The sequence below is a fragment of the Microbulbifer thermotolerans genome (genome assembly GCF_900112305.1).
Lineage (GTDB): Bacteria > Pseudomonadota > Gammaproteobacteria > Pseudomonadales > Cellvibrionaceae > Microbulbifer > Microbulbifer thermotolerans.
Genome location: NZ_FOKT01000002.1, coordinates 57672 through 173014, shown reverse-complemented (window position 1 = coordinate 173014; position 115343 = coordinate 57672). Strand labels below are relative to the sequence as shown.

Genomic DNA, 115343 nt, shown 5'->3' with positions numbered 1-115343 from the left:
ATTCCGGATGGCAACCGCTCGGCCAGTGCCAGAATAGCGTCTTTCCCTTTGTCGAGCGCGTCGCCCAGCTCTTCCTGGCACTGATAATAGAGCAGGTGCTGTTCGACCTGCGCCCGGCTCCGGAAGGGCAAGTGCCGCTGTTCCAGGGGATAGGGCTCGTAGCGATAAAGCCCCAGATCCCGCAACACAAATTCGCTCAGATCCTGACTTAGATTGCCGAAAAAAAGGAGGCGAAAGGTCTTGAAGTGCTCCGCCTTCTGCACGGCCAAGACCGGGCCGAACCGAGATAAGGCTTCCTGTAGGTTTAACGGTTGTGGACTTTGCTCCAGTAGTGCTCGCACCAGTGCCTGGCGTTTGAGTGAACGGGGGAGGGGGATGGGGCTGAGCGCGGCCAGTTCCGCTCGGTTGTATAGTGGCAGGTATGCTTCCACGGGCAGTTTCGGGTTGCGCTGTAGCAGACCCGCATCTATCAAGCGCACCACGGCCCGTGGCAAATGCTGAATTTCAGCGTAGTTGAGCTTGTCCTGCCGAAACAGCGCTCCGGCAGAAGAGGGTACCCCTTTACGCAGTAATAGCCGCACAAAGAGTCGTCGGCTGTTGATGTCCAGAGTTTCCAATCTGCGTCGGAAAGCCAGCTCCTTCTCCGAGAGTAAGTGCTGGTATCGTTTCATAACGAAATCGACCAATGTCTGAAAATTGGTCAGATAGTAGTCCGGCTTCAATTCGGCGGGGGAAGGCATTTTGTTGCTTATCTCGTAATGCAGGCACTGCTTGCGACCAGGATTGCATAGCGAGGACTGTATATTTATGCAGTATGATAAGGCAAGCCACTAAGGAATGCCTGGTTTTCTCCCCATGAGCGCAGTAGCCAATCCTGAGGAGACTGAGGCGCTCCTTTCCACGTTGACGATTGTGGTCGTGGGCTGTGAGCAAGTAATATAGTGCCTAAACGACACTATATGATGGGCTTTTATGAGCGAAGAAAAGTACTTACAGAACTACAAAAAAACGCTGTTCGAGAGTCCTTTGCTTACGGTGGACGCGGTTTTATTCACCTACCACCAGGGCGATCTCAAGGTACTGCTCATCGAGCGGTCCAACCATCCGGAGAAGGGGAAGTGGGCCTTGCCAGGTGGGTTCGTTGACGAGAAGAAAGACCGCTCTCTGGAAGACACGGTGATCCGTATCCTCAAACAAAAGACTTCGGTGGAGCCGCCTTATATTGAACAGCTGTATACCTTTGGCGGACCTGACAGGGACAAACGGGGTTGGTCGGTGACAATCAGCTATACCGCCCTGATTGCGCACCAGGCCTGCCGGAGCCATATTGAGACGGTATCGAATGTGGACTGGATGAATGTTGCGCGGGCGGAAAAGATGGAATTGGCATTCGATCACCAGCAAATACTGTATCGCGCCCGCGAACGCCTACGCCAGAAAGCCTTGTACAGCATAGTGCCCGCTTATGCGCTTCCTGAAACCTTCACTCTTCCGGAGTTACAGCGGGTGCACGAAGTGATTATCGGCAAGCCGTTACAGAAGAAGTCCTTCCGGCGCAGGATCGAACAGGCCAACCTCTTAATTGATACTGGCGAGAAACGCTCCGAGGGTGGACGCCCAGCTGCCCTGTACCGGATGCGGGAAAAGTCTGGTGACTACACCTTTGTGCGCAATCTTGAGCAGTAGTGATTTAACACCATTGCGTTGTCAATGAACGGTTATCAACTTATACGCATAGGCGTTCCGGCGGGCAGCGGCGGCTTCCTCGAATATACATAGGTTCCCGGTATACAGCGTTATTGCGGTACTTTTTAACCGGTACGGCATACAGTCGGTGGGGACTACCCCTGTCAATCTCCTGAGGTGGCTGGGTTGTATTGGCGAAGCGTGAAACAACAAAAGCCCGGTTTGGCCGGGCTCTCGTCGCATAACTCCCTTCTGGGTTTATACGGATTGGTTGAAGATACGCTAAGAAACAGCTGCCATGACAAGCTCGTCCTCGTTGTGCGGGACTGCTGCGCGTCTACGGATATCCTCTAGGCTTTGCTCAGTCAGTAGCTTTCCATTGCGGAACACCAGTTGCAGCAGGTTTTGGCGATTTCCAAGGTCCTGTTCACGAATTGTCCGAAGTTCACCGTTGCCCCGGCGAATCAGAGCCAGGCGTCCTTTTTTTGAACGTTTACCGGTATCTGTAACTGGGTCTTTGAACACATCGCGCCATAGCCCGTTGACCCGTACTGCGCTCGCCTTCATGGCAAATTTCATAGTGTCCCGGTGTACTTTTTGCAGTAGCTCCGCCCCCATACCAAATGCGATGTTATCTGCGCTCTGCTTGCGGGCTTTCATCGCGGCCAGAATACCTTCGATGGTGTGCAGTGAGATACCATCCCCCTGGATTACGCGGATATAATCCGGTAGAACCCGATAACCTTTGCTATTGATTCGGGCTCCGAAGATACGCATCAGGCGCTCGATGGTTTGGGTTACCACGTCCACGGGATCACCGCTGTCGGGCCGAATCACCAGGGTGCCGCCGTTATTTTCCACCCGCTCTTTCAGTTCACCGCCCCAGATATTATCGATGGCATTCCACAAGTTGTAGCTATCACTGACTACTGCTACGACGCGTCCGTCTCCGGTGAATTGGGTCAGCATATTGGCGTAGGCTTCGGTTTCATGCTCTCGCCCCCAGCTGGTCATAGTGCTGTGTTCTGCCGCCGGAATAGAGAAGCCGGCCATTGGGGCATTGTAGAAGCGGCGACCGGCAACCAGGGCTGCCACAGTGTCGGTACCCTGGAAGTTCACCAGGTGGGCAAGCCCGCCCAGGGCGGCGGTTTCCCCGCTGCTTGCGCCGCGCGCGCCGAAGTCATGTAGCTTAAAGGGCAGGCCGTCCAAAGTATCCGCGGTTTCCTCCAGGTAGCGCTGAATAATTTTTTTCGCCTCCCGGCTTTGTGTTGCCACTGTGGTCGGATACCAGATAGCGCGCAGCAGCGCAGTCTCAACATAACTGGTAATCCAAAAGCATTTGGGGTCGGTATTTACAACTTGCGCCAGCACATTTTGTACCGGTACCACGGTGCCCTCGGGCACGGCCTGTATTTCAATGGGCAGATAGCCTTGATGGGCTTCCAGGATATACTCCCAACCCGCGCGGTTGAACGGAACCCCATGGGCCAGGCAGAGCTCCTCCGCTTCCTCGATGTCATTCCGGGTAATGGGTTGGCTCAGGTATTGCTTGATAAAAGCCTGCAGACCGAAAAACACCGCTTCCTTGAACTGCCCGCCGCGGCTTTCAATATAGCTGCTTACGTATTGGGTACCCTCCGGGTATTGGAGGTAATGACTGGTTTTGTAGCTGTCTACGTTCAGTATCGGGTTGTAGTCTTGCATCGCGGAAACCCTCCGTCGAAAGAATTATTAGTGCCGGTCTATCCGGTACTCCGTTAGAGAAAGAGGCCACTCAGTTAGTGACGTTTCGTCTCTAACGCGAATGGTGTCTTAGAGACACTATCCTGTCAAGGGGAAATTGGTGAAAATTTTACGCAATGACGAAGTCGGGGTGGCTGGCAGGGGAGGACTGCAGAAGGTACGTAGCAGGGGCTGCGTTACGCAGCCCCCATCAGTGATTGAATGATAGCGTAGTGATCCTCAAACATCTCTCGTGGGTTCAGTGCGCCCAGAGGTACCCATTTGGCGTGGCTGGCGTCATCACCACCTTTTACCTTGGGCAGCTGGCTGTTGGGCTCCAACTCTATATAAAAGGCATGAGTAATGGTTCTGCCTCGGGCAGAGCGATGAGGATCGTCAAACACTTTCTGCCGGCGGATTGAACCCTTTAGCACTGGCGCCGGTACCTTGAGACGGGTTTCTTCGCGCAGTTCCCGTAAACATGCATCTACCAATTTCTCATGGGGATCGACAAACCCGCCAGGCAGGGCCCATAGGCCGCGTCCGGGGTAAGCGCGCCGTTTTACCAGCAGAACGTGCCCGGACTGCACAACCACCGCGTCGACGGTAACATGGGTTGGCGGGTAGGGAGCGGCGGCCCATGATGCTTTGTATTTGGCAACAAATTCCGCCTCTTTGCGTATTGCCTGATAGGCGGGATCCGCCTCCACAAAAGAGTGCAGTGCCTGTGCTACGGGCGGCGGCAGCACTCGTGATTCTTCTAAGTCATGCAATTGGCCAGTGGCGTTGTCGGAGAATATACGTTCCCGGATAGCTGTGGCACTGATCCCGTTAAAGTTTCCGATACCCACTGAATCCCACTGTGGAAACAGGCTCAGGTAGAAACCGGTGTGATCCTTGCGATGACCGATCAATGCGATTTTCGGTGGTTTGTGTGGCACTGAATGATGCGCCGTCACTATGCCATTGACTGAAGTCTGTACATTGCGAACCCATAACTCGTCGTTGTAGGGCACATCCATCAGGGGTAGGCAGATCAAGCGGCGGTTGTCTTCTGCCGGCAGACAAGCTCTGATTTGGGCTTCCCGCTCCTCATGCGTCCACGGGTTGCGGAGGTTGCGGGGTTGAAAAGCCGAGCCGATCAGTACTATCAGGTGCTCCGCTCTGGATAACCCTTCCTCCACTACTTTGAGGTGCCCCGCGTGAAAAGGCTGAAACCGGCCAATAAAGACGGCAAAGTCGTAAGTTTTGAACATGAAAGCAAGCTCCTTGCCAGATGGGCGGTACCGGTCTATCCAGTGCCGCAGTAATTTTCGCGATCATTTTTGTCTTTTAGCCACTAATAGTCAACGATCAGAGTTATCTGTAAGGCGGTTGGAGGTATAAGCGGTCAGGCTCTTTTCAATGCGTTGACGTGAAAACGGGTCGGGGGTATCGATGTAACGCATTGCAGACTGAACATCCCGCCAACCCACATATTCCATGAGAGTCTTGGTATCCCAGCCGTGACTGCTCGCCCAGTTGGCAAACCCCCTGCGCAATGAGTGGCTGCTTATTCCGGTATCAGCGGCGAGGCCGGACTCTGCAAACAAATGGCGGAGAAGGGGGGAGATACTATTGGGGCTAAGGCTTTGCCCGGACAGCTGCCCCCAGCGGTTGATAGCGCGAAAAACGGGGCCTTCTCCGATCCCGGCGAGCCGGATCCAGTCCTCATAGGCGGCAACAGGGCATAGCCGGCTCAGAGCCGGCACCCTGAACTCCCGCCCCGCGCTTTGTCGATCCCCTTTGCTGCGCGGCAGGAAGAGAGTCATCCCTTCTCCGGGGCTGACAGTTACAAACTCCACCTGTAAACGGCAGAGCTCATCGCTGCGGAAACCGCGCCAAAAACCCAGCAGCAATATCGCCTTATTGCGAGTAGCGGCGAGTAGGGTTTTGCGGTCGTTCCTCGTTTCCGCCTTTTCACGCGCACCTTCCAGCCAGTCAGTAATCCTATCCAGCTCCTCCACTTGCAGCGGGCGTGCGCGTTTTTCTTGCGCAGGGTGGAGTTCGCGGATGCCCTTCAAAACCTTTCTCACAACAGGAGCCTTGGTTGGATCGGGAAATCCCTGCTCCCGGTGCCACTGGGCCAGTGCGGCGAGGCGCAGTCGAAGTGTGCTGACAGCCAAAGTATCTGCGTGTTCGGCCAGGTAGCGGGCAACACTGTCAGCGGTGGCTGGCAGGAAGCCACCCCAGGTTACCTCGAAGTGGCGGATTGCAGATTGATAGCTGCGCCTTGTGTTTTCGCGGGTGGCCGCGTGGATGTACTGCTCAATTTTGCTCATCGCTGCACCTCGGGAGGCGGTAGGGCAGGGGCCTGAATCGGATGGGTTTCGTACTGAAAATGCGCATTTTACGGTTCAAAAAATATATAACAATGAATAATTCATTATTATCAAAAGTAAGTTTTTCTAAAAATTGGCAAGAATTACATTATAATTTAGTATGTAAATACATAATACGTATTATGGTACAAAATAATAGAAGGGCTTTGTATGGCGCGGGCAGGTATCAATAAGGTCCAGGTGGCGCGGGCTAGAGCCGCTTTATTGGCGAGAGGGGAAAATCCATCAATTGATGCAATACGTATTGAGCTGGGCAATACCGGCTCAAAATCCACCATTCACCGCTACTTGAAAGAGCTTGAAGCGGAGGAAAATACCCGGCTCGACGATGAGCAGCTGCTCAGCAAGGCTTTGCGGGAGATGGTGGCGAAGATGGCGGCCAAGCTGCGGGAAGAGGCTGAGGAAATCGTCTCGGCGGCGGAAAAACGCCACGCTGAGCGGGAGGCGCAATGGAAAAAGGAGCGCGTTGAACTCGAATCCGCACTCAAGGAGAGCCGTATAAACGTAGATAGGCTGAATCGCAGCCTGACAGCTACTCAGGCGTCGCTGGAGGAATCCGCTGCGTCATTACAAGCTGAACAGGTCAGAAGTCAGCGCTTGTCACAGCAGGTGGAAGGGCTGGAGGCGCACTTGGCAGACAAAGATGCTCACCTGAGTTCTCTGGAAGAGAAGCATCGACACGCCCGAGATGCGCTTGAGCACTTCCGCCAAGCCAGTAAAGAACAGCGGGAGCAGGATATCCGCCGACATGAGCAGCAGCTGCAGCAGCTGCAAGCCGAGCTGCGACAAGCCAATCAAACTGTGATCGTAAAACAGGAGGAGCTCACTCAGCTCAACAAGGACAACGCGCGCCTGCTCAGTGAACTGGGGGCAGCGCGCAAACAGATGGTCAGTCTGGAAGGCGCTGTTGAAAAGTTGGAGCATCAGCTGCCGCCACTGCAAAAACAGCTGAGCGACACCGAAAAGGCCCTCAGTGTAAAAACAAGTGAGCGGGACTTGCTGCGGGAACAGCTGGAGCGCACAGAGGGGCAATATCGAGAATGTGTGCAGCGGCAGCGCGCATTGGAGGTGACTCTGGCTGAAGCGCAGGCTAACCTGGCACATTGTCAGGCCAACTTGGCACATTATAAAGCGCTCGCGGAGCGCAAAAAGGCCGACCCCTCGGGGCCGGCGAAGACTGGGAGGATGGAGAAAAAGTCAGGGCGAAAGCGGGAATAAATGGCGATGCATCGTGAGAGCTCAGTCCCAGGCGGGGAAGGGGTCTGGCAGGCTTCGCCAGAATCTCTCACCGGCGGCGATTTCTTCATCGTTAAGGAGGCATGAGTCCAGCTGCTCTTGCAGCCAGGGTTGTTGCAGATTCTGGCCGATAAAGACCAATTCCTGCCGTCTGTCGCCGTAAGGTTCCCGCCAGTTTTCGAGAATATATTGCACTTGCTCGGGATTTTCCGGCCAGCGGTCACGGGGTACGGCACTCCAGAAATAACCTGCGGCGCCGTGTTGCGCTATGCCTCCCGCCTGGCTCCAGCTGCCGGCGTAGTCAGGGCGGCTGGCGAGCCAAAAGAAACCCTTAGAGCGCAGAAGCTTTCCACTGAGTGCCGGATGGTGGAAAAAATCGTACAGCTTTTGCGGGTGGAAGGGGCGTCGCGCGCGATAGGTGAAGCTCCGAATGCCATATTCCTCAGTCTCCGGGGTATGTTCGCCGCGCAGCTCCTTGAGCCAGCCCGGCGCCAGCTGGGCCTGCTCAAAATCAAACCGCCTGGTATCGAGGATCTTGGCAATAGGGACATTGCCGTTCTCCATTGGGATAATCTCCGCACGGCGGTTCAGGCTGCGCAATACCGCCTTGAGATCAGCCAGCTGTGAAGCGGTCATAAGATCTGTTTTGCTGATGAGTAGCAGGTCGCAGAACTCTACCTGTTCCGCCAATAGGTCGGCCACATTGCGCTCATCATCATCGCCAAGATATTCGCCGGTTTGCTTGAGATAGCGGGCCGCATGGTATTCCTGCAGAAAGTTGACGCCATCCACGACCGTGACCATATTGTCCAGGCGTGCCAGATCGGAAAGACTGTTGCCGTTTTCGTCGGCAAAAGTGAAGGTCTCTGCTACCGGCAGAGGCTCGGATATCCCGGTGGATTCGATCAATAAGTGGTCAAAACGCCCGTCCCGGGCCAGGCGGCTTACCTCTTCCAACAAGTCTTCGCGCAGGGTGCAGCAAATACAGCCGTTGCTCATTTCCACCAGCTTCTCCTCCCCGCGGTGGAGGTGAATCTGACTGTGTACAAGGCCGGCATCAATGTTGATCTCACTCATATCATTGACAATTACCGCTACACGTCTGCCGGCACGATTATTGAGAATACTGTTGAGCAAGGTGGTCTTGCCGGCGCCGAGAAAACCAGACAGCACTGTTACCGGTAAGCGATTATCCATCACTGTTGCCTCCCAAATTCTGGACATTTCATATGTTATAACATAACATTTGATGCAACACGACATGACTGTAAAGAGACTTAATGGCCCGATGACAAAACTCGGGTGGTGAAATGGGCATGTCAAAGCCGTCGGAATCACGGGGGTTGCGGAGTTATAGGGGCGTGCTCACACGTTTTCGAATCCACTGTCTGCGGACCCGGGAATCTAGGGAAACGCTCATGCGAATGAACGGAGGCTTTCTATTATGATAACCTCGAAAAGTCAGCCATAGTGGCATCGCCTTGGGGACTTTTCCTTAGGGCAGACAAACATTGCACAGCAGGTGAATCGCCACCTGGTGCGAAACAAGTTGAAATTAATAAATCCATGAATGCATCCGAGCTTAAACGCAACTTGAGTGCCGCGGAGCAAAGCTGCCGCATTTCCGGGGCCCGTCTGACCGAAAAGCGCAGAAACATCCTCACAGTACTGCTGCGCGCGAAAACGCCACTGTCCGCCTACGAGATTGCAGATCAGTACCGGGTCGATTTCGGTGAGCCGATTCCCGCCATGTCCGTGTACCGGATGTTGGATTTCCTGGTCGATGAGAATCTCGCGCATAAATTAAACTCGGAAAATAAATATCTCGCCTGTGCCCATATTGCCTGTGACCACCGGCATGAAACTCCGCAATTTCTCATTTGCAGCCGCTGCAGCAAAGTGCGGGAAATTGGCATTAAACCTGAAGTGATCGCTGCGCTGCGGGAGACAGTGGAAGCGGCCGGTTACCATTTGCAGACGTCTCAACTGGAACTGGACTGCCTGTGCGATGAATGCGGGCGGAGTGCGGCCTGAATGAAGATAGAAGACCCGATTCGCCAAGTGCCGGCCAATGTGATTACCGGCTTTCTGGGGGTTGGCAAGACGACAGCTATTCGTCACCTCCTGGACAATAAGCCCACCGGCGAGCGTTGGGCGGTGCTGGTGAACGAGTTTGGTGAGATCGGCGTCGATGGCAGCCTATTTGGCTCAGAAAATGACGGAGAGGTCTTTATCCGCGAAGTACCCGGTGGTTGTATGTGCTGTACAGCCGGCTTACCCATGCAGGTGGCTCTCAATCAGCTTTTGAGGCGGGCGAGACCCCAGCGGCTGCTGATAGAACCCACTGGCCTCGGTCACCCCCGCGAAGTCCTCACCGCACTTTCTGAGGCTGCATCCAGTGGGGTGCTGGATTTGCGCGCGACTTTGACACTCGTGGATGCGCGCTGTCTGGCGGATGAACGCTACCTGAGTAACGATACCTTCCGCCAGCAGCTGGAAGTGGCGGATCTGGTGGTGGCCAATAAATCCGATCTCTACGGTCCGCGCGACCTTGAAGCGCTTCGCCGTTTTCTTTCCAGCAGTGCGCACGGCCCTACTAAACCGCTAAAGGTGGTCGAGCAGGGCAGGCTTCTGCCGGAATGGCTGCATTCCCCCAGTGGTTTCACGCTGCCGCAGGCTCAAACGCACACCCATGCCACGCATCCGGAGATAAATGAGCAACCGATACCGGAATGCGGCTATCTACGTCTGGAGCACAGTGGCGAGGGCTTTCATAGTTGTGGCTGGCGATTTGATCCCACCTTGGTATTTGATTTTCACAAACTGTTTTCCCTAATTAGCGGTATCGGCGCGGATAGAGTTAAGGGCGTTTTTATCACCCAAGACGGGGTGTTTGGTTTCAATAAGGCGGATTCCGTACTGAGCGTTTTGGAGCTTGACGATATATCGGAAAGCCGCGTAGAGGTGATCGACGCGCAGCCGGGTGAGTGGACCCGGATGGAAAGCGCTTGGCTGGAAGCATTGAGTGCTGCCTGAGCAATCGGTCCACAGGTCTCTGACTAAACTGCGTGCGCGCTGTCGCTGGTATCGAGGCACTTTGCCGGTGGGATGAATATTTCAAAAACGCACCAGAAAGTGTTTGTAGCTCCGCCAGAATCGCCCTGTATCCGCCGACTTCGAAATGCCCATCCCGCCACTCGAGCAGGAAGTATCTTTGCGGCCAGGGCGCGAATGCGTCTGAGATTTCCTAAAGCCCTTATTCCCGCACAAGGCGGAAGGTATCCCCAGGGATAAACGGTTGCATCGCTGCGACAAATCACTTGCAGAAAAGTTTCGCGCCACTCTTCGGATGATACAATGTCTCCCTATTTTTTTGTAACTTTGATGATTGTGTGATGAATGTAAATTCACTCCGCCGCTGGGGAGCGGCAATCTTTGCCATGGCTGGGGTGAACCTGGCCATGGCCTCGGACCCCTTGAATGTCACCGGTGATAAGTTCCGGCAATTAGACGAACTCTTACCGACCCCCAATGCCTATCGCACCGCCTCTGGAGCACCAGGGCACGCCTACTGGCAGCAGCAGGCGGATTACGATATCCAGGTATCCCTTGACGATGACAAGCAGTTAATCACGGCTTCTGAAACGGTGACTTATACCAATAATTCACCGGATACCCTGCGCTACCTTTGGTTACAGCTAGATCAAAACCGATTTAAGCCGGACTCCATGGGCAATCTGGCAACGCCAGTAGACCTCGAGTCTATTGCGCCTGACACAATTCCTTTTGGCGTTTTTCGACGGCAAGTTGTAGCGGATGAATTCCCCGGCGGCTACCAGATTTCGCGCGTGGCTGACAGCAAGGGACGCGAGCTTGCCCACACCATCGTCGACACTGGTATGCGCATCGATTTGCCGAAACCTCTGAAGTCGGGAGAGCAAGTGCGTTTCCAAATCGACTGGAGTTATAAAGTCATTGAGCAGAAGGCGCTCGGCGGGCGCTCCGGCTATGAGTATTTTAAGCGCGACGACAACTATCTCTACGAAATCGCGCAGTGGTTTCCGCGCATGGCCGCCTATAACGATGTCAGTGGATGGCAGAACAAACCCTTTTTGGGGCGCGGTGAATTTGCACTGGAATTCGGCAACTATCGAGTCGCTATCAATGTTCCTGCCGACCACGTGGTGGCTGCCACCGGTGTTTTGCAGAACCCTGAGGAGGTGCTGACCCGGGAACAACGTGCACGCCTGAAAAAAGCGCGTACCGCGCAGAAACCAGTGATGATTATCACGAAGGAAGAAGCGCTCAAGAACGAAAAGAGCCGCTCGAAAAAGCGTAAAACTTGGATTTTTGAAGCGGAGAATGTCCGCGACTTTTCCTGGGCGTCCTCGCGCAAATTCCTGTGGGATGCACAGGGATATAAAAAAGGCGGGACCGATACCCTGGCCATGTCTTTCTACCCGGAAGAGGGCATGCCACTTTGGGATAAATATTCGACAGAGACCATCATCCATACCATGGATGTGTACAATCGCTATAGCTTCGACTATCCCTATCCCGTATCCATATCCGTTAACGGTCCTGTCGGCGGGATGGAATACCCGATGATTACTTTCAATGGCCCCCGGCCGGAAATCGATGACGAGGACCGAAGCAAGCGCACTTATTCGCGCACTACCAAATATGGACTGATTTCAGTCATTATCCATGAAGTAGGGCACAACTATTTCCCTATGATCGTCAATTCAGACGAGCGGCAGTGGACCTGGATGGATGAAGGGCTGAATACCTTTTTGCAGTTCCTTGCAGAGCAGGAATGGGAAGAAAAATACCCATCCCGCCGTGGTGATGCGCGAAAAATTGTCGATTATATGAAGAGTGATAACCAGGTTCCGATTATGACTAACTCGGAATCTATTCTTCAATTCGGCAATAACGCTTACGGCAAACCGGCCACCGCGCTCAACATATTGCGCGAGTCAATTATGGGGCGTGAGTTGTTCGACTTTGCGTTTCGCGAGTATGCCCAGCGCTGGAAATTCAAACGCCCGATGCCCGCGGACTTTTTCCGCACCATGGAGGATGCCTCCGGCATGGATCTCGATTGGTTCTGGCGCGGGTGGTTCTATACCACCGATCATGTGGATATCAGTCTCGACCAAGTGCGTCATTACACAGTAGGTACGAAAAACCCAGACATCGAAGGTCCCTGGAAACGGGAGCAGCACAACAGTGAGCCTGAGAGCATCACAGCAATTGAAAATCGGGCGCGTAAACTGCCCCGGATTGTTGATGCCAAGCCGGAGCTTGCGGACTTTTACAACAAACACGACGAGTTTGATGTATCCAATGCCGATCGCAACAGCTACCGGGATATGCTCGCTGGACTGGAAGACTGGGAAAGAGACATGCTCAGCGTGGAAAGCAATGTCTATGTCCTGGACTTCTCCAATATCGGCGGCTTGGTTATGCCGTTGTTCCTGCGTCTGGAATATGAAGATGGCACTGTGGAGGACCTCAGGATTCCTGCCGAGATCTGGGCAAAAAACAGTCGTAAAACCTCCAAAATGTTAGTGCGGGATAAAAACAAGATTCTAAAATCAGTCATTCTTGATCCGCACTGGGAAACGGCAGATGTTAATGTGGAGAACAATTACTACCCACGCCGTATTATCAAGTCGCGCCTTGAGCTATTTAAAGAAGAGAAACGGCGCAACCTCATGAAAGACTGGGACACTGAACTAAAAGAGAAGGGCTGACCTTCTTTTCTGTGAGCCTCCAGTTGTACTGACGCCAACTGGGGGCTCCCGTTCCCAATCATCTCCTCATATCCTGATAATCCCGGTGACACCCCATGAAGATTCCTTTTTCGTCTTTCATCTTCCTAGTGATATCGATGGCTTTTTCTCTGCATGCGCAAGCGCACCGATATCACTTTGGTCTTACTGAGCTTTCAGTGAATAAAAGAACACAGATGCTGGAGGTTTCCCATCGTTTTTTTGTTGCCGACATGCAAAGAGCGCTGTCACTCAATGCGGATAAGGATCTCAAGGATGTACCAGCGCAAATCGAAAAATATATCAACGCTCGATTCCAGATACGGGACGAAAAGGGTACAGCCTTAAAACCTGAATGGGTTGGTATGGAGGCAGATGTGCATAACATCTGGATCTATCAGGAAGTCCCTCTAGCGGATATTCAGGGCAACCAACTGACAGTGCGGCAATCCATGTTGATGGATATTGAGCGAGATCAAGTAAATACCCTCAATGTAACCAGTGGTGGAAAAACGACCAGTCATACACTCACGCCCGGTGCCAACCAGGTGCTAGTGGACTTGCAGGTTCACTAAAATTTTCCTCAATATTACGCTGAGATTTAAGGAACCTCTGATTAAGTCACTTTCTGGTGGCAGAGGCGCTTCGGGGCGGGTGTGAAGCTCAGGTGATAGGACGGATATTTCGAAACCGTCGGATACAGGGGTGTATCCATCGGAACTGGAGGGAGGTACTCGTGAGTTTTCGAAATGTCCGTCCTATTGCTTGAGCGCCCCGGAAGCTACCATAGTGTTCACGCGAATTAATCATAGGTTCCTTAAATCATAGGATGGCAAGCATATATGCTTGCCATCCAGGGCATACTCTGTTTACCCCGCAGGAGACGGTCGAGTGCATATTTCCCGTATTACTCGGGAACATAAATCATCTTGCCATTCGAGAGCTTGTAAGTGACGCCAGCTTTGATACCGTCGCCTTCGCCGATAGCTCCATCACTTTCATATCTGGTTAATTCTTCGCCATTTTTGATCGTAATTTTCATGTTCATTTCCCCGGGATTTTCAACTACCACCACGTTCTTATTGGAAAAAGGATTCAGGGGGTTTCGGACCACAATGATCAGCAGGATGACGACAATTACCAGAAACAAATCGATTAGATTGACTACTGACAGAATCGGATCATCATCTTCCTGCTCCAGAAAACGCCTTGCCACTTTATACCCTCCCTCCTGCGCTTGGTTCGCTATCCTGCTCAATCATGCGCAGTTCCTCAAACAGCCAGCGGCGGCGGATATTCAGTATCACAAAGCTGAGGCTGGCGGTGATCAGTGCTAGAGTCACACCGGAAAAGGCGACAACCATATTACTGCCGACAGAGGTGGTGTCGTTTTCCGAAAGGGCCAGCAATGCGGGCCCCATAGGGATTAAAGTCGCCACCAGTCCCAGCATGGGCGTAACCCGGGAAGTGAGCCGCAACAATTCCAGTTTACGCATGATAAACAGCTCCAGATCATCGCTGTGCTTTGCAGCCTTCCTTGCATAGGCACTGAGCTCTGTTCTCCGTACCCCCTTACGCATTAGCCAGGCGTCGGTGAGCAGGGCCCCGAAGGCGTAGAGGGTATATATCAGGGCGAGAACAATACACAGAAGAGACGGGGCTAAAAAAACCGCCGATACCTGAGATAAAACACTTTCCAAGTTACTGCTGAACATTCTCTGGCTCCAGATGATCAATGCCTAGTTTTTGGTAACGGATCAGCGTGCGGACAACGCCGAGGACAAAACTGCCGCAGAGCAAGAAAAAGAAAATCCACAGTGCCCAGCGGGTTTCACCTTGTGAGGCTGACTGCTCCATAACCGGCTCTAAAATCTGCCCCTTGACGTGGTTACCTTCATTGGGGCCGGCAGCCTCCAGGCCGAAGCCCGCTGCCTGCTGGCGGATAAATTCCACTGTTTTTTGCGCGTCGGTTTCCGCTCCCAGTTCATTGACCAACAACTGCCAGCGTTCGATCATTTCCCGCCGGGTCTGCTCACTGGCATCCCAGTATCCCTTGCGCACGGCCTCCATCATGCGCTCTATTAATTGTGCCTGGGCAGTAGCGTTGTGCTCCGCAAACCATTGGTTGAGCCCCAGCTTCCGCTCGTCCATGACATAGGTGTCGTGCATTGCCTGCCATTGATCTTCCCGCACCATGTTGGAATCCATGGCCTGCCAACCAAATAGATTGTTGACGACTTTCAGTATCTGTACTGTTCCCGCGTAACCCTCGACTTTCATGCCTTCAATCCATTGTGGATTCTGATAGCGAATGCGCATTTCATTGCTAAAAAATTGCTCTGCAGCGGTGATAGTCGCGGTTGTCGACCTGGCGTCGGAAACATAGAGTTGCGGGTGTTCTCCGCTGACTTTTTTGACCGCGGCGGAGAGTCCGCCGAGATACTCATAGGGATGATCGGTGGACAGGAGCCCGTGCAAATTGGAGGATCTTGAAAGCAACACAGCATCTACGTACCGTAACTGTGCTTCCAGCAACGCCAAGTCCTGAACCGGCATGCCCCAGTCTTCTTCTGTATAAATATAGGACTGGCTTTGAATAAAGGTATCGGCGAGCACGGCCTCATCTTCCCACTCCGTGGAGTTCATCGCCGCAACAGTTACACCTGTGCCGTAATCGCCTGGCGGATTACTGAAGATCCGGGCACTCGCATAACGGGCCGCTTCTGCATTGGTTAAGCCTTGTTCACGCAGTGATAACATCAACTGCCGGCTGTTGCGGGCAATGGTATTGCTATCGTCAGCCTCTTGCTGAGAAAGTATCCGGATCACCCGGGCTAATTTCTTCATAATGCCGTCAAATTGATCTCGGTAAACACTGGTGACTTGAATCACCGTGTCTATCCTGGGCCGCCCCAACTCCGCCTCTGGAATGATCGTAAGGCCTGTGACCCGACCGCCGCGGTCCCACTCTGGACGCACACCCAGCGCATGCATAATTTGCGCTTCGGTTATGCCCAGAGTCCGGATGGTTTCCGAAGACCAGAGAGAAAAAGCCAGTTTGTCCGGCCACTGCCCATTGTGCTTTTCCTGATAGTCCTTGACTAAGTCGGTAAAGGTTTTCTCGGCCGCGCGATAGGCTTCTGGACTGGGGACCTTGTTCGGGTCCAGTGCAAAAAGGTTGGTGCCGCTGGTGGTCTCCGGGTTTCGTACCGGATCTCCTCCCGGGCCCGGGGGAACCAGCTGTCCCCGCAAACCCGCCAGAAGTGATTCGATCTCACTGTTGTGGATGAGCCGGTCGTGAAAGGCTTGGGCCTTTTCCATCAATATCCTCAGGTTGCGGGAACCCGCGGCAGACGGCGATTTCTCACCGTTCAGAAAGGGTGCGAGGTATTGATAAGTGGGCTGGCCAAACAACGCATCATAGCTGGTCGCGTGAACCTCCGCGGGATTAATATCGAGAGCCTGGTAATAATCCTCTCCCAACTGCTGCATCACTGTGGCGATGCGGTACTTGAGCGGTGCGGACTCACCAAAGCTGTGCAGGCCAATGGGAGTACTGCTTTTTGCCAGCAGGTGCAGATGATCGTGGAGCAGGGGAAGAAAGGTGCTGTGTTCCCGGCGCATGGCTTCCTCGCTCCAGCCGAGATCGCGATGCAAATCATGCTGCATTACTTCGGACAATATCCTGTCAAATGTAGTATCACGTACTGCGCCCTTATCCAGTTGCTGATAGCGGTGTAACAAGTCGTGGATATCCCGAAGTTCATCGTATAGTCCGGACGGAGAAAAAGGGGGCGTCTGGTGGCTTATAACAGTGGCTCGACCGCGCCTTTTGGCTTGCATGGCCTCGCCGATATTGTCTTGAATGTATGGGTAGAATACGGGCACATTGCCCACCGCCAGGTTGGGGTAATCGTAAGCCGACAGGCCCCGGTCCTTGCCCGGCGTCCACTCCTGGGTGCCATGGGTACCCAAGTGAATTAAGGCATCTGCGGCAAAGTGCTCACGGAGATAGAGATAAGTTGCCAGGTAAAAGTGCCCCGGCGCCTGGTGTGTATCGTGAACCCCCTCTCCGGGGCGGTCGGCACGGGGTGGCTGCGGGAGTAGGGCGAGTTTACCCGCCCGCGCCAACGGTATCACAAAGTAATCCGCACCGTTCAGGCGGCGGTAGGCCCAGTGATCTTCCGGCCTGCCCCAAGTATCTTGCAGCTCCTTACGGATTCTCGCCGGCAGCTCTTGTAACCAGTTGCGGTAGTCATCCAAGGGCAGCGTGACCGCAAGGCCATCTGCCAGCAGGGAATCGAGCTGTTCGGGGTGATAGTAGGCGGACAGTAACCGCTGTGCTGTGGTGATCAGCTCTTGCTCCCGAACGGGTGTCACGGCGTAGCCGCTTTCCTTCAGCGCGCGCAGAATATTTTCAATGCTGCGAGGCACATTCAGATTGGAGGCGGAAAGGTTTTTCGCTCCACTGGGGCTATTCCAGAACAACAGCGCGAGATGTAGCTCGTTACGCTCGGCATTGCGCAGGTGCGCCATGGCAAGAAAGCGGCCAATCAGCATCGATACCTGCTCTGGAATCGCTTTCGGTGTGCCCGTTTCCACCGCGCTTAATACCAGGGGGTCTGACATCCCCCAAGTTTCCGGAATCATCATCAGTGCCGCTGCTGACGCCGCGGACAGGCCCTGGGTGGCGTCGCGCCAGTGTTGTATGTCCCCGCTGCGATAATTGAGCCCCATTACTACGGGGATATTCAGAAGTTCCAAGTCCCGGCGGAGGTTTTCCCCCATCATGTGGGTGCTGTTTACCAGCATGACGGGGTTTGCATCGGCGATTAACGACGTGATGGGAGCGGGCGCATTACGGTCAAACCAGAATACAAGCGGTATGCCCCCAACCGACTCGACCGCCTGGATCAGATCGTCGTAAAAGGCGGTTTCGCCGTTGGAAACTGCCGAAGAAGCAATCGCAACTGCCATGACCGGAGCACCTATGTCCCAGCGATCAGCGCCCCAGGAAAAATAATTCTGGAGCCTCTGAAAGTATTCCGGCGCCTGAGGATGATAGAAGCCCGCCACGGGTAGTGTTTCTGGCAGGGGGACATCCGCTGTACTTTTCCCCATACACCAAGCCGCGATATACGCCATCATATGATGGAAATTATTTTGACCACCAGCTCTGTAGTATCCCCACAGAGCTGCCTTTACCTCGCCGGGCAGATGTTCCCCTGTAGGCTTTCCGCCGCCGATCGCAATCCAAGGAGTCGTCTCACTCTTTAGCGCATCGCCAATATAGGCCATTACCTGGGCACGATCGCCGCCGCGGGGAGTATCGATAATGACCAAGTCTGATTGGGAAAGCCAAGAGCGCGCGCTTCCCGGCGAGTGGCCGACGGTGAACCCCGTCAGTTCAATACCGTATTGCTGTGCAATTTCGCGTAGCCGGGAGATTTTACCTGGCAGCACAAAATCATTGGCCACCACACTGACCCGAATGGGCTTATCCATTTGGCTAAGTGCCCCACAGGGCAGGATAATGAATAGCAAAAAAATGAGATTTTTAGACGTAAACGACATGAATTACCTCAGAACTTTGCTCGCATTCCCAAACGAATTTCTCTCCCAGGCTCAGCCAGACTGTAGAGATCGGAGGAGTCCAGCAGTCGCTCATCGAATATGTTTTCAACGCCGGAATACAGCGTTAGCGAAGGTGTTAATTCAATATCCACATCGATATGGTGAAGATCATATTTGGGCGCATAGCGCTCGGAGCCCACATACTGTTTGCCGACAAACTCAGCCCGCCAGCGCAGTTGTGCAGAGTCCAAGGGAGACCAGGTCAAAATCAGGTTGCTGATGTATTGCGGCCGTTCCTCCAGCGGTTCTCCGCTATCCAGATCTTCGGTTTCCAGGTACGTATGATTGATGTCGACGTGCAGCGTATCGGTCAGTTTGCGGCTGAGCTCGAGTTCGAGTCCTCGAATCAGCGACTCGCTGACATTCTGATAGCTGCGCCGCTCAATGCCGCGTAGTCCACAGTCGGCATAGCACACAGTTTGCACAAGGTTCTCGAGCTGATTTTCATAGATCCTAGTGGCAATAAACCAAACGTTCCGCGTGTACTCAAAGCTGAGCTCATAAGTTGTTGAGCGCTCAGGTTCGAGATCCGGGTTACCTTCAACCCAAAACATACCGCCGGCGGCTAATACCCGAAATTCTCCAGACAGCTCCGTTAGGGAAGGGGCTTTAAAGCCCTCGCCGTAACCGCCTTTTAGGGTCCAGCTGTCATTGAGATGGTATACGGCGTACAAACGGGGATTGATCACTTGCCCGTAGTCCTCGTGGCTGTCGATACCGAGGCCAGAAACGATTTTCAGTGGAGCAGATAACCTCCACTCATCTTGCAGGAAGAGGCTCTTATGCGTTGCCGAGGATTCACCAATGGCGGATGACTCAGTGTCGAACAGTTTTTCGTCACGCAGTTGCCCACCAATGGAGAGATAGTGGCCTGAGGCCAGCGGTAGACCGAGGTGACCATCGATGATGTGGTCTTTAAGCGCTTGTGGACGCGTAGCAGATACACCATTTGTACGGAGATTTTTCCTTTTCAACTCAGCTTGGTAAGCATTGATTCTGGCGTGTCCCCATTGCCAGTCGCCGTAATAACTTAGAGCGAACTGTTCTCGCTCGATATCATCAATAGAGGTGTAGCCATTGGAGTAGCTAGCAACATCCCGCTCACGCTCATCGTCATTTCGACTGTAGGTAAACCGCAGTTTCTGGCCGTCGCGCGGAGTCCATAATAGGGAACCTTGTGCGGCTTTAGACTCTCTCCCTTCAATTTCTGAGATAGCCTCATTATCCTCCATTGGCAGATTGTCACGCTGGAAGTACTGTCCCGCCAGGGTAAACGCCAGCGTTTCTGCTATCAGAGGCCCGGAGTGATAGAAAGTGGCTTGATTTGTATTTCCACCGGATTGATCCAGGTTCGTGAGTGAGGCCGTTACTTCGCCGTGGTAGCTGTCGCCGGGCTCGCGGGTGATGATATTGACAACACCGCCCAGTGCATCGGCGCCGTAGAGAGACGACATTGGCCCGCGGACCATTTCAATTCGCTCAATAGCGGACTGGGGCAACCAGCTCAGCTCGTAGTCCGAGTGGGCAATGACACTGTTACTGGAGCTGATTCGGCGGCCATCGACCAAGTACAGCGTATGCTCGACCGGCATGCCGCGAATGCTGATGCCACGACGGGTCTGTCCCACGGAAGTGACGGTTACACCGGTCTGCGCGGTGAGTGCATCGGCTAAATCCTCGGCATCAATCCGGTTCAACTCGTCCGCCGTAACGACAGAAATACTGGCCGGCGCGTCTACAAGTTTGGATTCCTGACGGCTGGCTGTCACAACAATCGTTTCCAGCCCGGACGCTTCCACGGCATGTGCCGTTTCTGCGCATATCCCAAGTACAGAAAGGCTGACAGGTAGCAGCAAAAATATACTCTTGTTCATTATTTATACATTCTTTGGTGTGGATTAAGCGATCTGTGACGTCGCACTATGAGTGGGCGCTATTTGCACAGATTGGCAGTGCATCTTGTGCTGAGGCGCCTCATTCTTCATAAGGTAGATATGATATAACATTATAAAAAGGTGTGCGCCAGCATTGTGTGATTAATGAGCCAAAATAAATCTCAACCTAGGGAACCTCTGATTAATTCATTTCCTGGGGGCAGAGATTCTTCGGGAGCGGATGTGAAGCTCGGGTGATAGGACGGATATTTCGAAACCATCGGATACAAGGAAGTATCTGGCGGAGCTACAGGGAAGTACTCGTGCGTTTTAGAAATATCCGTCCTATTGCCCGAGTGCCCCGGAACCTACCATTGTGTTCACGCGAATTAGTCATAGGTTCCCTAGGGATATTTGGGCGTGCCAGTTACTAGCCCAGCCCAAGCGCTACTGAGCAGCCGAATTGCCGGGAATAGTTGTGATGTCCGAACCATTGATCTGGATTGTTACCGGTAGCTTTTTGATGAGCGCTGTTGCCATGGTTGGCGGTGTCACAGTGTTTTGCAGTCCTGCCACCTTGGAGCGGCTGCTTTTGCCCTTGGTGTCCCTGGCCGCCGCGACTCTGCTCGGCGGAGCATTTTTTCATATGCTGCCGGAGGGATTGGGTAGGGCTACGCCACTCTCTGCAAGTCTGTGGATGGTGGCGGGCTTTACGACTTTTTTGTTATTGGAACAATTGTTGCACTGGCACCACTCGCACAGCACCAGGGAGGCGGACGCGCCTCCGGTGACTTATCTCATCCTTCTCGGCGATGGCATTCACAACTTTATTGGGGGACTCGCTATCGCCAGTGCCTTTTTAATTGACCCTCGAGCGGGCATCTCCGCCTGGATTGCAGCGGTTGCCCATGAGATCCCTCAGGAGCTGGGGGACTTCGGCGTACTGGTCCACGGTGGCTGGTCGCAACGTCGTGCACTGATTTGGAATTTTCTGTCTGCGTTAACCTTTCCGCTGGGAGCGTTGATTGCCTACGGGATTTCTCAAAGCTTTGATGTGACTGGGCTGGTGCTTTTTGGCGCGGGCAATTTTATTTATATCGCAGCATCGGACCTGATACCGGAAATTAAGCAGCAGGCATCATTGCACGCTGTATCCTTGCATTTCGGTTTTTTTATCACCGGACTGGGGTTGATGCTGATTTTGGCGCTATAGCAAGTACAGATTCAAGGGCTCAAGCGGCTTGCGTGCACGTGCATTCCCTCCTTATTGCCTCATTTATAGGGAATAAGCGCCAGCATTCACTCAAGCCGGGGAAAGGTTGATTTAGATCAATGCCTTGTGAGGTCAGTGCCGTATAGGTTTTCGACTAATGTTGCAGAATCGGAGCCTGTATGTTCACCTCGATCACTGCGCAGCCAGACAGCGCCAAAGCCAAAATGACCGACACGGATGCACAACGCCAGTGGCATTGCTTACCAGCAAAGGAAGCCGCAAATCGCCTCGATAGCGGTGAAGAAGGGTTATCGGTGGAGGAGGCCAACCACCGCCTTGCCGCATATGGCCCCAATACATTGCCACAGCCCCGGCTGCCGGGGTTTCTCCATTTGTTTCTGCGGCAATTTGTCAGCCCGTTGATATATGTGCTGCTGGCGGCAATGGTGGTTTCATTGATTGCCGGTAAATTTGCCGACGCCACATTTATCGGATTGATTCTTCTGCTGAATGCGCTAATCGGCGCACTGCAGGAGTATCACGCGCACCGCAGCGCCCAGGCACTACGCAAACTAATGGTGAGTCGCGCGCGGGTTATTCGGGGCGGAGAAATACTGGAGATTGATGCGGAGTCGCTGGTACCTGGTGACCTGCTGCTACTTGCCTCGGGCGATCGGGTACCTGCTGATCTTCGCTTGCTGGAGTCTGTCGGGCTCGAGGTCGATGAATCTGTTTTAACTGGAGAATCGTTGCCGGTTAGCAAGAACAGCGACCTGCTGTGTGACGCCGATACACCGGTGGCAGAGCGAATCAATCAATGTTTTGCAGGCGGCCTTGTTACAAGTGGCCGTGCCCGCGGTCTGGTGACAGCCACGGGACTGCATACGGAAATGGGTAAATTGAGCCTCACCCTGGAATCCGCCGAGACGGTTCAGCCACCACTTTTTCAACGGATTGAGCGCTTTAGTAAAAAACTCACAATCGCACTGCTGACGACAGTGGCCATTCTCGCCGCAATCGAACTGGCCAGAGACACTCCGCCACTGGTGATTTTCATGACGGCAGTTGCTCTCGCTGTGTCCGCTATTCCCGAGGGGCTGCCGATGGCACTGACCGTGGTGCTCTCCATCGCCACCCGCCGCATGGTCAAGCGCAATGTGATCGTCCGCAAACTGGTGGCGGTAGAGAGTCTCGGGTCCTGTACCGTGATTGCCGCAGATAAGACCGGTACTTTGACAGAAAATCGACTCACCGCCAGTGAAGTCGCTTTCTGTGATGGCGAGGGGTTTACCGTGGACGGCGGCATACTACCGTCGCATCCGCAGTCACCCCCTGTCGATCACGCCATAATGGCGCGGGTAGCCCGGGCCGCCGCCCTGTGCAACGAGGCAGAGTTGCACCCGCTGGAAAATGGTCAGTGGCACAGCAGCGGTGATGCTGTTGACCAAGCGCTTCTGGTTATGGCCCACAAGACGGGATTTAGTCGGGCGCAATTGCTGCAGACATATCCGTTAAAGGGGCAGATACATTACGAGCCGGCGCTTGGATTTGCTGCTACATCGCATGCGAATCCGCAAGGGCAGGGGGGGCGGCAGCTGGTTTGCGTGAAGGGTGCATTGGAAAAACTATTACCCATGTGTAGCCGTATGGCCACCGCCGACGGTGATGTCCCCCTGGACAGTGCATCCATTACTGAGCAAATGCATCGTCTCGCGGAAAGGGGCGCTCGGGTGCTGGCACTTGCGGAAGGAGAGTTGGGCGAATCGGAAACGCTATCGCAAGAAAAATTGCAAAACCTCTGTTTGCTGGGATTGGCGGCGATGTTTGACCCTCTGCGCCCAGAGGCCGCCGCCGCCGTAGAGGAATGTAAACAAGCGGGCATCCACTTGTGTATGCTCACCGGCGACCACCCGCATACCGCGCTCAGCATTGCCCGAGAGCTAAAACTGGCAGAGCAGGGCGACAAAGCGGTTACCGGCACCGATTTAGCGCAGGCCGAAGCAAGGGGAGAAGCGGCAGTGGACGCGCTGACCGCCGATACGCGAGTTTACGCGCGAGTATCTCCAGAGCAAAAATTAACCATTGTGCAATCGCTCCAGCGCCAGGGAGAATTTGTGGCGGTCACCGGTGATGGCGTCAATGATGCGCCGGCGCTCAACAGTGCCCATGTTGGTGTGGCCATGGGGGAGCAAGGAACGGAGGTGGCAAAGGAGTCCGCGGATCTGCTGCTCGCAGACGACAATTTCGCCTCGGTGGTGGCCGGAGTGGAAGAGGGGCGTATCGCCTATCGGAATATCCGTAAGGTGATCTTTTTCCTGATATCCACCGGGGCAGCGGAGGTCGTACTGTTTATTCTTACCACCGCATTCGGTCTGCCCTTACCACTGACCGCCGTGCAACTATTGTGGCTCAACCTGGTCACCAACAGTGTGCAAAGTATCGGACTCGCGCTGGAACCCGGCGAGGGTGACGAAATGCAAAGACCGCCCCGTTCCCCCCAAGAATCTCTGTTCGATCCACTGATGTTACGCCGTGTGATTACCGCCGGACTTGTGATGGGTGGGCTTGCTTTCGGCTGTTTCTACTGGTTGTTGGAGCAAGGCTGGGAGGTAGATGCAGCGCGCAACAGCGTGTTGCTGCTGATGGTGCTGTTTGAGAACGTACAGGTATTCAATAGCCGCTCCGAATACCGTTCCATATTCCGCCAGCCACTGTTTTCCAATCCAATACTATTGCTGGGAACATTAGCCGGGCAGGGAATTCATATCCTGTCACTGTACTCACCTTTGATGCAGGACCTGCTCGGGGTGTCTCCGGTGAGCGCCAGAGAATGGGTAACGCTTTTGACAGTGGCACTGCTGCAGCTTTTAGCGATGGAGCTGCTATTGTCCATCACTCGCTGGCGCAAGCGGAAAACGGCTGACAGTCTGAAGACATACATAACCTAAGATGGGAAGCGACTGGCGATTGAGATCTTCACCGCATACCGGTATGAGCTGCTTGGCGCCCAACTGCCGCCGCAATACGCAGCGATGGCCTTTCGCAAATGTGGGTTTCAGCGTTGATCGGGCTATGTTGCACTTAGATCCAGGGTGAAGATGACCTGAGTATGGTCCTGCGGGTCCGTGTGGCAGTCCCACCCCATACTGCGTGCCACATCGCGTAGTTTGATATTCTCTGCCGAGTCAATGGAATAAAGGTGTTTAACACCGCGCGCACGGGCCGACTCTATCAGGCGGTTGAGAAGCAGGGTCCCCAATCCCTGCATCTGCCAATCGTCCGCCACCACTACGGCGCATTCCGCCGCTGTGCGCGATGCTTCCAGAATATAGCGCGCCGCACCGATTTCCAGCGGCCCTTTGTCACTCTCCAGTAGAGCGATAAACGCCTCCCGCTCGTCGTGGTCAATATCCGTCAATTGCTTCAGCAGCTGTTCACTGGGCTCGCCGATACCCCCTAGAAAACGGAAATGGCGGGATTCCGGTGATAAATTGGTGATAAATGCCCGCTCCAACTCTATATCGCTCTTTTCCATGGGACGGATTGTCACCACCTGACCGTTGCGCAGCTTTTCTGTCACGCTTCTGGAAATCGCCGTATGCGCTTGTTCACCGGACATTGTCACCAGTCTCCTTGTCATCGGGGCCGATGGTTGATGTGATTCATCTTCCAATAATAGGACTGTCTGCTTGGTGGCGACCAACCGGATGCAGGCATTTATGCGCAGGAGGAGCACAGAGCGGCGCTGAGACCCGTATCCCGCGCTGGATTCCACAACAATATTTAGTTCGCATAATATATATTATGTTAAATTAATAATTCCTACATCAATACTCCGCCACCCACCTGAGCTTCTCGCCTGGCCCCATGGCTCCAAGGATATCCCACAACCCATCCGAAATGTCTTAGCTCAGATCGCTTGCGCCTTTACTTTATCGAAAACCACCTTCACACGGTGTTTTGTACCGTCATCCACGAGCGGGATCCGCTCGTCGTCCAGTGTTACGCCGTCCAGGGTCAGCTCAGCCATTCTCGAAGGACAACCGCCACAGTTGTGCACATCAATTTCATAGCAGCTGCTCTTGAATCTTAAATGCACCCGGTAGTGACTCCAGGAATCCGGCAGGCAGGGTCTAATTTCAAGGGTGTCTCCACCGACCATTTGCAGGCCGAGCAACGCTTCAATGGCCCCGCGGTACAACCATCCTGATGCCCCGGAATACCAGGTCCAACCGCCTCGACCCACATGCGGCGGAACGCCATAAACATCACCCGCCAACACATAGGGTTCGGTGCGATAACGGTGTACGCCCGCGGCGTCGGAGGTATGTGTGATGGGATTGATCAAATTGAACAGATGCCAGGCGCGTTCACTCTGACCGAGCCCGGCGGCAGCCCAGACCGCCCAGGTGGCGGCGTGGGTATACTGGCCGCCATTCTCGCGTATGCCCGGTGGGTAGCCTTTAATGTAGCCCGGGTCCTTTTTGGTGCGGTCGAATGCCGGTGTCAGCAGCAATATCTGCCGCGCCTTCTCGCGCACTAAATGCTTGTAGGCGGATTCCATTGCCTGGCGAGAACGGTCGGTCGGATGTTCCTGCGACAGCACCGACCACGTTTGCGCAATAAGATCGATCTTACATTCGTCGCTGTCCTTGGAACCTACGGGGGTACCATCATCGTAATAAGCACGGCGGTACCAGGCTCCGTCCCAACCGCTCTCCTCCACCTGCTGGCGGAGATTTTCGCCAAGCTGACGGTAGTGGTTTGCCAGGGCGCTGTCACCTATGTAGTCACACAAAGGTGCCATATCCCGGCATACGCGCAGAAGGAACCACCCCATCCATACGCTTTCTCCGCGGCCAGTGGTGCTGATACGGTTAAAGCCATCATTCCAGTCACCGTTGCCAATGACCGGCAGTCCGTGTGGGCCCACTGCGCCGGCACGCTCAATGGCGCGGCAGCAGTGCTCGTACAGAGAGCCGGACTCCTCACTGCTTTCATATTCCGCATAGCGCTCATGCTCGTCCTTGGCCAAAGGTGCTCCCTGCAGATAGGGAATCTGCTCGTGCAAAATCCCGTAGTCCCCGGTACTGCGAATATATTGAGCAGTGACAAAAGGTAACCACAGGAGGTCATCGGAGCAGCGGGTGCGTACGCCACGCAGGGGTTGTTCATGCCACCAGTGCAGTACGTCTCCGTCCTGGAACTGCCGTGAGGCGGCGCGCAGTATGTGCGCCCTCGCCCAATCCGGGCGGGTCCATAATAGAGCCTGCACATCCTGCAATTGATCGCGGAAACCGAAGGCGCCACTGGATTGGTAAAAGCCGCTTCGGCCCCAAAGCCGGCAGGCCAGTGTCTGATAGGGCAGCCAGCGATTCAGCATCAGCTCGGTTGCGCGATCGGGCAGCTCCACTTGTATTGTGCCAAGGTAGTTTTCCCAAAAGTCCTCGACTTCCGCGCGCGCCTTTTCTGCCATCTCCGGCTGGCGGAATTTCGCCGCAAGCGCCAGGGCCTTGCTGCGATCTGTCCCCTCCCCCATTACGAAATAGATGTGCTGGGATTCCCCCGCTTTCAGGTCGATGTGGACCTGATACGCGGCGCAGGGGTCGATACCGCATTGTACCCGGCCGGAAAGGCCAATGCGGAAAAGTGCTTCCGGTGCCTGGAGCCCACCGGATCTACCCAGGAATTCGTGGCGATCGGTGGTCAGCCCATGTGCCGGCAGGTTTGACGTGAGGAAGGCCACCCCCGGTTTCGCATCCGGGACAAAAGCGTTGCGTGCCAGCAAAACGTCCTCTTCTGACACATACTCACTGACGAGATGCGGCCAGCTGGTGGCGCGGACCAAGCCCTGAACCCATTCTACGTAGTATGTGGCCGTGAGCCGCCGCGGGCTGTCCCAGCAGTTGGTAAGGGTGAGGCGCCCTATTTTCACTGGCGCTTCACGATCGACAAAAATCCGCCACGTCTGCTTCAGACCGTGACTGTTGTGCCGGAACTCGCTGTAGCCCGCACCGTGACAAACCTGGTAGGCGGAATCGGCGGGGCGCGGTGCCGGTGTCGGCGTCCATACCTCCGCCGTCTCTTCGTCCCGCAGGTAGAGTACTTCGCCACTGGGGTCGCGCACCGGGTCATTATTCCAGGCGGTCAGCCGGTGTTCACCACTGTTGCCGCTCCAGGTGCAGCAGGAACCGCCCTCGGATACCAGACAGCCAAAATTTGGGTTGGCAATAACGTTTACCCAGGGCGCCGGCGGGCGTTGCCCAGGTTGCAGATGCAATATGTATTCGCGCCCATCCGCACTGAAGCCGCCGATGCCGTTGTCAAATTGCAGGTCGGCAGGCCGCTCCAAAAGCGGTGTAGGCTGTGGCACACGATCCGAGGGGTGCACGGGCACAAAGGGCGGCAGTGGCTGTAACTGTGCCTGCAAAGACGAAGCCGCCGCTTCCAGCTGCGCAGTCACGGGACCGGCCGCGGAATCCAGAATGACCCGGGCCGCCGCCAACAGGCGAATGCGTTCCACGCCGGGTAACTCCTGACCCGCGACAAGCACCACTGAGCCAGCCAGTTTGCGCAGTGTGCGGCCGCGTATATCGGCGATCATGTCTTGAAGCCGGTCGCGGGTTTGCTGTGCGTAACCCGCGGACTCTTCGTCAAGTATGACCAAGTCCACCGCAATGCCGCGCCCACACCAATAAGTGTGCGCCTCTAGTATGGGCTCGGCGAAGCTGATTTCCTGGTCGCTGCGAATTTGCACCAGCAGTATGGGATTGTCTCCAGAGATGCCGCGACTCCATAACCCCGGCTGGATATGGCGGCTGCGGGCCAGCACGCGCGAAGGGGCGCGCATAGTGCCGGAGGGCGCCAGTACTGCGGACAGCAGGTCCATCATCCAGCGCATATCCCCACCGGATATTTGCAGGTTGCGCACTTCATGCTCTGACTGCATGCGCGCCAGATCAAATATCCAGCGCGCTTTGGGTTGGGAGCGGTAGCTGCGCATGGCGGAGAGGATTTCGCGCCGCGACCTGCTCACACCGGTCAGATAGATGACTTCAATTTCCGACTGCGGGGGGATGATCACCTCTTGTCCGGTGGCGATGACCGGGTCCAACACCGGGCCGGTGGTGCCGCTGAACCCCTCCAGGCCGTTCTCCAGTGCACGAGGATGTGCGGGATCACCACCGCGGCCGAGGAAACGCAGGCGGTCTGTTTCCCAGCCGAGCCGGTGTTTCACACCGGGCTGAACCAGAATGGAGTGTGCCAAATACACCGGCTTCTCAGCGTTGCTGCGGGGGCGGCGCCGGTAGAGCATCACCTGTTCGTCATCCAGAAAACGGCTTTCCACAAATAGCTTGGCAAACGCCGGGTGGCGCTGGTCTTCTTTGTCCGGCGCGAGCACCACCTCCGCGTAACTCGCCAGCAATAAGCGGCGCTTGTGGTCCCTTTCGTTCTTGATGATCAGCTGACGCACCTCCACGTCGTGCTGGGAGCTGAGGGCGACGCGCAGACGACAAAATAGCCCGGCCTCTCGGCGTTGGAACTCCACCTGGTGGGGAGAGAAGTTGGCATTGCAGTGCCCTGCTTCGCCGCCACACGGTGCCAGCCCCAGGGAGAAAAACTCACCGCTGTCCAAATCCCGCACATAGTTCCAACGCCCCCACTGATGCTGAGTTGGGTCCGGCTGCCAGCGGGTGAGCGCGATGTTATGCCAATAGGCACCGCCAGCTCCGTCCGCAGCCAACACCAGGGTGTAGTGACCGTTGGATAACAGGTTGTAGTGCGGCTGGGGGCTCGCCGGTGACACTGTCCAATTTTCCAGCGCCACTTCTGCGCGGAAGCTGCGCTGGACGCCGGGCCGCCTCCAGGGTTTGAGTGCTGGCGGCGCGGATGGCAGGCGTTCGTACAGCAGCGGAGTCAGGCCGGAAATCCGTACATCGCTGTGGAAGCGCTGCAACATTATGTCGTTGTGCAGATAATTATTGATTGCCAGCAGGATCATGCCTTGGTGGTGGCTCATATAGGAGCGCACAGTACGTGCACGTCGGGGCGCCGGCTTAGCGGTGCGGCCAAAATCGATGGCTTCGTAAAGACCAAACTGACCATAGCAGCCGTGAGCCCTCAACTGACGGAGATTTTCCATCACCGCATCGGCGCCGAACGGCAGTGCCATCAGGGAGGCGTAGGGTGAGACGACAATGCGCTCACCGAGGTCGCGCCGGAAACCGATCCCCGGCACGCCGAAGGCACGATACTGGTAGTGCAGATGGCTATCCAACTCATAATACCCGGATTCGGCGATCCCCCAGGGAAGATCGAATTCGGCGGTGAACTCCCGATGTATTTCCACTGCGTTGCGGCAGGCCCGCCCCATCAAACTGTTGTCCGGCGTCTCCATCAGCAGGCGCGGCATTAGATACTCGAACAGGGTCGCGCTCCAGGACATGAGTACCACCCTGCGATGCACCCGCCGGAAAGGGCGCTCCAGGTGGCGCCAGTGGCGCGCCGGCACATCGCCCTTGGCAATGGCCAGAAACCCGGTAAGGCGCGATTCCGAAGCCAGCAGATCGTAGTAGTTGGGGTCCAGTGCGGCATCGGTAACGTTGTAACCGATATGGAACAGGTGCCGGTCCGGGTCATAGAGAAACGCAAAATCCATTTCTTCGACCCATTGGCGTGCCCGCGCCGCCAACCGCTGTAGATCGCTTCTGTAGCCGTCGACATTTGCCTGCGCTTCCCGCAGAGCAGCGCGCAATCTGTTGTTCCAGGCAACGGCGTCATCGCGATGCTCTGCCCCTTCCGCATTGAGCGCACTTTCCAGATCTGCGAGCAGTGCCTCTGCCACCTGACATTTCTGGGGCAGCGATGCCAGAGTCAACGGTGCCCGGAGAACTTCTTCAAGTTCTTGGAATCCATCCGCCAAGGCACCGTCTTGCCGGTATAGCAATGGGGGCGATTGCAACAGGCGCTGCCAGGGTTCCAGTTGTTCCTGGTGGCGCCGCGCGGCCACTGTCTGCTGCTGCAGCTCATCCAACCATTGACGCAGGCGTCCCAATGCTTCGGCGCTGAAATTGATCTCATCGCTTTCCACCACCGATAGCACCCGTTCTTGCAAGACCGGCATCTGCCGTTCATAGATTTTGTCGATGCACTCCCACCAGTTTTTCTCTTGGGCCCCGGATTCCAGGTTTCTACGCAGCTGTTCGATCTCGGCGATCACTTTGCGCACTTCCGCTGAGGCGGTCGCCGGCTCCGCGGGCAACAGGGTCTCGGCCACCACCCCGAGTGTGTCGGCGATCCCCATCACCAGCTGGTGGCCACTGAGCGGCTGGGTCTGCAATGACTCCAGGCCCTGGGCTAAGGTCAGCAGGCTCGCAGCCAGATTACCGCTGTCCACCGTGGACACATATCGGGGGTTCAAGGGGTGCAGCTCACGGGTTTCATACCAGTTGAGGAAGTGCCCCCGATAGCGCTCCAGCCCGCGCATGCGTTCGAAACTGTTATTGAGTCGCGCCAAGAGCAGGTTGAGGTCTAAGTAGCCAAAGTCATAGGCAGTGAGAATACTTAGCAGGCCCAAGCCGATATTGGTGGGCGAAGTGCGCCTTGCCAATGCTGCCAGTGGTTCCTCCTGGTAGTTGTCCGGCGGCAGCCAGTGGTCATCTGGGCCCATGAAATATTCAAAAAAGAACCAAGTGCGCCGACTCAGCAGACGCAGTTCGCGCCTGTCGCGCGCGGACAAGGGGGGAGCCACCTGTCGCCGGTAGGGACGACTGATCCAGTGGACCACCAGGGGCACCAGTAGCCATGCCGCCAGCAGGGGGGCGGCAGGTAACAGATTCAGCGGAGCCACGGCCAGAATGCAGACGATGGAGGCTATGGCCAAGGCCGGCGATATCCACTGTTCACGCCAGGCACCATTGTTTTTCAGGCCGTTTCCAAAGGCGCGATTGGTATGCGCCGCGGATGTCCACTCCAGTAGATGGCGGCGGGAAACGCCCAAGCGATAGAGTGTGCGCAATATCGCATCCATCGCATTGAAGGCCTGGCAAGGCAAAAGCGCCATCGAAAGAATCCAGTGCAGGGCCCGCTGTCGCAAAACCCCTGGGCCTCCGCGCAGGTGCCTGTGTACATGGCGGGGATCGGCCAGGCTGCGCCAGAGCATGGACAGCATTTCCAGCCACACGGGTGCGGCCGCCAGCACCAGTAATCCTACGGTCCAAAGCCAGGCAGCACCGGGCAGTAATCCAGTCCAAGCAAACAAGAAAAGAATCAGTAGACAGGGAGCTTCCAGGCTCCGGCGCAGATTGTCGGCGATCTTCCAGCGGTGAATTGACGGCAAAGGGTTTTTAACCTTTTCGCCACTGGAGACCGTCACCCGCTGGCGCAGCCAGGGTAAGAGTTGCCAATCGCCGCGTATCCAGCGGTGGCTGCGCCGCAGCAGCGCGAAAATGTTGGGTGGATATTGTTCATAAAAAACCGTATCCGACAGCAGGGCGGCACCGCCAAGCGCACCCTCCAGCAGGTCGTGGCTGAGCACCGCGTTTTCCGGCAGCTGGCCGGCCAGTGTCCGCTCGAATACCTGCGGGTCATAAATGCCCTTCCCGGCGAAGATGGCCTCGCCAAAAAGATCCTGGTAGGCATCGGATACCGCGTGCGTATAGAGATCAACGGTGCGATCACCGGAGAAAACTTCCGTGAAAACGGTATCCGGTGAACTGCCGGGGTCAATTTCCAGGCGCGGTTGCAGGAATCCGTAACCGGCCACAACGCGTCGGCCGTTACTGTCTACCTCCGCCCGGTTCAGCGGATGGGCCATGGTTCCCACCAAGCGCCGGGCGGTACCCGGGGGCATCTGAGAATCCGCATCCAAAGTGATGACATAGCGGACTCCCCGCAACTGTGCCTTATCGCCGCAAAAAGTGGTAAAGCTGGTGTCCTCGCACCCCCGGAGCAGCTGGTTGAATTCAAGCAATTTGCCGCGTTTGCGCTCCCAGCCCATCCAACAATTTTCTGCGGGATTCCAGCGGCGTTCTCGGTGCAGCAAAAGGAAAGGCGCCCTTCCCTCGCTATCGGCGTAGCGTCGGTTCAGTGCATCCAGGGCTTCCCGGGTCGCTTGCAGTAGAGCTTTATCACTCTCGATGTGCTGCTTATCGGCGTCGGCAAAATCACTCAGTACGGCATAGACGAGATTGCGGTCATCATTATTGAGATAGTTGATCTCCAGGCACTCCAGAACCTTGCGCATATCCTCCGCATCCGCAAAGAGGACCGGCATTACCACGGCACTGCGGAAGGTGTCCGGTAGGCCTTTGTCGAAATCCAGTTTCGGTAATTTGTGCGGTGGGAGACTGTGGGTAATCAGCCCGTTCACCAGCGCCAGGGCCAATCCGGTCAGCGGCACGGCGGCAATCGCTGATATCAGCAGTATCAACAACAGCGGAGTGCCTTGTTGCAGCAGATAGACAGCGAGGGCAAGCAGTGGTGGTGCGGAGAAAAGCGCCAGCGCTGCAAAATAGGCGCTCGGCGCTTTACGCAAAAGCAGACGATAGAGACCCGGGAAAAAGTCGGGCCGGAACCCGAGACGTTTTTCCAATTCCGGACGGCCATCTCCAATCAGGTAGTAGCCGATATGGCGCCCGCGGCTATCGGGGGCCTGGCTGTCGCTCAGCTCAATCACCTGCCGGGCCACCTGCTCTTCGGAACAGCCACTGCCGCGGGCGAGTTTTTCCACCACGTTGCGATAGGTATCGCGGGTCTCGAAATCCATGTCGCGATAGGCGGCGGCCGGATCCTCTCGCAGAACTTGTTCAACCCGGCTTAAGGATTCTACAAAGTCACGCCAATCGTGGGAGCGGAGTTCCCGCAAGCTGATAATCGCGCTGGCTATACCTACACCACAGGCCTCACTCTCTGTCTCCGCACAGTCCAGTGCTTCTTCCGCGAGTTCCACCAACTGCTGCAGCAAGCTCAGGCGCAGAAGGGCTGGCAGCGCCCAAAGCTCTCCTGTGGTCAGGATGGTCTCTGTTTGGTACAGGTCAACCAGCTGAAGAATGCTTTCCATATCCAGTGGCTGACTGATGTCAGCCACCAGCGTTTCCGCCAGGGCCCGCGCGCGCAGATCGATGTGTCCGTTTACCGAAGTGACTTTCGGCAGTTGACGCAGAAACTTGCGGGGAAGGGACTCGCGTACAAGTGCGACAGTTTCCTGCACTATGTGGCGGTTATCTAAAAGCCACTCTTCGTTGCGGGTCCCCTTCTCTCTCGCTTCCACGCGTGCAGACAGACGGCGGTAGATTTCCTGAAACCGCCCTTCCAACAGCCAGAGGTGGTATTTAAGCCGGTACCTGCGTCTGCTTTCCGTCAGACGTTGATGGCCTTTAGCAAGGGTGATTATGTCATTCTGACGCTGTTGTTCATCGTCCTGCTCACGCTTGGCTCCACTCTGGCCTGCGGATTTATTGGCCGAGGGCGTAACTTTCGTTGATTTTGGCCGCAAAAAGGACCGGAGTCCGTGGAGGGCCCCATTTTTCTTCCAAAATCTGAGTTTCATCGCTGGGCAGCGTCACTTTCCGGAAGTGTCGGGTGGCGTATTTGGCAGAAGTCGGCACCGGCGCGCAGTGCCTGCAATTGAGCTTCGGGCAGGTCCTGGAAGACCAATACTGGACGGTCGCTGTGACTCATTACCGTGTGGCAGACGGTGCCGGTCACTTGCTGCGCCCCGCTCTGCCAGTCGTGGGCGCTCATGGCGATGAGATCGACTCTCTCTTCAATAGCTGTAGCGTTTATACGCTCGGCAACATTTTGAGCGACAACTAGCAGCGGGCGTACCGTGATGCCGTTTTGCAGCTGGCGGGCAACTTCATCGAGGTAGGCCCGTGCCGCGCGTCGGTTACATTCAACAAATTTCTCCCTGGTAGCACGCTCCTCCTGGGTGATTGGCATACGCCGCGGCATATCCGGTACCGCAATGACCTGCAACAATATCAGTTCCACCTCCTGCCCTCGCATCATGGATGCTACCTGACAGGCCACCCATTCGGATCTCGGCGAACCGTCCATGGAAACGAGCACTCGGCGGTAAGCAGTCTTTTCGGGATCCGCCGGAGTCTCCCCTGGCCGTACCACCATGAAGGAGCGCCCGGAACCGCTGAACACCTTTTGTGCGGTACTACCGAAAGCGAAACGGCTTACCCCCCCTTTGCCAAAGGCGGTGAACACAATGAGGTCAATCTGCATTTCTTCGCAGTATTCGACGATCTGCTCGGCAGGCCGCCCTTCTACAACGGATACGGTCACGGGGATATCGCGCCGGGTAAGGCGCTCGGCCAGCCGGTTCAAATAGCTGCGCAGCTCTGCCCGCCGCAAGCGCCAGTCAACAGGATCGACACTGGGCTCGCCGGTGTGGGATCTCTGAACATGCAACAGATGGATCTCCGCGCCGCTGGTGTTCGCCAAAGTCACGGCGTGGGCAACAGCTTCCTCTGCAGTGGAGGAACCGTCTAAGGGCAATAAGATGTGCTTGAATGGCATGCGTGTTTCCTCTGCCCGGTGTTGTGCAGTCCTTTTATCTATCTGTGATTGCAAGAAAAATAACGGTGTCGACGCGTTATTGGATTACCGGTTTATTGCCGACTTCCATGAGTGTGAGGCCCGATTAGCCCGATCTGAGCTTAGCCGCTCTGGAGGTAAGAGTACCCGTACGAGGCACAATCCGGGTTGAATGAGGAGTCAATTTGTTGTTAGGTGCGCATCGCCACAAAAAGCGCTCGGGCTAGGTGCGGATTCACATGAGCCAGGAAACCTTTGGATGGATGCGAGCGGGAGGTCGGAGCTTGCCCCTAGATGGTGGGTCAATCTACGTTTGTGATCCGTTTAAGCCCTCAGTCACCGGAATCCTCTTCACGCTGAGGTTCATCTGCGGCTCCGCGGACATAGGCCCGGGATATACGGCGCAGTATGTCTACCTGGCTGCCAAAATTCCGGCAACCGGAACAGATCAATGTATGCAGTTTGACACTGATGCGCTCACTGGGTGTCAGTTCACGCTCTTGCGCCTCAGAAAGCAGACGTGTGATATCCCTGCACTTCTTCATGACAGCTACCCCTCCCTAATAAACCAGTTGTTTTCAAGACACTCCCGCAGCCGAAGGCGTGCGCGGTGCAGGATGACATTCAGGTTAGTGACAGAGATTTCCGCAGCGGCACAGATCTCGTGGCTTTCCAGCTCGATAAATTCGCGCATCATAAACACCTTTGCCTGACGGGCGGGCAGATGCTCCAGGCAGGCCTCGAAAATGCGCCAGAAATGCTTATCGCGGATTGCCGACTCCGGGTTCTCCCAATGCGCGGGGCGTTCCTGGCGGTGCCAGTGGCCGCTTTCTTTAAACAGTGTATCGACGATATCCTCTTCCGCGTCGCTGCGCAGAAGTTGGTCAGCATCCACAAAGCGGTGGCGCTGGCGCAGCGTATCGGCGATCTTGTTTTTTAATATTGCAAACACCCAGGTTTTTAGTGCCGCGCGGCCGCCAAAGGTCCGGGCATTTCTTAGAGCTCCTAGCAGAGCCTCCTGTACAGCGTCTTCCGCAAGCTGTGGATCATCCAGCTGCAGCAGGGAGAATCGATACATCTGCTGGCGCAGCTGCTGCAAGAACTCACCATCCATCAGCGCGGAAGGTACCGTATCATCGCTTAATTTGCCGGCATTTTGGGCCGTACTTTCGCTCAAAGCCTTCTCCTGGGACAAGCAACACTGAGGCAGGCAATGGTAACCGATGTCGGCGAACCTTCTCAGTGTGCGGTGATTTCTTTGTAGTTAGTCGTTCGTTTAGATGTTTCGTTACAAAAAGGCTGAGGGAACCTCTGATTAAGTCACTTTCTGGTGGCAGAGGCGCTTCGGGGGCGGATGTGAAGCTCAGGTGATAGGACGGGCATTTCGAAACCGTCGGATACAGGGATGTATCTGTCGGAGCTACAGGGAAGTACTCGTGCGTTTTCGAAATGTCCGTCCTATTGCCTGAGCGCCCCGGAAGCTACCATAGTGTTCACGCGAATTGATCAGAGGTTCCCTGAGGCTCAGGGAGGCTCTGATTATTCGCTTCCGGGCGGTAATGAGAATGTAACCTTTTTAGCGTCGGTTCAGGACTGATTCGAGGAAGTTTGGTATCCGCTGCTCCAGCCAATACACCGGCCGCAAGAGGCTGCCTCCGATAAAGCCCACATGACCACCCTTTGCACTCACTTCCAGACGGATACAGTGACTGAGTTCTGGTTTAGTGGGTATCGCGCTGGGACAGATAAAGGGATCGTCTTCCGCGTGGATAATCAGCGTAGGAACCTGGACATAACGCAGCAGTGGTTTACTCGATGCACGGGTGTAATAGTCGTTTACATCGCGAAAGCCATGGATGGGCGCCGTGAAAGCGTTGTCGAAGTGGCGGAAACTGCGAAAGTGTGCTTCCTCATCCAGGTCTGGCATAGCCTCTGCCAATTCCGGGTTCGCGGCCTTTATGCGCAAGCTACGGCGCAGACAGGCCAACAGGTGTTTTTGATAAACCCGGGACAAGCCGCGGTCTATTCGCCGGGCACAGGCATGCAGATCCATTGGCGCGGATATTGCCACTGCTGCAGTGAGGGGACTCTCTTTCCCATCCTCTCCCAACCATTTCAGCAAGACGTTACCACCGAGAGAATAGCCGACCGCCACTAATGGTGTGTTCGGCAGCTGTCTCTTGAGCTGCTTTGCAAGCCAGCGCGGGTCCTCACTGTCACCACTGTGATATGCGCGCGGCAATCGGTTGGGAACACCGCCGCAACCGCGGAAGTGCATCACTGCAACTTGATAACCCCGTTCCAGCAGAGATTCCATCAGCCCCTGGGCGTAAGGAGACGCCACAGATCCCTCCAGACCGTGCAGGATCAGCACCAGGGGCCTCGTCGCGTCATCTTTAAGCTCCCGCGGTGTGTGCAGGGCCAGCCGGTCGCCATCAGGTGTATCGAACCAGTGGCAATCTGTGGATACCCAGGGCTGTGGCCGGTGAAAGCGGGCAAATACCGTCTGCAAATGGCAGTTTCCTAGGCCGGCAGCCGGGGAAAACTTCTCGGTCATACATCCACTCAGAAATCGTCTGAGGCCAAGATACCCGTTCGGTGAGGGAAACAAAAGGCGCTTCCCTCACCCACTGCTTCAATAAGGTTTGCCCCTTTTTCCTCGTCAGCCCTCACAACGTATAAAGATAAGCCACCAGGTCCTTTTTCTCCTGTTCGGTCAATTGGGTACCGAGAACAATATTGAAGAACTCCACTGTGTCATCCAACGTCATTAGGCGACCGTCGTGCAGGTAAGGCGGAGAATCCTTGATACCGCGCAGTGGAAAGGTTTTGATTGGGCCATCCGCACTCGCGAGACGCCCGTTGATCATCTTGGGCTTGAAGAAGCGCTCAGTGCGCAGGTTGTGCATCAGGTTGTCGGTGAAGTACGGTGGCATATGGCAGACAGCGCATTGCCCCTTGCCGAAGAAAATCTCTTCTCCTCGCAGCTCTTGCTCCGTCGCCATATTTTTGTCCAGCCGGCCCAGCAGGTTGAGCTTTGGTGCTGGAGGGAAATCTAAGAGCTCCTGTAGCTCCGCCATAAAGTGCACTTGGCTGCCGCGCTCGAGAATGTTCACTCCTTTCTTGGTGGCGATCACAGGGTCGCCATCAAAATAGGCGGCTCGCTGCTCAAACTCAGTGAAATCCTCGACAGTTTTCAGGGCACGTTGAGACCCGAACAAACGCTGTATGTTAACGCCCCGCAGCGTAGGGGTATCTATGCGGTGGCGGTGCTTCTGCGGACGTATATCGCCCACAAGGTGCGTGGCCGCATTGGTATGACCGTTGACATGACAGTCGAAGCAGGCGACTCCCTGGCTTGGCTTTACGGAACGCCTGTCCCAAGTGGCATTGAATTGTTGCTGCGGGAATGGAGTCACCAGTAAGCGCAGACCTTCCAGTTGTTTTGGGTTTAGGATGCCATTGAAAAGGTCATAGTAGTTGGTCAGGTTAACCAGCTTCCCCTGGGATACATCCCCCAGATCAGGGCGGGTAGTCAGGAAGATTGGTGGCGGAAATTCCGGCAGAAATTCGTCTGGAAGCACAAAATCCAGATCGAAGCGGGTGAGGTCCCTACCCTCCAATTTCTTGACTTCATCGATGTGAAATTGGGGAAAAAGCATTCCGCCTTCATTCTGATTAGGATGCGGCAACGGATAAAAGCCCTCCGGCCACAACCCTTTTTCTTTGATCTCAGACGGCGACATTCTCGCCAGCTGGTCCCAAGTGGTTCCACGGGGAAGTTTGACTCTGACGCCCCCCTGCACCGCTTTACCTCCACTCATGGTCACACCTTGAACCGGGCGGTTGGAGAGATCGTAACGCTGATTGAGTAGAGTCTTGTGACGTTTGATGATATCGGACTTTTCCGCCCGCATCCGCTTAAGAGTGGTATTGAAGCTTTCCTTGTCCACCACTGGCATATAGCTGCTTGGCGGGGCAGCCATTTGTGCAAGTACCGGGAGAGAAATGGCGGTAATACCGGTGAGCAGCATCCGGGCGAGTGCCGTGGACTTCAGACTATAGCTGAACATAGAAATCCTCCGCAATTTGTTATCAGAGTGCTCTCCAAGCGTCGGGCGACACTACTGCTGCGAGAGGTACTCAATCCAATAGACCATGGATATTGAGCTTGCCAATAGATTATGCCTTTTACGGCAATAGATATGGGCTAACAATGCGGTATTGACGTATAAGTACTTATTTACTCGTCAGCAATCGTAAGATGAAAAAGTCTGTCGGAGTTATTCCTATTCCGGAGCTTCAACGCGGGTGTAATAACGGTAATCTCCGTCCCGCAGTAGCAGATATATCGTATAGGGTTCAAAGGTTTTTCCATCGTACATTCCGGGGCTGCCGACAGGCATTCCGGGTACGGCCAATCCGAGGGCGCCGGGCGGGGGATCAAGGAGGAAACGCCGGATATACCTTGCCGGGACATGCCCCTCAAACACATATTGCTGCCGCCAAACGGCAGTGTGACAAGATCTCATCCCCGGCGGAAGATGCCAGTGACCTTTGACGCCACGCATATCCATGCGCGATATGGGCTGTACATCCAACCCTTTTTCTTCCAGGTAGCGTATCCACTTCTTACAGCAAAAACACAAGGGGTGCTTATAGACCACCATGTCTGGAGGTCTTTTCGTTGCCTCAAAGTCCGCTGCAAGTGCAAATGTACCCGCATAAAGGACTGTCAGAAACGAGAGGCCGATAAGAACGTCAATTGACCTGCGCATAGTGGACCGCGTAGCGCCGCTGTATATCACTCCAGTGACAGACTGGAGTAAAGCCGGTTTTTCCGAGCAGGCAGTTGAATCCTGCGACAGAATACTTATGACTGTTTTCAGTGTGTATCGTTTCACCTTCCTCAAAATACACTCTTGTCCCAGCGATATGGACGCTATGGGTCTTCAAACTGACCAGATGCATTTCCACCCGTTGCCGTAATGGGTGGTAGAAAGCGCGGTGGGCAAAGAGCGCAAGGTCAAAATCTGCATTCAGTTCATTGTTGATGCGAACGAGTATGTTCTTATTGAAGGCGGCTGTGACATGCTCACTGTCCGCATACGCCCTTTCCAACACAACGGCATCTTTGACCAGATCGGTCCCTATCAGCAAACCATCTCCCGGTTGCAACATAGACTTAAAGAATGCAAGTAAATCCTCCGCGTGTTGCGGTGAAAAGTTTCCGATGGTGGACCCCGGAAAAAACACCACTTTTTTACACGCGGGAAAATCCATCAGCCCAGTCCAAGCCTCCGGGTCACTAAAATCCCCTACCGCGGCCCGAATGGTGAGTCCGGGGAGCTGTGCAGCCATCCTACCCTGAGCGGCCATCAGTATTTCCGGAGAAATATCAATAGGATAGTAACCTGTTGGACTATCGAGCTGTCGAAGCAACTGCTGAACCTTTTTACAATTGCCTGCGCCCGGTTCTACGATCAGCGCAGCGGGGCCAATCCGCCGGGCCATATCGGTAAGATATTTCGAGAAGATATCGGCTTCGGCTCGGGTCAGGTAATAGTCGTCGAGTTCACAGATACGCTCAAAAAGGCGGGAACCCGTCTCGTCATAGAGATATTTGCACGGCAGTGCTTTCTGTCTTCGTCCCAGCCCTTCCAGTACATCCCTCAGAAATTCTCGGTCCTGTATCTGTTCTTCGCTCTGGGAAGGCAAGGCCATAGTCACGATTCACTCTCCAGCAAGGCGAATTCCGGTAAACTGCCAAGATTGATGAGGATAGAAGAAGTTGCGATAACTGATCCGTATATGGTCTGCAGGCGTGACACAGGATCCTCCGCGCAAAACCTTCTGATTGCACATGAATTTGCCGTTGTATTCACCGACAGCACCGCTATTGGCGCGAAAGCCCGGGTAAGGTAGATAGGCGCTGGAGGTCCACTCCCACAAATCACCGAGAAACTGCGTTTGACCGGGGGCTGGCGCCACAGGGCGGAAGCTGCGCTGCTCCAACATATTGGCAGTGGCCAGTTGATCTGGTTTACGCAATATCCAGACCGCCGCCTCCCACTCGAACTCTGTTGGCAGGCGACATCCCGCCCAAGCGGCATAGGCATCGGCTTCGTAGTAATTGATATGGCAAACAGGCTCTTGCTCAACGATGGGTTGCAAGCCGGATAGCGTGAATTGATACCAGCGCCCTTCCCTTTTTTGCCAGTAAAGTGGTGCAGTCCGCTGATCCTGCTGTATCAGTGACCATCCGTCTGACAACCACAAGCGGGGTTCACGGTAGCCACCGTCTTCGATAAATTCCAGGTATTCACCATTGGTAACCAGGCGCGATGCAATACGGAAGTCCCGCAGTAATTGCTGATGCGCCGGCCCCTCATTGTCAAAATAAAAATGCTCACCTTCAGCGCCGATACTGTAGAGACCACCGGGAATTTCCAGCCATTCCAAGGTATGAGCAGGCGCTTGACTATCGTCCTCGTGAGAGCTGTCCGTATAGGCGGGTTTGACGGGGTTGATGGAAAAAGCGTGTTTGATATCAGTAAGCAACAATTCCTGGTGCTGTTGTTCGTGGTTCAGTCCTAAGATGATTAATGCTTCGAGTTCCTTATTCACTGGACCATCGGTCAGTAGCTTTTCCATGGCACTATCGATGGTATGCCGATAGGCAAAAACTGTGTCCAAATCAGGCCTGGAAAGCAGGCCGCGCTGCGGGCGTTGGAAGGGGGTACCGAGACTATTGTAGTAGGAGTTAAACAGCTGGTGGAAAGAGGGATCGAACTGCCGATAGTCTCGTAAGTATTGACGCAAAATAAAGGTTTCAAAGAACCAGCTGGTATGCGCCAGGTGCCACTTGGTGGGGCTGGCATCCGTCATCGACTGGATTTGCATATCTTCCGCCGATAGCGGATCGGCCAATTGTTCCGTCTCCCCGCGTATCCGCCTGTAATGTGTGAGGAGTTGTTGCCGGATTTCGATGTCTACCTCACTGGCGAGAGTCGTCATGAGTGCCGCCGCTTGGGATTCCTTTTCCAAAGGGTGCTATTGATCATACGCAGTTTTTGTCCAATTCCCACAACAATGCCAACCTATAAGTAAAAATCCGTGCCACTTTCTCTCAAAAAGCGGCGATAAATTTACTGGAATACCTTATCTGCAAGCACTGGATGGGAAAATTGCGCGTTATGAGGAGGTCTCCGCTGAATTTGCGTCCTCTAGGGAACCTCTGATTAATTCGCGTGAACACTATGGTAGCTTCCGAGGTGCCCAGAAAATAGGACGGAAATAAAAAAGGAGGCGAGAGTGTCGCCTCCTTTTATTACAGCATGTGGCTGCTTACTTAGAAACGCACGGTGAAGTCGGCGCCGTACATACGCGGCATATAGCGCCACGCCGGGCTGGCGCCAATTGCGGAGCCGGTACCGCCGTAGCCGCCAACGATTTCTTCGTCTGTCGCATTCTGGACCCAAAGTGCCGCGGAGTAGCGGTCTGACGCACTGTTCCACCCCAGGCGGAGATTCAGCAGTTGATAGTCATCCACGACACGAGTGGGGTCGTCAACCGTGCCGACGCGCTCGTCGGTCCAGTTGTAGTCGCCGCGCAAAACCACGTTGGCACCAGAAGCCAGCTCAAAGTTGTACTCCGCCATTAGGTTAAACTTGTTCTCCGGCGTGCCCACTCGCGGTTCGCCAACGAGGGAATCCTCTTCAGTTTCACCGGCGGCTTCGAGGATCTGATAGCGGGTATATTCAGTCTCCAAATGCGAGTAGTTACCAGCGATCAGCAAGTTATCGGAAGCGGCCCAGACTACCTCCAGTTCCATGCCCTGCCCTTCCGCGTCGGCATTGCGCAGGTAGTAGTTGGGGATGGGTTTGCCCACCAGATCCAGTTCCTGCAGGTTATCGTACTCATAGCTGTAAACCGCCGCATTGAGCTGCACACGGTTATCGAAGAGGTTGCTCTTCAAGCCAATTTCCAGATTGGTGACATCTTCCTGGTCGAATGACGGATCAATGCCCTCAGCCGCACTGAAGCTGTTGAATCCACCGGCCTTGAAGCCCTCTGACAGCGAGACATAGGTCATGATCTCGTCGTTCCAGCGGTAGTCCAACACGATACGGCCAGAGATATCACTCCAGGAGTCATCTAACTCCTGATACAAATCGGCAATGCCATTGTTGTTAAACGCCATGCCAAAGCGCTCTGCGGGGATACAGGGAGCCGAGGCCGCGGTATCACAGGAGGGCACAGCAGGGATTGGCAACTGACCGATGACACTGCCATCAGGACCGATCAAGTCAACGGCACCTCCGGCCAGCGCAATCGGCAGGGTGTTTTGGTAAGAACTTTCGATAGTAAAGTCTTTTTCATCGGCGGTATAGCGGGCGCCGATAGTCAGATCCATCCTGTCAGTCAAGCTCCAGGTAAAGTCACCATAGATGGCTGCGGAACGATAATCCCCTGTATTGAAAACGGATTCTGTCCAAGGGATATCCGCCATTACCCAAGGGGCGATGCCAGCCATCAACTGGGCAATCATTTGGTTGCGATCCAGCATACTGGCGGTGACGCCACTCGGCGCCCCCAACTGCTGTAGTAGCGCATCCGCCTGTCCCGACTGCACCAGCAGGTCGTAGACGAAAGTCGACACCGCGGACCCCTCCGGCATAGCCGGGATTCCGCCTGCTGCCATAGTGGAACGAATCTGAGCCGCCAAGTCCTCTTTTTCCGTTGTTGTCATCTGGTCAAACACGGACTGAGGAATTCCAAAAGCTTCAGGATTTCCCTTCAGCCCTTCGTATACCGCAAAAGACTCAAGGGACCCGGAAGTAAAGTAAGCGTCGGTCAAATGCTCCAGTTTTTCCTGGGAGTAGGAAAGACCCAGGGTCCACTTCAATGTATCGGTAGCGCCGTTGAGACGGAACTCCTGGGAGAATTGTTCCTGCTCGTCAAAGTTGGCGGAACCAAACATGTAATCCGGATTTGCCGTGCCGTCTTCGTCCTGCTGCAGGTGTGCGTCAAATTTGCTGAAGGCGGTAATGGAGGTAAAGGTGAAGTTGTCAAAATCACTGGTGATGGTGAGAGAAGTGCCAAAGGAATCGCGGTCTTCGATAGTCGGGGTATCCAGCGCATAGTCTTCGAATACATCGCTCCCGCCATCCATTGCTTGCAGGGTGGGTACAATGCTCGAGCGCAGCGCACTTCCCTGATCCATTACGCCATACTCAGCCCGCCACAGTACTTCTGTATCCGGCGTAGGCTCCCACAACAGAGAAGCGCGGTAGGTCTGGGTATCTTGGTTTCCCGCAGTGAAGTCCCCGGCCAGGTTGTCAGCAAAGGAATCTCGGCGGTTGGTAGATGCAGTGATACGACCGTACAGGTTGTCACTCAGCTGGCGGTTGACGAGTAGGTCCACAGACTGGCGACCATAGTTACCGGCAGTAATATTCAATTCGGTTGTATCGTCCGCTTGTGGCTTCCTGGTAATGATATGGATGGCCCCCCCCGTGGCATTGCGGCCAAAGAGGGTACCCTGAGGGCCCTTCAATACCTCAACCCGCTCGATATCCGCCAGCGGGACCTCCGCCCCGGCGCCGCGACCGTTATAGACACCATCAATATACACAGCTACGGCAGGGTCAGAACCCACGGTAAAGTCGGAAGTCTGAATGCCGCGGATGTTATAAGTGGGTTGCAGCGGGGTGTCGTTGTTCATTTCAACGCCGGGTGTTGATTTACCCAGGTCAGTCAGGTTTTTGATCCCCATAGCCTTCATATTTTCACCGGTAACGGCGGAAATGGCGATGGGTACTTCCTGCAGGTTCTCCGCACGCTTTTGTGCGGTTACCACGACTTCCTCGATTTCGGCCGCATATGCCGTGCCGCTGATCGCAGTGGCAAAGGCAATAGCTCCGGAGAGAGTCGACAGCCTGAATTGGCGGGTTTTCCAGCTTTGATCGGCGTCATGCATCATCGCGTCCTCGCGTTTGTTGTTATTGAAAAGCGTGATGTCCAGTAATTTTTTGTTATTGGGCGCCATCTTACGATCACCGCAGAGGATTTGAAAGTCTGTATGACTTTTTTTGAGTGACTAGTCAGTTCTAGACGCTATCAAAAAATCTACCCGTATACATTTGGCGCACAGAAGAACAAAAATAGGGCTTTTGTGACTGTGCAATGTCCTCGGGTTACTACTTTTATGCTTTTCTTCATTGCTAGAATCTTCAAAAAATAAAAAGTCCTTCGGAGTTTCCATGGCGTACCCTCTCTTGTCCCGTCGCCGCATTCCCCACCTACTGATTGGTCTAACCGCTCTATTTGCAGTTACCGTTTTTGTGGGTAGAACCTGGCTGAGCCAAAGCCTGCCGATACTGGAAGGTGAGGTGGACACCGGTGGATCCCTGCAGGCTCCGGTTACGATTCACCGGGACGCCCAGGGAATACCGTTGATAGAGTCAGGGGATCGCAATTCAATTGCATTCGCGTTGGGGTTTCTCCACGCTCAGGAGCGTTTCTTCCAGATGGATCTGTTGCGCCGCAATTCCGCCGGTGAGTTGTCTGAGTTAGTGGGAGAAGTAGCGCTTGAACAGGATAAGGCCGTGCGCCGACACCAGTTCCGCAAACGTGCCGAGCAAAATATCGCCGCCCTACCCCAGGCCCACAGACAACTTTTAGACAGCTATGTATCGGGAGTGAATTTCGGTCTGCGGCAGCTGAAATCCAATCCCTGGGAATACACGCTTCTCGGGCAGGAACCGGAACCTTGGACCAGCGCCGATAGCCTGCTGACGATCTTCAGTATGTATCTGACATTGCAGAGTCCCATCGGCAAATTCGAACTGCGGGATACCGCCCTTGCGGATTTGCTACCCAGGGACCTATACGAATTTTATTTTCCCGAGGGCGGCAGCTGGGACGCGCCATTGATCGGTGAAGCCCGCGGACCGGTTACCATCCCCGACACCTCCATTACTTCTCTTCTTAACAGTGGTGATGCCATCACCTATGAAAGCATGGAGAGCGAGGACAATATTTACGGCAGCAACAACTGGGTGGTTGGCGGCGCCCTCACAGCACACAATGGCGCCATTGTGGCAAACGATATGCACTTGGCGCTGAATGTCCCCAATATATGGTACCGGGCCGGTTGGAATCTGCCCGGCACTGGCCGGGTGATCCGTGGGGCCACCCTGCCCGGAGGCCCCATCATGGTGGTGGGCAGCAATGGCAAAGTGGCCTGGGGCTTTACCAATACCACCGCCGATTGGGGCGATCTGATTCCCCTGGAACTGAGCGAGAGGGGCGATCAATACCTGACACCGGAAGGTTGGCGCAACTTCGAGATAGAGCGGGAGACGATTGAAATCAAAGGTCGAGAACCGCAAGTCCTCCAGGTGAAAAAGACCATTTGGGGCCCGGTCGTTGCAGAAAACCACCGCGGGGTTCCCCTGGCCTACCGCTGGGTCGCTCACGATATTCAAGGCGCCAACCTGAACCTGCTGCGCTTGGAAACAGCTGCCTCTGCGAAAGAAGCCCTGGATCTCGGACCGTCGCTCGGAATTCCACACCAGAATATGGTAGTGGGCGATGCGAAAGGACATATCGGCTGGACAGTGGCCGGCCCCATCCCGCGGCGCGTCGGCCTCGACGGCAGCCGCTCCGTTTCCTGGGCCGACGGCTCAGCTTATTGGGATGGCTACCTGTCCGTAGAGGAGCAGCCCCGTATCTATGACCCACCTTCGCACCGCATCTGGACAGCCAATGCCCGCACCATGGATGGCGAATACCTCAAAGTTATGGGTAACCGCGGTTACGCCCTGGGTGCCCGCCAACAACAGATTCGCGATCGCCTCTTTGCCCGCGATACTTTTAGTGAGCAAGATCTACTGAATATACAGCTGGACGATCGTGCTATTTTTCTACAGCGGTGGCAGGAGCACCTACTGGAGCTATTGGATGGAGAAGAAAGCTACACAGACGTGCGCCACCAAGTGAAACACTGGGGAGGTCGGGCCAGTGCCGACTCCGTCGGCTATCGCATTGTCCGAAATTACCGCCTGAAGTTTATGGAGCTCACTACGGCGCCAATACTCAGCTACATGCGCCGCTATCAACCGGATTTTTCCTTCGGCCCCGTCAAACGTCAGTTCGAATATGCCTTGTGGGAAATGGCTCAGCGGGAGCCTTCACAGTTGCTAAACCCGGATTACGAATCCTGGCGCGCGCTCAAGTTCGCAGCCCTGAACCAGGTATTACAAGAAATGTCAGCGGACAACCGTTCGCTACAGGAACAAACCTGGGGCGTGGAAAATACGGTACGTATTCAACACCCACTGGGTAAGGCTATCGCGGCGATCAATTGGTTCACTGCGATGCCTGCGGACCAACTCCCCGGCGACACGCATATGCCCAGATTCCAATCCACGACTAACGGTGCCTCAGAGCGCATGGTGGTAGCCCCTGGGCGCGAGGACAACGCCATCTTTCATATGGCCACTGGCCAAAGCGCACATCCGCTATCCCCATTTTTTGACCGTGGTCACAAAGATTGGGTAGAGGGGAATCCATCGCCGCTAGTGGAAAGTGAAAGCCGTTACACACTCAGGTTGCGTTAATCAGACGGTCTCATCCAGGATCGCAAATGAGAGAAAAGAGGTGAGCAGACCGATTACCAATACAAAGGGCAGTAACGGGAAGCAGAGCATCAGCAGAGATGTACCTATCCAGAGGTTTTTCACCCAACCTCTTTTCAAGCGATAGCGGTGGCTGTACCTACGCGTGTGACTATCGTGGGGATTGGGAAGGCAGATTTCGCCCATCCGGGGAAGAAAGAAGCGCACCAAAAGAGTGCAGTAAAAACGGATCAGGGCGATAAACATTGAGAGCACCGCGTACAAACTTCCTTTGCAGTATAGATGCCCTACCGCGCCCGGGGTGTGGGCAATCGAATGCCCTCCCAAAAGACTCCGCGGAGTGCAGTTTTACCGGGAACTGTACCAGCGCAATTTCTCGTGCAGACTGACAACAGTGCCAATGATTGCCAGTGCTGGAGCCTCTACCCCTTCCGACTTCGCCAGTTTTGGGAGTGTTGACAGATTCCCCACAACCACACGCTGCTCCCTGGTGGTTCCCTTCTCCACCAATGCCGCCGGGGTTCCCTCAGGCATGCCGTGCTCTTTCAGCTTGGCACAGATAGTGTCAATGCCGGTCAGTCCCATATAAAAAACCAGCGTCTGTCCGGGAGAGACAAACTCCGCCCAAGGCAGCTCGAGCGTCCCTTTCTTCAAATGCCCGGTGACAAAGCGGACCGATTGGGCGTGATCCCGATGTGTGAGTGGTATGCCAGCGTAACTCGCACAACCGGAAGCCGCTGTAATCCCAGGCACCACTTGAAAAGGGATTCCCGCGTCTGCCAGCTTGTCGATCTCCTCTCCGCCCCGACCGAAAATAAAAGGATCACCGCCTTTCAGACGCAGCACCTTCTTTCCCTGCTGGGCCAAATCCACCAGAAGTTGGTTGATATTGTCCTGCGGCACTGAGTGGAATTCCTTTTTCTTGCCAACATAGATCCGCCTGGCATCGCGACGTACTAAGTCGAGCACCTCGGGAGAGACCAAGCGATCGTAGAGCACCACGTCGGCCTGTTGCATGAGGCGCAGGGCGCGGAATGTCAGCAAGTCCGGATCTCCGGGGCCTCCACCGACCAAGTACACTTCCCCAGAGGGCGCCGGGCTGCCCTGCCACGCGTCCAATGCTGTAAGTAGTTGGGCTTCCGCCTCGGCATTTTTTCCCGCATCGACTTTCGAGGCCACAGGACCAGTAAAAACCCACTGCCAGAAATCCTTGCGGCGCTCTTCTGGCAGTACGGCTTTCACACGATCTCGCATACGCCCGGCTAGCGCCGCCAGAGAAGCAATACCTGGTGACAGGAGTGCTTCCAACTGCGCGCGTATCAAGCGCGCCAGCACCGGAGCCGAGCCACCACTGCTGATACCAATGGAAAGGGGGCCGCGTTCGAGGATGGCTGGAAAGGTATAGGTGCACAAATCGGGGGCATCCACCACATTGACCGGCAAGTGTCGGGCACGGGCATCTGCGGAGACAATGCGATTGATTTCCCTGTCCCCTGTGGCGGCAACCACTAAATCGACGCCATCGAGATGCCCCGAGTGATAGTTGCCCTGGAAAACCTGCCCGTTACTGTCCGCGACCAGTTGCTCCAACTCATCAGTTGTCGCAGGTGAGATTACCCGCAAGCGCGCACCACCCCTGACCAGCAGACGGGCCTTGCGCGTGGCAACGGAACCTCCGCCCACGATCAGGCAGAGGCGATCTTGGATGTCGAAAGCGAGCGGTAAATAGCGCAAGGCAGGCTCTTGGATAATTGTGGGGTGTGCGGTGCCAGAGGTCTGGCTGCGGCCATTTGGCCTCTAGCCAGCAAAACCGATATCCGCAACACCCAGCTTCGCTGTCAAAATTGGGCCCTTGCTGTGCGCCAGAACACAGGCACTCTGCAAGCGACCCCCTCTCAGGACTCGGGAGCTATAACTTCGAGCCCGCGCATATAGGGGCGCAGTACTTCCGGTACTTCGATGCTGCCGTCTGCGCGTTGGTAATTTTCCATGACCGCGATCAGAGCACGCCCCACAGCCAATCCGGAACCATTCAGTGTATGCAGCAGCTCCGGCTTGCCGGTTTCCGGATTACGCCAGCGGGCTTTCATACGACGGGCCTGGAAATCCCCGACCAGGGAACAGGAGGAGATTTCCCGGTATTTATCCTGGGATGGAATCCATACCTCGATGTCATAGGTTTTACGTGCACTGAAACCAATATCACCGCCGCACAGAACCACTGTGCGGTAAGGCAGCTTCAGCTTCTGCAATATGGTTTCGGCGTGTTGCGTCAATGTTTCCAACGCCGCTTCCGACTGATCGGGGCGTGTTACCCATACCAGCTCCACCTTCTCGAACTGGTGCTGGCGGATCATGCCCCGTGTATCGCGACCGTGAGAGCCTGCCTCGGAACGAAAGCAAGGGGTATGAGCGGCAAACTTATGCGGCAGAGACTCGGCGTCTTCTACGATGACATCGCGATAGAAGTTGGTCAGCGGAACTTCCGCTGTGGGTATCAGATAGAAGCCGCGCTCGTCGGTCAGTTTGAAGAGATCCTCCTCAAACTTGGGCAATTGCGAAGTGCCGAAAAGGGAGTCGCCATTGACGATTGCCGGCACATTGGCCTCGCAATAACCGTGCTCCTCAATATGGGTATCGAGCATAAACTGCGCCAGGGCCCGGTGCAGTCTGGCCAATTGTCCCGTCATCACCGCAAAGCGGGAACCGGTCAATTTTGTGGCCATCTCGAAGTCCAGCCCGCCCAACTGCGCACCCAGATCCACGTGATCCTTGATGTCGAAATCAAACTGCCGCGGTTCACCCCAGCGACGAATCTCGACATTGTCCTCCTCGCTTTCTCCCTCCGGTACTGAATCGTCCAGCAGGTTCGGGATCGCGGACAAAATCGTATCCAGCTCTTCCTGCAGCTCGACCAGCGCCTGCTTGGCCTGGTTCAGCTCACTGCCGAGTGACTCCACCTCTTTTAGCAGGGGCGCTATATCCTCGCCAGCGGCCTTGGCGCGGCCGATATTTTTGGATTTGCTGTTGCGCTCGTTCTGCAGCCGTTCGGTGAGCACCTGTTGTTCTTTACGGCGCTCCTCGAGACTTTTCAGTTTCGCCGTATCCAGCTCCATGCCGCGCTTTCGCAGGATCGCGGCCACCTGATCCATTTGGGTTCTGATGAGTTTTGGGTCGAGCATTTTGGTTGTGTTACTGCGTTAAAAGTATTTCATGGTCAGCGCAATGGCGCCAAAAGTGGCGGACAGGCTCAGCATCAGGCTGACAAGGATATTGGCCAGCGCCGTCAAAGGCTGGCCATTGTGCCACAACATGACCGTTTCCAGCGAGAATGTGGAAAATGTGGTCAGAGCGCCGAAGAATCCGGTGGTCAGCATCAACCGCCACTCCTGCCCCAACAGGGCCCTTTCGACGATCAGGACATAGGCGATACCAATCAAAAAAGAGCCAATGACGTTGACAATCAATGTGCCGTAGGGAAACCTTCCCCCGAACAGATTAAAACTGCCAATAGTAACCAGGTGCCGGAGCATTGCTCCCAGGGCACCGCCGACCGCAATCGCCAACCACTGCATACCAGTCCTCAGTTTTTTTCGCTACTTGGGTAGCGCTGCCTGTCGCTTTCGCGGTTTAGCCGGCGCAAGTGCTCCAACTTCTCACCAATCTTCAGCTCCAGCCCCCGTGGCACGGGATGATAGTAACTGCGCCCGGCGATTTCCTCGGGGAAATAGTTCTCACCCGCGGCAAAGGCCTCCGGTTCATCGTGGGCATAGCGGTATTCGGCACCATGGGCCATGCTCTTGGCCAGCTTGGTGGGCGCGTTGCGCAAGTGAATCGGAACATCATAGCTGGGATCGTGGCGGACATCCGCCAGAACACGCTTGAACGCGGTATAGACCGCATTGCTCTTCGGTGCCACGGCCAGGTAGGCCACGGCCTGAGCGATTGCCAGCTCTCCCTCGGGGCTGCCCAGACGCTCTTGCACATCCCAGGCGTTAAGCGCCAGTTGCAGTGCCCGCGGGTCCGCGTTGCCGATATCCTCGCTGGCCATGCGCACCACACGGCGGGCGATATACAGCGGATCGCAACCGCCATCGAGCATGCGCGCAAACCAGTAGAGAGCGGCATCGGGATCTGAGCCGCGCACGGATTTGTGCATCGCCGAAATCTGGTCGTAAAAGTAATCGCCACCTTTATCGAAGCGACGCACATCCGCGCTCAGTACCTCCGATAATACGGTGTCGTCAACCAGTTGACGGCCGCCCTCCTCTCTCGCGAGATCGCAGGCAATTTCTAACAAATTGAGCGCACTGCGCGCATCGCCGTCGGCCGCTCTCGCGATTTTCTTCAGCACTGGGTCACTCACCGCGATATTGCGCTTGGCCAGTTCTTCGTCTTCGTCCAGAGCACGCCGCAGCAGTCCCAGTAACTCCTCCTCGGCAATTGAGCGGAGCACATAGACCCGACACCGCGATAGGAGCGCATTGTTCAGCTCAAATGCGGGGTTCTCTGTGGTGGCGCCGACAAAAGTAACCGTACCCTCCTCCACATACGGAAGAAATGCGTCTTGCTGTGCCTTGTTGAAGCGATGCACTTCGTCCACAAAAAGGATGGTGCTGCGACCGTATTGTGCCCAATGTTGCTTGGCCTCTGTGACCGCTTGGCGTATCTCTTTGACCCCGGCAAGCACCGCGGACAAAGTGGCAAAACGAGCGTCGCACTCCTTTGCCAACAGGCGTGCAAAGGTGGTTTTCCCCACGCCTGGGGGGCCCCATAGCACCATCGAGTGTAACTGGCCACGCTCCACGGCCTCGCGCAGCGGCTTCCCTGGCCCTAGCAAATGTGCCTGACCCACATAGTGAGCCAGGGAGTCCGGTCGCATGCGCGCGGCCAGGGGCTGTCCCGAAGGCGACGGCCGTGGGACTGATTGAAACAGATCACTCATCGCGGATGATGTCGGTACCTTTCGGAGGTTTGAAATTGAATAGGGAGGCAGCCAGCTTAGGGTTGGCTTGAACACCGCTAAATTTGATCTTGGTGGTCTGCCCCATGCCATCGCGCACGCTCATCGCCGACGGCAAGCCGTTTTTGCCGAAACGGATTTCCATGGACTTGAAGGGGGCCGAGCCATTCTTCGGGGTCAACTGATAGGCGCCTTTGGCTGCCTTAACACTGAAGGAACTGCGAATTTCCTCCACCTTGCCACCGAGCAACAGCGCCGGAGTTTCTTTCATCCGCTTGTCCACCGGGCGGATGGTGACTTGCTCAAGGTCCGGGTCGTAAAGCCACAGCTGCTTGTTATTGGTCACCAAAAGCTGCGAAAAGGGCTCGCCGGTCTCCCAGCGCAACTTACCGGGGCGTTGTACGGAGAATTTGCCACTGCTCTTTTGCACCACTTTGCCGCGCTCATCGACCAGGGTCTGTTGAAATTTGCCCGACAGGCCTGCCAGGGGCTGCAACAGGCGGCTCAGTTCATCAGTAGCGTCGGCCCAGGTGGTGGATGCGACAAGTCCCAGGGCCAGTAACGAATTGCGCAAGAATTTCTTCATGACGGCATTCCAGTTTGAGGGTTTCCTTTAAGGCTAGCGCCCGACAGGTGAATTTTGGCTGAATCCGCCGCGTGCGGCGGCCTCTTCGTGTGCCGACCGACTTCAGGGGGGCGGTGGCGCCAATACCTCGCGGTTGCCGTTGTGGCCCGCTGGAGACACAACACCAGCTGCCTCCATCGCATCGATAATGCGCGCGGCCCGGTTGTAACCGATACGTAAATGGCGCTGAACCGAGGAAATAGACGCCTTGCGTGACTTGGTGACAAAGGCCACCGCTTCGTCGTAGAGCGCGTCGGATTCCGAGTCTTTCTCATCCCCGCCCTCGGTCTGCAAGCCGGGCACTGGAATGCTGTTGTTACTGTCATCGACGATGCCATCGATATATTCCGGCTCTCCGCGGCGACTCCAGTCCGCCACGACTTTGTGTACTTCGTGATCATCGACGAAGGCGCCGTGCACCCGTACAGGCACGCCGCTACCCGGAGGCAGGTACAACATATCGCCATGTCCCAGCAACTGCTCTGCGCCGCCCTGATCGAGAATGGTACGGGAATCGATTTTGGACGATACCTGGAAAGCGATGCGCGTGGGGACATTGGCCTTGATCAGCCCCGTGATGACATCGACAGACGGGCGCTGGGTGGCCAACAGCAAGTGGATGCCAGCGGCGCGGGCTTTTTGCGCAATGCGCGCTATCAGTTGCTCCACCTTTTTGCCGACGATCATCATCATATCGGCAAATTCGTCGATCACCACAACGATAGATGGCAGTGGCTTGAGGTATGGGCGTGTCTGCTCCTCTTCCGGTACACTGGACATAGGGTCCGGCTGCCAGATCGGGTCTTCCAGGGGTTCCCCCGCGGCAATGGCCTCTTTTACCTTGCGGTTGAAGCCCGCCAGATTGCGCACTCCCATGGCCGCCATCAACTTGTATCGCCGCTCCATTTCGCCCACACACCAACGCAGCCCGTTGGCTGCGTCATTCATGTCGGTGATCACCGGCGTCAGCAGATGCGGTATCCCCTCATAGACCGACAGCTCCAACATTTTGGGGTCCACCAGAATCAGGCGCACTTCTTCCGGAGTGGATTTGTACAGCAGAGAAAGCAGCATCACGTTGATGCCCACCGACTTACCGGAGCCGGTAGTACCCGCCACCAGCAGGTGTGGCATCTTGGCCAGATCCGCCACCACCGGCTGACCAGAGATGTCGTGCCCAAGGGCCAGGGTCAGCGGGGACTTGGCATTCTCGTAGACATCTGCCGACAAAACTTCACTTAAACGCACCATCTGCCGGTTTTCATTGGGAATCTCGATACCCACTACAGACTTGCCCGGAATTACCTCCACCACCCGCACGCTGATTACCGCTAGTGAACGAGCCAGATCCTTGGCCAGGTTGGAAATCTTACTTACCTTGACGCCCGGTGCCGGCTGAATTTCGAAGCGGGTCACCACGGGTCCCGGCAGCACCGAGACCACTTCGGCAACCACGCCGAAGTCTTTCAACTTGAGCTCGAGCAGGCGCGAGAGTGCCTCCAGGGACTCGCGGGAAAAACCCGCCTTCTTGTTTTGATCCGCAGGGTCCAGTAGAGAAAGCGCGGGTAAAGTGCCGGTGACCGGACCGGCAGAGAAAAGCTCGCCCTGTTTCTCCTTGGCGGCGCGAGGACTCTGCTTGGGCTTCGGGGCGGCGGGCTCTATTTTGGGCGGCAGCCGCTTGGCACTGCGTTGCTTTTCTTCCTCCACGGCGGCCTTGCGCACCACGATGGCTTCTCGCGCCGCGCGCGCCTCCTCGCGCTTCTGCCGCATGCGCCGGTAGCGGTTGCCCAGCCAGGCAAGGAAGCCGAGCACATTGCGACCGATCGCATCCGCCAGCTTCAACCAGGACAACCCGGTAAACACTGAAATACCAATCGCAAACAGCGCTAACAATAGAATGGTCGCCCCCACGTAGCCGAGGCTGCTCTCCGCCGCCCCGGCGATGGCCGCACCGATAATGCCACCATTCGAAAACGGCAACGGCTCTTCCCCCTGGGCAAAGCACAGTGTGGCGATACCAGCGCCGCTGGCCAGTAAAAGCCCCAGCCCCGACACTCTTATGGCAAACAGAGGGCCGTGAAAGCGCGCGTTGCGGTCGCGCAGGATGCGAAAGGCACGCCAACCGATCAGAACAGGGAACAAATACGCCATCCAACCGAGCAGAGATAAGCAGACATCCGCCAGCCAGGCACCGGTGGGACCAATGGCATTGTTCACCTGCCCACTATGTCCGGTATGTGACCAACCCGGATCCGCCGAATCGTAGCTGATCAGACTGATTGCCAATAATAGGGCCCCGGCAAGTAATGCGATCAGAGCCCCCTCGCGCAACAGGCGAGCGATCAATGAATCCGGCGGAGTTCCGCTTTCGTCGGCGGATTGGTCTGTGGTGCTTTCAGCCTTCAATGGCATACCTCAGTGATCTTGTGACTGTCTTCACCTGTTCGGGCGGTTCTTCCAGGGGCAAAGGCGGCAATCGCCCTTCCCCGGCAGCCGACTGTGTACTACAGGAGCGGTCCAAATGCTACCTGCAGCCGACTTAAGACATTACTTTAAAAGAAAAAAATTTGCTTTAAATCAATAGGTTACAGCTTCTTATTAATGTAAAAGTTGACTAACTTAATGTGATTTAGCACCAGAGAATTTACCCTGGAAAGCATGGGAATTGGCACCTCCAATAGTGCAAATAAAACCAAACTATTTCGCCAAGCCAGGGGTTTCGCCTATCATGAACGCCAATTTGATAGCCCTGAACACCATTGCCGAAGGGCATTGACAACCCTTAAGCCGCCTGGCGATTTGACGCCTGGGCGATTTCCTCATTTGTCTGTATACGAGACCTCTATGAGCAACAACCACCATCGACTGATTATTCTTGGCTCCGGCCCTGCCGGTTACACTGCTGCCATCTATGCTGCCCGCGCCAACCTCAAACCGGTCGTAATCACCGGCATGCAGCAAGGCGGCCAGTTGACCACCACCACCGAAGTGGAAAACTGGCCCGGCGGCTCCGCCGATTTGCAGGGCCCCGATTTGATGGTGCAGATGCAGCAGCACGCCGAGCGTTTCGATACACAGATTATCTTCGATCATATTGAGTCGGTGGATCTGAACCAGCGCCCCTTCACCCTGAAGGGCAATGACACCTATACCTGCGATGCATTGATTATCGCCACCGGAGCCTCCGCTCAATACCTCGGCCTGCCCTCCGAGGAGGCATACCAGGGCCGGGGCGTCAGCGCCTGTGCGACCTGTGACGGTTTCTTTTACCGCGATCAAAAGGTCGCCGTTGTCGGCGGCGGTAACACTGCCGTCGAAGAAGCGCTCTATCTGTCAAACATTGCCAGCGAGGTGACGTTGATCCACCGCCGCGATGAGCTGCGCGCTGAGAAAATCCTGCAAGACCGCCTCATGGACAAGGTAGAAAACGGCAATATCAATGTCTGCTGGAATCATACCGTGGAGGAAGTACTGGGCGACGATAACGGCGTAACTGGCGTGCGCCTGCGCAGCACAAAGGATGACAGTACCCGCGAGCTGGAAGTATCCGGTGTGTTTATCGCCATCGGTCACAAACCGAACACTGACATCTTCGAAGGCCAGCTGGAAATGAATGGCGGGTATATCGTCGTGCAAAGTGGTCTGGAAGGCAACGCCACCCAAACCTCTGTACCGGGAGTTTTCGCGGCGGGCGATGTCTGCGACCATGTATACCGCCAAGCGGTCACCTCCGCTGGCACCGGTTGCATGGCGGCGCTCGACGCGGAACGCTTCCTGGACGCACAATAACGCAGCCTACCGGGTTGTCGCCTTCGGGCGGCAACCGTCGAATACTTGTGGGCCATATGGATTACTGCTGCTATCGGCAGAGTTCTTTGTCTGCAGACACCTGTCAGCCGCGACATCCACCGCATAGGGCCTTGTGAGACCCCATTACCTTTGATTAATCTCAGAGCTAAGAAATCACAGCGGCGCAACTGAACGTGACCAAATCCACTGGCGGCCATTTGACACTGCTCAACCCTGAGCAGATAGAGTTCCCCCCCACCCAATTTGCTCTAAAAGACCCCAACGGTCTCCTTGCGGTAGGGGGCGACCTCTGTGTCGACCGGCTGTTGGCAGCCTATCGGCGCGGCATCTTTCCCTGGTATTCCGACGACCAGCCGATTCTCTGGTGGAGCCCATCGCCACGCTGTGTGCTTATCCCGAGCGAATTTCGCATTGGGCGGAGCATGCGCAAGGTGCTGCGCCGCGGCGATTTCTCGGTAACGTTCGACCAAGCGTTTGACCGGGTGATCGAAGCCTGCCGCCTACCGCGGGGCGACAACGAAGGCACTTGGATTACCGAGGAGATAAGCGAGGCATACCGGGAAATGCATCGCCTGGGCTATGCCCACTCAGTTGAGGTTTGGCGAGGGCAGGAGATTGTCGGCGGCCTCTACGGCGTGGCCCTGGGGCGCATCTTCTTCGGAGAGTCGATGTTCCACCGGGAAACCAATGCCTCAAAAGTCGCTTTTGTGCACTTGGTGCGGCAGTTAGAATTGTGGAACTGCCCGATGATCGATTGCCAGGTGACAAACCCTCACCTTCAAAGCCTCGGAGCGGTAGAAGTGTCGCGGGAAGAGTTCGAGCGATTGCTGGAGAAGGGCGTCACACAGACACCTTTCCCACAGCCGTGGAAACTGACATGGACTTTTCCAGAAAGCTGCGTTTGAGCGTGTTCTGTATTTCCGGAGGCCTAATGGAAAGCCTGTATTCAAGTCCGCAGTGCCAGATTGATAAGCGTGCTCATTGCGCCCATCTTGCGCAGTAGCACGCCCAGCCATAGGACGATGAGCAAACCCTCCCGCCTGGATTCGGTGCGCCTGCTGGCTACCCTGCCCCACCCTTGTGGCTATCTGCCAGAGCGTGAGGCCACCACCGTATTTGTGGATCCGCAAACACCGGTCGACCAGCAGTTATACACTCGACTATCTGAACTCGGTTTTCGCCGCAGTGGCGCCTACCTCTACCGCCCTCAGTGCGCCAGCTGTCAGGCTTGTGTGCCCGCAAGGGTACCTGTGAACCTCTTTGTACCGGACCGCAAGCAGCGCCGCTGCTGGCGCCGCAATCGGGACCTGGATATCTTCCACGTGCAAACCATCGATTCCGATGAGCACTTCGAACTTTATGCGCGCTATATCGAGCAGCGGCACGCGGATGGCGAAATGTACCCGCCGCATCGGGATCAATTCCGCAGTTTTCTTACACAGGCCTGGGGCAGCACCCACTATATCGAATTTCGAACTCGAGGCAGGCTGGTTGCCGTCGCCGTAACAGATATGCTCACCACTGGTTTGTCGGCCATCTATACTTTCTTCGACCCCGGCGAGAGCAAGCGAAGCCTAGGCAGTTACTGCATTCTTTATCAAATTGAATGGGCTCGGCGACTCGGCTTGCCCAGCCTCTACCTGGGATACTGGATCGAACAGTGTCAGAAGATGGCCTACAAGACGCAGTTCCAGCCGATCGAGCTGCTCAGAGAAAACCGCTGGGCGCTGAAGTCTCACTAAGTACCTTTGCTCTATCCCGGCTTTTCGTGCAAAATGCACGCCCGTCGCGCCGCGGCCCTGGCCGGGGTAAAGCTCAAAACTGGTTATTTTGAAGGTTGCTGCCGCATGGCAAAAGACGATTACATTGAAATGGAAGGCGAGGTGATCGACACCCTGCCCAATACCACATTCCGCGTGAAACTGGAAAATGGACATGTGGTGATAGCGCATATTTCCGGAAAAATGCGCAAGAACTATATCCGTATACTTACCGGTGATAAGGTCAAAGTAGAGCTGACGCCCTACGACCTGACCAAGGGCCGCATCACCTATCGGGCCCGTTAACGGAAGCGCTCGGCAGCCACCGCAAAGCTGCCGTGCAAACAAAAAAGCCACCCGAAGGTGGCTTTTTTGTTTGGCTTGAGAATCAGGCTGGCACTGCGGTCTTGATCGTAAGCTCGTCGTTTTCGATCGTGACCTCCACGCGGCCGCCCCCCTCTGCCAGATCTCCGAAAAGCACTGCTTCCGCCAGCGGTTTGCGCAGCTTGTCGCGGATCAGACGGGCCATTGGACGCGCTCCCATCTTTTCATCGTAGCCATTGACCGCCAGCCACTCGCGCGCCTCTTCGCCCACCACCAGGGTCACGTGGGACTCGTCCAGTTGCGCCTGCAGCTCGACAATGAACTTATCCACCACAGTCTTGACCACATCCAGATCCAGAGCGCTGAACTGAATAATGCTGTCCAGGCGGTTGCGGAACTCCGGGCTGAACATCTTCTTGATCTCTTCCATTCCGTCGCTGGAGTGGTCTTGCGGGGAAAATCCGATGGAGCGGCGGCTCATCAATTCCGCACCGGCATTGGTGGTCATAATCAGTATGACGTTACGGAAATCCGCTTTGCGGCCATTGTTGTCCGTCAATGTACCGTGGTCCATTACCTGTAGCAAAAGGTTGAAGACCTCGGGGTGCGCCTTCTCAATCTCATCCAACAACACCACACTGTGCGGATGCTTGGATACTGCGTCGGTCAGCAGCCCACCTTGATCGAATCCCACATAGCCCGGAGGGGCACCGATCAGACGGGAGACGGTGTGGCGCTCCATGTACTCCGACATATCAAAACGGATCAGCTCAATCCCCATTACCTTCGCCAACTGCCGGCAAAGCTCTGTCTTGCCCACCCCCGTCGGGCCGGCAAAGAGGAAGGAGCCAATCGGTTTTTCCTCGGCGCCCAGACCGGCACGACTCAATTTGATTGCGGTACTCAGTGCCTCAATTGCCTTATCCTGGCCAAACACCACCATTTTGAGATTTTCTTCCAGCTTGGCCAGCTGCTCCTTGTCGGAGGCAGAGACGCTCTTGGCTGGAATCCTGGCCATTTTGGCAATGACCGTCTCGATCTCGGTGACGCCGATCAGTTCCCGCCGCTCCTCCGGCGGCAACAGCGACTGGTAAGCCCCAGCCTCGTCGATAACATCGATCGCCTTGTCCGGCAGGAAACGCTCGGTGATATGGCGACTGGAGAGCTGTGCCGCAGCCTCCAGCGCGGCATCTGTGTAACGCACCTTGTGATGATCTTCAAAGCAACTCTTCAAGCCGTGCAGAATCTGCACAGTTTCCTCTACCGAAGGCTCGTTGATATCGATCTTCTGAAAGCGCCGCGACAGAGCGCGATCTTTCTCGAAGATGCCCCGATACTCAGTGAAGGTGGTGGAGCCGATACAACGTAGCTGGCCACTGGAGAGCAGCGGTTTGAGCAGATTTGAAGCATCCATAACACCGCCAGAGGCGGCTCCAGCACCGATAATGGTGTGAATTTCGTCGATAAACAGTACCGCGTTCTGGCGCTTGCGAAGCTCCGCCAGCAACGCCTTAAAGCGCTTCTCAAAATCACCGCGGTACTTGGTGCCGGCCAGTAACGAGCCGAGGTCCAGCGAATAGATTGTGCTGTTGCTCAGGGGCTCGGGCACATCGCCGTCCACAATACGGCGAGCCAACCCTTCGGCGATAGCGGTTTTACCCACGCCGGACTCGCCCACCAGCAGAGGGTTGTTTTTACGTCGGCGTGCTAAAACCTGAGTAACCCGCTCCACTTCCGGCCCCCGACCAACCAGCGGGTCAATCCGGCCGAGTATTGCCTCTTGGTTCAGATTGGTCGCATAGCTTTCCAGCGGGTCTGACCCACCGGGCTCTGCACCCGCGCCGATATCCTCATCCGCCTGTTCCGGTGCGGGATCGGTATTGTGATGGTGGTGGTGATTGTTGCCGCTGGAGCCAACACGGGAAATTCCGTGTGTGATGTAATTAACCACGTCGATTCGGGCAACGCTCTGCTGCTTCAGGTAATAAACCGCCTGGCTTTCCTGCTCACAGAAGATCGCGACCAATACGTTGGCTCCGGTAACCTCTTTCTTGCCAGAGGACTGCACATGGAATACAGCCCGCTGCAGTACGCGCTGGAAGCCCAGAGTGGGCTGAGTTTCCCGGTCGACATCCGCTTCCGGGATCAGGGGCGTAGTGGAATCCACGAATTCGAGCAGTTCACGGCGCAGGGCACTGAGGTCGGCACCGCAGGCATGTAACACGTCCGCGGCCGACTCATTGTCCAGAAGCGCCAGCAACAGGTGCTCCACGGTCATAAATTCGTGGCGTTTTGCACGTGCACCTTTGAACGCTAGATTGAGCGTTACCTCTAAATCCTTGCTGAGCATCTAAACCTCAAACCCTAATCGCCAATGTCACCCGCCCGTTCACTGGACAATGCGCCCGGTTGGCGTCTTGTGTGTGTCCGGCTCCGCCACTGGACGGATCCCATCTGCCAGTCCAGTGTCAATCATCCTCGCTTTCATCCGCTTCGATCTCGCACAGCAAAGGATGCTGATGCTCCCTGGCGAACTGATTGACCTGTGCGGCCTTCGTCTCCGCTATATCCCGAGTATAGACACCGCAGACTGCTTTTCCCTGTGTGTGCACTTGCAGCATCAACTGGGTGGCACGCTCGCGGTCGACGCCAAAAAAAAGCTCCAGCGCCTCAACCACAAAGTCCATGGGGGTGTAGTCATCGTTAAGCATGACCACCTTGTACATCGGTGGCCGCTTGAGTTTGGGCGGTGCCTCTTCCAGCACCAGATCCCCGCCTATACCCCCCGGATATTGGAAGCCATTATCGCTGTCGTCCGAGTGTAGTTTAATGGCCTGTGAAATTCCCATAGCGTTTATCAATAAGATCCTGAAAGTAATTTGGTCTAGCGACTCGGAATTGTAACCTCATTTCCTCCGAGGCACAGCGGGCGCCAGAAAGCCTTGACATTCGGAAACCAGTTGGCTACAAGAGGTAGTGCCTGACTCAGGCGCAAACGCGATATAAGGGAGTGCTTTCGCGGTCGAATTGCAAGCACAGATAACTATAAAGAAATGACACTGTAAGGCGGCTAGCTGTCGCCCCGGCAATTAGAGGGAATTCGCCATGCCTACCGGTACCGTCAAGTGGTTCAACAACGCCAAGGGATATGGGTTTATTCTTGCGGATGAAGGGGGGGAGGACCTGTTCGCGCATTACTCCGCGATACAGATGGACGGGTACCGCACCCTCAAAGCCGGCCAACAGGTCACTTTTGACATTGTCAAAGGTGAAAAAGGCTATCATGCAGCCAATATATCCACAGTAATCCCCAACGAATCAGCTAGCGGAGAGAAGAGTTCTGGAAATACCGGCCTCTCCAGTAGCGATCAAGGGCAGGTCCAGCGAGAAAAAGAGGCGGAAGCACTCGATTAAGCTGCTCACCCTGAACAAAAAGCCCCGCACCGGTAGGTGCGGGGCTTTTTTGCGGCAATCCTGGACTTGCCTCGGCAATCAGCCCATGTGCTTGATCACTTCCTCGCCAAACTCGGAGCAGGATTTCAGCTCTGCACCGTCCATCAGGCGTTCGAAGTCATAGGTTACGGTTTTAGCCTCAATGGCACCTTCCATGCCCTTGATTACCAGATCCGCAGCCTCGTTCCAGCCCAGGTGGCGCAGCATCATCTCCGCGGAAAGAATCAGGGAACCCGGATTGACCTTGTCCTGACCGGCATACTTGGGTGCAGTGCCGTGAGTTGCCTCAAACAAAGCCACTTCGTCAGACAGGTTGGCGCCCGGGGCAATACCGATACCACCAACTTGAGCTGCCAAGGCGTCAGACAGATAGTCGCCATTGAGGTTCAGCGTGGCGATCACGTCGTATTCTGCCGGGCGCAGCAGGATCTGTTGCAGCATGGCGTCTGCAATAACATCCTTGATAACAATCTCTTTGCCGGTTTTCGGGTTTTTGAAGCTGTGCCAGGGGCCACCATCCAGAGGCTGAGCGCCGAACTCATCGCGAGCCAGTTCGTATCCCCAGTCCGCAAAGGCACCCTCGGTAAACTTCATGATGTTACCCTTGTGCACCAGAGTCACAGAGTCGCGGTCCTGATCGATAGCGTACTGGATAGCCTTGCGCACCAGGCGCTTGGTGCCCTCAGCAGATACCGGCTTGATGCCGATGCCACAGTGCTCGGGGAAGCGGATTTTCGTGACTCCCATTTCCTCTTGGAGGAACTGAATCACTTTCTTGGCCTCGTCGGAATCCGCCTTCCACTCGATGCCAGCGTAGATATCCTCAGAGTTCTCCCGGAAAATCACCATGTCGACTTTGTTGGGCTCTTTAACCGGAGAAGGCACCCCGCTGAACCAGCGTACAGGGCGTTGGCACACATAGAGATCCAGCTCCTGGCGCAGGGCCACGTTCAGTGAGCGGAAGCCACCACCCACCGGGGTCGTCAAGGGGCCCTTGATACTCACCACATACTCTTTAATGGCTTCCAGAGTCTCCGCGGGGAACCAGTCGCCGGCATAGGTTTCCGCCGCCTTCTCACCGCAGTAAACCTCCATCCAGGCAATACCTTTATCGCCCCCGTAGGCCTTCTGCACGGCCGCGTCGATCACCTTGCGCATTACCGGGGTGATATCCACGCCGATACCGTCACCCTCAATGAAAGGAATAATCGGGCGATTCGGCACATTCAGCGAACCGTCGGAGTTGACTGTAACTTTTTCGCCGTCTGCCGGCACTTGGATATGACCCATATTGCTTAAACTCCCAAAACTCTGTGACTGTTTAGGTCGGGTGTTGCTTGCCCCGCCCCCCGAACTCCGTCGACACTAAGTCGGGGCGGAATGAAAAAACGGCGGGATTATACCAATATCGCCCCGCTTTTGTAGCTGGATTACATGCTGGTGCGCATTCATGAGTCAAATCATTCTTTTCAACAAGCCTTACGGCGTATTGAGTCAATTCACCGACAGCAGTGGGCGCCCCACCCTGGCGGACTTTATCCATCGAAAGGGCTTTTACGCCGCCGGGCGCCTGGATTTCGACTCCGAAGGGCTGCTGCTTCTCACCGATGATGGCGCATTACAACATCAGATCAGCCATCCGCGGCAGAAACTGCCGAAAACTTACTGGGTACAGGTTGAGGGAGAAATCGACAATGCGGCGCTCGGCGAATTGCGCCGCGGCGTCAAACTAAAGGATGGCTTGACCGCACCGGCCAAAGCCCGGCACCTGCGGGAGCCGGCGGTATGGCCGCGGGTCCCACCGGTGCGAGAGCGCAAGGCTATCCCGACCTCCTGGCTGGAGTTAACCATCAGCGAAGGGCGCAACCGGCAAGTACGGCGCATGACCGCGGCGGTTGGCTTCCCGACGCTGCGCCTGATCCGCACAGCCATCGGCAATTGGCAACTCGGCGGTCTGCGCCCCGGAGAGCAGCGCGCCGAGGAGGTATTTGCAGCTCCCGCACGACCCGCGTCTGTGCGCGGCCAGCGCCGGCGCCGCTGGCCGCGGTAAGCACGGTCTTGGTCACAACCCCTAATCACGGGTAAAATTCGCCCCCTTTTGTGTAGTTGCCCATTCTCATCTATGTCTGATTCCACCTCTGCAAAGCCCCAACGCGTGATCGTCGGAATGTCCGGCGGCGTGGACTCCTCCGTGGCCGCCCTGCTGCTGAAACAGCAGGGGTACCAGGTCGAAGGCTTGTTCATGAAAAATTGGGACGAAGACGACGGTACCGAGTACTGTACAGCCAAGGCAGACCTGGCCGACGCAGAAGCTGTGTGCAAACGGCTCGGCATCAAACTACACACGGCAAACTTCGCCGCGGAGTATTGGGATCAGGTGTTTGAGCACTTCCTGGCCGAGTACAAGGCTGGCCGGACGCCGAACCCGGATATCCTCTGTAACCGCGAGATCAAGTTCAAGGTCTTCCTTGAGTACGCGGAAGTGTTGGGCGCTGATGCCATTGCCACCGGCCACTATGCGCGCTGCAAAACCGAGAATGGCCGCACCTGCTTACTGAAAGGCGTGGATGGAAATAAGGACCAGAGTTACTTCCTGCATGCGGTGGATGAAGCGGCTTTCGCCAAGTCGCTATTTCCTCTGGGTGAGCTGGAAAAGCCGGAGGTGCGCCGGATAGCCGAGGCGAACGGCTTTGTCACCCACAACAAGAAAGACAGTACTGGCATCTGTTTTATCGGGGAGCGCCGTTTCAAGGATTTTCTTGAGCAGTATCTGCCGGCACAACCGGGCGACATGGAAACCCCGGAAGGCCAAGTCATGGGGCAGCATTCCGGTCTGATGTACCACACCATAGGACAGCGTCAAGGGCTGGGAATCGGCGGCGTTCGCGGTGCGGGTGATGCCCCCTGGTATGTGGTCGGCAAGGATCTTGGACGCAATGTGCTGATCGTTGCCCAGGGAGCACACCACCCACTGTTGTACGCTACCGGCCTCGAAGCGAGCTTGGCACATTGGATCAACGGCAGCGCACCCGCATCCGAGTTTCGCTGCAAGGCCAAAACGCGTTACCGTCAGCCCGATCAGGACTGTACAGTCAGACTGCGTGCAGATGGCGGTCTTATAGTGGTCTTTGACGAGCCTCAGCGGGCAATTACACCGGGACAGTCTCTCGTACTCTACGACGGCGATATCTGTCTCGGTGGTGCTGTCATCGAAAAGCCCACCGGGGTGGGCACATCCTTGCCGAAAAAATATCAGGAAAATTAAGGAGTACCTTTGAGTAAGTGGCGGGATCAGGCACTGGCACTGGCGGGTATTTTTCAATTCGCAACCCTGGTGGAGCGCCTGGCAAAAACAGGTACTGCACCCCAGTCGCAACTGGAGACTGGTGTTTACAGCCTCTTTCAGCAGAATCCGGAAAGTGCCGAAGCGGTCTTCGGCGGCGCGGATAAACTGCTGCCGGGGTTGAAGGCAGCCCGGCAACTGCTGCAGTCACGCCAGCACCCGGAATATACAGACTGCCTGCGCTACGTTCTTTCAATACTTTATTTGCAACGGCAGCTCGCCAAGAAGAGAGAGCTGCTCTCAATTATTGGAAGCCGCCTGGAAAAGGCCCGGATTCAGGCCGAGCATTTCAGCCTGACCCACGAAAACGTTTTTTCCAATCTCGCTGGTATCTATAGCGACACACTCAGTACCTTCCGTTTCCGCATCCAGGTGCTGGGAGATTTCAACTATTTACAGCAACAGCGCATCGCCAACCAGATACGCGCCATGTTGTTCGCTGGGGTGCGCGCGGCCACTCTTTGGCGGCAGCTCGGCGGCAGTCGCCTGCACTTACTGTTTCAGCGTAAAAAACTGCTGACCGCGACCAACGCATTGATCACGCAAATCGAATCCTCAATTTCACAATCCGGAGATACACTATGACAGTCGAGCTATCCGCCCTTACCGCGGTCTCCCCTATCGATGGACGCTACGAGAGTAAGACCTCATCACTGCGGACTATTTTCAGCGAATACGGTCTGATTCGCGCGAGGGTGGAAGTCGAGGTACGCTGGCTGCAACAGCTCTCCCGCCACCCGCAAATTAAAGAGGTGCCTCAGTTCGGAGCGGAGGCCGACCAATTGCTCAACAATATTGTTGAGAATTTTTCCCTGGCAGATGCCGAGCGCATTAAAGAAATCGAGCGCACTACCAACCATGACGTAAAGGCTGTTGAGTATTTCCTAAAGGAAAAAATCAGCGCTAACAGTGAGCTTGATAAAGTCAGTGAATTCGTGCACTTCGCCTGCACTTCGGAGGATATCAATAACCTGTCCCACGCACTGATGCTGCGTGCTGGTCGCGATCAGGTGGTGCTGCCGGCAATGGAGCAACTCGCCACTGAAATCGCGCAACTGGCCACAAAATTCGCGGACATCCCCATGCTTTCGCGGACCCACGGCCAAACAGCCAGCCCCACCACCGTCGGCAAAGAATTGGCGAATGTCGTAGCGCGCCTGCGCCGGCAAATCAAGCAGGTTCAAAGCGTGGAACTGCTGGGCAAAATCAACGGCGCCGTGGGTAACTACAACGCACACCTGTCCGCCTACCCGGATGTAGACTGGGAAAAGAATGCCGAAGCTTTCGTCACTTCCCTGGGCTTGACCTGGAATCCTTACACCACCCAGATTGAGCCCCACGATTATATTGCGGAACTATTCGATGCCATCGCCCGTTTCAATACCATTCTGATCGACTTCGACCGGGATATCTGGGGCTACATTTCCCTGGGCTACTTCAAGCAAAAAGTGATCGCGGGTGAAGTAGGCTCTTCCACCATGCCCCATAAAGTGAACCCGATCGATTTTGAGAATTCCGAGGGCAACCTGGGCCTGGCCAACGCGGTATTCCAGCACCTGAGCGCCAAACTGCCCATTTCCCGCTGGCAGCGGGATCTGACCGATTCCACGGTGTTGCGCAACATGGGGGTCGGCATCGGCTACACCGTCATCGCCTACGCAGCCACCCTGAAAGGACTCGGAAAGCTGGAAATCAACCGGGAACGTCTGTCCGAAGATCTGGACAACGCCTGGGAAGTGTTGGCAGAGCCCATTCAAACGGTCATGCGGCGCTACGATATTGAGGAGCCCTACGAAAAACTGAAAGCACTGACACGCGGCCAGGGCATAACCCAGGACACCTTGAAAGCCTTTATTAACAAGCTGGAAATTCCGGAAGATGCGAAACAGTCACTACTCGCACTGACGCCCGCATCTTACATTGGCAACGCCGCAGATCAGGCAAAAAGAATCTGAGTGTGGAGTATCCCGGTGAGGTGGGCGACAAAAGCCGCCCACCCCGGTTCAAATCTATCCAATCAATAGGTGCTGATTGGCATCTCTGGGAAGCTTTCCGTGGCCAAACCATTTACCCATCTCGGCAACATGCCCGTTGAGGAATTCCTCCGCGATTACTGGCAGCAAAAACCCCTGCTGATCCGCAACGCCATACCGGGCTTCGTATCGCCGATATCCGGCGAGGAGCTTGCCGGTATGGCGCTGGAAGAAACCGTGGAGTCGCGCCTGGTACTGGAAAATGGCAGCGAAGGGCCCTGGCAATTGCGTACAGGCCCCTTCTCCGAAGAGGATTTCCTCTCCCTGCCCCGCAGCCACTGGACTTTACTGGTACAGGCGGTGGATCAGTGGCTGTCAGAAGTCGCAGCGCTGAAAGAACACTTCCGCTTTATTCCGGACTGGCGCCTGGACGACGTGATGATCAGTTACGCCGCGGACAAGGGCAGTGTCGGCCCCCACTTTGACTATTACGATGTCTTCCTGCTGCAGGCAGAGGGGAAGCGTCTCTGGCACCAGGGGGCAAAAGCCAATGATGATAGCCCGCGGGTCGAAGGGACACCGCTTAATATTCTCAGAGACTTCGAAGCGGAAAACAGCTGGCTTCTGGAACCCGGTGACATGCTCTACCTGCCGCCCCAGTTCAGTCATTGGGGGATCGCCGAAGGCCCCTGCACCACAATTTCCATCGGATTTCGAGCTCCATCGGCAGCGACGATTCTGGAAGACTTGGCAGCAGAACTGGCGCAAGGGCTGCCGCAGCACTTGCGTTACTCGGACCCGGGCATCGCTCCTGCGCGCCATCCGGCGGAAATAGACCCCGCCTCAATAATCCGCCTGCAGGAGCAATTGAGCAGCTGGCTGCAGCAGCCGCACAAAGTCGCCCAGTGGTTGGGTGCAGTAATGACAGAGGTGAAGTATCCCGAGACAGTAGCACTCGACGCCGGTGATGCCGAAGACTGGCGTACGCAGCTGTCGGCAGGTGCAACTCTGGTCCTTAACCCCGGTTCCCGCTGTGCCTTTTGCCGCGAACCACAGACGCTATTCGTGGACGGAGAACCCTACTCCGCCCCGCTTCCCTTCATTGAGCGCTTCTGTGAAAACCGGGTTATTACGCAAATGGATACCGACAATTTCCCGGAATTGGCTGCAAATGATGGGCTAATCGATCAGCTTGTTTCCCAAGGCAGCCTGATCTACCCGCCGGAGGACTTCTAATGGCCGACACGGAAATCCGCCTGGCGGCCTGGGAAGCGGATCTTGCGTTGATTCGCCAGGTACGCGAAGCGGTATTTATCCATGAGCAGAATGTAGATCCAGACATAGAGTGGGACCAGGAAGAAGAAACAGCACAACATTTCCTGATTGTGCAAGGCAAAGAACCCCTGGCGACCGCCCGCATCACCACCAGCGGCAAAATTGGACGCATGGCGGTGGTGAAAAAGGCTCGCGGCTGCGGTCTGGGTCTGCAGCTGCTTACCTTTATCTGTAACTATGCGCGGGAACACGGCTTCAGCAGCGTTTACCTGCACGCGCAGTCCCATGCAGAGGGCTTCTATCGCAAGGCGGGATTCCGCTCCGAGGGAGAACCCTTCATCGAGGCGGATATCCCACACATCAAGATGGTGCGCCTCCTTGACTGACGCACAGCTGCTGGAAGACATCGCCGCCTTCCGCGCGGCACTGATCACACTCGTTGGCAACGCCCGCAGAGAGTGCCTGATTTTTTCCCAAAACCTGGCCCGCCCTCTCTACCACGACGAAGCGGTAACACAGGCACTCTCAGATTTCGCCCGCGGCAGCCGGTTTGCGCGGGTGCGCATTTTGATCCGGGACTCAGACCCCATTGTGCGGCAATTCCATCGCACCCATGCCCTGGCCCAGCGGCTCAGCTCGCGCATACAGATCCGCAAGATTCAAGCCACAGTGGACACCGCAGACTGGGAGTTCGCAGTTGCGGATGGCCGCGGTGTACTGCAGTGCGATGACAGGGAGCGCTGGTCTGGCAGCTACCATGCGCAAAACCAGGTTCGCGCACACAAGCTGCAAGATATATTCGAACGCGACTGGGACCTGGCCACAACAGACCCCAACCTGCGGTGCCTGCAACTCTAACCCACCGATAGCTTCCCGCCGCAAGCGCGCTCAGCAGGAAGTGGCGACCACACATAGCGGCATGACCGTGAGAAGCATCTCCCGCCAATACTGTGCGCTGCAGCGCAAATTTTAAATGCCCCACCCAATCCAAATCGAATTGGCGCCGAAATGACTTGGCATCTAACAGTTAACACATAGCATAAAAACCAGATGTCAGCGCTGTCATTATTTTTTCCGCGTTCTTAATGCCAACAAAAAGAAATATATGCACAGGAGAAACCGCATGATGCGCAACCCCCTGCCCCTGCTTTGTACCGCGACTCTTATGCTTTCCGCCAGTCAGGCGCTCGCGCACGGCACCATGGTGGTACCCGAAAGCCGCGTCTACAACTGTTTCCTCAATAACCCAGAGAACCCCTCAGACCCGGCATGTGCCGCGGCCAAGGATTTTGCTGGAACCCAAGCATTTTACGATTGGAACGGCATCAATCAGGCCGCCGCCAATGGCAACCATCGTGCCGTGGTGCCGGATGGCCAGCTATGCGCTGGAGGCAATGCCAAGTTCGCCGGATTGGACCTTGCCCGCGCCGACTGGCAGGCAACCCCCATTGCCCCTAAGAGTGACGGCACTTTTGAGTTCGAATTCTGGGCCACAGCGCCCCACGCAACTCAGGAATGGGTCTTCTACGTAACCCGTCAGGGCTATACACCGGACACGCCGTTAAAGTGGAGCGACCTTTTCGAATTCTGCCGCCTGGGAGAAGTACCGCTCAGTGCCAACAATCGCTATAAACTCAACTGTCCTCTGCCACCGGTCAGCGGCAAACACGTGATCTATACCACTTGGCAGCGCTCCGACAGCGGAGAAGCCTTCTACACTTGCACCGATGTTATTCTGGGAAATGCCGCCAGCCCATGGGCCGATGAGGGCGACTTTTCAGCGCAAACAGATTTAGCTGAAGGCAGTAGTGTGACCCTGCGCCTGTTCAACAGCAGCGGCAACGATATGGAAAGTGTGCGTTATACGGTGACTGCCGGCGCCACATCCGCCGCGGACTGGGCCTACGGCTTTGCACGGATGGTCAACAATCACTCCCAATACGCGCGTATCGGCGTACTGGACCCAAATAGCGGAGAGGTAACACCGGTGAGATCCGCCGATGGAAACCGGGTGTACACCCTCGCCGACCTCAATCTCAGCCACGAGATCGACATTCAGGTTCCCCGCGGCAACAACCCGCCTGTCGCGGTGCTCAGTGCTGAATCGAACGCACTTAGCGGCGCCGGCAACATAACCCTGTCCGCAGCGGCCTCCAGCGATCCCGATGGCGATCCACTCAGCTTCAGCTGGACCGTAATCGCCGGCAGCGGTGCCAGCCTCAGCGATGAAAGCGGTGATTCCGTAACACTTCACCTCAGTGAACCGATACAACACCAGACAATCACGGTAAGGGTCACCGTCAGCGATGGGCAACTCACCGACAGCACAACAGTGGATATCGATCATAGTCCGGGCGGGACTGGCGGCTACGATTATGTCTACCCGGAAGCGATCGGCAGCTACGTGCCCGGTGAAACCATAGTTCTGGGCAGTGACGGCAAGCGTTATCAGTGCCGCCCCTGGCCATATGGAGACTGGTGCAATGTTAACAGCGCCTACCATTATGCGCCGGGAACAGGCGCCAACTGGCAGGATGCCTGGACACAGTTGTAAGCACCGCGCCCGTCTCCAAGAGACGGGCGTTTCACTTTTAATAAAATTGCCGCCGCCACAGGCAATCGCGGTTTGCAATGGCCTTGTTTACGCGCTCTCTCCTCGGGCAAACAAGGCCGCAAAAGCATGCGTCACCTGCTGTCCGGCCGGCAGTCTAATGCCGAAAACATCGGCGAGTGCTTCGCATAGCTCGCGTGGATTCGCCAGCATGGAAATGCTACCCGCTCCCTGATGGGGATAGCTACGCAGTTCCCTGCCGCGCAGAGTATGGCGGCCGCGATCATGTGCCCGAGCAGCGATCAACTCCCGTACAAACTGGGATTCCGGGTAGGTGGAGCTGTACCAGTTGAAGACCTTGTAGTCTTCTTGTGTCTGGCGCTGTAGATCAAAGCGGTACAGCGGCAGCCATTGCCCGTCAATCTGCATCTGCAAAACGAAATCCTCGCCGATCCGGAGCAGACGGTAGACACCGTGACTGCACACCTGCTCGCCTTCAGTATCCAGTCGCAAAGGTGCCGTAGGTGTCCGCGCCCCGAAGCCGACATCAATCAAGTGGGGTACACCACCAATTTTGGAACAGAGGATCATATGTGTTTGAGGCGGCCGGCAGTTTTCCGGGGCCTGCCAGAGGACCCTTGCAGCCAGCCCTTTAACATGCAGCCCCATTTCTGTGAGGACTGCTCGCAACAGGGTATTCTGTTCAAAACAGTAACCACCCCGTCCTCCGCGCACCAGCTTGTGCTCGACACTCGGCAAATCAATGGCCACCGGCCGGCCGAGAAAGGGATCTATATTTTCAAACGGAATGGATCGGACATGGCAGCTGACAAGCGCACGCACAGTTTCCGGGACCGCCACGCTTTCACCGGTGTAACCGATACGCGCAAAGTATGCCTCCATATCGATTGCTGTATGCTTCATAGGGGTTGTACCTTTGAGGCAAATCAGGGAAATACGCAGCTTAAAACCTCAACTATTCTTTAGGTCAAGCCGCTCCCCCAGACCAACAACGCAAAAAGGCCCCGAGGGGCCTTTTTGCTAGATGGTTTCCCGGCGACTTGTGCTCCGAGGGGGCAGCCCCCGGGCGCATTATGCAGCGGCTTCCTCAGAGTATTTCGCCTTAAACTCACGGCGCCGGCGGTGGAGCACCGGTTCAGTGTAACCGTTGGGCTGGGTGCAGCCCTCAAACACCAACTCACAGGCCGCCTGAAAGGCGATACTGTTATCGTAGTCCGGCGACATGTCGCGGTAATTGGGGTCTCCGGCATTTTGCCGGTCCACTACCGCGGCCATGCGCTGCATGGTTTCCAGCACCTGTTCCCTGGTTACGACACCGTGCTTGAGCCAGTTGGCGATATGCTGTGAGGAAATGCGCAGTGTCGCCCTGTCTTCCATCAGGCCTATGTCGTTGATGTCCGGCACCTTGGAGCAACCGATGCCCTGCTCCACCCAGCGCACCACATAGCCGAGTATTCCCTGGGCATTGTTGTCCAATTCGCGTTGAATTTCCTCGGCGCTCCAATCCGGAGTTTCCGCCACAGGCACAGTGAGGATGTCATCCAGGCTGGCGCGGGCGCGGCCGGCCAACTCTTCCTGGCGCTTGGCGACATCGACCTTGTGGTAGTGTAAGGCGTGCAAAGTGGCCGCGGTCGGGGACGGCACCCAGGCAGTGTTCGCCCCAGCCATTGGGTGGGCCAGTTTGGCATGCATCATTGCTGCCATCTGGTCCGGTATGGGCCACATGCCCTTGCCAATCTGCGCTCGCCCCTTGAGTCCGGTGGCCAAACCGATATCGACGTTACTGTCTTCATAGGCGCTGATCCACTTGGACTGTTTCATATCTCCCTTGCGGATCATCGGGCCAGCCAGCATCGAGGTGTGTATTTCATCCCCGGTGCGGTCGAGAAAGCCGGTATTGATAAACACAACCCGCGCTTTTGCTGCTGCAATACACGCCTTGAGATTTACGGAGGTACGGCGCTCCTCGTCCATGATGCCCATCTTCAGGGTGTTGCGCTCAAGCCCCAGGGCATCTTCAATGCGGTCAAACAGTTCGTTGGAGAACGCCACTTCCTCAGGGCCGTGCATTTTCGGTTTGACGATATAGATACTGCCCGTTCGGGAGTTTTTAAAGGGGCTGTTGCCGCGAATATCGTGCATTGCGATCAGACTGGTGACCATGCCGTCGAGAATGCCTTCGGGCACCTCATTGCCATTCCCGTCGAGCACGGCGTCGTTGGTCATCAGATGCCCGACGTTGCGCACAAACAAAAGACTGCGCCCGGGCAGCGTGAAAGAATTGCCGTTTGGGGATGTGTATTCCCGGTCGGGATTCAGTGTGCGCTCAAAAGTCTTGCCGCCCTTGGTGATCATCTCCTTGAGATCGCCTTTCATCAGGCCGAGCCAATTGCGGTAAACAACCACCTTGTCCTCAGCGTCAACCGCTGCAACCGAGTCCTCACAGTCCATGATGGTAGTGAGTGCGGCTTCCATCAGAATATCTTTGACACCCGCCGGATCCGATTTGCCAATCGGACTCTCGCGATCTATTTGAATCTCAAAATGCAAGCCGTGGTGGCGCAACAGTATGGCTTCCGGCTTGTCACTGTCCCCGCGGTAGCCTGCAAATTGCTTGAAGTTTTGCAAGGTGGCGATATCGCCCTCGGCGAGCTCCACTTCCAGCAGAGACCCGTTGATGCGGTACTCCACCGCATCCTTGTGGCTGCCGCAGGTCAGCGGCGCGGAGCGGTCGAGAAATTCCCGCGCGTAGCGGATAACTGCCGCGCCGCGCACCGGGTTGTATTCGCCTCCCTTTGTGGCGCCGTTCTCTTCACTGATGACGTCGGTTCCGTAGAGCGCGTCGTAGAGGCTGCCCCAGCGGGCGTTGGCGGCATTCAGGGCGTAGCGGGCGTTCATCACCGGCACAACCAGCTGCGGACCGGCCAGAGTAGCGATTTCCGGGTCGACATTTTCTGTGGTCGCCGTGAAATCTTCAGGCTCTTCCACCAGGTAATCAATCTCGCGCAGAAACGCCTTGTATTTATCCAGATCCCGGTAGGCTCCGGGATTTTCCGTGTACCAGCGGTCTAGCGCCTCCTGCATGCGGTCGCGCTTTTCGAGCAAAGCACGGTTTACCGGTGCGAGATCGCGGACAATTTTTTCGAACTCTGCCCAGAAAACATCGGCACTGACGCCAGTGCCGGGAATCACTTCCTCGGTAACCAGGTTGTACAACTCTGATGCGACTCGCAGTTCTCCGATTTGGACTCGTTCCGTCATATCCGGGCCTCTCGCTGATTGTGGGAACTCTGTGATTGAGATTCGGGCATTCTAAACAGCCGCCCACTCATATCGCTAATTTATAGATGGAATTTCCACTATTCACACTATGAATTTTTCGTAACAGACGCTCGCTCACTTTTCACAGCTGCCGGCCGATATCCAGAATCAAACGCCGCAACCAGCGGTGTGGCGCACTCTGCTGCAACAGTGGACTCCACGCCATTTTTAATTCCAGCGGCGGGATTTCCAGCGGTGGGTCCCGGCGCACCACACGCGGGTTATCCCTCGCCAGCTGTGCCAACCGTGTGGGCACAGTAACAATTAGGTCACTCTGCTCCGCCAGCAGCATCGCGACCTGGTAATGGCGGGTAAAAACGGCGATTGTTCGTTTTTCTCCCAAGCGACTTATCGCCTCATCAACCCAGCCCAGGCGCTGCACATCTTCCGGGTTGACGCCCACCCCCACCCCCATGCCGGTCTTGCTGACCCAGATATGCTGAGCGCGCAGGTAACTCTGCAGATTGTAGTCGTCCAGGATGGGATTATCGGCACGCATCACGCAGGAGAAGGAGTCGCGCCACACCGTGGCCTGGTGAAAGCTCTGCGGCATGCTGTCGAAGCGGTTGATCACCATATCCACCTTGCCCTGCTCCACATCCACGAAACTGACGTCACTGGGCGTCATGATATCCAGGCTGATACCGGGCGCCCGCTCCCGCAGCTCTTTCAACAGCGGTGGAATCAGTGTGGATTCGGCGTAGTCACTGGCCATGATACGGAAGGTACGGCGCGCGTCAGCCGGCTCGAAATCCCGGTTCGGCTGAATCACCCGGTCGATCGCCGCCAGTGCCTCGCGCACCATTGGTTGCAATTCCAAGGCCCGCTCCGTCGGCATCATCCCCTCGCGGGTACGCACCAGCAACGGGTCGTCAAAAAGTTCCCGCAGGCGCTTGAGGCCGTTACTCATCGCGGGCTGGGACAACCCCAGATAGTTCGCTGCACGGGTCACATTGCGCTCCCGCAGCAATACATCCAAATGAACCAAAAGGTTCAGGTCGGCGCGTTCGATATTCATAGAGTATTTGCTCTACTGATAGTGAAAATAAGACCAATAAATTGGGCAAATTATGCCAGAGCGACTAGCATACTCAACACTTATTCGCAGTCACCGCATCGAGGGAGATCTAAGAGATGAGCATCGGCAACTACGACCGCAAAGCGGAAATCGCCGCTATTGAGAAAGACTGGGCTGAAAATCCGCGCTGGAAAGGCGTTAAACGTACCTACAGTGCCGAGGACGTTATTCGCCTGCGCGGTTCCATTAAGCGCGAAAATACCATCGCCAAACGCGGTGCCGAAAAATTGTGGCAGCTGGTAAACGAAGGCGGCCGTCCGAGCTTCCGCCCCGACAAAGACTTTGTCAATGCCATGGGCGCACTGACTGGCGGCCAGGCGGTTCAGCAGGTAAAAGCCGGGGTACAGGCCATTTACCTGTCTGGCTGGCAGGTAGCGGCGGATGCCAACACCTCCGAGACCATGTACCCGGACCAATCCCTCTACGCCGTGGATTCAGTGCCGACTGTGGTGCGCCGCATTAATAACGCCTTTGAGCGGGCCGATCAAATCCAGTGGAAAAGCGGCAAAAACCCGGATGATGAGGGGTATATCGATTACTTTGCGCCCATCGTCGCCGATGCAGAAGCCGGTTTCGGCGGTGTCCTGAACGCCTACGAGCTGATGAAAAATATGATCCGTGCCGGCGCCGCAGGTGTGCACTTTGAGGACCAGCTGGCCTCGGTGAAAAAGTGCGGCCACATGGGCGGCAAGGTACTGGTCCCAACCCAAGAAGCGGTACAGAAGCTGATCGCCGCACGGCTCGCCACTGACGTGGAAGGTGTCCCCACCATCGTGCTGGCGCGCACCGACGCCAATGCAGCGGATCTGCTGACCTCCGACTGCGATGAATACGATGCACCCTTCCTGACTGGAGAGCGCACTTCCGAAGGTTTCTACAGGGTGAAAGCTGGCATCGACCAGGCAATTGCCCGCGGTCTGGCATACGCCCCCTACGCGGATTTACTGTGGTGCGAAACTGCCACTCCAAACCTGGAAGAGGCGAAGAAGTTCGCCGAATCAGTCCGCAAGGAATACCCGGATCAACTGCTGGCTTATAACTGCTCGCCCTCGTTCAACTGGAAGAAAAATCTGGATGACACAACCATTGGCAAGTTCCAGCGCGAGCTCTCTGCGATGGGCTACAAGTTCCAGTTCATCACCCTGGCCGGTATCCACAGTATGTGGAACGCAATGTTCAACTTGGCCTATGACTACGCCCGCGAGGATATGAGTGCCTACGTGCGCCTGCAGGAGAAGGAGTTCGCCGACGCCGAGAAGGGCTATACCTTCGTTGCGCACCAGCAGGAAGTGGGCACCGGTTACTTCGACGATATGACCAATGTCATTCAGGGCGGCCAGTCTTCTGTGACCGCGCTGACCGGCTCTACCGAGGAAGAGCAGTTTAAGTGAGCGGCCATCGCTCTACCGCACCAAATATCCCATATATTTCACTCATGGTTTGGGCCGCAATTGCGGCCCCTTTTTCGATCAATCCCCCCTGAGCGGACGTCGCGGATCAATAGCGTCATGCAGTGCGCCGGCTACCGCATAAGCTTCCAGCCGGTGTTCGTAGGTATCCGCGTAATCATACCCCATACGCTCCAGGCAGCGGTGAATCCAGGCGTTTTCCCCTGAGGAATCCTTGCAGATACGACGCCCCGCGAAAATTAGCGGCAGGGCTTTCCACCGGGGTTTACTGACTTTCTGCAAGTGCTCAAGGGCTACAGCAAGCAGCGCCTCTTCGTCGGTAAAGTCGCTTCCCAGCGGAAAATAAGGTAGCAACCGCAAGCGTGTCTCATCGTTAAAGACAGCGGCAATTCTGTCCGGTGTATTGGACGTGAATTGCAGTGGTATCGCGTAGTCCTTCTCCAGTTTGCCCGCACTTTTGGCCTTTTCCATTAAAGCCTCCTGAAAACGGGAATCGCAGATACAGAGCATCGCCGCAATAACGTCGCGATCGGATTTTCCTCGCAGGTCGGCAACTCCGTATTCAGTAACGACAATATCCCGCAGATGCCTTGGGATTGTGCAATGAGGGTATTCCCACAGGATATTGCTCCTGCACTGCCCGCCGTCTTGCCATGTGCTCGGCAAAGCAATGATTGAGCGACCACCGGGCAGCTCTTGAGCCTGAGCGACAAAGTTGTACTGCCCGCCCACGCCGCTGACCACTTGGTTGTCAGCCAGACCGTCGGAAATCACGGCACCAGTCACGGTAACCATCATCGCCGAATTGATAAAGCGTGCCTTTTGCCGCTGTGCCACCTTGAGGTCCCGATCCCGCTGCAAATCGTTAATGAAGTCGATGGCAGTCATACATATACCCGCCCGCTCTTCATCCGTTAACGCGCGCAACTCCCGATACATAAACTCGGGGCCGAGGTAGAAACCCCCATGCAGCCAGGTACCACCACGCAGTTTTTTGTTCAGGCAAGTACCGAGCAGCCTGCGCCGCCCGTGTTCGCTGTGCAAATCGCACTCCTCTTCTTCCCCCTGGGGCGAAAGCAGCTTGTGCCCGCGCCAGCTGTAATTGGAATCGATAATGCCCAGTGCTTGTAGAAAAACCGTATCGGCTGGCGTAAGCGGACAGTGGATGCGACCGGCCTCCTTTAAAGCCAACAGCATCTCCTCATTGACAGTTGTGGATATCTCACCGGCGTCCAGCAGCCGCTGCAGGGCAGCATCCGGGTAAACCTCCCGCTTCATCACCCCCGCGCGGCGCAAGTGCAGAAAGCCCGGCGGCACCATTTCGCTGGCGCCGTAGAGCCCCTTCGCAAAAGGCCCTAATTCTGGTTGTAAATTTTGCCGCAGTTGCAGAGAGTCATCACTGGTGAGATCGCGCACTATGGATCGGTACTGTCGATTATTCGTCTGACGTAATCGCAATACGTGGCAAACCGCATCGCCAAGCGCGCCTATGCCCACTTGCAGTGTGCCGCCGTCGACAACCAGGCTGGCGATGTGAAACGCCAGCGCGTAGTGAGTCAAGTCTACTGGCTGCGTGGGCACGGCGAAAAGCGGTTCATCGAAAGCTTCACCGTCAAGCAAAAAGGTGAAGCTGCTCGCAGGGATTTCCGCGTCGCCCCCCATATACGGCAGTTGCGGATTGACCTCTCCCACCAGCACCGGTGGCGGAACACCCCGCGCAACCGCCATATCCATCACAGGAATGGTCAGATCCGGATTGCAGCTGAGGCTGTATTTGTCGCCGCCTGCAGAGGGCGCCACCATCTGCGCAATGACATTGACACCGAGGTCCAGCAAATCCCTCGGTACATGCGTGTAATTCGAACAAATGTAATTTCGCTGAGCCTCGCTGTTTTCGAGGAAAGCGCCGGGCTGCATAAAGAATTCGTAAACCTCGATATTGGCTGGCAACAACCCCTTGCGCCGCGCCGACGCGTAACTCAGATCCCGCCCCTGACTGTAAAGGCGATCCAGTAGCGGCAGCACAAAACGGCGAGCGATTTCGCTGTGTCCTTCGGGACGTTCCAGAGTTAGGCCAGTGAATATCGTCAGCGAAATACTGGGATCGGCGGCAGCGCGCGCGTATAGGGCGTTGACAAAGTGATTGGCCTTTCCGAGTCCGAGCGGCAGACCGAGCACAATCCGCTTCCCCACCATCTCCAGCAGAGCATCCACACACTGCTCAGCACGGTCGAAACGCCGGGGGCTATCAGTGATTAGAGTCATCGTTTTCCAGTGGGCCTTTGACGATTACGGCAGCATCACCGACGGTTAAGACTAATGGGCAGCGGATTCCGACCCCAGCTTGTCAAAATGATCCACCTGGATGGCGAGATTGACAGCATCCGCCGTTTCCCTCAGCTGCTCCGCCTCCTCTTCACTGATCAACGCTTTTTGTATCCCCTCATCTATTGCAGCGTGGTTCAGTGTTCGGATCCCACCTTTTTTCAGCTTGTCCCTGATCGATTGAGTAGCACAGACTTTGATAAAAGCCTGCTCGACCAAGTCAACGCCATCGCCGGGGTTTCCGAGAAAAACCCCTTTAGTCAAGCGATCCCGCGTTTCCGATGGAGCCATCAATAGCTCCGCACAGGCTCGGGCCTGACGGTCTGAAGCCGGATTAATGCTGTGCCCCCAGGGCATAGTGAGAAAATGCATCAGCTGGCCGAGGAAGCGGTGCGGAAAGTTTTGAAACACTTCCAGAAGGCGCTCTTCTATCCGGTGCAGACCGGCTCGCATGGCAAATTCCAATAAGGGCCTATCCGCCCTGGGGCTGCCATCATCCTTAAAGCGTTTCAGGGTGCAGCTGAGTAGATAAAGTTCGCTGAGCACATCGCCGAGGCGTGCGGAAATCAGTTCCTTGCGTTTCAATTCACCGCCCAAAGACATCAGTGAAAATTCGGTGACCAAAGTCAGCACCGCAGAGTAGCGGTTCAACTGACGGTAGTATTTTGCCGCCTTGCCCACCCCCTTGGGACTGGTGGCGAAGAGTCCCACTGTCCAGCCGTGCAGCACTGCGCGAGCGAAGGTTTTCACCTGAAACCAGAAGTGTTTGGGCAGCAAGCGGTCCAAAACTTCAACCCCGGCCTCGCTATCCGGATTTTCCGCCGCCAGCATTTCCTCGAACAGATAGGGATGACAACGGATAGCGCCCTGGCCGAAAATCATCAAGCTGCGGGTGAGAATATTGGCCCCTTCGACGGTGATGGCCACCGGCACCGCCCGATAGACATTGCCGATATAGTTGAGCGGACCGTCCATTATTGCCTTGCCTGCGTGAATATCCATGGCGTCGTTAATCGACTGGCGCAATCCCTGGGTGGCGTGGGCCTTCATAATCGCCGACACCACTGCGGGTTTCAGTCCCTCATCGAGGGCCCGTGTGGTGGTCTTGTGGGCGCTGTCGAGTACATAGGCAATGCCGGCAATTTCCGCCAATCGCCGCTGCACCCCCTCAAACTTGCCAATGGGAATACCAAACTGTTCGCGGATACGCGCATAAGCGCCAGTAGTGCGCGCGGCCATTTTTGCCCCGCCGGTAGACAATGACGGCAGGGAGATACCGCGCCCCGCAGCTAGCGCCTTCATCAGCATATGCCAGCCGCGGCCGACGTTCTCCCGTCCCCCGATCACCCACTCCATGGGCACGAACACATCTTTGCCCCAGTTGGGGCCATTCTGGAAAGCCTGCATGGCCGGCAGGTGTCGCTGACCGATGGTGACACCTTCGGTATCCGTAGGCACCAGCGCTACGGTAATACCCAGCGCTTCCTTGTCGCCGAGAATATGGTCCGGATCATACAGTTTGAAGGCGAGTCCGAGAATCGTCGCCACAGGGCCCAGCGTGATATAGCGTTTGTGCCAGTTCACGCGCATCCCCAGGGTTTTTTGGCCTTTGTACTCGCCGTAGCAGACTACTCCACTATCGACCATGGACGCGGCGTCGGAACCCGCCTCGGGACTGGTGAGACCGAAGCACGGAATCTCTCGACCATCGGCGAGACGGGGTAGATAATAGTTTTTCTGCGCTTCGGTTCCATGAGCGATCAACAGCTCGCCCGGCCCTAAGGAGTTGGGCACCATTACGGTGACGCCAACACAAGTGCTACGGGTGGAAATCTTGGTGACGATCTCTGCGTGTGCACTCGGTGAAAAGCCCAGACCGCCATAGCTTTTGGGAATGATGATGCCGAAAAACTTCTCCCGCTTGAGGAAATCCCAAATCTCCGCCGGTATACAGCGGTCCTCGAAGGAGATCTGCCAGTCGTCCAGCATGCGGCAAAGCGCTTCCACCGGACCGTCCAGAAAAGCTTGTTCCTCCTCACTCAGCTCGGGAGGACCCATACCGAGAAGCTGCTCCCAGTCCGGCTTCCCAGACAGCAACTGGGCATCCCACCAGACTTCCCCCGCCTCCATTGCCTCCCGCTCGGTTTCAGAAATGGGAGGTAGCACTCGTTTAATCAGCTTGAGCAGCGGACGGGTAATCCATTTTTTTCGCAGATCGCTCATTGTCACCTTCCATAGCAGTTAGCGCGGGGCGCTAAATTCAGGGGGAAATCCCCCCCCTGAGTCAACCAGAGTACTCATGTGAATACGCAGAGGCCCCGGCCTCCAAAAGGGGCATCAGCACACAATGATAGGTGAGAAAATACGGACCGGCGCCAGCCTGTGGGCGTAGAAAAGTTGATCAGCGCTCCAATCAACCGGCGGAGAAAGCGCGGATTACGCACCAGCAGCAGGCTACCGAGACGGGCCGCCCTAGGGAATCTCTGATTAATTCATTTCCTTGTGGCAAAGGTTCTTCGGGGGCGGATGTGAAGCTCAGGTGATAGGACGAACATTTCGAAACCGTCGGATACAAGGAGGTATCCGGCGAAGCTACAGGGAAGCACTCGTGCGTTTTCGAAATGTCCGTCCTATTGCCTGAGCGCCCCGCAGACTACCATTGTGTTCACGCGAATTAATCAGAGGTCCCCTAGGTCAGATCAGGGCTTGAGATGAAACAATAACGCCATTGTTATCCGCGTACAGGTATTCACCGGGACGAAAGGTGACACCGCCAAAGGTCACATCCAGATTCTTGTCGCCAATCCCTTTCTTTTCAGTTTTCATCGGGTGGGTACCCAGCGCCTGAACCCCCAGGTTCAGCTTGCCAATTTCATCCACGTCGCGGATACAGCCGTACATAATGATACCCTCCCAACCGTTATTGCAGGCTTTTTCCGCGAGCATATCTCCGAGGCACGCACGGCGCATGGACCCGCCGGCATCCACTACCAACACCTTGCCGCGCCCTGCTTCGCCCACCATTTCCCGCACCAGTGAGTTGTCCTCAAAACATTTGATGGTAACGATCTGTCCCCCGAAGCGCTCGCGGCCACCGTAGTTGTAAAACATAGGCTCCACGACCCGGACCAGCTCCGGGTGCGCATCGCAAAGATCTGGAGTGGAAATCATCCTGGCTCCCCCTTAAATCCGCCTAACCCGTGTCCGTGGATCATAGCGGCTTCCCTGCCCCGAAACATCTGCGCAGCACTTATACCGGCCATCAGCCCGGTGGATAATCCTCTCAGCGGGTGACTTTTACCGGTGTCCCAACGCGGACATACTGGAAAAACTTCTGCGCCATATGTGGCGGCATACGTACACAGCCATGAGATGCCGGATAATTCGGCACATTGTTCGACGCGTGTAGACCGATACCACCGTTAAAACGGATATAGTTGTTCATTTGCGCCCCGCGGTAATAGGTGCCCGGAGGTCTACGGTGCTTGCGTGTATTGACGTTCGCCCTGACCACTCGCCCGGTCCGCCGGTCGACATAACTGCCGTAAACAGATGAACGGTGATAGGGATGCTTGGACAGTACGCGAAAGTTTCCCGGACGGGTGCTATAGCCCGGTTTTCCGGATGACACCTTGGATACAGCTATCAGTCGGCTGCCTTTGTAGAGGTAGGCACGCTGTTCCGTGAGGTTTATTGTGACAGAGACTGGACCGGGTGCTGAGGCCGCTGCCTTGTCATCAAACCAGTTGACTCCACGGGGCTTGGCCAGCGCTTCATCCGCTCCCAGTAGCAACAGCAGAAAAAATGCCACAGAGGCATACCACAGCGGTATTCTTTTTTCGCTTCTCGAGTGCATAACTCACCTCAACAACGCTCTCCACTCACTGAAATTGCCGGCCGATACAGCAGTCCGTCCGACAGCGATGTAATCCCGCCAATGTTTCTCTGACGGGGCAATGCATTTACAGGAAAAGTGCAGGGCCGCTTTCGCAGTGATATCCGACCTTGACACTGATTCGATTTTATTGAGGGGAGCAGCGTTGCTTAGATTGAAATATTCTCTGCAGAAACGGCGATATTGAGAGGCGACTTGAACATAAGGTGTAGTTCGCAAATCGACAATACAATATAGAGGAAATCGTTGCCGAATGTGTGTCAAGTACGGCAACTAAAGTCTAAGAAACCACTGATTAATCCGCGCAAACGCGGAAATTACATACGATTTCTATCCAATTGCCCGCGCTTCTCATTTGGGATTAAAGAGGCTTTACCATCCGGAGGGAAATTCGTCAGAAATTGCCGAAATCAACAACGCCCGGCAATAAAATGTGAATTCATATCGACGTTTCTTATGGGCCACACAAAAAAGCGGCCCTAATGGGCCGCTTTTTATACAACGTCAACCTTTCTGGTTAGCCAAAAATAGCCAAGTATCAACGGCCGTATCGGGATTCAGGGAAACACTATCTATTCCCTCCTCCATCAGCCAGCGGGCGAAATCCTTGTGATCCGAAGGGCCCTGACCGCATATACCCACGTACTTGCCGGCTTTTTTGCACGCCTGTATGGCTCGGGACAGCAGTACTTTGACGGCGGGATTGCGCTCGTCAAACAAGTCTGCCACCAAACCGGAATCCCTATCCAAGCCCAGCGTCAACTGGGTCAGATCATTGGAGCCGATGGAAAAACCATCGAAGTACTGCAGAAATTCCTCCGCGAGGAGCGCGTTGGAGGGCAGTTCGCACATCATAATAATCTTCAAACCGCCTTCGCCGCGCACCAGGCCATTCTCAGCCAGCAAATCGATCACTTCCGCAGCCTCTTCCGGTGTGCGCACGAAGGGGACCATGATTTCTACATTCGTCAAACCCATTTCATCGCGCACTTTTTTCAGTGCGCGGCACTCCAGTGCAAAGCAAGGACGGAAATCCGCCGACCGGTAGCGGGCCGCGCCGCGGAAGCCGAGCATCGGATTCTCCTCGCTGGGCTCATACAGCTGACCACCCAACAGGTGTGCGTATTCATTGGACTTGAAGTCCGAAAGGCGCACAATGACGCGATTCGGCGCGAAGGCCGCGGCTAGGGTGGCAATTCCCTCCACCAACTTCTCCACAACAAAATCTTCCGGAGAGGCATAGCCACCGATACGCTCGCGGATTTTCCCCTGCAATTCCTCTGGCAGGCTGTCCAGCTCCAAAAGTGCCTTGGGGTGGATACCGATCATGCGGTTGAGAATAAACTCCAACCGCGCCAGACCGACGCCCTGGTTCGGAAGATGGCTGAAAGCGAAAGCGCGATCCGGGTTGCCGACGTTCAGCATGATTTTGAACGGCAGGTCGGGCATATCACTGACTTCAGTCTCTTCCCGCTCGAAGTTCAGTTCCCCGGCCATCACAAAACCGGTGTCCCCTTCCGCACAGGAGACAGTGACCGGAGTGCCAGTGGTCAGCGTGTCAGTCGCGTCGCCACAGCCCACCACCGCGGGAATACCCAGCTCCCGGGCAATGATGGCTGCGTGACAGGTGCGTCCTCCACGATTGGTCACAATTGCACTGGCTTTCTTCAGTACCGGTTCCCAGTCCGGGTCTGTCATATCCGTGACCAACACCTCGCCTTCCTGCATAGCGGCCATATCATCAGCCGACTCCAGCACACGTACTTTGCCGGCTCCGATGCGCTGGCCAATGGCGCGCCCTTCGCACAATACTTCTCCCCGCTCCCGCAGGTGGTAGCGCTCAATACTGGTGCCCGCATCGCGGGAGCGGACAGTTTCCGGACGCGCCTGGACGATAAACAGCTCGCCGGTTTCTCCGTCTTTGGCCCACTCAATATCCATCGGGCGGCCGTAATGTTGCTCTATCTTGCGCGCCTGCAGTGCAAGCTGAGTCAGTTCTTCATCGTTAAGGGCGAAACGGAGGCGGTCCTCTTCCGGGACTGGCACGGTTTTTACCGAGCGGCCGCAATCCCCACCTTGCTCATAGACCATTTTGATGGCCTTGCTGCCCCGGTTGCGACGCAATATCGCCGGGCGGCCGGCATCCAGGGCGGGTTTGTACAGGTAGAACTCGTCCGGGTTAACGGCGCCCTGCACCACCGTTTCACCGAGGCCAAAGGCCGCGGTAATGAAAATCACATCGCGAAAACCGCTCTCGGTGTCCAGGGTAAACATCACGCCAGAAGCGCCAGTTTCACTGCGAACCATATGCTGTATACCCGCGGATAAAGCAACGCCGGCATGCGCATAGCCAGTGTGTACGCGGTAAGCAATGGCGCGGTCGTTGTACAAAGAAGCGAAGACTTCTTTCACCGCTTGCAGCACAGCGTCGATTCCGCGGATATTTAGGAAGGTTTCCTGCTGGCCGGCAAATGAGGCATCGGGTAAATCCTCCGCTGTAGCCGAGGAGCGCACCGCCACCGGTGTCTCCCCTCCCCCCAGCGCTTCATAGCCTTCACGGATTTCCCGCTCCAACTGTGAGGGGAAAGGTGTGTTTAATATCCAGCCACGAATCTCTTCCCCAGCCTCTGCCAGCGCAGCCACATCTTCCACATTCAACGCCTGCAGACGTTCAGCGATGCGCTGTTCCAGATTTTCGTGCACGAGAAACGTGCGGAAGGCCTCAGCCGTGGTGGCAAAACCGCCGGGTACGCTGACCCCGGCGCCGGACAATTCGGAGATCATTTCGCCAAGCGACGCGTTCTTTCCGCCGACCTTGTCGACATCTCCCATGCCCAAATGCGCGAAATCAATGGTGAAATTCGTCAAGTGAAGGCCCTCTGCAACAGGAATTTAGGCGCCGATTATAAGGATGAGGCTTGTAAAAAATAGCCCATAAAAAGCGCCAAAAATGTTGTAAATTTTCTACAAAACACAACGAGACCGGAGAGACAAAACCCGCTACACTGCGCGAAGTGAAATCTTTCGGTTGCTTCAATGGCAAAAAACAAGCGCACAGCATTCTTTATTTCCGACGGTACGGGCCTCACCGTGGAGGCCATTGGTCACAGCCTGCTGGCGCAGTTTCGCGATCAGCAGGTGGAACAGGTTACCCTGCCATATGTTGACTCCCCTGAAAAAGTGGAGCAGGTATTGACCCGTATCGAAAAGGCAGCGCAGGAGTCGGGACTGCAGCCGATCGTTATCTCCAGCATCGTCTCCGATCGCATACGAGAGCGGTTGCACCGCAGTTCAGCACTGATGCTGGATGTCTTTGAAAGCTACCTTACACCGCTGGCAAATCTGTTCGGCAGCGATCCCGCACAGTCGGTCAATATCTCCCATGGCATCGATAACGACCGTCGCTATAGTGAGCGCATTGATGCGGTACATTTCGCGATGGACAACGACGATGGCCGCCGGGTGCGGGAGTTTGAGCGCGCGGATGTCATTCTCGTGGGCGTCTCCCGCTCCGGTAAAACCCCAACTTGTATCTATCTGGCATTACAGTTTGGGCTGCGCGCGGCCAACTATCCAATCACAGAAGAGGATATGGACTCCACCGCACTGCCCAAAATCCTGCGCCCATACCGCCACAAGCTCTTCGGCCTGACCATAGATCCCGAACGCTTGATGCAGATCCGCCAGGAACGCCGCGCCAACAGCCGCTACGCTTCACTAGAACAATGTGAGTTTGAAGTGAGACAGGTGGAACAAATGCTGCGGAGGGCACAGGTGCCTTATCTCGACGCCACCCAACTGTCTGTGGAGGAACTGGCCACGCGTCTGATGTCCCAGGCTGGCATTGAGCGGCGAATCGGGTAAAGTAGCCGCCTCTTGCAGATTGGGCAATTTCGCGCCAATCCCGTGGTCGTCACTACCAACTATGCGTATCGTCTCTCTACCCTACTCCACAAACACCGCCGCCGCCTTTCAGGCTGTCGCCGATCTGCCGGCCCCCGTTTGGCTTGACAGCGGGCGGCCGCTGGCAAGCGGCGGTCGCTACGACATCATCAGCGCCGATCCCATTCAGACCCTAAAACTGCCAGCGGACAGTAAAGACCCTTTTGTACAGCTGGACGACCTGCTGTGCGAGCTTTGCCCCCAGGACATGGACGCACAACTGCCGTTCTGTGGCGGCGTCATCGGCTATGCCGGATACGAGCTTGGAATGGGCGGCAACTATCTCCCCCTAGACACCCGCCAAACGGGCCTGCCGGCAGGCTTTTTCGGCCTTTACAGCTGGGCGTTGATTGTCGATCACAAACTGGAGGCCAGCCACTTAGTTTTTCACCCCGCCAGCACTCAGGTCCAGATCGACGACCTACAGGCCCGCTTTGCCGCCGTGCACTGGCGAATTGCGCCATATCGGGAAAAGTTCCGGCTTCTATCTGCCTTTGAACATGAACTGAGCCCCAGTGAGTACCAGGCCAGGATCGCCAAAATTCTCAACTACATCGCCGCCGGCGATATCTACCAGGCCAACTTTACCCAGCGCTTTTCCGCCGCCTATGAGGGGGACCTTTTCACCGCATACCTGGCCCTGCGCGAATGCGCCGCGGGCCCATTTTCTGCGTATCTGTCCCTACCGGAAGGTAGCCTGTTGAGCCTGTCGCCGGAGCGCTTTATCCGCGCTGATGGCGGCAATCTGCAAACCGAACCGATCAAAGGCACCGCCGAGCGCAGTGCCGATCCTGCGGAAGATGGGCGCAGAAAAATCACGCTATTGAAGAGTGCCAAGGATAAGGCTGAAAACCTGATGATCGTAGACCTGTTGCGCAACGATCTGGGCAAACTCTGCACCCCAGGCAGCGTGCGGGTTCCGGAACTGTTCCGGTTGGCGAGCTTTGCCAATGTACACCACCTGGTGAGCACAATTACCGGAGAATTGCCACAAGACCACAGCTTTGCAGAGTTGCTTGGCGCCTGCTTCCCCGGCGGTTCCATCACCGGCGCCCCCAAACGCCGCGCCATGCAGATCATCCGCGAACTGGAGCTGAGCCCTCGGGGTGCCTACTGCGGCAGTGTCGGCTATATCAGCTGCTGCGGCCGTGCCGACACCAATATCGCTATCCGGACCTTCTCCGCCAGTGGTGGCCGCATTTCCTGTGGTGCTGGCGGTGGTATTGTTGCCGATTCAGATCCTGCCGAGGAGCACCTGGAATGTCTCGCCAAAATTCGGCTGATGCTGGAGACACTCGAACAGTTGGACTGATCCCCAGCGTCTGCAATCGGTACTTCGCCCCCAGGGCCAGTGTCGGACCTTAGGGATCTTGGTTATAAAACTATCCACTATTGATATTTCAAAGTTATTAAGCGCTCTGTTATCTTCCGAGGCTTCGCTGATCCAGATGGGTCCAGCGCCGAAGCAAAGGTAGGGATTTGTAGTGAAGATAACGCTGGTCAAGAAGATACTCGCCGACGGCTCCCCCTGCGCCAAATGCCGCGATGTACAGCAGAAGCTGGAGGAAAACGACCAGCTGCGCTTTATCGATCAAACCCTGATCGCCGACATGCGCGACGAGCAGAGCCCAGGGTTACAGCTGGCTCGGAAATACAACGTAGAGCGCGCGCCCTTCTTTGTGGTGGAGGAAGAAGGCCGGGAACCGCAGATCTACACGGTTTATTTCAAGCTCGTCAAAGACGTACTGCAGAAAAAAGCCGAAGAATCAAAACTGGCGAGTTAACATCTCTTGTGCACTACGCCCCACTCATGTGCGGGTAATGTGATAAGTGCCTCGAAGACAAAAAATGCGGCCCAAGCCGCATTGTTTGTTTTTGCCAGCTGCTGAACGAGCACTGTCAGTACACGGGCAATTCCAGCTTGGCGAAAAGCTCGTCCACTTCCGCTCTGGACGCCGCGTGAGCGGCTTTATCCACCAGCTCCCGGTTTAAGTGCGGAGCGAACCGCTGAATAAAGTCATACATAAAGCCACGCAGAAAAATTCCTTTGCGGAATCCGATTTTCGTCACACTGGACTCAAACAGTGCACTGGCATCCAGAGCCACGAGGTCCTCATCCGCCTCATCCACTGCCATATCGGCGACAATGCCAATACCCAACCCTAAGCGCACATAAGTCTTAATCACGTCTGCATCCGCGGCGGTAAAAACCACCTTAGGCGACAACCCCTTTTCCATAAACGCCTCATCCAACTTGGAGCGGCCTGTGAAACCGAAAACGTAGGTTACTATCGGATGCTTGGCCACCTCTTCCAGGGTCAGCTTATCCACCTGGCACAATGGGTGGTCTTTAGGAACTAATATGCAGCGATTCCAACGGTAGACCGGCATCATCACCAAGTCGCTAAAAAGTTCGAGCGCCTCGGTGGCAATGGCGAAGTCCGCGGTTCCGTCGGCAGCCATCTCCGAGATCTGCATTGGCGTACCCTGATGCATATGTAGAGACACTTCAGGGTAATGGGCGATAAACGATTTAATGACTGGTGGCAGAGCGTAGCGGGCCTGGGTATGCGTGGTGGCGATGGACAAACTGCCCTTTTTATCGTTGCTGAATTCCTGCGCAACCTGCTTGATGTTTTCAACCTTGCTCATGATCTCGCCGGCAGTCTTGAGGATAGCCTCGCCTGCGGGCGTGATCCTGGTCAGGTGCTTGCCACTGCGGGCAAAAATTTCCACACCGAGTTCATCCTCCAACAGGCGAATCTGCTTACTGATGCCCGGTTGTGAGGTATATAGGCTCTGTGCTGTCGCAGAAACATTGAGGTCGTGGTGAGCCACTTCCCAGATATAGCGCAACTGCTGCAGCTTCATAGATTCTCCCTGCTCCCTAGCCTGCGGTCGCCGCGGCGACAGGGCCGCGGTCCCTGGCAGTTATAAAAACCATCTTAATTTATGCGGGAAAAGAATAGCAGTGAATCCGCCAGCTAGCCAATGGAAAGAGGTATCAATCCCCGTGAAACGCCCGACACAAACTGTCAGGGCGTTGTCCCCGTAGGCGTAAAACAGAAATTTGTTGATAAAGCCATCTATCGCGCTGTGGAACTCTGCTAGGCGGCCGCCAAACAACCAGGAGCCCCTCTGGAAGTCAATCTACCTCGTTGGCCACCCCGTGGGGCACATGGCCTGTAGCTACATGCTCGGCGGCGGAGACACAGTGGCTGGGCTGATCGTCGAAAAAAACATCGGCACCAAATGCGCGCAGAAATTCCCCCTTGGGCAACCCACCTAGAAATATCGACTCATCAATGCGGACATTCCATGCGCGCAAGGTGCGGATCACCCGTTCGTGTGCCGGCGCCGAGCGCGCAGTGACCAGGGCCGTGCGGATCGGACAAGTGTCGGCGCTGAATTGGCTCTGCAAGCGCTGTAGCGCCTCGAGAAAACCTTTAAAAGGGCCTCCGCCCAATGGTTTCTGCGCCGAGGCTCGCTCGGCGGCCGCAAAAGCAGCCAAACCATCACGCTTGAAAATTTTCTCTGCCTCGTCGGAAAAAATTACCGCGTCACCGTCGAAGGCAAAACGCAAAATATCATCGCGATGCTCGCGGGCACCGCCGGCAATCAGGGTAGCTGCGGCCACTCCCTGCTCCAGTGCCTGGCGCACATCGCGGCCGTCGCTGGACAGGAACAAATGGCAACCGAAAGGCGCGATATAGCGGTAGGGGCTTTCCCCGTTGCAGAAAGCGGCGCGGGTAATATCCAGGCCATAATGCTCGATGGAATTGAATACCCGCAGCCCCGTGTCGGCGCTGTTGCGAGACAAAAGAATCACTTCCACCTGCGGTTCACCCTCTAAGAGGTGATTAATCTGCAAAAATTTTTCCACTAGGTGGAAGGCTTCCCCCTTTTCCAGAACATCGTTTTCACGCTCTATTTGATAGGCGGAGAACGCCTCAAGACCCTGCTCTTCGAATACCCGGTGGCTGTCTTCGAGGTTAAACAGGGCGCGCGAAGATATGGCAATGACCAGTTTGTCCGAACGTCCGGCCATCAGGGTGCCTCCACGTCATCAAGTCCACCCGGGCGACCCTCTCCCCGGTGGGACTCCAACATCGTCAGCAACATCCGCTGTAGGTCCTCCCGGGTGCGCTGAGAGCGCAAACCCGTCTGATTTACGATGACAAGAAGCAATGCGTGACAGGTTTCCAGGGTGGCGCGGGCCAAGCGGTTCATTTCGTTAGGCGGGCATACGAAGCCCAGGCGCCTGTACATGGCGATCAAATGTGTGATGATCAGCTCATCGTGGCGCTCGTCCAATTCGTGCAGCTCGGGAATCCCCCACATGGCTTGCACCAGTGGCAGCAGACCACGCTGCTCCTGATATACCCTCAGCAGTCGCTCCAGCAGCTCAGAGATAAAGCTTTCCAGCGGCATTTGTTCCAGCTCCTGCCCGGCCAGCTCTTCCAATACCGCAGTCATACTCGCCAGCCACTGCTCCCCCATCGCATAGAGAATCGCGTGCTTGTTCGGGAAATAGTGATAGACGGACCCCACTGACACGCCCAGTTCCTTGGCGATCAGAATGGTGGTCAGATCGTTGAGCCCCACCTCTTCCAGCAGGCGCCCTGTGGTGTCGAGAATCTGCTTTGCCCGCGCCCGTGCGCGGGCTTGTACCGGCTCACGGCGCGGACTGAGTTGGCTCTTGCGTTTTTTCCGCTCGGCGTTAGACAAGGCATGTACCTCGGTTTGAATTGGCGCAAGTTTACCACTGAAGCCCCCCCGGCTTAATCCATCCAGGGCGCCGGGATAACGTCAGAGACAGATGGGCAACGGGACGGATCGTAAAAAACAGGCGAGTAACGACCGTCCGCATCCCGGATCCAATGGATTTGCAATATCCACCCCAATTGATGAACTGTCGGCCGAAATGCAAAAACCGGCGCAGAGCACCGGTTTTTGCCCGATCGTGCGAGCGGGTGACAATCAGAAGCGATAGTCCAGATTTACCCCCAGCAGTCGGCCACGGGAGGGGTCTGTCTTGGTTGCCGGCAGGTTGTACAGTGCCTCTGCGTAACCCCAGTGATAATACTCTTCGTCAAACAGGTTTTCCGCGTAGATACCTGCGGTCCAGCTGTCGTCCGCGGATGTCAGTGCCGCGCGCAGATTGATGACATTGCGGCTGTCCAGCCTCACAGCCTCGGTGTTTTCCAGGTCGGACCACTGCTCACCGGTAAAGGTGTATTCCGCAGAATAGGCGATTTCGCCCAAGCTCGTTTGCTGGCTGTATGTCAGCACAGCCGCTGCGGAAAAACGAGGCGCAAATGCCATTTCATTGCCATCGCAGTCCTCACAGAGAGCTTCCGGAGCGCCACTGAACTCTGTGTCCAGCCAAGCCAATCCCAGATAAAGATCCAGGTCGTCGGTGATCAGCCAGCGGGCATCCAGCTCAACCCCCTGACCAGTGGACTCGCCTACATTGCGGGTCACGGCGGCGGCACCAATGAAAAAGGCTTGCTGCAGGTCGTCATAGGTGTACTGGAAGGCCGCGGCGTTTACAGCCAGGCGGTTGTCGAGCAGGCGCGCCTTCAGTCCAAGCTCATAGGACAGAACCTTTTCTTCATCGAAACGGCTCGGTTCTGCGTTATCCGCATTGACTTCGTAACCCTGCTCTTCCAGCCAGGCATATTGGCTATCTTCATCACTGCCATAGGCGGGGTCCGTAATCCGGTATGACAGATAGTCGAAACCGCCGGATTTGTAACCAGTAGCAACACTGGCATACCCCGTGACGGCGCTGTCGAAGTGGTGGGTGAGCGTTGCGCGACCGGAGACATTGCTCCAAGTGCTGGAACCGGTAATGGGGCCATCAGTGTACATCGACTGATAGTTCCACCCCCCGGTCCAGGTGTCCGGCCAGGGCGAGTCGACACTATAGGACTTTTTATCCCTGGTATAGCGGGCACCGAGGCCGAGACTGGTGGCATCGGTGAAGTCGAAGGTGGTGTTGGCAAACACCCCCCAGCCGGAATAATCTCCGACGGTATCCGCAGCTTCAACGGATAGCATGTCCGGAGCATATTCCCAGGGGTCACCCTCAAGGCCAAAGAATTCATCCAAGGCTTCCTGAGGCAGCGAGGCGCAGGTGTCGAAAGTATCGAGGCCCTCCTCCCACTCATCGGCATAGATGCCGTCACAAATAAAGTCCTCGTGATCGACGCCGGTAAAAAAGGCTTTCAGGTCCTCCTGATAATAAGAGGCACCGACAACATAGTTGAAGATGCCGCTGTTGTTCGAGGCAAGGCGGAACTCCTGACTGAAAAAATCGCCGGATTGATCACGCGTATACACATCGATTGGGCTGGCGGTACCGTCGAAGTCCTCGACATAGCTGAAATTGTGCGTCTTGTAACCGGTGATGGCACTCAGGGTGGCGCCACCGGTCAGTTCGTGCTCCACCGTCAGGATTAGGTCGCCGATCTCGGACTCATCCTTGCCACGGGTGTCGTTGTACACCTGATCGTAGTCAGCATTGGTATCCAATGCCCGGTAAATGGTGCCATCGCCAGCGCGATCTTCATACTGAGCCATTAGAGTGATGGTGGTATTCCGCAAACCGCTGTAGACAGCGGTTATGCGCATGGCATCCGTTTCGCTGGCACCGAGATCCGGACCGCCAGCCAGATTCTCGATATAACCGTCTTCCTGCCGATGCATACCCGCAAGACGCACCGCCAAGTTCTCACTTAAAGGGATATCCAAAGCGCCTTCCATCTCTTCGCGCCCGAACTGGCCGGCGCCCACGGAGATCTCACCGGCAAGTCGATCTCCAGGCTTGCGGGATACCATGGAAATGGCACCGGAAGCAGTGTTACGGCCGAATAGAGTACCCTGTGGTCCCTTGATCACTTCCACCCGCTCCAGGTCGTACATACTCGGCGTGGCACCGGTGCGACTCTGATAAACGCCATCAAGGAATACTCCCAAGGCCGGGTCACTACCGCTACCGAAGCTGTTGTTGTTGACACCACGCACAGACACAGCGTCGAAAAAAGAATCGTTGGTTTCCCCGGAAACCCCTGGGGTTAGCGCGAAAAGATCTTTGAAATCGCTCAGATTGCTGTTTTTCACCGTGTCGCCGGAAAAGGCGCTCACCGCCATGGGGACATCCTTGAGAGACTCGGTCCGCATTTGCGCAGTCACCGTCACCTCCTCGATTTCCCCCGCCGAAGCTCCAGCACTGACAATAAGCGCCGCGCCTATTACCACTGCCAGTGTCTGTCTTTTGGTGTGCAAAGCTTTCGTTAATTCAGGCATGGTTGTCCCCGTACTATTTTTATTCAGGGCTGTGCGTTCGATGCTGCTGAAGACTTTAGCCCAGGCGTGAACAGGTAAGTGTCTTATCCCATAAGCCGAGCAATGGCTCAAGATCCAATTCAGTCATAGCGCTGTGGAGCGCTTAACGAAAGCGCTGTCAGCCCCACAGCTTGTCCCTCAGACTGTAGTAGAGCATCCCCGCCACCAATCCCGGCCAGCGCAACAGGGTACCGCCCGGAAAAGCAGGGGTCGGAATGCGCGACAATATATCAAAACGCTCCTCAGTGCCTGAAATCACCTCGGCGATCAACTTGCCGGCAAAGGTCGCGGTGGGCACGCCGTGACCGGAATAGCCCTGACTGTAATAGACATTGGGTTCCAGCCGCCCCAAATGGGGCATGCGGTTCAATGTAATCGCCAGCGTCCCTCCCCAACCGTAGTCGATACGCGTGTCTGCCAACTGGGGGTACACCCGCAGCATATATTTGCGCACAAAGCCGCGAATGTCCTGGGGGAATCTCGAGGTATAGTTTTCGCCACCACCGAATATCAGCCGGTTGTCTGCGGATAGCTTCCAATAGTCGATCACAAAAAGGGTATCCTGCAATGCATAATCATTGGCAATCAACTCCCTCGCCAAGTTTTCCGGTAGCGGTTCCGTGGCCAGAACAAAGTTGTTGATGGGCATTATCCTGCCGGCCATACGCGGTTCCAGGTTTCCCAAGTAGCCATTGCAAGCCAACACTAGATTGCGCGCTTTCACCTGGCCTCTCGCCGTCTCTACGATACAGGGACTTCCGGTGCGATACCCCTTCACCCGGCTGTGCTCGAAAAAGCGCACCCCGGCAGCAGCAGCTGCATCAGCCAGCCCGAGCGCGTAATTTAGCGGGTGGAGATGCAAAGAGCCGCTATCCAGCTGTCCACCAAAATAACGTTCGGAGCCCACCAGGCCGCGCACCTCATCTTCTTCCGCATAGCGGATTTGCTCGTATCCGTAGCGCTCCCGCAGCAGCTCGGCCTCCGCTCGCAAATCTTCGTTGTGACTGCGCTTTGCCGCTAGGTGCATAATCCCGCGCTTCAGATCGCATTTTATCCCGTGCTTATTAATCAGTGACTCAACCAGCCGCACCGCCTCAACGCTCATGTCCCACAATAATTTTGCGGTATCCAGTCCGAGCATCTTTTCCAGATCCCCCTGGGCGCGACGTTGCCCTACCCCGACATGCCCGCCGTTGCGACCTGAAGCCCCCCACGCGATCCGCTCAGCCTCCAAAACCACCACACTGTATCCACGCTCCGCCAAATGCAGCGCAGATGAGAGTCCGGTATAGCCTGCGCCAATCACGCATACATCCGCATCGACTACCGTATCCAAGGGCGGGTGGAGCGGCGCAGGATTTGCACTCGACGCATAGTAGGAATCGATATGGCCGAAAAGCTTGTTCACTGCGCCAGGGGTAACTGCGGCGGTCATATGTTTCACTCCAGATCGCACTCAAATATCAGCCGGAAGCAAAATCGGACTAAAATTCATAATATATTGAATAATAATTCGGTTTATTGTCATAATCAAAACAGCCCCAGGTTGTCGGCGGATTCACCGGCAGCTACTGGTGCTGTTACTGAGTATCCGGGCGTATACTGGGGAAGTCCGGATTAATCCGCTCCCAATGCTAATGATGTTCCGAGTCCGGACGCCAGGTTCGGCTAATGGGGCCGCATTTCGCAACCGTCGAGCGCAGGAACACATTCGGCGGAGCGATCTGGCAATCCCCGCGCATCCCCCGCTGCCCAGCGCCCGGAGGCAACCTCAGCGCTCATGCGGATTCCTCAGAGGTTCCTTAGAAGTAGATCACTTTGATCAAGGTGCAAAATGGACAAGATCACTAAGTGGCTGGCAGATCACAACATCTCTGAAGTGGAATGTCTTGTGCCCGACATGTCTGGTAACGCCCGGGGAAAATTCACCCCGACGGACAAATTTCTGACTGAGGACAGTCGCCTGCCGGAAAGTATTCTCGTACAAACCGTTACCGGCGACTATGTGGACGAGCACAACGAACTGGTCGACCCCGCCGACACTGATATGTTGCTGGTACCCGACCCCAATTCCGTGCGTTTAAACCCTTGGGCCAATGAGCCCACAGCGCAAATTATCCACGATTGCTACACCCGGGATGGCAAACCTCACCCGATCAGCACACGCAACATCCTCAAATTTGTGCTGGAGAAGTACGAGTCGATGGGCTGGAGGCCCATTGTGGCCCCGGAGGTGGAGTTTTACCTGGTCAAACGCAATCTGGACCCTGACGAAAAGCTGTCCGCCCCGGTGGGACGCTCCGGGCGCACGGAGAAAACCCGGCAGTCCTACAGTATTGACGCCGCCAACGAATACGAACCAATCATCGAGGATATGTACGATTTCTCCGAGGCCCAGGGGCTGGACGTGGACACACTGATCCACGAATCTGGCACCGCGCAAATGGAAATCAACTTCTTGCACGGTGATCCACTCAATCTCGCTGACCAGGTATTTACCTTCAAACGCACCGTACGCGAGACAGCCCTACGCCACGGCATCTACGCGACATTCATGGCAAAACCAATGGAAGACGAGCCAGGCAGTGCGTTGCATATCCACCAAAGTATCGTCGACGCGGAAACCGGCAAGAATCTATTTGTCGACGAAAATGGCAAAGAAAACGATATGTTTATGCACTTTATCGGTGGCATGCAGAAATACACCCCCGGCTTTATCAGCTTTTTTGCCCCAAACGTTAACTCGTACCGACGTTTTACCCCGGAGATGGCGGCCCCCACCAGCCTCCACTGGGGATACGACAACCGCACCACGGGGCTGCGAGTGCCCGACAGCCCACCCCACGCAAAACGCCTGGAAAACAGGTTCCCGGGGGCCGATTGCAATCCCTATCTGGCACTGGCTGCCTCACTAGCCTGCGGCTACCTGGGCATGATCAACAAAATAAAACCCAGTGCACCTTATCAAGGCGATTGCTCCGTGGAACCCATCACCCTGCCCCGCACCCAGGAACATGCACTGAGCCTGCTCGCCGACTGCGAAGAAGCCGCGGATATGTTCGGGGAAAAATTCGTGCGGGCATGGAGTGCCATCAAGCGCGACGAATATGAGGAATTCAATCGGGTCATCAGCTCCTGGGAACGGGAATACCTACTGCTGAACGTATAGCGCCCGCATAGACGCGGCAGCTCCATTCGTGCAGAAGCACGGTTTTCAAACAAACACAGGCAACAAGCAATAAAAAGCCCCGCTCAGCGGGGCCTGTGTTAAAAGCATTCTTGTATGGGGCTTAATGCCTCTATGCATTTACGACCGATCCCGAGACATCCAGCCCTACCGCTCTCTATTTATGACTGGGATCCCGCCAATATTCTTTGACCGTATCTTTCATTTCTTTCGCCAGCACCGAGATACCGAACAGGTTCGGCAAGGTCATAATCACAATGGCAACCGCCGACAGATTCCAGATAACCGTGGTGTCCTCTATCGCGGCCCAGAAAAAAGCCACTACATAGACCAGTCGGTACGGCATCACTGCTCGGGGACCAAAGAGATAGATCATCGAACGGTCACCGTAGTACGACCAGGCAATAGCCGTGGAGAAAGCAAACAGCAGAATCCCCAAAGTTACAATAAGGCTGCCATAATCGCCGAAGAAGCCGCGCTGGAAAGCGATGTTTGTCAGAGCGACCGAATGCACCAAGGACTTACCCCAGACATCCACATCCGGATTGGCAAATCTGCCATCCACCACCGTCAATACACCGCTGAAGTTATCTTCCCCCACCCGGAATTCGACATCCTCCGCTACCGAACGGGCGTGAATCAAAGTGAACTCTTTTTCATTTAGTGCAAGGCCGTCTGCCACCACGACAGATCCGCTATAGGGTTGTACGTCACTCTCACCGCCGCTCAGGAACTTGAACAACTTTTCAACGTCCTCTGGATTGCTGTCGGTATAAGTACCGGCAACGGCCACCATATCGGCACGCTCAAATTTGTTCATGTGTTTTTCCGTCCAGACACCGGACGACAAAATCACCAGGCCCGTGAGAGTGCAAATCACAATGGTGTCGATAAAGGGCTCCAGCAGGGACACCATTCCCTCGGAAACCGGTTCATCGGCACGGGCCGCAGCGTGCGCGATGGGCGCAGAGCCCTGCCCGGCTTCGTTGGAGAAGAGACCCCGATTTACCCCACGGTTAAAGGCGTACGCAAAAGTGGCACCGAGGAAGCCACCAGTAGCGGCACTACCGGTGAAAGCCCCCTCAAACACTGCGAGGAATGAGGGAATAATATTCTGATAGTTATAGATAATCACCGCCAGAGCACCGATAACATACAGCACAGCCATGACCGGTACTATCGTAGAAGTCACCTTGGCGATGCGGCTGATGCCACCGATGATGACCATACCCAACAGAATTGCCAAAATGCCGCCGGTGAGCGCCTTGTTCAGACCAAAGGTATCGTGCATCGCCTGGGCAATATTGTTCACCTGGGGCAAACTGCCAGTACCAAAGGAACAAATCACAGTGGCGATCGCAAAGAGCACTGCCAGCCACTTCATGTTCAGGCGGCGCTCCATGAAGAACATAGGCCCACCGGCGTAGTAGCCGTCGGCCGCCTTGATCCGGTACTTGTGGGAGAGGGTTACTTCCACAAACTTGGTCGTCATCCCGAGGAAGGCCGTGACCCACATCCAGAAGAGCGCTGCCGGACCACCGAGAAATATCGCCAATCCCACACCGCCGATATTGCCAGTGCCTACTGTGCCGGAAAGCGCGGTAGAAAGGGCCTGGAAGTGAGAGGTATCGCCGGGGTCACCGGGTTTGTCGTACTTCCCCTGTACAATTTTTACTGCATGCCCGAAATAGCGGATCTGGGGAAAGCCAAGATAGATTGTAAAGAAGAGGCCGACACCCAGCAGCACCCAAGGGAACCAGGGCGCCGAACCGAGTACTCCATCCAGCGCTAACAGGAATTGATTAAAGGATTCCAAACTAACCCCCCACTGCTCTGAGTTATTTCTGATTATCTTTTATACAAAAATAAATGCAAATTTTTGCGCAGGTTAGCAGTTTCCACAGAGTCATAACAGTCACATTCCTGTTATAGAAGAAAAGGGAACATCTCGCGATGGGGAAAAAGCCCAAACTGGCCGCCCGTATGCACAAATACGAGGTTCTCACAATCCCGGTAACTGCCCTTCCTCAGCTCCTGTAGAAGGCCGTAGAATGCCTTCCCGGTATATACCGGGTCCAGCAGCAGCCCCTCAAGGCTGGCAGCTTCCGCGATCGCCCGGTACACAGGCTCCTCCGCCTCCGCGTATCCGGGCCCTATATAGTCAGCATTGACTCGCACGTCTAGTGACGTTTCATCGACCGACTGACTATTTAGGGCCTCCCAGTGCCGAATATCTTCGAGCACCTTGCGTTGAAAATAATCAGCGCTGTCGCAAACCGCATAACCGGTCACGCGGGCGTTCGCCCCCAGTAGGTGACATCCGAGGCTCAGTCCCGCCTGGGTTCCGCCACTGCCGGTGGCGCAGATAATATGTTCCGGCTCGAAGCCCTGCGCACGGCAATCTGCAAGAAGCTCTTCCGCAGCCGCTATATAGCCCCAAATACCCCAGCCATCACTGGCCCCCGTCGGGATACAGAAAGCCTTGTGACCCCGGTCTGCATAAAAGTCACACCAATGGGCAAATAGTTCAGGAAGCGTTTCGAAATACTGGCGCGCAGGATAAAAGGCGGTGGAAGCACCAGCTAGTCTATCGACCAGCAGGTTGCCATCCGGGACACCCTTCTCTTCTCCTCGCAGGATCAACTGCACGCGCATCCCGAGACGGGCACCAACGAGCGCTGTAGTGCGGCAGTGATTTGACTGAATCCCGCCACAGGTAATCAACGTATCGCAGCCCTGGGCCCGGGCTGCGCCGGCAACAAATTCGAGTTTGCGCAATTTGTTGCCTGACATAGCCGTCTCAGTCAAGTCATCACGCTTGACCCAAAGGCGCGGCCCACCGTGGGGCGTGGAGTATTTTTCCGTAATGCGGTCCAGGGGCTGCAGCGGCGTCGGCAGGCGCGCAAGCGGGATTCTCGGCGGCAGAGAGAGGTTCATTGGCTGCCCACTGTATAAGTCATTTTTTACTCAATTACCTTTGGGGTATCCGAAAGATAATTCATGAAACCTTGGGGAAACCCTGCGAGAAGGCTGTGCGCAAACTGTATCAATACGCCCGGCTACACAACTGATAATACAAGAAACCCGGCGAGTTGCCGGGCTTTCCAATCCAGTGTGCAACTGGCGTCAAATCTTCTTAATCGTGCCTTTAGGCAGTACCGCGTGGACGGCGACTTTCTGAAACTTGAGTGACATGTTGTCAGCGACCTGCAACACGATGTAGTCGTCGTCAACCTTGTCGATGCGGCCCAGCATACCGCTGGTCATCACTACTTCGTCCCCCTTTTTGAGGGATTCGACCAACTCCTGATGTTCCTTTTGGCGTTTACGCTGCGGGCGGATGATAAAAAACCACATAAACGCAAACAAGCCAGCGAACATCAGCAGGGTTACCATAGGGTTGCCCTGCGGCGCCGGAGCCGCCTGTTGTGCCACGGCATTGGGAATAAAAAAGCTCATGCAAAACCTCTGAGAGTCAGACGTATAAAATTGCGCACAACTCTACCGGGTTTGCTCTGCCGAGGCAATCCGCGCGAAGCCATCAAAAGCGCTGCCGCACCTGGCGGCGATAGCCAGTCGGCGACATGCCCGTCCAGCGTTTAAAGGCGCTGGTGAAACTGGTGCGGTCGGAGAAATCAAGAATCCGAGAAATACCATCCACGCTGAGCGCCGTATCCTTGAGGAAATGCACCGCATGGCGAAAACGCACATGGTCGCGCAGAGAGGCAAAACTGAGATTGTGTTCCTGCAGGCGCCGCTGCAGGGTGCGGGTGGACATACTGAGATCCGATGCCACCGGACGAATGGCCAGCGAAGCCTTGCCGATGCGTTGCTCCAAAACATCGATCACTCGCGCGGCAATGCCAAAGCTTGTAGCTTCAGGCGGGGCGAGCAACTGGTCCAGAATATTGGGATCTCCGGATATTCTGGCTTGCTGAAGCGATTTATCTTCTGCGAGAGAGGCTTGATCTGGCTGTATATGGTTCATAGAGCTGCTCCTTTTAAGTTCCGTGAGCCGCAGTTATTTTTCTATGCCCGCTTCCTGCGAATCCCTATTGCCTCAACCTGCCCAAAAACTGCCTACCAGAGCGGGTTACAACCCGGGTGCCGGGATGCACCTGAAACAGACACCGAATCCTTCACAGAGCTGAACATTTTTTAAACACATCATTCCGGCAACGTCCCATCGGGAACAAACCGATGCCGGCGTACCTTTCCTTCACACTGGCCAGTATAGACCAAGATTCCGCAATGCAAGGGACGACAGTGAGTTTTTTTAGACGCTGTCACAAAAGGCAGTGATGCGCCAATTTGAGGCTATGGCACATCCTGTTTTGGAGTGTGGCATTTAAACAAAGATTTTAGACAAATAATATCGATGGGGAGCGCCCCCAAGTCTTTTTCCCTGCCTGGAAGCGCTGCCGGAATACCGTGGTCAAATGAGATTTTTGTCGATCCACTGCAAGACATCATCGTGGTGGGTCTTAGTCTTCACCTTATCGATAATATGTTGCAAACGACCATTTTTGTCGATGATAAATGTGGTTCGCAACAATCCCATATACTCCTTACCCATAAATTTTTTCAGCCCCCAGCAACCGTATTTATCGGCAATTTTATGATCTTCATCAGCAAGGAGGTCAAAATTCAACGCATGCTTCTCGATAAATTTTTGCAATCGGGCAACCGGATCCGGACTCACTCCCAGCACCACCGTATCCCGTTTGTCGAATTCAGCGGCACTATCTCGAATCCCACAGGCTTGGGTGGTGCACCCTGGCGTCAGTGCCTTGGGGTAGAAATACAGCACCACATTGCGCTCCCCACGAAAATCCTTGAGTGCCACCTTTTCACCCTTTTGATTAGGCAGAGTAAAAACTGGCGCCAGGTTGCCGATCTTTGGAAATGCCATTAAAGCCCCCTAAATCAAATCCGCTTGAAAATGGCCGAAAATTATAGCGGAAACAACAACTAAGAATCCTAACCGAGCGTCAAAACTGGCGAAGCCTGTAACCTCTTTCCTTGCGGGCATAGATGCCGCACTGGCTCAACTTCTGTACCAAATCAGCCCGCTCCGCATCAGTCAGGAAATCACCTACCTGCAAACAGCCTTCCGGACCGCTGAAGCAGAGGGAAGCCGGCTCATTGACGCCATCCCCGAGCCTCACCAGTACTGCCAAGCTGCTCCGCTGGAATTCTCGGTGATAAACGCTCTGTTGCCGGGGGCCCCGGCACCAATCCAAAATCACCCGCTCACCGCTGATACGTATCACCTGCCGACGGCTCCCCTCCACATACACAAAACCGAAGAGCACAAACAGCAACAGCATCTCCAGACTGGCAAACGGTAATATCATCCAGGCACCAGCTAAAGCGAACGCGAGGCTGATTCCCAATGAAAGAGCCAATAGGGAGGTAAATACCCACAGGCTGCCTGAACGAGATATAGACTGGTTCGGCGCGAGCAGAATACAGGCACTGCCCGCTGAGCTGCTTCCAACTTGGGTGACCATAGAGCCTACCCCCGGATACTACACAGTCTGAAGTGTAGCATCGCACTTACAGCTTCCCGACCCGAAACACAGTGCCTCTCCAACCCTCCGGAATATCTGTCACCCAAAGCAATGCGCTACCGCCACAGAAGCTTTGCGACCTCTGATTGATCCGCTTGTTGAGCACCATCACTGAATTTAAGGCTGTTCAGCCAAAGAGAGACGCAAGATACACCGGCTTTGCAAACGAGCACGGATGACGCGAAAGCAGCCTTTTTTCGTGCTTGCCGACAACAGCAAACTTTTCACCAATAAAAAACCCGCACCGAAATGCGGGTCTTTATTCAAAGAAAGGCTGAATTTACGGTAGCAAGTGCGCCACGGCATCGCGTTCTTCAGCCAACTCCTGCTCAGTGGCCTTCATTTTCTCACGGGAGAAATCGTTAATTTCCACTCCCTGAACAATTTCCCAGTCACCATTTTTGCAAACGCAGGGGAAAGAGTAGATCAGCCCTTCCTGGATGCCGTAAGAGCCATCGCTGTATACAGCCATGCTGGTCCAGTCGCCCTCTTTACTACCCAGTGCCCAGTCGCGCATATGATCGATGGCGGCGTTGGCTGCGGAAGCGGCGGAAGAAGCACCGCGCGCCTTGATAATCGCTGCGCCGCGCTGCTGCACCGTGGGGATAAAATCATTCTCGTACCACTCCTGCTCCACCTTGCCCATGGCGGCTTCGCCGGACACTTTGGCCTGGTGCAGATCCGGGTACTGAGTGGAAGAGTGGTTGCCCCAGATTGTCATGTGGGTGATATCGTTTACGGTAGTGCCCGTCTTGGCCGCCAGTTGAGACAAGGCGCGATTATGGTCCAGACGAGTCATGGCGGTGAAGTTACGTGGATCCAGATCCGGTGCGTTGCGCTGGGCGATCAGCGCGTTGGTGTTGGCCGGGTTGCCTACGACCAGCACCTTCACATTGCGCGATGCAACATCGTTCAGCGCTTTACCTTGCGCAGAGAAGATAGCGGCATTGGCCTCCAGCAGATCTTTGCGCTCCATGCCCGGCCCTCGCGGACGCGCCCCCACCAACAGCGCGTAGTCGGCATCTTTAAAAGCAACAGTGGCGTCGTCGGTTTGAACAATTCCAGCCAGCAGCGGGAAGGCGCAATCTTCCAGCTCCATAGCCACGCCTTTGAGTGCCTCAAGGGCTGGTGTGATTTCCAGCAGTTGCAGGATCACCGGCTGATCTTTGCCCAACATTTCGCCGGAAGCGATACGGAACAGCAGCGAATAGCTGATCTGACCGGCAGCGCCGGTAACAGCAACACGAACAGGTGCTTTCACGATAGTTCTCCCTCGTTTGTAAGCGGCCAGCATTATAGAGGCTTACAGGTAAATTTCATCACGCCCGAAGAGATTCCAGACCAAAGTCGTAGAACCACAGGTGCACAATTATTAGACAAAGCAGGCTGTGCAAATCATGCACGCGTGATTTCACGGTAGCGAGCCTCAAGCGCCCGATATACCTGATCACTGTAATCCGGTGAAGAAGTATCCAACTGTCTGGAGATCTCCGCCAGGTGCTCGTTGTCCTCGCGTCCACCCCAGTTTTTTACATAAGTACCGGTTTTGTAGCCGTTATCTTGACGGAAACGGTTGAGAACATTTTTTCCCACATAGCGCTGATAGAGTTCATCGAAGCTCATATTGACATCTGCCAGCAGCTGGACAAAGCCCACCAAGTCAAATCGCTTGTCGGCCAGGGTGTTCAGCGTGAAAGTTTCGAGATCCGTGCGGAAATCGCTCGGCTGGCATACGCGCATCTTCAGCGCTTGGCACATAGACGCCGCCACTTCTTCCGGACATCCGGACTGCAACTCTAGGCTAAGACCGAAATGCCATATGTCAACCAGCTCGAGCTTTACCTGATCCATATCCGGCACCTGCTTTTTCCACCACTTCCAGCCGTAGTGGTCCAACAGTTCAGCGCTCTCAACCCAAATAGCGCGGTACCAGGCAAAATTTTGTTCGCGCCAGTTATCATTGACCAGAGTATTAATCTCGTCCTGCAGAGCCAACATGGTCTGCAACTGCTGTTTCATCATGTTGATTGAATCCGGTTGACGGGCTCAGGCAGCCCGGGGGAAAAGTCTGTAGAAATTTTCAGTGGTAATTTCAGCCAGCTGCTCGAAAGCTATGCCGCGCAGCTCGGCGATAAACTCCGCTACCTCGCGCACATAGGCGGGGATATTCGGCTTGCCGCGGTAGGGAACCGGGGCCAGATAAGGAGAGTCCGTTTCTACCAGCAGTCTGTCCAGTGGCAACTTTCGCGCTACATCGCGCAGTTCTTCAGCATTTTTGAAGGTGACGATACCGGACAGGGAAATATAAAAATTAAGATCCAGTGCCGCTCGGGCCATATCCCAGCTCTCGGTAAAGCAGTGCAACACACCTGCGCACTCGCGATTGGCATGCTCGCGCAGTAGATCGATGGTGTCCTTGCGGGCATTCCGGGTGTGGACTATCACCGGCAGACCGGAACGACCGGCCGCCTCCAAATGGGCAATAAAACTCTGCTGCTGAACTTGCTTCGTTTCGGAGCTGTAATAGTAGTCGAGACCGGTCTCGCCAAGGGCGACAACTTTTGGCCTCTGTGCTAGCGCCATCAGCATACCGACATCAGCGAGGCCTGAGTCCACATCCAGTGGATGCACACCCACGGAACAGACCACATCCTCATAGCGGCTCGCCAAATCTACAACTCGGTCAGCGTTATCCAGACTAATTCCTACACATAAGAACTTGCCCACGCCGCGGTCACGTGCCAAATCCAGCACCACGTCGAGATCGCCGTTAAAGTTATCCAGTTTGAGTCTGTCGAGGTGGCAGTGACTGTCTACAAGCATAAATAGTTACAACGTATGCGTGGGCCGGCTGGACTCGAGTGATCCAGCGAGATAGGTCTCGATCTTGTTTTGCGCGACATTGTCCTTTTCGCTGAACTGGACTCCGATACCCGGCGTGCGGTTACCTTGGGCACCCTTCGGCGTAATCCATACCACCTTGCCAGCAACCGGTACCTTTTCAGGCTCGTCCATCAGGCTCAAAAGCAGAAACACCTCGTCACCGAGGTTATATGACTTGTCAGTGCTGATAAACAGACCACCATTTTTTACAAATGGCATATAGGCTGCATAGAGCACTGATTTATCCTGGATCTTCAGCGAAAGGATGCCGTTGCGGGCACCGCCCCCCATGGCTTTCATGGCTGGACCTCTTGTTTTTTTCAATTGAGCGCTAAGTTATCCGAGCGAGTTGGTCGTGTCCAGACAGAATGACGAGTCAGACAGCGAGCCAGTCACACTATGCGTAGAGTCTCGCCCACCGGATCATCAACTCCTCTATCAACAGCCGCTTATTCGGGTTTGCGCCGCTCATCAGAACCTGCCGTGCTTGTAGCAGCAGATCATAAAAATCAAACAGCGGGCGCAAACTCTCCCGCCCCGTCCCCGGCAACCGCTGCAGTAACCCCATCACCTGCTCATCCGCAGTCAGATCACAACTGCGGGCATGCAGCATCTGCGCCAGCCATTGCTGCCAAGAGCGCAGAAGCTCCGCCAGCTCCACTCCCTCCGGCGGATTCTCCCAGCGCCCGGCCAGGGACACAGCCCTGCCCGCACCTTGTGCCAGCGAGGTGAGGTCGGCGAAAAACTGGTCGCGGGCTTCACTGGCTTCCGGTTCCATCAGCGCCAGTGCCAACAAAGGCGCACCGCCCGCCAGGGCCAGAGCGCGGCGGGCGGCTAAGCCCTCAATTCCGCCCTCTTGCAACCAGTGCAGTGCGACTTCTTCCGTCGGGGCGGGAAAAGCGACTGTTTGACAACGGCTGCGGATAGTCGGTAGTAGGCCGGAGGGCGAATCGCTGATCAACAGGAATATTACGGAAGCCGCAGGCTCCTCCAGGTTTTTCAGCAGCGCGTTGGCAGCATTGACATTCATGGCCTCTGCGGGGGCAAGCCACACCACCCGGGCGCCCTCCCGGCCACTGGTCCTGCTGACAAACCCACCCAACTGGCGAATCTGCTCCACTTTCAGCGGTCCACCGGGCTTTTCCGGCTCTACACGCAGAAAATCTGGATGAGACCCGGCCTGCCAAAGGCGGCAACCGCGGCATTCACCGCAGGCGAGTCCATCCCGCGGCTGTTCGCACAGCGCGAGGGCGGCAAAGGCCTCTGCAAAACGCCGCTTACCAAGACCGGCCTGCCCGCTCAACAGCAGAGCGTGCGGGCAACGACCGGCCCGCCACTGCGCACCGAGACGCTGCCATTGAGGGGCCTGCCAGGGCAGTGGCGAAGGGATTGGGGAAGGTTCTGGTTCGGACACTTACTCAAGCCATATGCGTTGTTGTCAGGCCATCCGGCGGGCGCGGCCGGAACCACTATGGAAGAAGTTTTTCCAGTTCACTGTGCAGCTGCTGCTGTACCTGCTCCAGTGGACGGCTCGCGTCAATGACGGCGTACCGCTCCGGAGCGGCGTCCGCGCGTTCCTTATAGGCGGCGCGCACCCGCTGAAAAAAGGCCAGCCGCTCACTTTCGAAGCGATCCGCGGCACCGGTACTGGCAGCGCGTTCAAGCCCCGTTTGCGGGTCCAAATCCAGCAGAAGCACCTTGTCCGGACGCAAACTGCCCTGGACCCTTTGCTCCAGCTGTTCTATCAGTGCCCGATCCAGCTGGCGTCCGCCTCCCTGGTAAGCGTAAGTGGCATCCGTAAAGCGATCGCAGATGACCCACTGCCCCTGCTCCAGGGCCGGAACAATCACCCGGGCGAGATGCTGTGCCCGTGCAGCAAAAACCATCAGCAGCTCCGCGACAGGATCTACGACCTCTTCCCGCCGGCGCAACAAGAGTTCTCGCAGCTCTTCAGCCAGTGGCGTACCGCCTGGCTCACGGGTTTGAACAAATGAGATGGACCGCTCTTGCAACCAGTTGGTTACAAACTGCAGGTTGGTGGACTTGCCGACACCCTCTCCGCCTTCTAGAACAATAAACTTTCCACGCCGCAACGTCAGTCTCCTCTTGCTGGACTGGAGCGATAATCGGCACGCCTTTTCAGCTGGTATTCACGCACTGCCCGGTTGTGTTCCGCCAGTGTCGCGGAAAAGTGATGGGAGCCATCTCCCTTGCCGACAAAATACAAACTGTCGCCGTCCTTGGGATTCAAAGCCGCGTGTATGGCACCACGCCCAGGCAGCGCAATAGGTGTGGGGGGAAGCCCATCGATCACATAGGTGTTGTAGGGTGTCGCCTGACGCAAATGGGCACGGGTCAGATTGCCGTCAAACGCATCACCGAGCCCATAGATCACCGTAGGATCCGTCTGTAAACGCATACCTCTCTTAAGGCGCCGAACAAAAACACCTGCAATCTCACTGCGCTCCGATGGCAGGCCGGTTTCTTTTTCAATGAGAGAGGCCATGATCAACGCCTCATAAGGCGTACCGTACGGCAAATTGTCCGCACGCGCGCGCCACTCTTCATCCAGCACCTGCTGCATGCGCTGATGGGCCTGTTTCAAAAGGTCGATATCTGTGGTGCCTGAACGGTAGATATAAGTGTCGGGAAAAATCCAACCCTCGGGGCTCTCACCATCGCCAAAGCCCAACGCCCGTGCGGCCGTCTCCAGACTACCGCCCGCCTCCGACTGCACAATGCCCCGACCCGCGCGCACCTGAGCGAGTGCTTGGCGGAAACTCCAGCCCTCTACCAGGGTCAACCGGTAGCGGGTGACGTCGCCCCGATTAAGACGCGCGACCAAGTCCATTGCGTTGCTGCCTTTAGGCAGCAGATATTCACCAGCGTGGATCCCCGTCTGCTCACGCCAATAGGCATAGATCAGTACCAGGCGGCGCCCCTTGAGTACGCCACGCTGTTCCAGTTCCCGCAATACGCGCGATAAGTTGCTGCCGCCACTGACCTCGAAGCGCAGACCATCTTCACCGATGGCAAGCGGCTGAACCAAGGCCATTTTCAAGGCCCAGAGGCCACCACCAAGCGATAGCAATATCAAAAGGAAACCGCCGATCAGGTAGCGCCCTACACGTGTGCGGCGCTGTGCTCGCTTTGCTTTCACCACAATTCTTCCGCTATCAGCTGCTGCAACCGCGGCACCTCAAGCCCAGTCTCCGATCCCAGAGACCAGCGGTGCAAGCCGATGATTTCCCGCACAGGCATAACACCGCGCAGGCTGTTACACAGTGCCACTTCCTGCGCCGCACACAGATATTCGAGATCCATATCCGCTTCGCGGAGCACAATACGGCTGCCAAGCCACTCCCGCATTACGCCACGCACACCGCAACGGTGCAAATTCGGCGTCACCCAAGCGCTACCCGACCGGATCAATAAGTTGCAGCGCAGGCTCTCAATCACCCTGCCCTCGCAATCCAACAGCAATCCATCGCAGGGTTCGTCACTAGGCAACTCCGCTTTGGCGCGATTATATCGCGCGCGCGCCAGTGTTTTGCATCCCGGGTTGGCAGATTCGATTGTCGGCAGGCGCGTATCACAGACATATAAGCGAACCCCCCGGGACAATCCAGGTGTCTGCTCCAGGGGAAACAAGCTCAAATCCCATTGGCGCCTGCCGTCGATAATGCCCCAACGCAAACGCGCCCTCGCAACGGGAACTGGGCAGGCAGCCGCCAGCTGCGTTATCAGCGCGTCAATCTCGGCAATTTCCGACTGTCTCAGACTTTCGCCACGCAACAGGCGTGCACGGTGCAGAGGCCACAGCGGCAGACTTCCGGATTGGCAACGCATGGTTTCCAAAAGACCGTCGGTGTAGTCGTCATCCGGAGGCAGAGCAGCCACGGCGCGGCCGCGAAGAAAAAAAAGTGGGAGTACAGACATATGATCCCGTATAAGTAAGCGCCCTCCACATTGTGGAAGGGCGCAACGGATCAAACGCGCCGGAATATCAGCGAACCATTGGTGCCGCCGAATCCAAAGGAATTCGACAAAGCTGCATCAACCACTCTCTCTTGTGTCTCCCAGGGCACCAGGTTGACGTCATTGCAAGCTTCGTCTGGATGGTCCAGGTTGATAGTCGGCGGCGCCACTTGGTCCCGCAGAGTGAGCACAGAGAAAATGGCCTCGATCGCACCCGCCGCCCCGAGCAGGTGGCCGGTCATGGATTTGGTGGAACTCACAGCGAGCTTATCAGCAGCTTCCCCAAAGACCGCCTGCACCGCCTTGATCTCGGCTTTATCACCTGCAAGCGTGGAAGTGCCATGGGCATTAATGTACTGCACACCCTCCACATCCAGTCCGGCATCCCTGAGGGCATTCTGCATGGACAGCGCCGCACCGGCGCCATCCTCCGGTGGCGAGGTCATGTGATGTGCATCGCCGCTCATACCGAAACCGGCCAGCTCGGCATAAATAGTGGCACCCCGCGCTTTCGCGCGCTCGTATTCTTCCAGGACCAGCACGCCGGCCCCCTCCCCCAGCACAAAGCCATCGCGGTCGACATCCCAGGGGCGGCTGGCAGCCTGTGGGTCATCGTTGCGAGTGGAGAGCGCACGGGCCGCACAGAATCCCCCCAGGCCTACCGGAGTGGTAACCATTTCCGCTCCACCACACACCATGACATCTGCGTCACCATACTGAATAGTACGCATACCCAGCCCGATAGCATGGGTTCCAGTTGTACATGCGGTGGTGGTAGAAAGGTTCGGGCCTTTCATACCGTATTTGATCGACAGATTGCCCGCAACCATATTGATGATCGCTCCCGGGACAAAGAATGGGGAAACCCGGCGCGGCCCCTTTTCCGCGATCAACATCGCGTTGTGTTCAATTGCCTGGATGCCCCCCATACCAGATCCAATACAGGTACCGACCCGTGAGGCATCCTCCTCAGTAATTTCAAGACCGCTGTCCTGCACTGCCTGAATCGCCGCCACCAAACCGTATTGTAGAAACACATCCATCTTGCGTGCTTCTTTTGCCGGCATATAAGGGGAGGGATCAAAATTTTTCACCGTAGCCGCAAAACGAGTGGGGAATGCCGAGACATCAAAAGTTTCAATCGGCACAACACCACTGGTGCCGGCGAGGATGGAAGACCATGTCTCATCCACAGTATTCCCCAGCGGACTGACCATACCCATTCCGGTTACGACGACTCTTCTACGCGACACTCGTGCTCTCCCGAAAATTTAACTACACGCGGCTGCGCTTTGTCAGGCTGCCGGACAGAGCCTGTTCCAGCAGTCACAATTTTTCAGCGCAAATAAAAGTAGAGCCGTACTATGCGGCATAGAACGGCTCTTCTGAAAACTTGCAAATAATGCAGGCTCCGGGTGGCAAGCAAGCTCCCGGACCCTCAGCTGCTCAGCAGCAATTAACCAAGATTTTCCTTGATGTAATCAATGGCCAACTGAACAGTAGTGATTTTCTCGGCTTCCTCGTCGGGAATTTCAGTTTCAAATTCCTCTTCCAGAGCCATTACCAACTCAACTGTGTCGAGGGAGTCAGCGCCCAGATCTTCAACAAAAGAGGCTTCAGGCTTAACGTCTTCTTCTTTTACGCCCAGTTGCTCAGCGACGATCTTTTTTACGCGCTCTTCAATGCTGCTCATGATTCAATTTAACTCCTAGTGGATAAAAATCTGTTGTAGTCGTTATTGTTACCCTGCTTTTGGGACATGCCGCATTGAGTGCGGAGATAACGACCGGCTCACACAGCTTCTGGATAATGCGAGGCGGCATTGTACCCCAACTTTTTAGGGATGTAATGCGCTGCCGCGCGGCACCTTCAGCCTTGACAAAAAAAACCGAAAAATCAATTACTTACAGAGATTTTCTATAAAAACCCTCACGCCATATACATGCCGCCATTGACGTGAATGGTCTCTCCGGAGACATAGCCACCTGCGTCACTGGCTAAAAATGCAACAACGGAAGCAATCTCCTCCGGCTGCCCCAAGCGCCCCAGAGGTATTCTGGACAGCAGTGCTTCCCGCTGGCCTTCCGGCAGCACCTTAGTCATATCGGTATCGATGAATCCTGGAGCCACGGTATTGACGGTGATGCCGCGCGAGCCAACTTCTGCCGCGAGAGAGCGCGCAAACCCGGCCACCCCCGCTTTGGAGGCCGCATAGTTACTCTGGCCGGGATTCCCCATGCTGCCCACTACGGAGCTGATATTGATAATCCGCCCCCAGCGGGCTTTAGTCATGTCGCGCAAGCAGGCCTTACTCAAGCGGTAGACAGCCGTAAGGTTGGTATCGATAACGGCCTCCCACTCCTCATCCTTCATACGCATCAGCAGATTATCCTTGGTGATGCCAGCATTGTTAACCAGGATAACAGGCGCCCCGAACTCTTTTTTGGCAAATTCAAGCACCCCTGACAGGCTCTCCACGCTGGTTACATCCAGCACCGCACCAGAACCCTTGATACCCTTTTCGGCAAAGCGGGCACTGATTTTTTCCGCACCGGATTCGCTGGTGGCAGTTCCGATAACTGTAGCTCCCAAGCCACCGAGCATGTCGGCGACAGCAGAACCTATGCCGCGGCTCGCGCCGGTAACCAGCGCCACCCTATCGTTCAGAGAAATCGTTAGTGTCATTGTTGCTCCAAAGTTTACTCTGCGGTGGCAATCAGCGCGTCGTGGAACTGCGCCGGCACCTCGATATTACGGCAAGTCAGGCCTCGATCAATACGCTTGGCCAAGCCAGCCAGCACCTTACCGGGGCCACACTCCAGCAGTTGTTCAGTACCTTCAGCGGCCATTGCCTGCACACAGGCAGTCCAACGAACCGGGCTGTAGATCTGCTCAACCATCAAGGCCTTGATTGCCTCGGGGTCTGTTTCCGGTTTCGCATGAACGTTGTGAACTACAGGAATCTGCGGCGCGTGAAAAGCCGTGGCTTCAATCTGCGGCGCCAGCTTTTCAGCCGCAGGGCGCATCAATTCGGTATGAAACGGCGCGCTCACGGGCAACGGCATAGCACGCTTGGCACCCGCCGATTTGCAGAGATCAATGGCCCGATCCACCGCAGCTGCGGCCCCGGCGATAACCACCTGGCCAGGAGAGTTGTAATTTACAGCGGCAACCACTTCACCTTGCGCCGCCTCCGCGCAGGCCTTCTCTACGGCAGAATCATCCAGGCCAATTACTGCCGCCATTGCCCCTTCTCCCGCAGGTACTGCCTCCTGCATCAAACGTCCGCGTTCACGGACCAGGCGCACGGCATCTGGAAAAGACAGTACGCCCGCGCAAACCAACGCGGACCATTCTCCCAGGCTGTGTCCAGCCATACGAGCGGGGCGCACACCGCCTTTGGCACACCAAGCCCTGTACAGAGAGACGCTCGCAGTCAGCAGCAGTGGCTGGGTTCGTTCAGTGAGATTGATATCCGCCGGCTCACCGGTCTGGCACAGATCCCAAAGATCGTAACCCAGCACATCGGACGCCTCATTAAAAGTGGCCAGTATCTCGGGAAATTCAGCCGAGGCGTCCGCCAGCATTCCGATCTGCTGGGAGCCCTGGCCAGGGAAGACGAATGCGAGCCTTGCATTGGTCATGGAACATCCTTAAACCTAGTTGCGTTGTCATAGGGGAAGTTGTCTACGGATCTATTCACCCGATGCCAACTCAAGACTTATCCATAGCGCGATTCCACTCTGCTTCCGCCATGGCGCGTCCGACTTTCGCGGCCAGATCGGCCTCGGCACACTCCTTGGCGGTGATCATCGCGCGATAAAAAGCCTCGCTGCTGGCGCCACCGTGACTTTTAATCACGTTGCCTCTCACCCCTAAAAAGCAGGCGCCATTATAGCGGGCGGGTTCGACCTGTGTACGCCATTTTCGCAACAGCTTTATGGCTAACTGGCCAAAAAAACGCTTGAAGGCGCCTTTTTTCTCGATGGTGAACACCTTTTGACCCATCAGTCGAATGACGCCTTCCGCGGACTTCATCGCCACATTCCCCATCAGGCCATCGCAGACAACAACGTCCACGACCCCAGTAAAGATGTCGTGCCCCTCGACAAACCCTGCATAGTGAATTTTCGGGTCAGCTTCGAAAAGCTCGGCGGCTCGACGAATCTCCTCGGTCCCCTTATGGGGTTCAGCACCAATATTCAGCAACGCTACCGCAAGATTGCGCCTTCCAGTATGTATCCGCTGGGCCTCGATCCCCATTCGGGCAAACTGCAACAGATCCTCTGCGCTGCAATCAATGTTTGCCCCCAAATCCAACAAATAACAAAACCCCCGTTCTGTCGGCAGCGCCTTACCCAGTGCCGGTTTGCGCACTCCTTCTATATTGCCAAGAATATTTCTGGACAGCGCCAACAAGGCACCGGTGTTGCCCGACGTCACCATCGCCTGGACCTCACCACTCGCAACCGACTGCAGCGCGCATGCCATAGAGGAATCGCGCTTATGCCGAACTGCCTGCAGGGGATTGCAACTCTGAGTGATAACCTGCTCGCAGGGCACGATCTCGAGCCTGGACGCGAGCCGCG

The 115343-nt window shown here is 55.7% G+C and carries 89 protein-coding genes (2 of these 89 cut by a window edge); 27 read left to right on the top strand and 62 right to left on the bottom strand.

All coding sequences use genetic code 11. The annotated features are described in order from the left end of the window. A protein-coding gene (locus BM155_RS03240) for a VRR-NUC domain-containing protein (protein ID WP_074901073.1) crosses the window boundary here: on the bottom strand, positions 1 to 740 show its 5' end (the start). 925 nt of this gene lie to the left of the window's left edge; only the first 740 of its 1665 coding nucleotides appear in the window; the start codon lies at positions 738 to 740; the stop codon falls past the left edge of the window. Between the two features lie 232 nt (positions 741 to 972). Here BM155_RS03240 and BM155_RS03235 point away from each other — a divergent pair, with 232 nt between their 5' ends. After that, positions 973 to 1686 (top strand): NUDIX hydrolase, encoded by a 714-nt coding sequence (locus BM155_RS03235; protein WP_067153314.1) that lies wholly within the window; start codon positions 973 to 975, stop codon positions 1684 to 1686. Positions 1687 to 1968: 282 nt separating this feature from the next. Here BM155_RS03235 and BM155_RS03230 read toward each other — a convergent pair whose 3' ends face one another. From BM155_RS03230 to BM155_RS03220, 3 genes are all read right to left on the bottom strand, one after another. Next, positions 1969 to 3390 (bottom strand): nicotinate phosphoribosyltransferase, encoded by a 1422-nt coding sequence (locus BM155_RS03230; protein ID WP_074901071.1) that lies wholly within the window; start codon positions 3388 to 3390, stop codon positions 1969 to 1971. 215 nt (positions 3391 to 3605) lie between these two features. Next, a complete protein-coding gene (locus BM155_RS03225; RefSeq protein WP_067153310.1) occupies positions 3606 to 4664 on the bottom strand; it encodes a bifunctional nicotinamide-nucleotide adenylyltransferase/Nudix hydroxylase in 1059 nt (352 codons plus the stop codon). Positions 4665 to 4754: 90 nt separating this feature from the next. Further along, on the bottom strand, positions 4755 to 5729 hold the full coding sequence (locus tag BM155_RS03220; RefSeq protein ID WP_074901068.1) for a site-specific integrase: 975 nt from the start codon (positions 5727 to 5729) through the stop codon (positions 4755 to 4757). Positions 5730 to 5939: 210 nt separating this feature from the next. Between BM155_RS03220 and BM155_RS17505 the strand changes: the two genes are divergently transcribed. Next, positions 5940 to 7007, top strand: a complete 1068-nt coding sequence (locus BM155_RS17505) for a DNA-binding protein (RefSeq protein WP_067153307.1) — start codon at positions 5940 to 5942, stop codon at positions 7005 to 7007. A gap of 21 nt (positions 7008 to 7028) precedes the next feature. On the opposite strand, the gene zigA is transcribed toward BM155_RS17505, so the two are convergent. Further along, complete coding sequence (zigA, locus tag BM155_RS03210; protein ID WP_067153305.1) at positions 7029 to 8222, bottom strand: zinc metallochaperone GTPase ZigA; 1194 nt, start codon at positions 8220 to 8222, stop codon at positions 7029 to 7031. Between the two features lie 369 nt (positions 8223 to 8591). On the opposite strand from zigA, the gene BM155_RS03205 reads away from it, so the two are divergent. The 4 genes from BM155_RS03205 (at position 8592) to BM155_RS03190 (ending at position 13377) form a co-directional block, all read left to right on the top strand. Beyond that, the gene (locus tag BM155_RS03205) at positions 8592 to 9059 is read left to right on the top strand and encodes a Fur family transcriptional regulator (RefSeq protein WP_067153303.1); all 468 of its coding nucleotides are present in this window, start codon (positions 8592 to 8594) and stop codon (positions 9057 to 9059) included. Further along, complete coding sequence (locus BM155_RS03200; protein ID WP_067153301.1) at positions 9060 to 10061, top strand: CobW family GTP-binding protein; 1002 nt, start codon at positions 9060 to 9062, stop codon at positions 10059 to 10061. Between the two features lie 359 nt (positions 10062 to 10420). Next, entirely contained in the window at positions 10421 to 12784 is a 2364-nt protein-coding gene (locus BM155_RS03195; protein ID WP_175487746.1) for a M1 family metallopeptidase, read from the top strand. Between the two features lie 95 nt (positions 12785 to 12879). Then, positions 12880 to 13377, top strand: a complete 498-nt coding sequence (locus BM155_RS03190; protein WP_074901065.1) for a DUF6702 family protein — start codon at positions 12880 to 12882, stop codon at positions 13375 to 13377. A gap of 332 nt (positions 13378 to 13709) precedes the next feature. Here BM155_RS03190 and BM155_RS03185 read toward each other — a convergent pair whose 3' ends face one another. From BM155_RS03185 to BM155_RS03170, 4 genes are read right to left on the bottom strand one after another with little or no spacing between them, the layout of a single operon-like run. Then, positions 13710 to 14018 (bottom strand): DUF2149 domain-containing protein, encoded by a 309-nt coding sequence (locus BM155_RS03185; protein WP_074901062.1) that lies wholly within the window; start codon positions 14016 to 14018, stop codon positions 13710 to 13712. 1 nt (position 14019) lies between these two features. Then, positions 14020 to 14517: a MotA/TolQ/ExbB proton channel family protein gene (locus BM155_RS03180; protein ID WP_074901059.1), complete on the bottom strand. Its 498-nt coding sequence runs from the start codon at positions 14515 to 14517 to the stop codon at positions 14020 to 14022. Continuing rightward, complete coding sequence (gene cobN / locus BM155_RS03175; protein WP_074901058.1) at positions 14504 to 18376, bottom strand: cobaltochelatase subunit CobN; 3873 nt, start codon at positions 18374 to 18376, stop codon at positions 14504 to 14506. The genes BM155_RS03180 and cobN overlap by 14 nt, the downstream gene beginning before the upstream one ends. Positions 18377 to 18384: 8 nt before the next feature. Further along, positions 18385 to 20310: a TonB-dependent receptor domain-containing protein gene (locus BM155_RS03170; protein ID WP_083421065.1), complete on the bottom strand. Its 1926-nt coding sequence runs from the start codon at positions 20308 to 20310 to the stop codon at positions 18385 to 18387. 481 nt (positions 20311 to 20791) lie between these two features. Here BM155_RS03170 and BM155_RS03165 point away from each other — a divergent pair, with 481 nt between their 5' ends. Both BM155_RS03165 and BM155_RS03160 read left to right on the top strand, forming a co-directional pair. Next, positions 20792 to 21523 carry a ZIP family metal transporter gene (locus BM155_RS03165; RefSeq protein ID WP_074901056.1) on the top strand — a complete coding sequence of 244 codons (732 nt, stop codon included), beginning with the start codon at positions 20792 to 20794 and terminating at the stop codon, positions 21521 to 21523. Positions 21524 to 21702: 179 nt separating this feature from the next. Beyond that, positions 21703 to 24471 carry a cation-translocating P-type ATPase gene (locus BM155_RS03160; RefSeq protein WP_217641414.1) on the top strand — a complete coding sequence of 923 codons (2769 nt, stop codon included), beginning with the start codon at positions 21703 to 21705 and terminating at the stop codon, positions 24469 to 24471. Positions 24472 to 24593: 122 nt separating this feature from the next. On the opposite strand, the gene BM155_RS03155 is transcribed toward BM155_RS03160, so the two are convergent. The 11 genes from BM155_RS03155 to BM155_RS03105 all read right to left on the bottom strand — a co-directional run bounded on the left by BM155_RS03155 (position 24594) and on the right by BM155_RS03105 (position 45122). Beyond that, positions 24594 to 25142 (bottom strand): GNAT family N-acetyltransferase, encoded by a 549-nt coding sequence (locus tag BM155_RS03155; protein ID WP_074901054.1) that lies wholly within the window; start codon positions 25140 to 25142, stop codon positions 24594 to 24596. 291 nt (positions 25143 to 25433) lie between these two features. Beyond that, positions 25434 to 34019, bottom strand: a complete 8586-nt coding sequence (locus BM155_RS03150) for a GH36-type glycosyl hydrolase domain-containing protein (protein WP_175487744.1) — start codon at positions 34017 to 34019, stop codon at positions 25434 to 25436. 50 nt (positions 34020 to 34069) lie between these two features. Continuing rightward, positions 34070 to 35053 (bottom strand): universal stress protein, encoded by a 984-nt coding sequence (locus BM155_RS03145; protein ID WP_067153286.1) that lies wholly within the window; start codon positions 35051 to 35053, stop codon positions 34070 to 34072. A gap of 350 nt (positions 35054 to 35403) precedes the next feature. After that, positions 35404 to 35616, bottom strand: a complete 213-nt coding sequence (locus BM155_RS03140) for a zf-HC2 domain-containing protein (protein ID WP_074901052.1) — start codon at positions 35614 to 35616, stop codon at positions 35404 to 35406. A 5-nt stretch (positions 35617 to 35621) separates the two neighbouring features. After that, a complete protein-coding gene (locus BM155_RS03135) occupies positions 35622 to 36248 on the bottom strand; it encodes an RNA polymerase factor sigma-70 (RefSeq protein WP_082817442.1) in 627 nt (208 codons plus the stop codon). A gap of 399 nt (positions 36249 to 36647) precedes the next feature. Further along, positions 36648 to 37628: a hydrolase gene (locus BM155_RS03130; RefSeq protein WP_067153282.1), complete on the bottom strand. Its 981-nt coding sequence runs from the start codon at positions 37626 to 37628 to the stop codon at positions 36648 to 36650. 112 nt (positions 37629 to 37740) lie between these two features. Then, entirely contained in the window at positions 37741 to 39144 is a 1404-nt protein-coding gene (locus BM155_RS03125) for a hypothetical protein (RefSeq protein ID WP_217641412.1), read from the bottom strand. A gap of 216 nt (positions 39145 to 39360) precedes the next feature. Then, positions 39361 to 39603 carry a DUF411 domain-containing protein gene (locus BM155_RS17500; protein ID WP_254773114.1) on the bottom strand — a complete coding sequence of 81 codons (243 nt, stop codon included), beginning with the start codon at positions 39601 to 39603 and terminating at the stop codon, positions 39361 to 39363. Positions 39604 to 39832: 229 nt separating this feature from the next. Further along, positions 39833 to 40795, bottom strand: coding sequence for an L-histidine N(alpha)-methyltransferase (gene egtD, locus BM155_RS03115; RefSeq protein ID WP_067153278.1), 963 nt, complete (start codon positions 40793 to 40795; stop codon positions 39833 to 39835). A 9-nt stretch (positions 40796 to 40804) separates the two neighbouring features. After that, positions 40805 to 42088 carry an ergothioneine biosynthesis protein EgtB gene (gene egtB, locus BM155_RS03110; protein ID WP_074901392.1) on the bottom strand — a complete coding sequence of 428 codons (1284 nt, stop codon included), beginning with the start codon at positions 42086 to 42088 and terminating at the stop codon, positions 40805 to 40807. A 334-nt stretch (positions 42089 to 42422) separates the two neighbouring features. Then, on the bottom strand, positions 42423 to 45122 hold the full coding sequence (locus BM155_RS03105; RefSeq protein WP_254773095.1) for a TonB-dependent receptor: 2700 nt from the start codon (positions 45120 to 45122) through the stop codon (positions 42423 to 42425). Positions 45123 to 45336: 214 nt separating this feature from the next. Here BM155_RS03105 and BM155_RS03100 point away from each other — a divergent pair, with 214 nt between their 5' ends. After that, positions 45337 to 47697, top strand: coding sequence for a penicillin acylase family protein (locus tag BM155_RS03100; protein ID WP_074901044.1), 2361 nt, complete (start codon positions 45337 to 45339; stop codon positions 47695 to 47697). On the opposite strand, the gene BM155_RS03095 is transcribed toward BM155_RS03100, so the two are convergent. The 7 genes from BM155_RS03095 to BM155_RS03065 all read right to left on the bottom strand — a co-directional run bounded on the left by BM155_RS03095 (position 47698) and on the right by BM155_RS03065 (position 55715). Next, positions 47698 to 47961, bottom strand: coding sequence for a hypothetical protein (locus BM155_RS03095; RefSeq protein WP_074901042.1), 264 nt, complete (start codon positions 47959 to 47961; stop codon positions 47698 to 47700). A gap of 102 nt (positions 47962 to 48063) precedes the next feature. Continuing rightward, positions 48064 to 49449 (bottom strand): siroheme synthase CysG, encoded by a 1386-nt coding sequence (cysG, locus tag BM155_RS03090; protein WP_067153273.1) that lies wholly within the window; start codon positions 49447 to 49449, stop codon positions 48064 to 48066. 161 nt (positions 49450 to 49610) lie between these two features. Next, entirely contained in the window at positions 49611 to 50897 is a 1287-nt protein-coding gene (gene serS, locus BM155_RS03085; protein ID WP_074901039.1) for a serine--tRNA ligase, read from the bottom strand. 18 nt (positions 50898 to 50915) lie between these two features. Further along, positions 50916 to 51290, bottom strand: coding sequence for a fluoride efflux transporter CrcB (gene crcB, locus BM155_RS03080; RefSeq protein WP_067153266.1), 375 nt, complete (start codon positions 51288 to 51290; stop codon positions 50916 to 50918). A gap of 8 nt (positions 51291 to 51298) precedes the next feature. Further along, entirely contained in the window at positions 51299 to 52660 is a 1362-nt protein-coding gene (locus BM155_RS03075) for a replication-associated recombination protein A (protein WP_067153263.1), read from the bottom strand. Beyond that, positions 52653 to 53264 carry an outer membrane lipoprotein periplasmic chaperone LolA gene (gene lolA, locus BM155_RS03070; RefSeq protein ID WP_067153261.1) on the bottom strand — a complete coding sequence of 204 codons (612 nt, stop codon included), beginning with the start codon at positions 53262 to 53264 and terminating at the stop codon, positions 52653 to 52655. Before lolA ends, BM155_RS03075 begins: the two co-directional genes overlap by 8 nt. 102 nt (positions 53265 to 53366) lie before the next feature. Beyond that, positions 53367 to 55715 carry a DNA translocase FtsK gene (locus BM155_RS03065; RefSeq protein WP_082817441.1) on the bottom strand — a complete coding sequence of 783 codons (2349 nt, stop codon included), beginning with the start codon at positions 55713 to 55715 and terminating at the stop codon, positions 53367 to 53369. 432 nt (positions 55716 to 56147) lie between these two features. On the opposite strand from BM155_RS03065, the gene trxB reads away from it, so the two are divergent. The 4 genes from trxB to infA all read left to right on the top strand — a co-directional run bounded on the left by trxB (position 56148) and on the right by infA (position 59179). After that, positions 56148 to 57092, top strand: coding sequence for a thioredoxin-disulfide reductase (gene trxB / locus BM155_RS03060; protein WP_074901037.1), 945 nt, complete (start codon positions 56148 to 56150; stop codon positions 57090 to 57092). A gap of 194 nt (positions 57093 to 57286) precedes the next feature. After that, complete coding sequence (gene aat, locus BM155_RS03055) at positions 57287 to 58018, top strand: leucyl/phenylalanyl-tRNA--protein transferase (protein ID WP_074901034.1); 732 nt, start codon at positions 57287 to 57289, stop codon at positions 58016 to 58018. A gap of 117 nt (positions 58019 to 58135) precedes the next feature. Next, positions 58136 to 58855, top strand: coding sequence for an arginyltransferase (locus BM155_RS03050; RefSeq protein WP_067153255.1), 720 nt, complete (start codon positions 58136 to 58138; stop codon positions 58853 to 58855). A 105-nt stretch (positions 58856 to 58960) separates the two neighbouring features. Continuing rightward, the gene (gene infA, locus BM155_RS03045) at positions 58961 to 59179 is read left to right on the top strand and encodes a translation initiation factor IF-1 (protein WP_067081888.1); all 219 of its coding nucleotides are present in this window, start codon (positions 58961 to 58963) and stop codon (positions 59177 to 59179) included. A gap of 82 nt (positions 59180 to 59261) precedes the next feature. On the opposite strand, the gene clpA is transcribed toward infA, so the two are convergent. Both clpA and clpS read right to left on the bottom strand, forming a co-directional pair. Next, a complete protein-coding gene (gene clpA, locus BM155_RS03040) occupies positions 59262 to 61547 on the bottom strand; it encodes an ATP-dependent Clp protease ATP-binding subunit ClpA (RefSeq protein WP_067153253.1) in 2286 nt (761 codons plus the stop codon). Between the two features lie 118 nt (positions 61548 to 61665). Continuing rightward, a complete protein-coding gene (gene clpS / locus BM155_RS03035) occupies positions 61666 to 62046 on the bottom strand; it encodes an ATP-dependent Clp protease adapter ClpS (protein WP_067153251.1) in 381 nt (126 codons plus the stop codon). 256 nt (positions 62047 to 62302) lie between these two features. Between clpS and cspD the strand changes: the two genes are divergently transcribed. Continuing rightward, the gene (gene cspD / locus BM155_RS03030) at positions 62303 to 62611 is read left to right on the top strand and encodes a cold shock domain-containing protein CspD (RefSeq protein WP_067153249.1); all 309 of its coding nucleotides are present in this window, start codon (positions 62303 to 62305) and stop codon (positions 62609 to 62611) included. A 78-nt stretch (positions 62612 to 62689) separates the two neighbouring features. On the opposite strand, the gene icd is transcribed toward cspD, so the two are convergent. Beyond that, a complete protein-coding gene (gene icd, locus BM155_RS03025) occupies positions 62690 to 63940 on the bottom strand; it encodes an NADP-dependent isocitrate dehydrogenase (RefSeq protein ID WP_067153247.1) in 1251 nt (416 codons plus the stop codon). A 160-nt stretch (positions 63941 to 64100) separates the two neighbouring features. Between icd and BM155_RS03020 the strand changes: the two genes are divergently transcribed. The 8 genes from BM155_RS03020 (at position 64101) to BM155_RS02985 (ending at position 71795) form a co-directional block, all read left to right on the top strand. Further along, positions 64101 to 64700, top strand: coding sequence for a pseudouridine synthase (locus BM155_RS03020; RefSeq protein ID WP_067153245.1), 600 nt, complete (start codon positions 64101 to 64103; stop codon positions 64698 to 64700). A 72-nt stretch (positions 64701 to 64772) separates the two neighbouring features. Further along, on the top strand, positions 64773 to 65915 hold the full coding sequence (gene mnmA / locus BM155_RS03015; RefSeq protein ID WP_074901032.1) for a tRNA 2-thiouridine(34) synthase MnmA: 1143 nt from the start codon (positions 64773 to 64775) through the stop codon (positions 65913 to 65915). Between the two features lie 9 nt (positions 65916 to 65924). Beyond that, the gene (gene hflD, locus BM155_RS03010; RefSeq protein WP_067153241.1) at positions 65925 to 66578 is read left to right on the top strand and encodes a high frequency lysogenization protein HflD; all 654 of its coding nucleotides are present in this window, start codon (positions 65925 to 65927) and stop codon (positions 66576 to 66578) included. Beyond that, complete coding sequence (purB, locus tag BM155_RS03005) at positions 66575 to 67948, top strand: adenylosuccinate lyase (RefSeq protein ID WP_074901029.1); 1374 nt, start codon at positions 66575 to 66577, stop codon at positions 67946 to 67948. The genes hflD and purB overlap by 4 nt, the downstream gene beginning before the upstream one ends. A 99-nt stretch (positions 67949 to 68047) precedes the next feature. Then, positions 68048 to 69202 (top strand): cupin domain-containing protein, encoded by a 1155-nt coding sequence (locus BM155_RS03000; protein ID WP_067157683.1) that lies wholly within the window; start codon positions 68048 to 68050, stop codon positions 69200 to 69202. Next, positions 69202 to 69627 carry a GNAT family N-acetyltransferase gene (locus tag BM155_RS02995; protein ID WP_067153237.1) on the top strand — a complete coding sequence of 142 codons (426 nt, stop codon included), beginning with the start codon at positions 69202 to 69204 and terminating at the stop codon, positions 69625 to 69627. The genes BM155_RS03000 and BM155_RS02995 overlap by 1 nt, the downstream gene beginning before the upstream one ends. After that, positions 69620 to 70099, top strand: a complete 480-nt coding sequence (locus tag BM155_RS02990) for a DUF7931 domain-containing protein (RefSeq protein ID WP_067153235.1) — start codon at positions 69620 to 69622, stop codon at positions 70097 to 70099. The genes BM155_RS02995 and BM155_RS02990 overlap by 8 nt, the downstream gene beginning before the upstream one ends. Positions 70100 to 70364: 265 nt before the next feature. Continuing rightward, the gene (locus BM155_RS02985; RefSeq protein WP_074901027.1) at positions 70365 to 71795 is read left to right on the top strand and encodes a lytic polysaccharide monooxygenase auxiliary activity family 9 protein; all 1431 of its coding nucleotides are present in this window, start codon (positions 70365 to 70367) and stop codon (positions 71793 to 71795) included. 87 nt (positions 71796 to 71882) lie between these two features. Here the strand turns inward: BM155_RS02985 and BM155_RS02980 are convergent, their stop codons facing one another. The 3 genes from BM155_RS02980 to BM155_RS02970 form a co-directional block, all read right to left on the bottom strand. After that, on the bottom strand, positions 71883 to 72716 hold the full coding sequence (locus BM155_RS02980) for an arylamine N-acetyltransferase family protein (RefSeq protein ID WP_074901025.1): 834 nt from the start codon (positions 72714 to 72716) through the stop codon (positions 71883 to 71885). Positions 72717 to 72884: 168 nt separating this feature from the next. After that, entirely contained in the window at positions 72885 to 75074 is a 2190-nt protein-coding gene (locus tag BM155_RS02975; protein ID WP_074901023.1) for a malate synthase G, read from the bottom strand. A 142-nt stretch (positions 75075 to 75216) separates the two neighbouring features. Further along, a complete protein-coding gene (locus BM155_RS02970) occupies positions 75217 to 76152 on the bottom strand; it encodes a LysR family transcriptional regulator (RefSeq protein ID WP_067153227.1) in 936 nt (311 codons plus the stop codon). Positions 76153 to 76268: 116 nt separating this feature from the next. Here BM155_RS02970 and aceA point away from each other — a divergent pair, with 116 nt between their 5' ends. Next, positions 76269 to 77603, top strand: a complete 1335-nt coding sequence (gene aceA / locus BM155_RS02965) for an isocitrate lyase (RefSeq protein WP_067153225.1) — start codon at positions 76269 to 76271, stop codon at positions 77601 to 77603. 78 nt (positions 77604 to 77681) lie between these two features. Here the strand turns inward: aceA and BM155_RS02960 are convergent, their stop codons facing one another. The 5 genes from BM155_RS02960 to ppsA form a co-directional block, all read right to left on the bottom strand. Beyond that, complete coding sequence (locus BM155_RS02960) at positions 77682 to 79886, bottom strand: acetyl-CoA hydrolase/transferase C-terminal domain-containing protein (protein WP_074901021.1); 2205 nt, start codon at positions 79884 to 79886, stop codon at positions 77682 to 77684. A 51-nt stretch (positions 79887 to 79937) separates the two neighbouring features. After that, entirely contained in the window at positions 79938 to 82169 is a 2232-nt protein-coding gene (locus BM155_RS02955; protein ID WP_067153221.1) for an acyl-CoA dehydrogenase, read from the bottom strand. 471 nt (positions 82170 to 82640) lie between these two features. Beyond that, positions 82641 to 83117, bottom strand: coding sequence for a ribonuclease E activity regulator RraA (rraA, locus tag BM155_RS02950; protein ID WP_067153220.1), 477 nt, complete (start codon positions 83115 to 83117; stop codon positions 82641 to 82643). 112 nt (positions 83118 to 83229) lie between these two features. Then, positions 83230 to 83757, bottom strand: coding sequence for a L,D-transpeptidase family protein (locus tag BM155_RS02945; RefSeq protein WP_067153218.1), 528 nt, complete (start codon positions 83755 to 83757; stop codon positions 83230 to 83232). Between the two features lie 588 nt (positions 83758 to 84345). Then, a complete protein-coding gene (gene ppsA / locus BM155_RS02940) occupies positions 84346 to 86709 on the bottom strand; it encodes a phosphoenolpyruvate synthase (RefSeq protein WP_074901019.1) in 2364 nt (787 codons plus the stop codon). A 168-nt stretch (positions 86710 to 86877) separates the two neighbouring features. On the opposite strand from ppsA, the gene ppsR reads away from it, so the two are divergent. The 3 genes from ppsR (at position 86878) to BM155_RS02925 (ending at position 89567) form a co-directional block, all read left to right on the top strand. Further along, complete coding sequence (ppsR, locus tag BM155_RS02935) at positions 86878 to 87705, top strand: posphoenolpyruvate synthetase regulatory kinase/phosphorylase PpsR (RefSeq protein ID WP_067153216.1); 828 nt, start codon at positions 86878 to 86880, stop codon at positions 87703 to 87705. 61 nt (positions 87706 to 87766) lie between these two features. Continuing rightward, positions 87767 to 89095, top strand: coding sequence for an aminodeoxychorismate synthase component I (gene pabB, locus BM155_RS02930; protein ID WP_067153214.1), 1329 nt, complete (start codon positions 87767 to 87769; stop codon positions 89093 to 89095). A 172-nt stretch (positions 89096 to 89267) separates the two neighbouring features. After that, positions 89268 to 89567: a hypothetical protein gene (locus BM155_RS02925; protein ID WP_067153212.1), complete on the top strand. Its 300-nt coding sequence runs from the start codon at positions 89268 to 89270 to the stop codon at positions 89565 to 89567. A 115-nt stretch (positions 89568 to 89682) separates the two neighbouring features. Here the strand turns inward: BM155_RS02925 and cysB are convergent, their stop codons facing one another. The 5 genes from cysB to BM155_RS02900 all read right to left on the bottom strand — a co-directional run bounded on the left by cysB (position 89683) and on the right by BM155_RS02900 (position 96568). Next, entirely contained in the window at positions 89683 to 90654 is a 972-nt protein-coding gene (gene cysB, locus BM155_RS02920; RefSeq protein WP_067153210.1) for an HTH-type transcriptional regulator CysB, read from the bottom strand. Between the two features lie 274 nt (positions 90655 to 90928). After that, complete coding sequence (locus BM155_RS02915; RefSeq protein WP_067153208.1) at positions 90929 to 91831, bottom strand: 5'-nucleotidase; 903 nt, start codon at positions 91829 to 91831, stop codon at positions 90929 to 90931. Continuing rightward, positions 91831 to 92511 carry a TetR/AcrR family transcriptional regulator gene (locus BM155_RS02910; RefSeq protein ID WP_067153206.1) on the bottom strand — a complete coding sequence of 227 codons (681 nt, stop codon included), beginning with the start codon at positions 92509 to 92511 and terminating at the stop codon, positions 91831 to 91833. The genes BM155_RS02915 and BM155_RS02910 overlap by 1 nt, the downstream gene beginning before the upstream one ends. A 252-nt stretch (positions 92512 to 92763) precedes the next feature. Next, positions 92764 to 95094 carry a TonB-dependent receptor gene (locus tag BM155_RS02905; protein WP_074901016.1) on the bottom strand — a complete coding sequence of 777 codons (2331 nt, stop codon included), beginning with the start codon at positions 95092 to 95094 and terminating at the stop codon, positions 92764 to 92766. Positions 95095 to 95251: 157 nt separating this feature from the next. After that, on the bottom strand, positions 95252 to 96568 hold the full coding sequence (locus BM155_RS02900; RefSeq protein WP_074901014.1) for an NAD(P)/FAD-dependent oxidoreductase: 1317 nt from the start codon (positions 96566 to 96568) through the stop codon (positions 95252 to 95254). A gap of 399 nt (positions 96569 to 96967) precedes the next feature. Here BM155_RS02900 and BM155_RS02895 point away from each other — a divergent pair, with 399 nt between their 5' ends. Then, on the top strand, positions 96968 to 98302 hold the full coding sequence (locus tag BM155_RS02895; protein ID WP_067153200.1) for a glutamine synthetase family protein: 1335 nt from the start codon (positions 96968 to 96970) through the stop codon (positions 98300 to 98302). 175 nt (positions 98303 to 98477) lie between these two features. On the opposite strand, the gene BM155_RS02890 is transcribed toward BM155_RS02895, so the two are convergent. The 19 genes from BM155_RS02890 to plsX all read right to left on the bottom strand — a co-directional run. Next, positions 98478 to 100136: an alanine/glycine:cation symporter family protein gene (locus tag BM155_RS02890; protein WP_067153199.1), complete on the bottom strand. Its 1659-nt coding sequence runs from the start codon at positions 100134 to 100136 to the stop codon at positions 98478 to 98480. A gap of 110 nt (positions 100137 to 100246) precedes the next feature. Beyond that, a complete protein-coding gene (locus BM155_RS02885; RefSeq protein WP_074901010.1) occupies positions 100247 to 101257 on the bottom strand; it encodes a D-cysteine desulfhydrase family protein in 1011 nt (336 codons plus the stop codon). Between the two features lie 189 nt (positions 101258 to 101446). Continuing rightward, entirely contained in the window at positions 101447 to 101779 is a 333-nt protein-coding gene (gene yajC / locus BM155_RS02880) for a preprotein translocase subunit YajC (RefSeq protein WP_067153194.1), read from the bottom strand. An 82-nt stretch (positions 101780 to 101861) separates the two neighbouring features. Then, positions 101862 to 102308 (bottom strand): helix-turn-helix domain-containing protein, encoded by a 447-nt coding sequence (locus BM155_RS02875; protein WP_067153192.1) that lies wholly within the window; start codon positions 102306 to 102308, stop codon positions 101862 to 101864. A 447-nt stretch (positions 102309 to 102755) separates the two neighbouring features. Further along, entirely contained in the window at positions 102756 to 103232 is a 477-nt protein-coding gene (bcp, locus tag BM155_RS02870) for a thioredoxin-dependent thiol peroxidase (protein ID WP_074901008.1), read from the bottom strand. A gap of 79 nt (positions 103233 to 103311) precedes the next feature. Further along, on the bottom strand, positions 103312 to 103833 hold the full coding sequence (locus BM155_RS02865) for a DUF2244 domain-containing protein (protein ID WP_067153188.1): 522 nt from the start codon (positions 103831 to 103833) through the stop codon (positions 103312 to 103314). 340 nt (positions 103834 to 104173) lie between these two features. After that, positions 104174 to 105154: a malate dehydrogenase gene (locus BM155_RS02860; protein WP_067153186.1), complete on the bottom strand. Its 981-nt coding sequence runs from the start codon at positions 105152 to 105154 to the stop codon at positions 104174 to 104176. A gap of 134 nt (positions 105155 to 105288) precedes the next feature. Next, the gene (locus BM155_RS02855) at positions 105289 to 105912 is read right to left on the bottom strand and encodes a dUTP diphosphatase (RefSeq protein ID WP_074901383.1); all 624 of its coding nucleotides are present in this window, start codon (positions 105910 to 105912) and stop codon (positions 105289 to 105291) included. A 27-nt stretch (positions 105913 to 105939) separates the two neighbouring features. Next, the gene (locus BM155_RS02850; protein WP_067153184.1) at positions 105940 to 106716 is read right to left on the bottom strand and encodes a TatD family hydrolase; all 777 of its coding nucleotides are present in this window, start codon (positions 106714 to 106716) and stop codon (positions 105940 to 105942) included. A gap of 6 nt (positions 106717 to 106722) precedes the next feature. Beyond that, positions 106723 to 107076: a PilZ domain-containing protein gene (locus tag BM155_RS02845; RefSeq protein ID WP_067153182.1), complete on the bottom strand. Its 354-nt coding sequence runs from the start codon at positions 107074 to 107076 to the stop codon at positions 106723 to 106725. A 97-nt stretch (positions 107077 to 107173) separates the two neighbouring features. Continuing rightward, on the bottom strand, positions 107174 to 108190 hold the full coding sequence (locus tag BM155_RS02840; protein WP_067153180.1) for a DNA polymerase III subunit delta': 1017 nt from the start codon (positions 108188 to 108190) through the stop codon (positions 107174 to 107176). 55 nt (positions 108191 to 108245) lie between these two features. Next, the gene (gene tmk, locus BM155_RS02835; RefSeq protein WP_067153178.1) at positions 108246 to 108869 is read right to left on the bottom strand and encodes a dTMP kinase; all 624 of its coding nucleotides are present in this window, start codon (positions 108867 to 108869) and stop codon (positions 108246 to 108248) included. A gap of 2 nt (positions 108870 to 108871) precedes the next feature. Then, positions 108872 to 109936, bottom strand: a complete 1065-nt coding sequence (mltG, locus tag BM155_RS02830; RefSeq protein WP_231902499.1) for an endolytic transglycosylase MltG — start codon at positions 109934 to 109936, stop codon at positions 108872 to 108874. Beyond that, a complete protein-coding gene (locus BM155_RS02825) occupies positions 109933 to 110715 on the bottom strand; it encodes an aminotransferase class IV (RefSeq protein ID WP_067153176.1) in 783 nt (260 codons plus the stop codon). The genes mltG and BM155_RS02825 overlap by 4 nt, the downstream gene beginning before the upstream one ends. A 50-nt stretch (positions 110716 to 110765) precedes the next feature. Continuing rightward, positions 110766 to 112007, bottom strand: coding sequence for a beta-ketoacyl-ACP synthase II (fabF, locus tag BM155_RS02820; protein WP_067153174.1), 1242 nt, complete (start codon positions 112005 to 112007; stop codon positions 110766 to 110768). A 203-nt stretch (positions 112008 to 112210) separates the two neighbouring features. Beyond that, positions 112211 to 112447: an acyl carrier protein gene (gene acpP / locus BM155_RS02815; protein WP_067080870.1), complete on the bottom strand. Its 237-nt coding sequence runs from the start codon at positions 112445 to 112447 to the stop codon at positions 112211 to 112213. A gap of 236 nt (positions 112448 to 112683) precedes the next feature. Beyond that, the gene (fabG, locus tag BM155_RS02810) at positions 112684 to 113439 is read right to left on the bottom strand and encodes a 3-oxoacyl-ACP reductase FabG (RefSeq protein ID WP_197463094.1); all 756 of its coding nucleotides are present in this window, start codon (positions 113437 to 113439) and stop codon (positions 112684 to 112686) included. A gap of 14 nt (positions 113440 to 113453) precedes the next feature. Continuing rightward, positions 113454 to 114398: an ACP S-malonyltransferase gene (gene fabD / locus BM155_RS02805; protein WP_074901005.1), complete on the bottom strand. Its 945-nt coding sequence runs from the start codon at positions 114396 to 114398 to the stop codon at positions 113454 to 113456. Positions 114399 to 114468: 70 nt separating this feature from the next. Further along, positions 114469 to 115343: the 3' portion of a phosphate acyltransferase PlsX gene (gene plsX, locus BM155_RS02800; protein WP_067153170.1), read on the bottom strand. 166 nt of this gene lie beyond the right edge of the window; the window shows 875 of its 1041 coding nt (coding positions 167–1041); its start codon lies beyond the right edge, outside the window — the gene reads right to left on this strand; it ends in the stop codon at positions 114469 to 114471.

Bases quoted from the DNA above. Each gene is read 5' to 3' on its own strand.
- BM155_RS03235 (WP_067153314.1), top strand. From the start codon at position 973: ATGAGCGAAGAAAAGTACTTACAGAACTACAAAAAAACGCTGTTCGAG.
- BM155_RS03230 (WP_074901071.1), bottom strand. From the start codon at position 3,390: ATGCAAGACTACAACCCGATACTGAACGTAGACAGCTACAAAACCAGT.
- BM155_RS03225 (WP_067153310.1), bottom strand. From the start codon at position 4,664: ATGTTCAAAACTTACGACTTTGCCGTCTTTATTGGCCGGTTTCAGCCT.
- BM155_RS03220 (WP_074901068.1), bottom strand. From the start codon at position 5,729: ATGAGCAAAATTGAGCAGTACATCCACGCGGCCACCCGCGAAAACACA.
- BM155_RS17505 (WP_067153307.1), top strand. From the start codon at position 5,940: ATGGCGCGGGCAGGTATCAATAAGGTCCAGGTGGCGCGGGCTAGAGCC.
- zigA (WP_067153305.1), bottom strand. From the start codon at position 8,222: ATGGATAATCGCTTACCGGTAACAGTGCTGTCTGGTTTTCTCGGCGCC.
- BM155_RS03205 (WP_067153303.1), top strand. From the start codon at position 8,592: ATGAATGCATCCGAGCTTAAACGCAACTTGAGTGCCGCGGAGCAAAGC.
- BM155_RS03200 (WP_067153301.1), top strand. From the start codon at position 9,060: ATGAAGATAGAAGACCCGATTCGCCAAGTGCCGGCCAATGTGATTACC.
- BM155_RS03195 (WP_175487746.1), top strand. From the start codon at position 10,421: ATGAATGTAAATTCACTCCGCCGCTGGGGAGCGGCAATCTTTGCCATG.
- BM155_RS03190 (WP_074901065.1), top strand. From the start codon at position 12,880: ATGAAGATTCCTTTTTCGTCTTTCATCTTCCTAGTGATATCGATGGCT.
- BM155_RS03180 (WP_074901059.1), bottom strand. From the start codon at position 14,517: ATGTTCAGCAGTAACTTGGAAAGTGTTTTATCTCAGGTATCGGCGGTT.
- cobN (WP_074901058.1), bottom strand. From the start codon at position 18,376: ATGTCGTTTACGTCTAAAAATCTCATTTTTTTGCTATTCATTATCCTG.
- BM155_RS03170 (WP_083421065.1), bottom strand. From the start codon at position 20,310: ATGAACAAGAGTATATTTTTGCTGCTACCTGTCAGCCTTTCTGTACTT.
- BM155_RS03165 (WP_074901056.1), top strand. From the start codon at position 20,792: ATGTCCGAACCATTGATCTGGATTGTTACCGGTAGCTTTTTGATGAGC.
- BM155_RS03160 (WP_217641414.1), top strand. From the start codon at position 21,703: ATGTTCACCTCGATCACTGCGCAGCCAGACAGCGCCAAAGCCAAAATG.
- BM155_RS03155 (WP_074901054.1), bottom strand. From the start codon at position 25,142: ATGTCCGGTGAACAAGCGCATACGGCGATTTCCAGAAGCGTGACAGAA.
- BM155_RS03145 (WP_067153286.1), bottom strand. From the start codon at position 35,053: ATGCCATTCAAGCACATCTTATTGCCCTTAGACGGTTCCTCCACTGCA.
- BM155_RS03140 (WP_074901052.1), bottom strand. From the start codon at position 35,616: ATGAAGAAGTGCAGGGATATCACACGTCTGCTTTCTGAGGCGCAAGAG.
- BM155_RS03130 (WP_067153282.1), bottom strand. From the start codon at position 37,628: ATGACCGAGAAGTTTTCCCCGGCTGCCGGCCTAGGAAACTGCCATTTG.
- BM155_RS03125 (WP_217641412.1), bottom strand. From the start codon at position 39,144: ATGTTCAGCTATAGTCTGAAGTCCACGGCACTCGCCCGGATGCTGCTC.
- BM155_RS17500 (WP_254773114.1), bottom strand. From the start codon at position 39,603: ATGAGATCTTGTCACACTGCCGTTTGGCGGCAGCAATATGTGTTTGAG.
- egtD (WP_067153278.1), bottom strand. From the start codon at position 40,795: ATGGCCTTGCCTTCCCAGAGCGAAGAACAGATACAGGACCGAGAATTT.
- egtB (WP_074901392.1), bottom strand. From the start codon at position 42,088: ATGACGACTCTCGCCAGTGAGGTAGACATCGAAATCCGGCAACAACTC.
- BM155_RS03105 (WP_254773095.1), bottom strand. From the start codon at position 45,122: ATGGCGCCCAATAACAAAAAATTACTGGACATCACGCTTTTCAATAAC.
- BM155_RS03100 (WP_074901044.1), top strand. From the start codon at position 45,337: ATGGCGTACCCTCTCTTGTCCCGTCGCCGCATTCCCCACCTACTGATT.
- BM155_RS03095 (WP_074901042.1), bottom strand. From the start codon at position 47,961: ATGTTTATCGCCCTGATCCGTTTTTACTGCACTCTTTTGGTGCGCTTC.
- serS (WP_074901039.1), bottom strand. From the start codon at position 50,897: ATGCTCGACCCAAAACTCATCAGAACCCAAATGGATCAGGTGGCCGCG.
- crcB (WP_067153266.1), bottom strand. From the start codon at position 51,290: ATGCAGTGGTTGGCGATTGCGGTCGGCGGTGCCCTGGGAGCAATGCTC.
- BM155_RS03075 (WP_067153263.1), bottom strand. From the start codon at position 52,660: ATGAGTGATCTGTTTCAATCAGTCCCACGGCCGTCGCCTTCGGGACAG.
- lolA (WP_067153261.1), bottom strand. From the start codon at position 53,264: ATGAAGAAATTCTTGCGCAATTCGTTACTGGCCCTGGGACTTGTCGCA.
- BM155_RS03065 (WP_082817441.1), bottom strand. From the start codon at position 55,715: ATGCCATTGAAGGCTGAAAGCACCACAGACCAATCCGCCGACGAAAGC.
- trxB (WP_074901037.1), top strand. From the start codon at position 56,148: ATGAGCAACAACCACCATCGACTGATTATTCTTGGCTCCGGCCCTGCC.
- BM155_RS03050 (WP_067153255.1), top strand. From the start codon at position 58,136: ATGAGCAAACCCTCCCGCCTGGATTCGGTGCGCCTGCTGGCTACCCTG.
- infA (WP_067081888.1), top strand. From the start codon at position 58,961: ATGGCAAAAGACGATTACATTGAAATGGAAGGCGAGGTGATCGACACC.
- clpA (WP_067153253.1), bottom strand. From the start codon at position 61,547: ATGCTCAGCAAGGATTTAGAGGTAACGCTCAATCTAGCGTTCAAAGGT.
- clpS (WP_067153251.1), bottom strand. From the start codon at position 62,046: ATGGGAATTTCACAGGCCATTAAACTACACTCGGACGACAGCGATAAT.
- cspD (WP_067153249.1), top strand. From the start codon at position 62,303: ATGCCTACCGGTACCGTCAAGTGGTTCAACAACGCCAAGGGATATGGG.
- icd (WP_067153247.1), bottom strand. From the start codon at position 63,940: ATGGGTCATATCCAAGTGCCGGCAGACGGCGAAAAAGTTACAGTCAAC.
- BM155_RS03020 (WP_067153245.1), top strand. From the start codon at position 64,101: ATGAGTCAAATCATTCTTTTCAACAAGCCTTACGGCGTATTGAGTCAA.
- mnmA (WP_074901032.1), top strand. From the start codon at position 64,773: ATGTCTGATTCCACCTCTGCAAAGCCCCAACGCGTGATCGTCGGAATG.
- purB (WP_074901029.1), top strand. From the start codon at position 66,575: ATGACAGTCGAGCTATCCGCCCTTACCGCGGTCTCCCCTATCGATGGA.
- BM155_RS02995 (WP_067153237.1), top strand. From the start codon at position 69,202: ATGGCCGACACGGAAATCCGCCTGGCGGCCTGGGAAGCGGATCTTGCG.
- BM155_RS02985 (WP_074901027.1), top strand. From the start codon at position 70,365: ATGATGCGCAACCCCCTGCCCCTGCTTTGTACCGCGACTCTTATGCTT.
- BM155_RS02980 (WP_074901025.1), bottom strand. From the start codon at position 72,716: ATGAAGCATACAGCAATCGATATGGAGGCATACTTTGCGCGTATCGGT.
- BM155_RS02975 (WP_074901023.1), bottom strand. From the start codon at position 75,074: ATGACGGAACGAGTCCAAATCGGAGAACTGCGAGTCGCATCAGAGTTG.
- BM155_RS02970 (WP_067153227.1), bottom strand. From the start codon at position 76,152: ATGAATATCGAACGCGCCGACCTGAACCTTTTGGTTCATTTGGATGTA.
- aceA (WP_067153225.1), top strand. From the start codon at position 76,269: ATGAGCATCGGCAACTACGACCGCAAAGCGGAAATCGCCGCTATTGAG.
- BM155_RS02960 (WP_074901021.1), bottom strand. From the start codon at position 79,886: ATGACTCTAATCACTGATAGCCCCCGGCGTTTCGACCGTGCTGAGCAG.
- BM155_RS02955 (WP_067153221.1), bottom strand. From the start codon at position 82,169: ATGAGCGATCTGCGAAAAAAATGGATTACCCGTCCGCTGCTCAAGCTG.
- rraA (WP_067153220.1), bottom strand. From the start codon at position 83,117: ATGATTTCCACTCCAGATCTTTGCGATGCGCACCCGGAGCTGGTCCGG.
- ppsR (WP_067153216.1), top strand. From the start codon at position 86,878: ATGGCAAAAAACAAGCGCACAGCATTCTTTATTTCCGACGGTACGGGC.
- pabB (WP_067153214.1), top strand. From the start codon at position 87,767: ATGCGTATCGTCTCTCTACCCTACTCCACAAACACCGCCGCCGCCTTT.
- cysB (WP_067153210.1), bottom strand. From the start codon at position 90,654: ATGAAGCTGCAGCAGTTGCGCTATATCTGGGAAGTGGCTCACCACGAC.
- BM155_RS02915 (WP_067153208.1), bottom strand. From the start codon at position 91,831: ATGGCCGGACGTTCGGACAAACTGGTCATTGCCATATCTTCGCGCGCC.
- BM155_RS02905 (WP_074901016.1), bottom strand. From the start codon at position 95,094: ATGCCTGAATTAACGAAAGCTTTGCACACCAAAAGACAGACACTGGCA.
- BM155_RS02900 (WP_074901014.1), bottom strand. From the start codon at position 96,568: ATGACCGCCGCAGTTACCCCTGGCGCAGTGAACAAGCTTTTCGGCCAT.
- BM155_RS02895 (WP_067153200.1), top strand. From the start codon at position 96,968: ATGGACAAGATCACTAAGTGGCTGGCAGATCACAACATCTCTGAAGTG.
- BM155_RS02885 (WP_074901010.1), bottom strand. From the start codon at position 101,257: ATGAACCTCTCTCTGCCGCCGAGAATCCCGCTTGCGCGCCTGCCGACG.
- yajC (WP_067153194.1), bottom strand. From the start codon at position 101,779: ATGAGCTTTTTTATTCCCAATGCCGTGGCACAACAGGCGGCTCCGGCG.
- BM155_RS02875 (WP_067153192.1), bottom strand. From the start codon at position 102,308: ATGAACCATATACAGCCAGATCAAGCCTCTCTCGCAGAAGATAAATCG.
- bcp (WP_074901008.1), bottom strand. From the start codon at position 103,232: ATGGCATTTCCAAAGATCGGCAACCTGGCGCCAGTTTTTACTCTGCCT.
- BM155_RS02865 (WP_067153188.1), bottom strand. From the start codon at position 103,833: ATGGTCACCCAAGTTGGAAGCAGCTCAGCGGGCAGTGCCTGTATTCTG.
- BM155_RS02855 (WP_074901383.1), bottom strand. From the start codon at position 105,912: ATGAAACAGCAGTTGCAGACCATGTTGGCTCTGCAGGACGAGATTAAT.
- BM155_RS02850 (WP_067153184.1), bottom strand. From the start codon at position 106,716: ATGCTTGTAGACAGTCACTGCCACCTCGACAGACTCAAACTGGATAAC.
- BM155_RS02845 (WP_067153182.1), bottom strand. From the start codon at position 107,076: ATGAAAGCCATGGGGGGCGGTGCCCGCAACGGCATCCTTTCGCTGAAG.
- BM155_RS02825 (WP_067153176.1), bottom strand. From the start codon at position 110,715: ATGTCTGTACTCCCACTTTTTTTTCTTCGCGGCCGCGCCGTGGCTGCT.
- acpP (WP_067080870.1), bottom strand. From the start codon at position 112,447: ATGAGCAGCATTGAAGAGCGCGTAAAAAAGATCGTCGCTGAGCAACTG.
- fabG (WP_197463094.1), bottom strand. From the start codon at position 113,439: ATGACACTAACGATTTCTCTGAACGATAGGGTGGCGCTGGTTACCGGC.
- fabD (WP_074901005.1), bottom strand. From the start codon at position 114,398: ATGACCAATGCAAGGCTCGCATTCGTCTTCCCTGGCCAGGGCTCCCAG.